Below are 82,718 nucleotides of genomic sequence, written 5' to 3'. Positions count from 1 at the left end.
CGATCACCTGCCGGTGATCGCGCCACCGCCCGCCTCGCTTCGGCGTCCGGTCCGGCAACAACGGCTCTATCCGCGCCCACTGCGCGTCAGTCAACCGCACGACCAGACCAACGATCCGATGATCGGAAAGAAACGCCCTAGCTGCTCTGCGCCGAGCGCAAGCGCGCCGGGGAGAAGTTGCCGGCGCACGAGCGTCCAGCTCTTCCGCTCGTGCGCACGGATCCGCTCACTGCTCTCGTTGCAGATCCCGATCTTCCCTGCGCCGAACTCCTCGTGGACCAGGAGGTAGAGGTAGCCCGGCTGGTCCGGCTTGAATCCGAATCTGGCGCAGTGCTGGCAGGGAGCCCGCCTGCGTTGGATGACTTTGTCCAGTGTGGGTTCGACTCGTTTCCCGCATGCCTCGTGCTCAGCTGGCCAGGGCGCTGTGACACTCCCGGGAAACGGCTCCAGCGGCCGCAGCCCGGCGTCCTCCATGATCGAGACCGCGATCTCGGGATCAGTTGCCCGCTGTGCGCAGTAGCGGCACTTGGACTTCGTCTTCCGGGCGTTGGAGAGAGTCGGGTCGACAGTCTTCTTGCAGTTCAGGCAGCGGCTGCGCCACTTGGAGTTCAACCCGGGGTAAGCGACCAGGGGTTCGAGCCCGAGTGCGAGCATCTCGGCTCGCGCTTCTTCATCCGGTATGCGCATGGTGCCGGAGCAATAGAGGCAGGCCCCGTTGCCAGCGTAGGCCACACTCGAGTACCAGACGTCGATCTCCCTGCCGCACGCCTGGCAGCGGCAGCGCCAGACTGCCTGGGTCCCGGGAAAGGGCTCCAGCGGTTCGGCGCCAGCCGCGCGGACGGCCCCTTCCGCCGCTTCGGGGCTGACGCGGCGCTTCTCGGCTGCCGCTCGGGAACTCTTGCGCTGCCCGCAGTGGAAGCACACCCCCTGCCCTTTGGTGACCACGCTGGTGTAGGACGACCTCGTCTCCTGCTGGCACGTCTGGCAGATCCCCGCCCAGGGCTTGTCCACCCCCGGATAGGGCACCTGCGGATCAGTGCCGCGCTCCCGCATCGCCTGTGCCCGGGCTATCGGGTCGATCCGGGCCACGTCATCCCCCATCAAACACAGGCAAGCACTCCCACGCGGAGCTGACCCGACCATACAACCGCTATGCCTGGGAACATTGATGACGTCTCGTCACCATATGCCCCGGACACGGCCGCCACCTCTGCCCCACCAGACAGGCCTCAAGATCACAAGCGCGTACCTCAAGTAGCTTTCCAGCAAGGTAGTTATCTATACAGTTACGACATTTTCTTCTTAACTCAAGCACCGCACTTCAGTGACAGGGCAGTGCTGGCAGGGCTGTTGCAAAGTCGGCGTGATCTTGTGAAGTGGCTGGTCCGGGCCAAGGCCTTGGCAGCCTTTTTAGCAGCTGGTGAATTCACGGGGCCCCACCGGCCTTGACTACCTCTTGGATCACGGCTCGTAGCTCCTGAGCCCTCTCGAGGTCGGGGAGGTGGGCCGCCGGGCGCGCTGCGACGAGGTGGCGGTAGAGGGTGACGGCTTCTTCGATCGCGGCCAGGGCGTCTTCCAGCCGCCCGAATCCCCCAAGGCCCGCAGCAAGGGTGTAGAGGCAGGCGGCGAGGTCGGGGAGGTGGGCGTCAGGGCGTGCGGTGGCGAGGTGATGGTAGATGGTGACGGCCTTCTCGATTGCGGTGAGGGCGTCCTCCAGCCGCTCGATGGCCCAGAGCTGGCCGCCGAGGTTGTGGAGGCTGGCGGCGAGGTCGGGGAGGTGGGCGTCGGGGCGTGCGTCAGCGAGGCCGCGCCGGAGGGTGACGGCCTCTTCGATTGCGGTGAGGGCGTCCTCCAGCCGTCCGACTCCTGCAAGGGTCGCGCCGAGGTTGTGGAGGCTGGCGGCGAGGTCGGGGAGGTGGGCGTCGGGGCGTGCGTCAGCGAGGCCGCGCCGGAGGGTGACGACCTCTTCGATTGCGGTGAGGGCGTCCTTCAGTCGCCCAAGCTTCCCGAGCTGGACGCCGAGGTTGTCGACGCTCAAGGCGAGGTCGGGGAGGTGGGCGTCGGGGCGTGCGGTGGCGAGGTGACGGTAAAGGGTGACGGCTTCCTGGACCGCGGTGAGGGCGTCCTCCAGCCGTCCGACTCCTGCAAGGGTCGCGCCGAGGTTGTGGAGGCTGGCGGCGAGGTCGGGGAGGTGGGCGTCGGGGCGTGCGTCAGCAAGGTGGCGGTAGAGGGTAACGGCTTCCTCGAGCGCGGCCAGGGCGCCCTCCAGCTGCCCAAGCTGCCCGAGCCGACTGCCGAGGTTGTTAAGGCTGATGGCGAGTCGTGGCAGGCGGCTGGCGTCGGTTTGGGCTTGCCTGCGGTAGGTGCTGGTGAGGCGTTCTGCCACGTGCGCTGCCAAGGGGGCGAGCAGGTGGCTCGCCGCGGGCAGTTTGTCCGCCAGGGCCGTGAGGTCGTCCACGGGAGTGGCGGGATTGTCGGTGATCTGCTGGAGGGCGTCGAGGAGCGGGGTGGCGTGTTCAGCCTGGGCGGCGGTGTCGATGGCTGCGAGGGCGAGCGTGTCGGGGTGGGTGGTGATCAGGGTGGTGAGTTGTGGGCCGAGTTGGCGCAGCGGTGGGTGGGTGGCGGCGCGGGTGTAGAGAGTGAGGAGTTGCTCGGCCTGGGGGTGGTTGATCGGGGGGCGATTGCTATTGGTGGCGAGGTGGTGAGCGAGTTCGGGGTCGCGATTAAGGTGGCGGCCAATGAACCGTTCGGTGAGCCGATCGGGTTGCAGGAGCCCCCAGCTGCGGTCGTTGCTGGCGGGTGGGTAGAGGGCGGTGATCCAGGTGCGGACGCGTGTGCGCAGGTCGTGCATCTGGTCGGCGAGAGCGGGGACTCGGCGCAGAACGGCGTCGGCGTCGGTGTTGGTGTGGGCACCGAGGAGGAAGGCCGCCGCGAGCGCATCGGCGAGCGTGTCCTCACTCAATGCGGCCATGAGTCCGCGGGTCTTGGCCGCGGTGGTCCAGTAGCGGCGTTCGTGGACCAGCAGCCGGTCCTCCACCTCCGCGGCTGTGGGCCCCGCACCGCCGGTGTCCCCGATGTTGCCTGAGGTGCCGGTGGCGGCGTCGAGGAGGTCGGCGAGGGCGGTCATGTGCAGGGTCAGCGCGCCGGCGAGACCGGCCGCGCCGAGGGGACGGTCGCCGAGCCGGTCGGCAAGGGCGGGCCAGTCGTGGTCCCGCCAGTCGCCAATGCGCGGCAGGTGACGTGCGTAGCCATCGACGGCTTCCCGATACGCCTGCATGCGGGACTGGCCGGCTTCCGGCTCCAGCGGGCCGAGGGCGGTGACCGGGGAGCCGTCGAGTAGGTCTTCGGCTCGCGATGTGGCGCTCTGCAGGTTCTCCCACCAGTCGCCGGCGGTGCGGGCCAGCAGCAGCTTGAACGGGCTGGTGCCGCGGTGGCGGCCGGCGGCGTCGAGGAGGGCGAGGAGCTGGGCGGTGCGGGTCTCGGCGTAGTCCACGACCACGAGCAGGGGACGGGCCGCGCCGGCGAGAACTGCCAGGTCTTCGGGTGCCGCGCCGGGGGCCAGCCACAGCACTTGTCCCCGTTCGGCGGTGAGGGTGTCGGTGAGGTGCTGGGCGAGCCGGGTCTTGCCCTGACCGCCGGGTCCGTGCAGGAGATAGGCACCGAAACCCGGCTGCCGACTCCAGGCGTACAGCTGCTCGAGAAGCTTGGTCCGGCTGCGGAAGGGGACGATCTGGCGCCGGGCGTGCAGCAGCACAGCAGGTGAGCGGACCAGACCACCGGCCACGTCAGCAGTGTCATTGAGATGCTGCCACTCCACGGCCTCCAGAACGGTGCCAACTCCCGCGCCGTGCTCGGCCAGCACGGCGCGGAAGGACGGGTCGAGCAGAAGGACGTAGGCGGGCACCGCCTCCAGGACGGCACGGGAGCGTCCGCCGGGGTCGGCGGCGATGACACCAGTGAGCAGGTCCCCGCAGAACAGCGCGGCACCCGAGATCCCGCCCCACGGCGACTTCCCGTCCCCTACGGGCGCCGGCGGATGGCCGTCGATGTTCATGACGTACCGGTTGCCGACCTCCCGGTCCCCAGGGTTCAAGGTGCCCGTCGGGTGCAAAGTATCGGTGGGCCGGTCCTTGCGCTGGACGAGGTCAGGAGCACCCCAGGTCTCACACGGCGTGCCTGTCAGGATGGTGGCCAGCCGGCCCCACCGCATCGGTCTGCCGCCGTCCGGGGGCGTCCAGCCGCTGTCCTCGACGAGGACGAGTGCGGCGTCGTCACGCCCCTCAGGAGTACCCCGCCACACCACCTGCCCCGTGTACAAGGCCGCTCGGCCCGGCCGGAACACCGACACGCCCCCACCTGACGCGGGGACGACATGAGCGGAGGTGAGCACCAAATGAGGCGCGATCACATACCCCGACCCAGGGCCGCCGGAGCCCCGCACCACCACGATCCGGTCCTTCTCCACCCGCTACCCGTCCCCTTCGGCCCTGCCGCCGCCGCTTCTGTCCGCCTGTCAGTCCTCGATGTACCCGGAGACATCACCAGGACCCTCGGCACGGTCACTGTCACCGTGGACCATCACGTCGGTCCCGTCCGCGTTCTGCGGCGTCAGGGTGACCTTCACCTTGTGCGTGCGTCCCCGCGCCACACCGCCCTCCGTCCCCGCGGTCACCACCCACGCCTTGAACCCGGCCTTCACCTTCGCGTCCACCCGCAGCTCCACGGCGAACTCCAGCTCCACCGGGCCGACCTTGAACTGCAGGTTCTGGGCCGCCCCGCGCGCAGCCGCCTCCAGCAGCTCATCCCGGACCGCCGCCACCGCATCCGACAGCTCGATATCCACCACAGACCTCCAACTCTTCGACCAGTCAACGCGATCCGCGACCGGCACTACCAGTGAAGTCACCAACCGTAGGTACAGCACCACACCTGCCACAACACGCCAGATCAGAGCGTTGCGCGCCGCCTGCAACAAGGAACGAGACGGACAGCGGGATTCACGGGGGTGTGACCGGATAGACCGAAGCTCCGTTGGGGTGAGTGACCTATCAAGTCGCTTGCCACCAACGGAGCTTCAGTGTTTTGTGAGTCTTCCATGCCCGTGGCTGTGCTGTCGTGCCTTGTCACCGGTGTGGGTGACGGGCCCGAGGCGTGGGATCCGCGGGATCGGCGCGGGCGCCGGTATCCGCTGCTCGCGCTGGTCAGGGCGGCGGCTTGCGCGGTGGTGGCCGGGGCCCGTTCGTACGCGGCGATGGGCCAGTGGCTGCGGCGGGCTCCGCAGCACACGCTGGAGCGGCTGGGCTTCCCGCCGCGCGGTGTGCTGGGGGTGCGACCGGCGGCCTCGACGGACACCGTGCGCCGGATGGTCGAGAAGCTGAACCCGGCCGGACTCGCTACCCTGCTGCGGCCGACGGGCGTGCCGGGTTCCCGGCCGCGGCGGCTCGCGGCGGACGGCAAGAGCACCCGAGGCTCACGCACCCGTGACCAGCAGGCTGCGCACCTGCTCGCGATCATCGACCAGGACGACCGGATCCTGGCCCAGCTGCGGGTGCCGGACAAGACCAACGAGATCCCGTGCCTGCGCGACCTGCTGGCGACGCTGGACATCATCGGCGCCGTCGTGACCGCCGACGCCCTGCACACCCAGACCGAGACCGCCCGCTTCCTCGTCGAGCAGAAGAAGGCCCACTTCGTGCTGACCGTGAAGGCCAACCAGCCGACCCTGTACGCGGCCTGCCGGGCCCTGCCCTGGCAGCAGGCCACTGCCAAGTACTACGACCGCAGCCGGGGCCACGGCCGCGCCGAGACCCGCGTCGTCCAGGCCCTCACCGTCTCCCACTTCACGTTCCCACACGTCAGGCAGGTCGCCCGGATCACCCGGCACCGCACCGACCGCGCTACCGGGAAGCGGACCCGGGAGACCGTCTACGTGATCACCGACCTGCCGTCCTCGCGCGCGAAGCCAGCGGACCTCGCCGAGGCCGTGCGTGGGCACTGGGGCATCGAGAACAAGATCCACTACGTGCGGGACACCCTCTGGGACGAGGACCGCTCCCGCGTCCGCACCGGCCACGGCCCCGAGGACATGGCCACCCTGCGCAACGCCGCGCTCAACCACCTCCGCGCCGACGGCGCCACCAACATCGCCGCAGCCGTCCGCGACGTGTCGTACGAGCCCTTCAACAAGCCACTCGACCTCCTCGGCATCCCCCGCTGACCAGTGCGAATACCGGAGAAGTCAGACCTTGCAAGAGCCCTGGCAGTGCTGGGCTCGGAGAAGCAACTATGTCAACCAGTGCAGCTCAAGTGACATACCACTTGACGGTCCGAAATCTTCTTTGAATCTCAAGCATGCCTAGTCAGAAGCCTTCTCATGTTGTAACTAGAGAGAAGACTGACAACCACGCACTCGCCGCCAGCGAACGCCGACGCTTGCGCCACACCCTCACCGACGGGTCCGAAGGCGCGTGGCTGGCCCGCACCGCCGACCTCATCGACACCTGGGACATCCCCCTCGGGCCCGCCTTGCACAGCCTGTCGATGTGGGCCTCCCGCCACCCCCGCACGCCCGGGGCCCGGCTGGGTGAACGGACCGGGCCCGTACCCGACCGGCCCGCCCGCGGCCGGCTCCGACCGCTTCCCGCACCCACCGGCCACGAACTCGACGCCATCCTCGGCGAACGCTCCTGCCTGCCCTGGCAACTGGGTGAACTCCGCACCACCAACCTGACCCCCGCCGTCGACGGCTGGAGCCTGGGCGGCCGTGCCTGACCACCTTCAGGTTGAGCGGAACTGCCGGTCTCTGTCCGTGTCCGTCAAGGCACAGCATGCGGCTTCCCGGGCAGTCACGACTGGCATGCCGTAACAGTGTGTCACGACTCTCTACCCTATCGGGGGTCCGCGGTCGCGTGCCTCAGCCGGGTGAGCAGTCCCTGGGGCAGGGTGGCGTAGCCGACGAGGGTGTCGAGGGCGGTGTTGGCGGCTGCGCGTCGCTCGTGGACCGTCATTTGTTCGCATTCCTGGTACATGCGGTGGGCGGTGACGTCCTGGCTGGCGCGGGCGAGACGGCGGAAGGCCAGGCTGGCGTAGCCGGACGCATCGGGGTCGGTCTGGTTGTGCGGCAGACTTCCTTCACGTTTGGTGATCGCCTCGCATGCCAGCTCGACAAGGCGGGCGCAGGTCACCGAGTCCTCGACCAGCAGTGTGAGCGTCACGCCCTGGCAGGAGGTGCAACGCGCGAGCGCGGCACCGGTGACCGCCTCGAGCAGTGCGCGGTCCGCCTTCCAGCCGTCGGGGTGCGGGCCGGCGTCCAGGCTCAGGCCAGGATGGCGGTGGACACCCTTCGTACTGTCCCGGCGCGGTTTGTTGGGCTTCTGACGCCCCATGAGTTCCTCCTGGACAGCATGCAGATAGGGCCCCGCTCCCCCGCGAGCCTAGCGGCGTGCCCGTGCCGGGCGGGCGGGTTCAACCGAACGGCCCCCGCGACGGGTCCCAGTCCTGTAGGTCTGCAACCCGGCGCCGGACGTGGCGGCAGGTGGGCAGCGCCGAGTACGCCCTGTCGGACCGCCTCGGGCGCTGACCCCGTGTTGTCACGCCCGCCATCACTACCGGGCGTGGCGCGGGCGCGGGCGAGCCGTCCCGACTGCAGCGCCAGCCAGCCGCTGCCGCATACGCCATTCGGCTTCGTGCGTTGCGTGCTCACCACGTGGCGCGCTTGTCAGTGGCCCGCCATAATTGGGTGCGCACCTCATTTGGAAGAAATGGTTGAACCGAGAAGCAACCGACCCTACCCTGGGGCCTCTCATCGCCCTGGAGGTTGCATGTCGCAGGCAAAATCCAAGCTGAGGTTCAACTGCTTCCTCCTCCGCGAAGGGCTTGAGTCGTACGATCGGGCGTTTCGGGTGCAATATCGGCCGGGGAATACCCAGGGGATGAGGCAGCTCGGTCCCGGCGACGGCGTACCGGAGGGCTGTGTCGCCTACCTCAAGGAGAACTCCGACAAGGTTCCCGCCTGGGCGCGGCTCCTGACGCCCACGTTCTCCGAGCTTTCGTCCATCAAGAACATCTCCCACCGCCTCGTCATCTTCCTCCCTGTCCAAGGCCGGACCTTCGCCATCTGCTTCGGGTACAGCAGCTCCACACTGGAGTGGTCGCACATCGAGGCCAACTTCGGGTTGCGCTTCGCCGCCCGAAAGTTCGACAGCAATGCCATGAACGGAATCGGAAGCCGGAGGATCGATGCCTCCGCCCGGTCTCAATGGGTTCAAATACCGTCCAACTCATCCCTTAGGGACTTCGAGGTGGAGTTGGACGGTGAGTTCACCCGGAAGCTGGTCGGGAATCTCGAGGAAGGGATCGAGATCCCCGAACTAGGAGCCATCGTCGCAACCGATTCCGTATCGTTCAAAATCGACACCGATCTTCATGCGGTCCGTGACGTCCTTGCGCAGATGCTCCAGGCCACCCTGGGGAGCGAGGCATCACGCGACCTCGCTTTCATCGACTCCCTGGAGCCACTGCGGGCCACGAGTGAGGTTGTCCAGCGTCTCGAACAGCGGCTGGCCGTCGCTCTGTTCGAGACAACGGACGTCGCCGGAGCCGGCACTGCCTCAGCGGTGCCAGCGGACCTGATGGACATTCACGTGCTCGCTTTCGCCCCACCGGACGACATGTCGATCGAGAACCTCCATGACTTCGTGGCCCAAAAGGGCGGCGAATCGCGGGAGTTCGACGAGATGTCGTTGGCCTCCCTGCGATCGGCCGTCTCCGACCTTCCGGGCAGGAAAACCGTCGGCAGCCTGAAGAGCGTGAAAGTCATGGCACGGGATGCCAATGGCGAGCCGGCCAGCCCGGCGAAGCCCCTGAAGCACTGGCTCGTCTTCGAAGCCGGGGACGGGCAGCAGCGTTACCTGCTCACCCTCGGCAAGTGGTACGCCCTCGCCGAGGGCTACTACGAGAAGCTGGACCAGGACCTCGCCCAGATCGAGAACGTCACAGCGCTGCTGGGGCTTCGCACCTGGGACGACTGGGGACCGAGAAAGAACTGGGAGAAGCACTACAACGAGAAGGCCGCCGAGGACCGCGACGACCTCGTCTGCCTGGACCGGCACCGACTCTTCCCGCAGGACGGCAACGGCGACCAGGTCGAGGCGTGCGACCTCCTCCACGAGAACGGCTACCTGATCCACGTCAAGCACTACACCGGCAGCCAGACCCTCAGCCATCTGTTCTCCCAGGGGTTCGTCTCCGCCCAGACCCTTGTCGCGGACGCCTCCTACCGGCACGACTTCATCGACGCCGTGAAGTCCCTCTCGGACAACCAGGCCCTGGAGCAGGCCGCTGGCGCCAAACCGCCTCGCTTCGTCACCTACGCCATCGCTTTCGACGGAGCCCAGCGCCTCCCGCAGGACCTGCCGACGTTCAGCAAGGTCAACCTCCGCAGCTTCGCCCGGCGCGTCAGGATGGTCGGCTCCGTGCCGACCATCGCCCGAATACAGATGACCTTCAAGCCGAAGAAGGAGAACAAGGACGAGTAGCCCATCCGCTGCGCCGCGCGTGGGCCGGGTAGTCTGCGGCGCGTGTCGACATCGAGCGCTCGCCCAGTTCCGGGACTGGAGTCCAACTCCTCTCACAGCACTCTTCTTTGGCCTCCGCAGCCGGATCCGCTGCCGGTCGGGTGCGGCAGCCGCGAGGACCGGCGGCGGATGGTGCAGGCCATGCGAACGTACTGGGGCCTGCCGAACGGCGAGCGTGGCGCACGGGTGTGCGCGAGGAGCTGACGGCCTCGCAGAGCCGTCAAGGCGATGCGAATGCGTTCTGGGACGCGCACAAGACCACCGTGAGGGCGCTGTGGGCCAACCGCAGCGGTGGGCGGGGCCAGAGCGTGGTCGCAGACATCCATCCCGTGGCCCAGCAGTGGGATCCCTGCAACCCGTCGAGCCCCGAGGAGGTCTTGGCCACGGCCCAGCGCCGGGGCGTGGAGAGTCCCTACTGGTGGCGGTGCCCGCTGTTTCCTGAGGACCATCCCCGCTGGTCGGCCTGGCCGAAGGACCGGGTGCAGGCGGGCGCGGGCTGCCCGGCATGCCGGAAACTGACGCGGCTGGCGGACCTGCCCACTCTCGCCGCCCAGTACCGGGGCGACCAGCCGGTCGAGGACGTCGCCTACGGCTCCCACAGCCACGTGCCTTGGCTGTGCCGGACGTGGGCGGTGGACCCGGTCACCGGGTTGTGGCGCACGGTGGAGCACCGGTTCACCGCCGAGGTGAAGAGCCGCGCCCTGCAGCAGGACGCCTGCCTGGTGTGTGCCGGCTTCCTGGTCGACGACACGAACAGCCTTCAGACGTGGTTTCCCGAGCTGGCCGCTCAGTTGGACGACCCCGAGCTGGATCCCGCGACGATGCCGACGACAACGCACAACGCCTCCCAGAGAAACAAGACTCCGGACCCGGGGATGTACGCCACGCTCTTGTGGCGGTGCCGCCACGGCCACCGATGGGAGTCCACCATCTTGAACCGCGTCCAGGGCAACGGCTGCGGACAGTGCTCGACCTCGGGGATCTCCAAGGAACAGGTCCGGCTCGCCGCCGAGCTCGCCGAACTGTTCGATCTTGCCCCGGCACAGCGTCCCGATCCCCGACTGCCTGACGGCGTCCGCGACTTCGCCTCCCACCGCCTCGCCGTCCCGCCCGCGTTCAAGCCCGCACACTGGCGCTACCAGGACGTGGAGGTAGACGCCATCCTGCACCTGCCCGGGTTGGAGGCAGCCGTCGGCGTCGAGTACGACGGCTCGTACCACCACGCCTCCACCGTGCGCGAGGGAGCAGGGCGGCGCAACGAGCGGGAGAAGAGCGAGGTCCTCGCCAGCGCCGGGCTGCTGGACCTCGTGGTCCATGTCCGGGTCGGCGCCCTCGAGCCGCTCGAGGGAGAGCACCTTCTGAGCGTCGGCGTGGCCGAGCGCAGCGGGCCTTTCGAGCAGGCGAGCGCTGTCGCACGGGCCCTGCGCGAGCGCTACGCGGCACACTACTGGCCGCGCCTGGACGACTACCTCGCCGGTGGCGTGGCGGTCGCCCAGCACCAGGCGGACGCGTACATCGCCGAGGTTTGGGGGCAGTTGGCTCCTCCTCGCGCCAAGCGTCCCAAGGCAGAGCCGAAAGCACGCGCGCTGCGCGCGACCGCTGCGCATCCCGACAGCTGGCTCACACCGGTGGGTGAGCCCTACCGGCGACCGGGCAAGCCCCGCGAGATCGTCCGCGACTACCTGTGCCGGCGCTGCGGCAGCAACGAGATCGTCACCGCGGTCCAGTCGCAGGTCTCCTACGGCACCCGCACCAGTTGCGGGTGCCTCAAGGATGAGGTCTCCCAGCGCAAGCGCCCTGTGATCTCCCGCGAGGAGATACTGGCAGTACGCGCGTGGGCCGCCGGGCGCGGGCACGAGATCGCCGTTACAGGACGGGTGGCCGACCGGTTCACCGCCTCCTACCGGCTCGATGCCGCCGGCCGCTCGGATCTGCTGGGTGGGGACGGTCTCCTGGCCCAAGCTCCGGTCGCCGACTGGGCCCACCGGGAAGGCTGCGCTCTGGGCGTCCGCGGCCGGGTCACCAGCGACGTGTGGCTGGACTACGCACACCATCAGCTCACCACCAGCGACCGCCAGTTGACATAGCCGGGAGTCACCTGCAGTTCGGCGGCCTCATGGAGGACTTCGGCGATGGCGGTCGCCGCGTTTGGGACGCGTGGCGAAGGCCGGGAACCGGCCGGAGCCCGTATGCCTCATCCAGCCAACACCTGGCGGTTTTCGGCCGATCCGGCTGGGCCTGGGGAATCGACCTCGATTGTCCGCCGACCTGCAGTTGAATAAGGGTCCGCCCGAAAGTCGCCGGGCGAAGCGGCAGGTCAGGCTCACAGGACCTCCGAAGAAATGTCCTCTCCGAGGGCATTTGACCTCTGCTCGACCGCGCCCAAAAATAGAGTCAGCCAGCCTCGATACGGCTGTTTGTGCTGGCCAGAGGCCTGCTGCATCCTTCCGGCATGACTTCTGGTTTCGCCTTCTCGGTGGTTCTCGTTCTCTCCACACTGTGCCTCGCACTCCTGGTGGTGGTGTGGCATTGCTGCCGCGGCTCCCACGCATCGAGGCAGTCGGCACTGGCCGCACTGGACCGCTTGTGCTCCTGCATCGAGCGCATCACAGGGACGCTGTTGAGACGCCCACCTTCGCGCTTGTGACCCGCTCTTCGGTGTCTCGCCGAGAACTCCGGCCCGTCCGGGCAGGGCTGTCGCCCGCGCACACCGAGCGATGCCCCCTGGCGCGACCGCGTCGGATGGCGTCGGCCCCCCACTCGGAAGAAGACCGGCAAGGATCCGGTCCGTCAGGGGAAGGAGGTCAGGGCTGCTGCTGCCGCCTCCGTCGGCCAGTCGAAGGGGTTCACGTGCTCGACGTCGTCCGTCCAGTAGCCGTAGCGGTCGCCGAGCACGGCCAGCAGTGCCCGGGGGTCGAGCACGTCGCTGCGGACAACGAGGCTGAAACCGTGCGCGGTACTGACTGCGGCTGCGCTCAGGTACGAGCGCAGGGCATCCTCGGTGAAGGCTTCTGCCGAGGCCGGGGGCTCCCCCGGACGCTCGGGGGCCCGGAAGAGAGCGAGGGCCAGCGCCCGTTGTTCCGGGGAACTCTCCAGGGGGAAGCCGTGGCCCTGTTGTTGGACGCGGTGGTTTCCGACGGCGTTGGCGATGGCGGTCAGCAGGTGCCAGTCGAGCCATCCTTCCTGTCTCAACCGTGTGGCCGTGCGTCGGAACCCGGGGTCCGCCGCCAGCCGGGGAAGGGTGTGCCTCACGATGGGCGGCATGACGGCGTAGCGGTTTCGGACCGCTTCGAGAGCCGCGCCCTTCTCGTAGCCGGGGCCGGGGCCCGTCCGTGCCGGCAGGAGGTCCGTCGCGGCTCGACCACGCGCCCGTCCGGCCCCCACCGGAGGATCGGCGAGCGCGCCCATCGTCAGGTAGTCGTCGGCCGACAGGAAGCCTGCCAACTCGTCATACGGGCGGCCCACGACGAGCTTGTGCCGCAGGCCGTCGGCAAACATCTGCTCCATGAGGCTGGTGAACACCTTCTCGGGGAGCAGCGATTGGGAGAGCGTCACGCTCAGCAGCGCGTTGAGGAGGTCGACGAGATCCGCTTCCGGGTTGGAGATGTCGGTGGGAGGAAGCCGCAGTGTCCACCGGTTGGCGTCGCTGCCGCGGTCTCGGATGCGCACAGGGTGGCCGGCCACTGAGGCTGTGCCCGATCGGACCTCGACGCTCAGATGCCCCGGCAGGAACAACGGGTCCCGTGTCGCGAGCTCGGCGAGGAGTACTTGGAGCGCCGCGGTATAGCGCTCTGCAGCCAGGACGCAGGCCCGTTCGTTCGGGCAGGTGACTTCCCAGTCGACGCCGAGCGCACTCCAGGTGTAGCGGCGTGTAGGGCCGGCGTCGCTGAAAGGCCGCCCGACACCCTGTACGTCGGCCTCGTCGGCGTACGCCTCTTCGGTCGCCGCGGGGGCTTCGGCGCCGGCTGCGAGGATGTCGTCGATGACGGTGTCGATCCCCACGGTGGCGGTGATCTCGCGCAGCAGGGGGAGGTAGGCGGGCCGCAGGGCGGTGGCGGTGCGCTGGGTGATCGCCTGGTTTGCCATCATGTCCCAGACGTGGGGATGGCGTTCTTCGTCGTACGGCTCGTCGCAGTAGACGCCCTGCGCCATGACGCCGACGCAGTACAGGTGGGTGGCGGAGATCCAGTTGCCGGCCTGGTGGTCGTACCTGGCGGCGGTGATGATCCCGCGGGGGACGAAGTGGCGCAGTTCCGGGGCGGGTGCCGATTTTGCGAAAGTGGCCGCGGCGAGGGCGTGCTGCTTGGCGGCGACGGGCAGGCCGAGTTCGCTGTAGAGGCGGGCGCACAGCAGCAGCATGGTCAGGCCGCCTTCGAGGGTGTCCCCGCTGAGCCAGCCGGCCTTGGCCTGGTGGATCTCCTGGAGTGCCTGCGCGAGGCGGCCGCCGCGGATCAGGGCCATACCTCGGGTTTGGGCCCGGCGGCCGCGTGCTGTCTGGCCGGTGACCCGGTCGGTGGCCTGGTCGAGCAGGTCGCGGGCTTCCCGGTACAGCGGGTGGTCCACCAGCACGGGAGTGAGGTAGTCGAAGAGGTCAGCGGTGCGTTCGATGGGGAACATCGGGGCGTTGTCCAGATGCCGGCCCAGGTCCACGAGCGTGCGCATGGCGGCGTCGACGTCGGTGAGTTGGCGGCCACTCTGCAGGGCCGGCAGCGGGCCACCGCTCTCCACTGCCTCGACGACAGCAGCGGTGACGTCCGCGACGGTCGGCAGGTCCTGGTCCGGTGCGCCGGGGGCTGCGGTCATGTCCGGGTGCAGGGCCAGGCGGACCCGCAGGGCCAGCAGGTGCGCCTTGGCGTTGGCGTACGGCCCGGCGTCCAGCATCCGGTCGACGCGTTGCACCAACTGGCTCTGCCAGTCGCACAGTTCTATTGCGCTCAGCTCGGTGAGTCCTCGCACGAGGGCTCCGAAGGCATAGCCGAGCAGAACGACGGCATCCTCGATGACGCCCAGGTCCACAACATCGTCCGTAGTGACCTCGACGAAGAAGTCACGCGCCCATCGATCGGCCTGACGCATGTCGCCGAGGCCGCGCAGGGTGGCCACGACGATCTCGTAACGGGCCCGCAAAGCGGTCTCCCCTCCCCCGCTGTCCAGAAGGGGGCGCACGCAGTCGATCCATTCCGGCAGGTCGGCTCGTGCTTCGCCGTGGAAGGTAGCGTGGCGCAGCGGTGCTCTGAGGTCCACCAGGTCGCCGAGGCTCAGGGCCGGTTCGCTGCGCTCCCTCCAGCGTTCGCGGCTCTCGAGGTACCAGTGGGGCAGGTGGCCGGCGCTGTCGGGACGTTGCGGGGTGAGGTCGGAAGGAAGGTGAAGGTACTGGACGGCGAGGTAGAACAGGTCGTAGTCGGCGAGGTGTTGGGCGAGCGCGGCTGCGTCCCAGATTTCCAGTTCGACATGGTGTTGCTTGGCTGCGTGGTCGATCAGCTCGTGTCTCTTGCTGACGGGCACGGCGGTGACCGTGAAGTAGATGACGCGGTCGACAGGGGTGCCTTTCCCGCAGATCGACACAAGGTCCGTACGGATCTTGCCGGTGACCTTGGCAGTCTGGGTTGTACAGGCCACCACCACCCGCCGGGTAGTGGCCAGTGACGCGAATAGGGAGGTGCCGGGCAGTTCCTGCGGGATGTCGGTCCAGTGGCTCTCCCCGTCCCGTCCCTGGTCTCCGCCGGCGCTGACGGGACCGGTCGCGGGCAGCAGGTTGCTGGTGATCCTGCGACGTGCCAGGCCCAGGCACAGCGCTTCGAACTCGTGGTGGCCGTTGCACTCACCGAGGACGCTCAGGGCGAACCTGATGCGCTGCTGGAGCTCGACTGCGTCACTGCCCATGCTGTTCTCCGATCACCGCCGCCCCGCGCAGCCAAGTCTCCACCACTGCACCGACATCCAACGGGTGACGCCGAGGGCGGGGTCGGGACTGGGGCAGCCTGGTGTCCCTACGGTGTGCTCTGTTCTCCGGCAACGGCAGTTGGGACAGTGCTGCGGCACGTACTTCTGCCTTCCAGGCCCGCTGCCGCTGCCCTTCTGTGCTCCAGGCGAGTGGTGGGCGCTTGGTCGCTGCGGCTCCGGGCCAGTATCACGGCAGGCAGCGGCGTCTGGCAGTCGCGCCGTCGAGGGGCTGCGACCTCACGCGACCTCGGCTTGTGGGCCAGGGGTGGTCATGTCGCACAGGAGACCGGCATACACCCGAAGCGGTGTCTGACGCTCCTGTGGCCCCTTGGGCCAGCCATCGTGCACCGGCCTTGCCTTTCGGGGGCAGCTGTGGTGGCCACAGGACTGTGGTCGTGGCAGGGCGAACGCAGCGGGTCTGGAAATCTCCATGTCCGCAGGGTTCCAGGCGCAGTGGCAGGCCAGCAGAACCCAGCGATTAGAGTGACATCCCATGGCCGGGGCTGCTTTGATAGTGGGCATGTGGGCGTGCCAGCGTCGACACACCGCTGCACAGGCTGCCCTTGAGGCGTTGTTGGGCACATGTTCTGTGGAAGGGGACAGTTGCTGATGGCCCTGAAGCAGCCGTTCCGGGATACAGGGACCACGACAGGCTGCCCTGGAGGATGTCAGAGCGTGAGCTGGCCTGGGTTGCGCGTTGGTTTTTCCGGCTCACCAGGGCGGTTGCAGCCATGACGACCGCTTGCCCGCCAGTCCGTGTGGCTGCAGTGACCAAGGCAGGCACGTGGAAGGCCCTGGCCTGGTCATGCGTGTTTTCCCTCACTCACCGCTTCCCTGCATGTGTGTGTTCGCGCTGGTCAGAGGCGGTATGCGGGGGCCCTGCGGAGTCTTTGGCGGGTCTGTGTGCGCCTTCGCGGTTGTCGGTAGCTGTCCCTATCCTGAAGGGGACGAGGCGCGGTCACGGACCGCGTGGTCTTGTGTCGGACATCTATGGCACGGGAGGGCTGGATGCGCGTGAAGGGAAGCTCTTGAGGCCGGCTGTGCGCACGCACAGGTGGCGGACGTCCCGGAGCGGTGTGCCGGCCGCGCAGGGAGGTGACGCGTGTGACGCATGAGACAGCGGCTCTTGACGGGCCTGCGCTGAGCCGGCTGCTTTCCAACAACAACGTCACTCATTCCATGCTGGAACAGCTTTTCGGCTCCCCTGATGTTGGGGACGAGCTGATGCGCGGCGTTCGTCGGCCATCGCTATATGAGGCGACTCTGCTCGGCTCCTTGATGGACGTGGATCCCAGCGTGCTGACCGGCGCGCGGAAACCTCCGATCGGCGTAAGCCTTCGACTTGGGACCGCTGACGTCGGGCACGACGTGCAGGTATGGGTCGAGCATGCAGCGAAGCTACTGGCAGCCGACCGGCTGACCGAGGAATGGGGATTCTCCACTCCTCCGGTCGACCTTTCGACTCTTTCCATTTCCAAGAATAAGTGGGATGCGAAGGAGTCCGGCAGAAAGACAGCGGAGCGCCTCCGCTCCTATCTGGGACTCGGCATTTTCGAGCCCGTGAAAAAACTCACCGATTTCATTGAGAGTCTCGGTCATCCCGTAGAATATGCACCGCTGCCGACGGGCGTACATGGCATCTCGGTTCCCGAGGAACATCAGAACCGAAAGCGCTGGGTTGTCCTAATCAATTGCAACGACTACTGGGCCCGGCAGCGCTTCAGCTTGGCCCATGAACTCAGCCATGTCCTTTATCAGGATGCCGGCCAGGTGATTGTTGACCGTACCGAGCCGCCGGAGCTCCGCCCCGAGATCATCGCCGACTCATTCGCGCGGCATTTCCTGCTGCCGGAGGAAGCGCTGCACCTGATGATCGGCCGCCACGAGCCGACGAGTCTCACGGCGGTGCAGCGCCTCATGGCCGACATCGTGATCACGTACGGGATCAGCCGCCAGGCCGCCCTCAAGGCCCTCAAGGAGACCAGAGCCGCCACGGTCGATCGCTCGCTTCTCGAGGCGTGCGAGCAGATCCCGGTAGCTTCGATGATGGCCTTCGCCGGGTCGGGCCCGGACTGGTCGGAGCTGGAGCAGGACCGGGGCCGGCCCTTCGCCTCGCCGAGGCTCACGGACCAGGTGCTGGACGGGTTCGCCGATGGCGTGGTGAGCCTGGAGACGGTGTCCAACGTGATCGCCGGTGGGAACAGCGAGAAGGCGGCCCAGATGCTGCGTGAAGCCGGCTGGAACCTCCCGGCCGTGCCCGGCACGCCGGAGAGTCACTCCAGGCCGGGCGTCTGACCGTTCGCCACATCGCAGGCGGAGCACGCCCCGCCGAGGGCCTTGCACTGGTAGTCGCCGACGCCGTCGGGCCGGTCGCGGGCCGGGAGGGTTCCGAAGGACTGCGTGGCCGCCTCATATACGGCGTGGGCCTGCTCATCCGTCATCTGCTGCTCGCAGACCAGCTGGCCGAGCACATCGACCATGTCCTGGGTGGCCACTTGGTGCAGGTCCGCGACCTCGCGGGCGCCTCCGTCGTGGGTCAGCAGGACGGTAGTGCCTCCCCATGTGAGAGTGCGGATCGCGGCGACGATGCTGAGAGTCTCCCCCGTGTTCTTGTTAGCCGCGGCGACCCGGTCGTCGGGGCCCGTCCCGGCCCGCCCATGGCGGGCCGCGTCAGCCTCCCGAAGCTGGTCCAGCACCCTGCCCGCCATCACGTCCACGGTGGCGTCGTCCTCGGGTAGCGGGAGGACCGCGATGTCCTTGCCGAGCACCGCCGCGACCCGGCCAGCGGCCCTGACCATCTGCCACCTCCCGGTGCTGGCGTCCGGTCCCGGCGCTTGGCGCGCCTTGTCGCGGATCTCCTTCGCCACGGCCGCCGTGACCGCCAGGGTGTCCCCATAGAGGAGGAGGAAGGCCCTGAAGACGCTCTCCCGCACGGCCATCGCGTACAGGAACCCGCTGTCGCACCATGCCTTGCTCACCCGCCGGTAGCGCTGCGGAGCGACGGGGCTGACGGGACGCCGTCGTCGCTGTCCGCTGGGCTGCCTGGGCTGGAGGCGGGGCTGGCGGGGACGCATGTCCAGCGGAGTGGGCCGGTCGCTCAACTACCCCCTCCAGCCTCAGTCGTCGGGCGCGCCGGTGCGCCTGGAGCTAGCCTAGCCGTGCGCCAGTGCAGGACGCACCGCGTTCACGCCCGGGCCTACTCCGGGGAGGCCGACGGCAGACCGGCGCAGGGTTCGTCGCCCAGGTGCAGTTCCCCGGTGGTCGTGCTGTCGGGGTCGGCCTTCTCCGGACACCAGCGACTGACCGGACACCAGGAGCACTGCGCGCCGGGGGACGCGGGCCAGACCACGTCCCGGTGCCAGGGGGTGACGTGGCCGCGGACTTCGGAGCCGGCCATCCTGGCCACCCCCTCGTCCTCCGGCTGCCATGTGAAGACCTGTGACTCCTTGGCGGTAATCACCTCGAGCTCAACCCGGGGCAGTGCATCGGTCCCGCCGAAAGCCCCCTTCGCCGCCCCCGCGATGTTGATCAGCCACGCAGCGGCGAAGAACCGGTCGAATGCATCGTTCGAATCCTCCGGCATCTCGGTCGCCGTCTTCGTCTCACGGATGACAACCTGCCCAGCCGGTTCGGTGTAGACGATGTCCGGCTGAGTCGCGACAACGACATCCGCCGCCGCGTCGTATCCGTAGAGCGGGGACTCGATACGGACGTCCATCACCTGGCCGATCGGACACGAACTAACATGTGCCGCAAGGAATTCACGCACCCGGCTGTATTCCTCCGCCGACAGTGTGCCTGCGAAAACCCCGTCGTCGCCGTGAGTTCCGGTATCGGCCGGCGTGCAGCGGATACCGCGGGCGTGCGCATCGGCGAGCCAACGGTGGACAAGGCGGCCCCGCTCCGCCGCGACCACTGGAATGCCCTCATCCTTGGGCAGGTAGCAGATGCGCTCGAGATACCACCGCGACGCGCACCTGGAGTACAGCTCAAGATCGCTGGCGCTGACCGAACGGGTGTAGGCGCCGAGACCCCCCTGCCCCAGGCAGCCGCTCATGTCCGTCAAGCCCGTGCAGCAGCCCGCGATTTTGCACCTTCCACAGGACCGGCCCGGCAGGGTCTCGGTGGAGTGGACGAACGACAGGATCGCGGGACGGACGTGCGCCTCGTAGCGTTCCTTCGCCTCCTGGGGCGTCCCCTGGAACGTGACCTCCGTCGAGCCGTCGTAGAGCCCGACCTCTACGACGCGCACGCGTGGGGCCGGTAGCCGCAGGTCCAAGCCCGCTGCGACGTGTGCGGCCAGCACGCTCCAGCGGTCGCGCTCCGGTCCCTCGGCGCTGCGTGCGGTCCGCAGGCGCAGGCGCCGAATCTCCCGTGTTCCATCCGCGTACCGGTAGAGGAACGCCCACGCCGTAAGCTGACGCCCACCGACCCCCGTAAGAGGGTCGAAGGCGGCGAACCGCGCTTCTCCGAAGCGGGTCGCCAACTCGTCGTGGGCCTCGATGTACTGCTCCACCGCGTGTTCGACGTAGGCCCTCACCCCCGGATGCAGTTCCCAGGGGGCGACCCGCTCCTTCAAGGCCTCCTGGAGTCCTTCCCAGGTCAGGACGCGGTCGTCTCGGTGGAGGGCGGTCACGGCTATTCGGATCACCTTGAGCATGAACGGCTGGTCGTTGTAGCGCAGCCGCCAGGTCGCCGCCCGCACGTTCCGCCGGGCCTGGACCGCCCCGAAAAGGCCGCACCCCCCGGGATTGACCTGCGCATCACTCGCGGTGACACGGATCAGCTCACGGTCCCCGGTGAGCTCAACCGGCGGGTTCCAGGGCAGCACCAAGCCGCACCCCAATCGCGCGTGTCCCTGCAAAACTCCCCCGAGCCCGAGAGTATAGGTCGTATGTTCATCAAATCATCCTTGGTTTAACCAAGTTGCAAACTCGGAACGACGCAGGCCGCCGCGCCTTGGGCCGGCCTGCACGAATCGCGGGCCCACGGCACCGGACCGCCACCGCACAGCCGCCTGGCGCCCGCCAGGCGGCTGGCGCTGTCAGATGGTCGATGCGCAGTAACGCATGCCGACGTCCGTCGTTCTGGCTCCGCATGGCATCAGGGCGGGTCGGCTCGCTCCATCACTCGGTTTGCGTCGCCGGCCGGGGCAGTGTGACAGCGGGACCTCGGGCCCGGCCACAAGCAACGGCCGTCAGCAGCTGCCTGTCGCGACCAGGCACACTGCCATCTGGCGATACAAGGAGCGGCCGTTCAGTCCAGCAAGGCAGTCCGGGAGACGCTGCGGGAGCTGAGCAGCAGTCAGCCTGCACGGGAAACCAACGGTCATGGAGGCAGCTCTCACCGACGCGGAGAGGCAGGAACACCCATTGGCGGTGAGCGTGGTCACCCTCGCGGCGAAGTCCCTGCTGGGCACCAGCCAGGCAGTGTGACTTGCGGCACGCTCGTCATCGACAGCAACGAACAGCAGGGCGAAGGAGTCCTGCGGCTGGAACGTGCCGGCCTCCACCAGCGCCATCAGCCCGCCCTGCTGGGCCTGAACTCCCGACATCATCCGGAACTTCACCCGGACCGCGAGGGTGGCGCCGTGGGCGCGCCAGTGGAAGACCTGGTCGACGCCCTCGTCGTCGACCAGGGACGTCGAGACGCCCCGCACCCCACCGCTGGCCAGGACCGCGGATGCCACGACCAAGTACCCGGCGGCCTTGCCCATCCGCGCCGCCACGCCGCTCTTGACCTGGTACTCCTCGCCCGCGACGGAGAAGCGGAACACCCGGACCCGCGGCCTCGCAGTGCGCAGGCCGGTCAGCCGACCACGCCCACCCGCACCGCCCGGCGACGATCGCCCTCCTGCCAGCCCGCCCTCCTTCGCCGGAAACCCGACCGCCGACCCTGCGCAGCACCCCGTCCAGCATGCACCCCTCCCCCACACCGGACCCGCCGACTCCCCCACCCACCCACAGAAACCACCCTCACAAGGGGGCGCGGAAAGGGCCGCCAAGGCCCGTGTCCGACGGCAGCTGAACTTTCGTGACCAGCGGGGTGCCCCCCCGTTACCTTCTTCGTGGCCCCGCAATGGGGCTCCCGGCCTCCGGTCCGGCATGACTGTTCCCCCCTGTAGTTCGCATGATCCGGGGGGTGGTGTCACCGGGCCGGAGGCACCGGTAGACCGCTGATAGGGGCAGGACCACCAGCTCGCTGGGAGGCTCTTCGTAACGTGGATGCCGGCGACTGGTGCCAAGCCAACAAGGCCGGGACAGCACGACCGCGTAAGGGAACAGTGTGATCGACACCGGTGATGTGGACGTCTTCCTCGGCCTGGACGTCGGCAAGGGCGAGGACCACGGCACCGCCCTGAGCCGGACCGGCAAACGGGTCTTCGACAAGCGGCTGCCGAACAGCGAACCCAAGATGCGGGCCGTGCTCGACAAGCTCACCGCCAAGCACGGCACGGTCCTGGTCGTGGTCGACCAGCCCGCCTCCATCGGCGCCCTGCCCCTCGCGGTCGCCCGGGACGCCGGCTGCCGCGTCGCCTACCTGCCCGGCCTGACGATGCGCCGCATCGCCGACCTCTACCCCGGCGAGGCCAAGACCGACGCCCGCGACGCATTCGTCATCGCCGACGCCGCCCGCACCATGCCGCACACCCTGCGCGGCATTGAGCCCACCGACGAGACCATCGCCGAGTTGGAGATGATCGTTGGCTTCGACGACGATCTCGCCAGCGAGGCGACTCGTATCGCCAACCGGCTGCGCGGCCTGCTCACCCAGATCCACCCGCATCTGGAACGCGTGCTGGGACCGAGGCTCGGCCACCCGGCTGTCCTGGCCCTTCTGGAGCAGTTCGGCTCCCCAGCCGCCCTGCGCAAGGCCGGACGCCGCCGCCTGCTCGGCGTCGCCCGACCGTTGGCCCCGCGCATGTTCGAGCGCCTCGTCGAGGACCTCCTCACCGCCCTCGACGAGCAGACCGTCGTCGTCCCGGGCACCGAGGCGGCCGCGCTGATCGTGCCGAGCCTGGCCGGCTCCCTGCGGGCCGTCCTCGGCCAGCGCAAGCTCTTGGAGAAGCGGATCCAGGAACTGCTGGACGAGCACCCGCTTTCGAAGGTCCTCACCTCCATGCCCGGCATCGAGACCGGACCGGCGCCCGCGTCCTGATCGACGTCGGCGACGCGAGCGCGTTCCCGACCGCCGCCCACCTCGCCTCCTACGCCGGCCTCGCCCCCGCGACCCGCAGCTCCGGATCCTCCATACGCGGAGAGCAACCATCCCGCCGAGGCAACAAGCAGCTGAAACGGGCGTTCTTCCTGGCCGCGTTCGCCGCCCTCAACGACCCAGCCTCCCGCACCTACTACGACAAGAAGATCAACCAGGGCAAACGCCATACCCAGGCGCTCCTCTGCGACCAGCCCCGACAGAAAGTCCAGAGAATCCAGACCACCACATCAACCAGCGATTCCCGGAGAACACGGCAGACGAAATACCGGACCGATCAGGGCAGTATTTCCGACGGGCCGTCAAATCAGACCGGCCCCGGACCCACCCCAGAACCGCCGCCGCCCTCCCGGGCCGGCTCCACCACCCCGCCAGCCCGGCGACGTGAACACCCACAGCCACCGAAACCAGCACCCGCCGGATCCTGCAGCCCGGCACCCCACCAGGACCCGCAACCCCAAAAATTGGTCCGACAACATGGATCAGGCGACGGAAAACCCCATAAGGTCACACAGGCACACCCCCCAACGGCGGACCAACGGGCCGGCGGGCCTGGACGGCAGGGCAGGGCAGGCGGACAGCCCGCCGGGCCGGGGCAGTGACGGCGGGCCGCTCCGGGAGGGGAATTGACGGACCATGGCCGGGGAATTCGGGGACCCGAGACGGCGAAACTCCCGCGCCCCGGGGCGCGACGGCCCGGCAGTCGGGGACGGCCCCGCCCGCCGACTGGCCCGCGTCATCGCACGCCGGGCCCTGCTCGGCGCCGCCCGGAGTCGGGAAGACCCACATCGCCATCGAAGGAGAAGCCGGCGTCGCCTGCTCGGTCTGACCAGCACTACTCCCTTCGAGCCCTGTCGACCTCAGCGGCCAGCACGGCAGTCCCGTGCAAGTGCGAGAAGTACTCGGTGGCGTACTCGTCATCAGCGATGGACGGAAGGATCGTTCCAAGGACCGTAATGCGTCCCTGCAGGATGTCTCGGTACCGGTCACCCAGAGGGCCGTCCAAGGCCGAAGAAATACAGCCGGCGAGCGTCGAGTCCATCGTCACCATGCACTTTCCCTCGGGCTCTCGCAGGTAGAAGCCCCGGGGAAAGGGCATGGCCCTGAACTCATCCCACAACTGTGCCAGCTGATCCAGATTTGCTTCTGCCATGCCCGCGATCATGCCTTACGGCCAGGAATCACGGGAACGCGTTCTGCAAACAGCTCTGCACGTTCACTCGTACCTGCCTCTGCACTTCAGCTCGTACGCCGACACCGAGCACCAGGGGTTCGGCCTGAGAGGCTGGAAGGGGCAACGGCAGGTCAGCCAGGACGAACAGGCACACCCAGAAGATCTGCACCCGGCTAGGTTCACGTCGCGAGCGTCAGCACTTCTCCTTCCGCGCCTGCTGGATCAGCGGCTCGGCCTCGTCCAGTGTGAAGGTGACCTGCCAGGTCACGGCCGCCCGGTGCAGGGTGTCGGCGAACTCCTGGTAGCCGTGGTCCTGTTGAGCCGCTTCGGCGGCGCGGTTGGTCGCCGTGTCCAGGTACTGCTCGGCGGTCCGGTAGTAGGGGTCGGTCAGATCCGACGGCCGGGGGCGGGCGAGTTGGTCGGTCAGCTGCTGCAGGGAGGCGCAGGAGGACTTGGCAAACCCGCGCGCCGCCACCGAGGCCTTGGAGGGCGTCGAGCTGCAGGCCGCCAGGGAGAGCGTGGACGCCAACAGCAGCGGCAGGGGCAGTGACAGACGAAGTATCGGCTGACGTCGACCAGTCATGGGTCAATCCTAGCTACCATGACGGCCCGACCGCCCGGAAATCCGGTGGGCCCGCAGCCACCGTCCGGCCTGGCCCGCATCTGGGCCTTGTCCGCTCTGGCCTGCAACGCGGCCATCGACGACGGCACCGCCACCGCCCACCCTCGCCTCAACGCCCGCGCACCTCGGCGGGCTCATCACCCGCGACGGTAGAAGCCAGCCACACGATCACGCCGGCCACTCCGGCGACAGCCTCCAGGGCGGCCTGACGGCCACCCAGACCACACCCACCACCCAGGCACCGGCAGCCCCGGCACCCAACAGACCCGCCCAGCCCGAAAGAGGGCCCGGCCCGAACGGCAACGCGGCAGACAAGGAGGCGGGGCGCAGCGGGCGTCCGCCCCGAACGGCAGGCACGGCAATAGGCACGGCAAGCAGACCGGTGAGCGGGCCGCAGCGGCGGCTCCAGCACTACAGATGATCTTGTCGGCTACGTTTCGTCCGTGACGAATCAGCAGCAGGGCGACATCCACGACATCCGTGAGTGCGGTTGGTGTGGGGAGGAGATGACCTACCCGCCGCGGCGCTGCGAGGACAGCTGGGAGTTGTGCGCCGCGTGCGGCGCGTGCTTGTGCGATGACGAGGAGGGCGACGAGGTCTGCCGGAAGTACCGCGACCAGTCGCGCCGGTGCTGACGACGGCGTGCTCCTGGTGGTGCCCGCCGTCCTGGTGCTCGTGGCTGGTGGGGTTGCCGGCCGGAGGTCACGGCGGTACGTGATCCAAATGACGTGCGGTACATGAGTCCGCGGCCGTCGGCGAACCAGCCCTGGCTCGATCCGAGCGGCCAGGAGTCGGCCAGGGGCGAAGCCGCGGTGCCGGGTGCCGGCACTTCTCGACGAAGACCCGGCCATCGTCCCTTGGCCTCGGCCACCCCGGCCCGAGCGGCCACCCGGACCGGCCCAGGGAGCAGCAGGCCAGAGCGGAGCGCACCCCGCAACCCCGCCCCGGACGGCGGCGCAGCACCCAGCCCGGCCCCCCGGCAAGCAGGCCCACCACCCCAGCTGCAGGCACCGGGACGAGGACGCAGCACCACGCCCCGCCAAACCGAACACCACCCCCCGCCATTTCCCACCCGAACTCACACCACCGCCGAAAGCCAACCCACAAAACAGCGACACGGACTTCTCGCCCAAATTCCCGGCGAATACCGCTGGCGGAATTACCGGGCGGAATTCACAGGGCGATCAGAGGCAGCATTCCGACGGGACGTCAAATCCCCCGGGGACCCGGAACCACCCCGGGACCGCCGCCACCCTCCCCGGGCCGGCTCCACCACCCGCCGCCCGGCGACACCAACACCCACAGTCACCGAAACCAGCACCCGCCGAACCCCGCAGCCCGGCACCCGACCAGGACCCGCACCCCCGAAAATTGGTCTGACAACAGGCCATCGAAGATGGCAAACCCATACAGGTCACACGGCACACCCGACGACCGCAAGAGTTCCGTGACCGATAGCTGATAACGGAACCACCCGGCGCAGCCCGGGCCGGGCCACCTCACACGGCACGGGCCGGGGCGGCGGCGGGCACCACGGGCCCGCCGTCCGTCCTGTCAGCACCGCCGGCGCCGCTGCGGCGGGTTGGTGACGAAGCCTCACGGGGAAGGCGCCGCCGTGTGCGCCGGCCCCGCTGCGCACGCCCGCTACCCGGGCCCACCCACACCGCCCGCCCCGGACCGTGACCCGCACCCGCAACCCCGAAGGCACCACCGGCAAGAAGGACGGGACCCGGCCCGCCGGCCGGCAGGACCAGGTCCGAGAAGACGCCGTACATCCAGCGGTTGGATCCATGGGCGCACACGCCGTGCCCGCCACTCGACGCGTAGGTGTCGATGTAGGTGGCCCGGTTCTCGCCGGCCGCGTCGGCGACCGTCTGGTTCAGCTGCCGCTGCAGGCCGTCGAGGTACGGTGCGTCGTTGGCCAGCCGGACGGTGCCGAGCTGGTGGAAGTTGCCGTACGCGCAGCCGAACGTGGACGGCACGATGGCGGGGTAGCCGAGCAGGAACACCTACGCCTCGGGAGCCCTGGAGTGGATGTCCGCCAGAAGGGCCCGCAGGCCGTCCTCGCGGGTCCGCTGTCCTGGAAATCCTCGTGCGGGTGACTGCGCCCACCGTCGGACCGCTACTGCGGCAAGCAAGGATCCCCGACCGTCGGCTTTCTCCGCTCGCCCTCGGAGGTTGCGGACAACCTGCCGGAGGCCAGCTCGTTGATCCACTGACCTATGCGTGGCGGACGAGCAAACCGGAGGACAGGCCATGAGCAGTGGGACTGCAGTGGAGGACAGCGTGCCCAGCACTGCCGTCAAACGGCCCCGCACACTCGCCTGCTGGGAGTAACGGCTCTACTCGTCGGCCTCACCGCCCCCATGGCCGCCGCTGCGCCAACCGTGACTTCCGGCTCGAAGGTGTTCTCCCAACCGGGCGAGGCTATGCGGTTCGCCGTTCCCAAGGGCGTCACCAAGGTCACCGTCAGGGCCATCGGCGGGGGTGGGGGCGGGGCCGGAGGGGGAAGCCAGCACAGGACGGAACCGGGCATCCCAACTCACGGTGGCGGTGGCGGCGGCGGCGCCACTGTGACCTGCGTCGTCGATGTCACTCGCATCTCGACTCTGTACGTCAGGGTCGGCGGTGGTGGCGCCGGTGGCGCTGGAGCCATCCTGGGCCCGGAGCACGCCTTCGGCGGGGCTGGCAAGGCAGGCGGGTCTTCCGGAATCAGCGCCCCGGAACTGCCCAATTTGGCCGTCGACGCCGGGGGTGGTGAGGGCGCTTCCACAAAGCCCCTGCCACCGGCCCCCAAGTATCTCCACGCGGCCGGCGGCGCCGGCGGCGTCAACGGAAGTGGGCTGCCGCATTGCGAAGGCGTCCGCGGCCAGCAAGGAATGCCCGGCCAGACGTTCAGTACCAAGTTGGACGGTCTCGGTGGAGGGGCGGGGCAACCTGTATCTGCTTGCCCCGCCAACGCGGGCGAGGGGGGTAGGGGTGGCGAACCAGGCAATGGCAAGGACGGCGGGCCTGGCGACGCTGGCAGGACCGGCTGCGTGGTCCTCTCCTGGTAGAACAAGGCGCCGGGTCGCCCGGGGACTGCGGGCAGTCCCCGGGCGGCGAACGCCTACCTCGTCAGGAGGATCGGAGTGCAGCTGGGGCCAGCGCAGCCGATGAGCTGGTTCTGGTCGATGGGCAGGGCTCGGCTGGTACGGACTGCGGGGAACTGCGCGGTGGCGGGCCTGGCGGTGTACTCCGCGAGGACGGCCCCGGTGGCGTCCACGACGGTGATGACGGAGGGCACGACCGAGCCGCCGGTGACGACGAGCTGCGGGACGCGGCCGGTGTAGCGGACGCTGAACGTGCCCACGTCCTCCGCCTGGACCTCGGCGACAGGCACCTCTTGCAGGGTCGCTTCGCCGGGCGTGATGTCGGTGACCGGAACGGTGCCCCGGGTGATCCCGGTACCGCCGTCACCGCTCCCGTCACCGGTCAGCGCACCCAGGTCGGTGGCGCCGGGACCCTGCGCGGTGACGGCGCCCGAGCGGGCCCCCTGGATGACGTCGTCGATCTTGTAGTCCGGGACCGCGATGTCGGGTTCGTTTCGGTCGGCACTCATGCGCTCACTCCTCACAGACCAGTGGCGCATTCGCCACTCTCGGCGATCTTTCCATGACACTCCGCCAATTCGGAGCGATTCCAAGGAACGGGTGCCGCACCACGCCGACCCCCACCACCCGCGAGGGTGGAAGGCTCCGCGGATCTGCATCCCGTCCGCAGTTGCGCGGCAACTCACCGGCCTGACGGGCGAGTTCCAGCGCAGGCAACCGCCCCTATCTACAACACGGCTTAGCTGGGACGCAGCCTCTCGCGCACGGCTTGGCGCTCAATCTCCTCGCGCTCCAGGGTCCGGTGGTGGACCACCAGGTCGCGGCGAGCCTCGATGGCCTCGCGCACGATGGCCGCCAGGATGTCCGGGGGCAGGGCCTCGGCCTGGGTGGTGGCGGTACCGGAGAACGAACGGCGGTCGGTGGTGACCTGGCGGCGAGCTCAGATGGTGCTGCTATCCGCGCAGGGCATGCCGGTGGCGAAGATCGCCGAGGTGACGTTCACCAGCGCCGACCGGGTCCGGGACGTGGTCCACAACTTCAACGCCGACGGCTTCGACTCGCTCTACCCGAAGTACCGGGGCGGCAGGCCCAGGACGTTCACCCTGCCCGAGCGCCTGGAGATCAAGAAGATCGCCAAATCGAAGCCGGCCGAGCACGGCCTGCCGTTCTCGACCTGGAGCCTGGCCAAGCTGGCCGACTTCCTGGTCGCCGAGGGGGTGGTCGACGACATCAGCCACGAGGGCCTTCGGGTCCTGCTCCGCGAGGAGGGCGTCTCGTTTCAACACGTGAAGACCTGGAAGACCTCCCGCGATCCCGACTACGCAGCCAAGAAGGCAAGGGTCGAGCACCTATACGCGATCGCCTACGGCGAGGTCATACCCGACGAGGGCGAGCCCGAAGTCATCTTCTGCATGGACGAGTTCGGGCCCCTCAACCTCCATCCCCACCCCGGCCGGCAGTGGGCCGAACGCGGCGGGAAGCACAAGGACCCCGACCGCGAGCCCCGGCCCCGCCGACGGGCGACCTACACCCGACCGCACGGCGTGCGACACCTGTTCGCCGCCTACGACTTGGCCAAGGACCAGCTCTACGGCCACATCAAGAAGACCAAGAACCGGTCCAAGTTCCTGGAGTTCTGCCGCTACCTGCGCTCACTGCACCCACTGGACGTGCGGATCGCGATCGTCTGCGACAACTACTCGCCCCACCTGACCACCAAGCGGTGCCAGCGGGTCGGGACGTGGGCGGCGGCGAACAACGTCGAGATCGCCTACACCCCGACCAACAGCTCCTGGCTCAACCGGATCGAGGCCCAGTTCACCGCCCTGCGCTACTTCGCTCTCGACGGCACCGACCACCCCAGTCACAAGGCCCAGAGCAGCATGATCCGCCGCTACATCATCTGGCGGAACAAGCACGCCGCCGACGAACGGCTACGTGAGGTCGTCACCAGGGCGAACGTTGCGTGATGAGCACCAGGCACCCCTGCGACGCGCTCCATCGACGTCGACTCACGCCCATCCTCGGCGCGGGCGCGTCCTGTGTTCAGGCCGCAGCACGGAAGACGTAAGCCGTCATCGGGGCGGTGACCGGCCCCGGTCCCAAGCGGGCAGTCATCTCCTCGATGACAGTCGCCCGGACAACTGGTCCGTCGCCGCGCTCCTCAACGGCCGCACGCACTGGTGTCCCGGCGAGGTACCCGGTGGCAAGGTCGGCGGTCGATGCGGCCCGGCCCTGAAGCGTCAGCTCCTGCTCCTCCTCGACGGTGAACCCTGCAGCCGCCAGATCAGCGACCACGACAGCGGGGTCAGCGTAGCCATGCGGAACCGTAGGGAAGAATCGCGGTGGGTCGACCGGAAGAGCCCGCTCCAGCCCTGCCTGCAGCGCGACTTCGAAGGCGTGCGTCCCGAGTGGGCCCCAGGTATTGAACAGGAACCGGCCGCCCGAGGCCAGCACCCGCCGGACCTCCGTGAAGGCCGCGACCCGGTCGGGAAAGAACATCACGCCGAACTGGCAGACCACTAGGTCAAAGCCTCCGTCTGGGAACGGCAGCCGCTGCGCGTCGGCCTGCCGCCACACCGCGCCCGGCGCCCGGGCCGACCCGAAGGCGACCATGGCCTCGTTCAGGTCGGTAGCTGTCACTTCGGCTGACGGTGCTGTCGCGAGCAAGCTCGATGTCAACACGCCTGTCCCCGCCGCCAGTTCCAGGATCCGCCGAGGGCGGAGTGCCGCCGCCCTCGCGGTCAGCTCTTCGGCGAAAGGCCGGAAGACCACCGGCACGAGGTACTGCTCATAGGCCGCCGGCATCGACTCGGACCACCGCTGGTCGGCATTGATTCCCGTCACCCTCATAACGGTAGTGCCGTGCCCGGAGAGCTCTGCCCCGCCGCGCCACCATGCATCCTGGAGATAGCTCTGCCTGGCAACGCGGCAGGGCAAACGTTCTCTGACGCGGCATTAGGCAGACCAAGCGGGTGGACGAGGAAGGGCAAGCGGCCCGGGCGAGGGCGGTGTAGAGCGGGTCGGCGGCTTCTCCGGCGAGCCGGCGGTGCGCGGTGTCGGTCCGCTGCCGGGCGTCTTCGGCAGCCTCGCGAGCGCGGTCGGCGATGTCCTGGCGGTGGCGGGCAGCCGCCTGGCCGCGACGCAGGCCGAGGTCGTGGTCCGGCGGCGCGCAGATCGGTGTGGGCGCCGGCGACGGCCTGGTCGATGGCGTCCAGGGTGAGGCCGGCGGCCCGGCGGCGGACGCCGTCGATGGCTATCTGGTCCAGCACGAGGCCGACAAAGCGGTCGTAGGAGCCGAGTGCGATCTGCTAGAGCCGGCCGAGGATTCCAAGGCGGATCCATTCGTCGCGGCGGCTGCGGATCGTGCCGGCCGAGCAGGTCGTGTCGGCGATGGCTTCGTAGGAGCAGCCGAACCGAAGGACCTGGAGCAGTTTGTCGAAGACGATCCGGTCGCCGATGCGAGGGCGGTGGCAGCGCAGGGGATGGTTCGGGTGGTAGGTCGGCCGCTGTGGGAGCAGTGCCGAGAATTGCTCCCACAGCGGTTCGGCCAGCCAAGATGGCAGTACGGGCACGGGCGGTCCAAGTGATCACCGAGGGTCGCGGCCTCATGCTGGAAGCCGATGCGCTCGGGCTGGCCTCCACGCCAGTGGGCTTGCCTGCCTGACGGTCGATCGGTCCGTCGCACGTGGGCGTGCGGAGGGGCGAAGACTCCGTGCGGAGCCTTCGCCCCGGCGGTTGAGGTCAGGCGGATTCGGTGGGGAGGCCGGCCTCGACCCAGTCCTGGATGCCCTCGCGATACTTGCGGACGTTGGTGTAGCCGAGGGCGGTGAGTCGGTCGGCGACCTGGCCGCTGTTGGGGCACGCCGGGTTGGAGCAGTAGGTGACGATCGCGGCGTCGCGGTCGGGGAGCACGGCGGGCGCCTGGGCGTCGACGTCGGCCGGGACCAGGGCCAGGGCGCCGGGCAGGTGCTGTTGGGCGTAGTACTCGCCGCCGAGCGTGTCGACGACGGTCACCGCGCCGTTCCTGATCGCTGCTGCCAGCTCGTCGCGGGTGATGAGTGCGGTCATGCCACTGCCTCCAAGGGAATCGGACTACAGTCCTGTTATGGCTCACGACAGTAACGGACTGCGGTCCGGTTCAGCAATGCCTCTCGAACTGCTGCGGACGCCGCCGCCCAAGGAGCGCGCGGACGCGGCCCGAAACCGGATCGCGGTGCTGGAGGCGGCCGCCCGGCTGTTCGCCGAGCAGGGCGTCGAGGCGGTCTCCATGGATCAGGTGGCCGCAGCCGCGGGCGTCGGCAAGGGCACCCTGTTCCGCCGGTTCGGCGACAAGTCGGGGCTGGCCGCTGCACTCCTGGACGCCCGCGAGCACGTGCTGCAGGAGGCAGTCCTGCACGGGCCGCCCCCGCTCGGCCCCGGGGCCCCGGCCGGCGAGCGCCTGGCCGCGTTCCTCAACGCCTACCTCGACTACCTGCTGGAGCATCTGGCACTGGTCCGGATGTCCGAGACCGCCACTCCCGGCGCCCGGTACAGGATCGGGGCCTACCGGTTCTGGCACCGCCATGTGGCGATCCTGCTCGCCACCACGCCCGACCCCGACCACGCCGCCCACGCACTGCTCGCCGCCCTGGCAGCCGATCACGTCGCCGCACTCCTGCCAGAACTCGGCGAACAGCGGATGCGCACCGGCCTGCTCCACCTGGCCCGGTCCGCGATGTGACGATCCCCGCCAACCAGGGCTCAGCCCGCCCTCCAGTCCCGCCTATCTGCGCGAGTGCTTAAGAGAGCCAAACGACGACGACGTGGACACGGGAACGGCGGTCATACACACCAGCCCACACCCCCACCGAGGCACCATGCACAGGAATGAGCGACCCCATGTCAGCCAGCCACCACATGTGGTAGGCGCGATCCGCGTGTCATAGCAGCAGACTGATCACCTCATGACAGCGGAAGTCCACGGCCCCTCCGGGCCGTCGATCCCATGTCGGAGCGGGCAATCCGCAGGACGTGCCCGGCCGCGTCCAGTCCCGCCGTCCCCTCCGCTGGTTGCCTGCAGCCAGCCACCCCGGCACCGCCACCGCCCACACCGCCCTTTGGGAACTCGCCCCACCGACCTCCGTCTGATCGACAAGGCCCATGGCTTCGGCCACCACGAATGGTGGCCTGCCTGACCCGATCCGGACCTTTTCCCGCTGCCCTGTGCCGGCGTTCCGTAGACTTGGTCTTGATCGCCCATATCCGGTGCGGTCAGGGGGAGTTGGGGATCATGGAACTCGATGCGTTCATGGCAGTGGCCGGTCCGGCCGTCACCTCCGCAGCGGCCGCCTACGGCGGCGCGGTCCTGACCCGGGCCGAGGAGGCCGCAGCCGACGCGACCGTGGGTCTGGGGCAGCGCATCATCAACTCGGTCTGGCGCCGCAGGGACACGCAGCAGCGAGCCGAGCTGGAGGCCTGCCTGGACGATGCCGACCGGCCGGGCGACGAGGACGCCATGGGCGCCCTGCGCCACCAGATCCGGCGTGCCCTGCGCTCCGATCCGGAACTGCTGGCCGAGTTGGCCGCCCTGCTGCCCGCCGGGGACCCCCAAGGCGTCACCAGCGTGGAGGCCAGTGGCACCGGCTCGGTCGCGGCCGGCGGCAGCATCCACGGTTCGGTGACCACCAACGTCACCACCACCCCTGCCTCACCCGCCGCCGCGCCAGCCGTCGCCGAGTGACGAACCCTCACTCGCCCGGCTCCATCTCGGTCCATGCCGAGGGCATCGCGTCGGTAGCCGCCGGAGGCAGCATCCATGGTTCGGTGACCATCCGGACCACGGTGCTGCCCGCCAGCGCGGTGCGCGACGCCGCCGACACAGAGGCCCGTGGCGTGGTGTCCCTGCGCGCCCGGAAACACACCTTCACCGGCCGGACGGCCGAGCTGGCCGAGGTGCGGGCCGAGTTGGCCCGGGGCACCGGCACTCCGGCCGTGGTCCTGCACGGCCTGGGCGGGGTCGGGAAGACCGAGCTGGCCCTGCAGTACGCCCACCTGCACAGCGAGTCGTACGACCTGGTCTGGTGGATCGACTCCGCCGTCCCCGGGGCTACCGAGGCGGCCCTCGCCGCGATCGCCGAGCGGCTGAGCCCGCACTGGACGGGCACGGAGCCGTCGCTCTCCGCCCGGGCCGCCTGGGCCAGGGCCTGGCTGCAACAGCACGACAGATGGCTCTTGGTCCACAACAACGTGGAGGAACCGGCCCTGCTGGGGGACCTCCTGGGCAGTCTCCCGCGCGGACACCATCTGATCACCAGCCGGTACGCCACCGGCTGGCAGGGCCAGGTACGGTTCGTCGGCCTCAGTGTCCTCCCCCGCACCGACTCCGTGGCGCTGATCGCCTCCTGGGTACCGTTCGCCTCCCCGAAGGAGGAGTGGCACGCCGGCCAGCTCGCCGGGGAACTCGGCGACCTGCCACTCGCCCTGGAACAGGCCGGCGCCTACATGGACCAGACGATGACCAGCATCGAGGAGTACCGAAGCAGCCTCCACGAGTTCCTGAACGAGGCCGCCCTCGACCACGCCCGCGACGAGCAGACCGTCGCCGGCGTCTGGGCTCTGACCCTGACCGCGCTGGCCGAGAGCAACCCACTCTCCGTCGAGCTGCTCCACACCCTGGCCTGGCTCGACCCCGACGGCCTCCCCCGGGAGCTGCTGGCCGACCTCACCGCCGGTCCAGTCCAAATGAGAACGGCGCTCGGCCTGCTGCGCGCCTACAGCATGGTCACCCTCTCCCTGGAGGAGGTGACCGTCCACCGGCTGGTGCAGAAGGTGCTGCGCGACCGGGCCACCCGCGAAGCGGCCGCGCTGGCCACTGCAGACGGGCCGCCTCCCGCACGGCGCGGACGGGAGGCCGCCGAGCGCATCCTGCTAGCAGCCGTGTACCCCAACGGGCCGGAGGAGGCTCCCGACACCGTCCAACTCGCCCGGCTCGCAGCACACGCGACCGCGCTCTCCACCACCGACCCCGGCACCTACCGCACCGGGCCGTCCCAGCTCTTCTCCGACACCGCGCTGCACCTCCATGAGCGCGGCCAGACCGTCCGGGCGCTCCCGCTCTTCAAGGTCTACGCCCGGCATGCCGCCGACAGCTTCGGCGCCGACCACCCGTTCACCCTGAACGCCCAAGGCGCGGTCGTCACCTCGCTCAGGGCGGCGGGCCGGCTCGAGGCCGCGGCCGACCTCCTGGAGGAGCTCTTGGAACGGGCCACTCGGGTGCTCGGCGGCGGGGACCTCATCACCCTGCACATCCGGGCGAGCCTCGCGGAGGTCCATCTGGCGCGCGGCCAACTGCAGCGCGCGGAAGACGGGTTCGCCGCGGCGGTGGCCGACAGCACCGCACATCTCGGCCTCGATCACCCCCGGACGCTCACGCTGCGGAACAGATTGGCCACCACCTACGAGAACGGCCACCAGTTCGACCGGGCGATCGAGATCTACGAGGACCTGCTCCGCCACGAGCACGGCGGCCTGGTCCACTGGGAGCAGGAGTACTCGGCGCCCCTGCGGCTCAACGCCGCCACCGTCCGGAACAACCTGGCCGGGGCCTACGAGGGCGCGGGGCGATCCGCGGAGGCCATCGCCACCTACCGCGAGGCGCTGGCCGACATGGTCCACCGAGTGGGGGCGGACCACCCGAAGGCGCTGGAGTGCCTCGGCAACCTCGGCTACGCCCTGGACGCCGCCGAGCAACGGGAGGAAGCCTCCCGGATCTACCGGGACGTTGCGGAGAAGCGCGTGCGGATCCTCGGCGAGGACCACCCCGACACCCTGCTGAGTCAGAGCAACCTCGCCTACATGCTCTTCAAGACGGGAGAGCCGGAGGCGGGCCTGGAGCTCTGCCGCAGGACCCTGGTCCAGCGCGAGCAAATCCTGGGCGTGCTGCACGCCGACACCCTGGCGAACCGGAAGCTGCTGGCCTCCGCCTACGACTGGACCGGCGACCTCACGACCGCCGCCGAGCTGTTCGAAACCACCCTCCAACAGCACCGGGAGGTCCTGGGCAGCCGGCACCCCGACACCCTGTCCACTCTCTCCGGCTACGCAACCTGCCTCATGCGGGCCGGGAACGCACCCGGCGCCGTGCCGCTGCTGGAGGAGGCCCTCGCCATCCAGGAGGAGCTCTCCGAGCCGGAGGGCATCGCGGCCATGACCTACCGTCACAACCTGGCCACGGCCCTGCGGGACACGGGTGCGTTCGACCGCTCCGAGGAACTGCTCACCACCGTCCTGGAGCAGCGCACCCGCCGACTGGGCGCTGACCACCCCGACACGCTGATCAGCAGCGGAAGTCTGGCCCGGCTGTACCAGCTGACCGGCGACCTCGACCGGGCCGTCCCGCTCTACGAGTCGGCGCTCACCGGCCTCACCGCCACCTTCGGCACCGACCACTGGAGCACCCGCGCCCTGGCCGACTACCTCGCCGAGGCCCGTACGGCCTGAGAGCCGTCCGCAACGGGCACGGCGCCAAGAAGCCACTGTCGTACCGATCGTGGGACGTGTCGATCGAACGGGAGTCTCGTTCAGGTGATCGCCAGTCGGCGGAGGGCGGTGCGGGCGCAGCGCCGGGTGCAGGGAAAGCCGCTGGTACCCGGACCGCCTCTTGATCGCGACCAACTACGCTCCCCAGGCCCGGATGCGCGGCGACGCCGACAGGCAGGCGAGGCACTCTGTCGGCGACAGAGGCGACTTGACGGGGCGGCCTCCAAGGAATCGGGGACGCCCTCCAAGGTGGCCGTCAAGGTGTCCACCGAGGTGGCGTGGTGGCCATCAAGGAATCCCGCCGGGACCTGGGGCGGGAATCAAGGTGGGCGGGGCGGCCGTCAAGGACTCGCCCGCCCGCTCCGGGACGGCCGTCAAGGTACCGGCGGGGCGCGGCCGGACCGCGGATCCGGTCGCACGTACGATTCCCTGCCGTAGGCAAGCAACTGAAGACCTTCGAGTTCCCCGGCCATCTGATCAAGGCGCAGCGGGCGCTGGAGACTGTGCAGGCCGAGCGCCGGGCGCGCCTGGCCGTGCTGCCGGGCTGGAGCGGTCTGGAGGCGGCGCGGGAGGGGCTGGCCGAGGAGGGGCTGGCGGAGTCGGCGCGGCTGGAGGAGGCCGAGCGGTAGGCCGCCCACGCGGTGTGGGCGGACGGGTTCTGGGCCGGCCTGCCGGTCGGGGACCGGGTCGCCGCCCGCAGCCGGCTCAAGCACACGGGCGAACCGGCGGAGCCCGCGGCCGGATAGTCCGGCCCCGGGGCCGCGCCGCTGCCCGTCACGCCCGGTAGGGCACCGCCGAGGGGCCTGCTTCGTCGGCGCCGGGCGGCAGCGCCGTCAGCCGGCCCCTGCCCGCACGCGACCAGCAGGCCGTCCACCGCGCAGGCCCCCGAGCAGAGCCCGGCCGGGCAGACTACCGACCCACGCACCCAGACCAGGCCGACGGGGGCGAGAACGGCCGGGCCGGGTGGTTTCGTCACCAGCTGATGGTTACGAAACCACCCGGCTACTGAAGTTGAATTCGTGATGTCGGTCTGACCGGGGCGGGAATTGCTACTGGCGTCCGACTCGACAGGGGGTCGACCAGTGGGCATCCGTCCACCAGACTGGACGGGTGACGACACCGCCGGCCTCTTCCGAGCGTCTCCGCGCTGTTCTCTTCGACTCGGGCGGCGTGCTGATGCAGCCGATCGGCGGGCGTTGGAACCCGCGAGCGGACTTCGAGCAGACCGTCCTCGCCCACGCCCCTTCGATCACACCGGAAGAGTTCGCGGCGGCTGTCACCGTGGGAGACCACTTCTTCGCCGCCTCGTCATCAACGCCCGACTATGACGACTACCACCGGGTGATGCTCCACCACCTCGGCGTGGACCCGACCCCGGACCTGCTCGCCGATCTGTGCCGCGAAGTCCCCTCCCCCGTGTTCCTGGAGACCTATCCAGACGTCGAGGAGACCCTGCAGGAGCTGAGCCGACGGAAGGTCCGGATGGCCGTGGTGTCGGATGCCTGGCCCAATCTGCCCGTCCTCCACGCCGGACTCGGGATCGACCGGTTCTTCGAGGCGTATGCAATCTCCGCCCTCCTCGGCTGCACCAAGCCGGATCCGCGCATGTACCACCACGCCAGCGACGCCCTGGAGCTCGCACCTGCAGAGTGCCTGTTCATCGACGACGATCCGGACCTGGTCGACGCCGCGATCCGGCTCGGCTATGCGGGACGTGCGCTGCGCCGAGACGCGTCCGCCTCCAACGTGCCGTCCATCACCTCTCTGACGGAACTCCTAGCCCTCTTCTGATGCAGCCGGCACGGTCATGTAGCGCCGACAGCGCCACCACGAACATCATCACTGTCAGTCGTCTATATCCAGACCGGACTGGGCGAGGCAGCCCTCGGGCAGGCCGGGGCCGGGAAACAGCCCGACAGCGGGGAGCAGCCCGGCCACCACGGCCAGGACGACGACCAGGCACAGCAGTCCGGGAACAGCGGTCACCCACCATCCCGGCCACCACGGCCAGGCGCAGCAGTCCGAAGCCCGGCGCCGCCCGGGGCCGGGGCAGCACCCGGGCGGCGGCGCGGTGAGGCGGCACTCCACCGACCGGTGACAACCGAACTCCCCACCCGCCATAACCGGCACATTCACCAATGATTCCCGGCGAATACCGCTGGCGGAACTACCGGGCGGAATTCACAGGGCGATCAGAGGCAGCATTCCGACGGGACGTCAAATCGAACCGGCCCGGGAACCGCCCCAGAACCGCCGCCGCCCTCCCCCGGGCCGGCTCCACCACCCCGCCAGCCCGCGACACGAACACCCAAAGTCACCGAAACCAGCACCGCCGAACCCCACCGCCCGGCACCCGACCAGGACCGCACCCCCGAAAATTGGTCTGACAACAGGCCATCGAATATGGAAAACCCATCCAGGTCACACGGCACACCCGACGACCGCAAGAGTTCCGTGACCGATAGCTGGTAACGGAACCACCCAGCACAGCCCGGCCGGGCCGGGCCACCTCGCACGGCACGGGCCGGGACGCTCGACACCCCGGCGAACGGGCGCAGCCGTACGGCGCCGGGACGGCGGCCGGGGCCCGGGGCCGGGAGCCGGGAAACCCAGGACGGTCGGCCATACTGCAGGCTCTAATGCGAGCATGGACGCAAGTACAGCGGCCGTTCTCGGGGCTCTTGTTGGCGCCGTAGGCGGTATCGGTGGCGGCACGTTGACACTGCTGGGCCAGGCAAAACACCTTCGGTCGCAGCAACAGGCCGATCGAGAGCGGTGGTTGCTGGAGCTACGACGGGATGCGTACAGCCAGCTCGTGCTGACAGCGAAGCGGCTGTCGAACGTGTTGTGGAAGGCGGGGGACCAGTTGGGCGATTCACTGGTTGGCCCGTCGGACTGGCAGGCGGCGTTCGCAGTCGTTCATGACGCGTGGACCGAGTTCAGCACCGCGGCCGCCGCGGTGAGTGTGGCCGGGCCGGGCGAAGTCGCCAGCGCCGCGAACCAGCTGCGGCGGGCCATGCATGAGTGGGATATGCGCGGCGCTGATTGGTGGCGTTGCGCGATCGCTGGCAACGCGCCCGCACTTCGGGACTGCAAGGAACGCTTTGAGCAAGCCGCACGGGCGAAGCGGCCTCTAGCCGAAGCCTTTGAGGAATCCGCGCGCAGGGCGCTGGGCACCGACGCATAGCCCACACGCCGGACAGGGCAGTGCGGCGAGTCGGGCAGGGCGCGGCCGGGCGGTACCCGCTACCCCGCCCGGCCATGAGCAGCCTCACCGCCCTGCTCGCCGGTATCGGCACCGACCCGGACCCGATGGCGTCCCGCGGAGTGGTGTACAGGGATCTTGAAGGGGCGATGCGCCAGACGGGGGTCGGGGCCTCGTCAGTGCTTGAAGGCGCTCTCGTCTCCTGGCTCGGCGTCCAGCGCCTCGCGGCCGAAGGCCAGCATGCCGAGGAAGAACAGAGCGCCGACGAGGAGCAGGCCGATCACGATCACGACGGGGGTGAGTGCCTCCGCCGGCGTCACCAGCACGAACAGTGCGACGAGCGTCCACACCAGTGCGCAGATCGCGACCGGCAGCTCAAGGCGTCCGAGGTCGAACGACCCCTCCCTCCGGCTCAGCCCTCGACGGACGGCGAGGTAGAGGACGACCGTCGAGCCGTAGGTGACAGCGGGGAGGATCGTCGATGCCGTGACCAGTTTCAGCAGGGCGGCGCCCGGCAGTGCGACCATCAGGACGACCCCCAGCGCGAAGATCAGGACCGTCGCCGGGATCGGCGTCCTGGTGCGAGGGCTGACGCGGCGCATCAAGCGGTACGCGGGGAACCGCGAGTCGCGCGACATCGCATAGACGAGCCGCGAGCAGGCGACCATCACCACGATCCCGGCGCCGAAGAACGCGATGGTGATCGCGACCAGCAGCGACCTCTCCGCCACCGGACCGAGGCGTTCACGCATGATCGCCGCGACCGGCGAGCCGTCGGCGCTGATCCGGGGGATGTCCTCGATCGCGACGGTGAGTGTGATCAGGAACAGCAGGCCCAGAACTCCGGCCGCAATGACCGATCCCACGATCGCGCGCGGGACGCTGCGATAGGGGTCCTTGGCCTCCTCCGCCAGGTTCGCCGCCGAGTCGAAGCCGACGAGGGTGGCGAGACCCATGATCATGGCGAGCATCAGGCCGCCGCCGGCCTGTTCACCTCCCGCAACCGCGGCGCCGTGGCCCGATGGGCAGCCCAAAACCCCCTCATCAGCGCAGCGGAGTAGCCCCGGGCGAACCGAACCGAAGGCGCCGGCCACCAGGTGGTGACCGGCGCCTTCGCGGTGTCCGAGTTCAGCGACGCAGCTCGTGGACGGCGCTGGGGTCGAGCTCGGCAGTGACCTGGAGCTGGGGGGGCCGGCTCCAGCGGAGCGTCGAAGGTGCGGCGGATCATCACGGACAGATGACCGACCTGTGTGCCGGGTACGGCTTCGGCACCGCCATCGACTGGATCATCTGCCCGCTCGAACACCAAGCGGACAAGCCGGCCTGATACACCGACATGTCACGCGGGCGGGTGCCGTTGGTTCCGGCACCCGCCCAGGGGCGCCATCCAAGCGGGCTCCGACCCGCCTTCTACGCGAGCTCCACGCTGAGCTGAGCGCCCAGCTCGCGAAAACCCAGTGCGAGCGCGACCCGCCGGGATGCGGGCACCCGGGCCCGCCACTGCGGGAGCAATCCGGCGGCCAGCGCGTGCGCCACCGCTCCGGAACCCGTCGCCCGGGCAAGGCCTTGCCCTCGCCACGCAGGGGCGGTCAGCACACTGACGTGGGCGGTCCGGCTCGGCCAGGACCGGTATCCGGCAGCGGCGACGACCTCGCCTTCCTCACGGATCACGAACGCGGGCGAGGTGATCTCGCTCAGCCCGGCCTCGCCCGAGTCGCCCGCACCCGCCAGGTTCTCCAACTCCCGCAGTTCGGGATGCCCGCCCGGCAACTGTTCCACCGTCAGCCCGCCCGCCGCCGACCGGAACCCGTCGTCGGACACATAAGCCAGGGCCGCGGGGCCGAGTACCCGGGCCACCGGCAGCACCCCGCGGACCGAATGAGCACCGGCGAGAGCCCCTACCGGAAGGTTCGCCAGCGCGTCGCGCACCGTCTCGGCCGCATCCTCGCTGGGCGTGGTCACGATCGCCGAACTCACCAGCACCACCACGCCCACCCAACCCGGGGGGGCACATCCTCGACTCCGGTGACACCACCACGCTCACGCCTCCTGCCGGCGCGAACGACACGGGCGCCGAAGCGAGTTCTTCCCACAGCCCACGGGCTCTGGCCAGCAAGGGATCTATCGACATGGAACCGATCCTGCCAGCCCGGGTATCCGACGGACCTGCGGAATAAAGCAGACGAGACCATCACCAAGAACCACGAAATCCCGCAAAGCACGAACGCCCGCCCAGACGCATCCTGCCGGGGGCGCGTCAGCGGGCGGGCGCTGCACATCACACGCTACCGGTCGTTCCCGACCTCCCGGCACGCCGCCGAGTTGCTCACCCCCTGCGCCATGAGCCGAAGACAGCGATCACGCTTGTCCGCGAGAGCAGCAGGTCCCGGCCTTCCAACTCCCCGACTTCCCCTGGTCGTTGCAACACCTCACACATCTGGTGTTGCTACGAGGTCTGGAACTCGCCCCGGAAGGCCGGGGCCGACGGAAGCCGTTGGAAACAGACGGCGGCCGGCGGCCGGACCGAGGCCGAACGGGCCCGGAGCGGGCGAGCGGAGCGGCCGGGCGAGCGGGCGAGCGGAGCGGCCGGGCGAGCGGGCCGGCGGCCGGCCGGGGAACAGCAGGACGGACCGAGCAGCCGAGCGGCAGGGAGCGGCAGGACAACGGCCGACGGACGGCGGCCGGGGAGCGGCCGAGAGCAGGCGAGCGGGCGGCGGAGTACGCGGTCCTCCCCTCCCGCCACGGGCGCATCCCCGCCACCGCGCCGCTCCGGGGCAGCCGGGCCCGGCGACGTCCTGTACGAGATTCGACTGGGACGGACCCCCGCCCCCGGACCAGCGCCACAGCCGGTACACCGCCATCGAACCACGCCTCACCCGGCACCAGCCCTGACCGGACACAAGCGCCCGCCGAGCCCGCCCGGACCGGCAGGACGGGGAACGGCCGGCAGCCCCCGACGGAACCGGTGAACCGGTCTCCCGGGAACGGAAGCCCGGGCCCGGGGGACCGCGGAATTTTCCGTGGAAGATCCGCCGGTTGCCCGCCAGTCCCGGTCCTCTCGCTTCCCCGGCCGGCCGGGGAAGCGTCAGAAGGGGGCGCGTGCGCGGGTCGTGTAGAGATCGAAGGCGTAATCGACCATGCCGAGGGCCGCCTTCGTCGCGGCCAGGACCTTCTCGGGGGGTGTGCACTGATCCTGGCCCAGCTGACGTCGCCGTCGGTCGCCATGATCTCGCGGTCCAGCACGGTCAGCCCCGCCTCCCCGCAGCCCGCGGCGGCCCGGAGGTCGTCTGCGTTCGCGGCGGCGGCTCTCAGCCGCCCGGCGCGACGAGCCCCGTCTCGTAGGCGAGGACGACGGCTTGGGCCCGGTCGCGCAGGGTCAGCTTGGCGAAGATCCGGGCCACATGGGTCTTCACCGTCGCCTCGCTGAGCGTCAGTTCCCTCGCGAGTTCGGCGTTGGACAGGCCCCGGCCCATGAGGGTCAGCACCTCGCGCTCGCGCGGCGTCAGGGCGGCCAGGTCCCGGTGGACGGCCGGGGCCGCGGGGTGCGGGCCGGTGGTCGGGGTGCCGGCGGAGAAGCGTTCCACCAGGCGGCGGGTGATCGAGGGTGCGAGCAGGGCGTCACCGGTGTTGACCAGGTGGACGGCGGCGGCCAGATGGGCGGGGGTGACGTCCTTGAGCAGGAATCCGCTGGCTCCGGCGGCGAGGGCGGCGTAGACGTAGTGGTCGAGGTCGAAGGTGGTCAGCATGATCACCCGGCAGTCCGGGGACTGCGCGAGTATCCGGCGGGCGGCCTCCAGGCCGTCCATGCCGGGCATCCGGATGTCCATCAGGACGACGTCGGGTCGCAGTTCCCGCGCGGCGGCCACCGCCTCGGCCCCGTCACCGGCCTCGCCCACCACGTCGATGCCGCGGGCGGTCAGGATCAGCCGGAACCCGGTGCGGACCAGCTCCTGGTCGTCGGCGATCACGACGCGGGGGGCGGCCCCGGTGTGCGCCGTCACGGCCGGTCCAGCGGGATCCGGGCGCGGACGCGGTAACCGCCGCCGAGGCGGCGGCGGGCGTCCAGATCGCCACCGTAGACGGCAACCCGCTCCCGCAGCCCGAGCAGTCCGCGGCCCGTTCCGTCCGCCCTGCCCCGGGCCGGCTCCGTCGCGGGCCGGTTGCCCGACAGCACGCTCGGCCCGCTGTTCAGCACCTCGACCCGCAGGTGGTTGTCCGCGTATCGCACCGTCACCTCGGCTTTCGCTCCGTCCCCGTGTTTGAGCGCATTGGTCAGGGCCTCCTGGATGATCCGGTAGGCAGTGACGTCGACCCCGGTCGGCAGCGGGCGCGGCTCACCCGAGATACGCATCTCCACCGGCAGGCCGGCGAAGGCGATCCGGTCGATCAGCGGGCTGAGCCGGCTCAGGCTCGGCTGCGGTGACAGGTCGATGTCGTAGGGCTCGTCGTCGCCGTCCTGCGCCGGTGCGAGCACGCCGAGCAGGTGCCGCAGCTCGGTCATCGTGTTCCGGCCGGCGGTCTCGACGGCGCTCATGGCCGCCGCGGCCTCGTCGGGCATCGTGGTCAGCACCTCGCGGGCGGCCCCCGCCTGGACCACCATGAGGCTCACGTTGTGGCTGACGATGTCGTGGAGTTCGGCGGCGATCCTGGCCCGCTCGGCGTCGACCGCCGTGCGCGACGCGCTCTCGCGCTCCCGCTCCAGCAGCCAGCCGCGCTCCTCGATGGCCACCCGGTACAGCCGCCGTGCCCGTACCGCGGCCACGCCGAGCCACCCGGCGGCGCCGACCGCCGCCACCAGGGCGATGACCAGCCAGATCGTCCAGGATTCCCACACGTGATCATCTTCGCAGCTGTACGACACGCTCCGCACCATCCCCGGGATGCAACCTGCGTACATCCCCGGGATGACCCGCCCGGACGGATACATCCGGGGGGTGACGCCCCGTCCGCCGGCTCCGCCATAGGTTTCGAGCCATGACGACTGATCATGGAAACGACCGGCCCGTGGTGGTGCGGCTCGACGGTGTGCACAAGGAGTTCGGCGACGCGAAGGCCCTGGACGGCCTGTCGCTGGAGATCAGGGCGGGGGACGCGGTGGCCGTGATGGGCCCCTCCGGCTGCGGGAAGTCCACCCTGCTCAACATGGTGGCCGGGCTGGACCGGCCGACCTCGGGCACGGTCGAGGTGCAGGGCCACGACCTCGGAAAGCTGAACGAGACCGGCCTGGCGCTGTTCCGGCGCCGCAATGTCGGCATGATCTTCCAGTTCTTCAACCTCATCGACGATCTGCCGGTCCTGGACAACGTGGCGCTGGCCGCGCAGCTGACCGGCACCCCGGCCCGGGAGGCGCGCCGCCGCGCCCTGGAGCTCCTCGACGAGCTCGGTGTCGCCGAACGCCGGAACAACTATCCGGCGACGCTGAGCGGCGGCGAGCGGCAGCGGGTCGCCGTGGCCAGGGCCCTGATGAACCGCCCCGCGCTGCTGCTGGCCGACGAGCCGACCGGCGCCCTCGACAGCCGGTCGGGCGAGCAGGTGATGGACCTGCTGATCGACTTGAACCAGATCGGCCAGACCCTGTTGATCGTCACCCACGACCCGCAGCTGGCCACCCGCTGCGCCAGCCGGTTGATCGAAGTGGCCGACGGCCGGGTCGGTCGCGAGAGCGTGCTGGAGGCGACCGCGTGAGCGCCGTGTGGAGGGCCTCGCGCGCGGCCGTGAAGCGCCGCCGGCTCCAGACCTTCGTCATCGGGCTCGTCGTGTTCTGCTCGACCACGACCGTCCTGCTCGCGCTGGCCCTGCTCGGCGTCGCCTCGGGCCCCTTCGAGAAGGCCTACGCCGAACAGCGCGGTGCCCATGCGGTGGCGACCTTCGACACCGCGAAGGTATCGCCGGAGCAGCTGGCGCGGACCGCCCGGCAGCCCGGGGTGGAGAGCGCGGCCGGCCCCTTCGGGCAGGCCGTCGTCGACATCCCCAAGGGCTGGCTCTGGATGGCGGGCGGCACCCTCACGGTGGTGGGCCGGGCCGACCCGGCGGGGCCCGTGGACCGGATCGAGCTGCTGGAGGGCCGCTGGGCCACCGCGCCCGGCGAACTCGTCGTCAACTGGTCCGTCCAGGGTTCCCCCGGCCCGGACCTGCTGGGCACCAGGCTGGAGACGCCCGCAGGAGCGACGCTGACCGTCGTCGGATTCGCCACCAGCATGAGCAAGTCGGCGAGCGCCTGGGTCTCGCCCGAGCAGATGGCCGCACTGCACCCCTCCGCCGCCCAGATGCTCTACCGCTTCACGAAGTCCTCGACGCAGGCCCAGCTGGGCGCCGGGCTGGCCGGGGCCACCGCGGGGCTGCCCGCGGAGTCGCTGACCGGTGTGCAGGACTACCTCGTCCTCAAGCAGGCCTTCTCGGCCCTGGTCGACTCCTACCTCCCGTTCATGACGCTCTTCGGCGTCCTCGGACTGCTGGTCTCCACCCTGATCGTCGGCAACGTGGTCAGCGGGGCGGTCGTCTCCGGGTACCGGCACATCGGGGTGCTCAAGGCCCTGGGCTTCACCCCGAACCAGGTCGTCGCCGTCTACCTGACGATGCTCTCCGTGCCGGCCGTGGTGGGCTGCGTGCTGGGCACGCTGGCCGGCAACGCGCTGGCCGGGCCGATCCTGAAGGTCGTCTTCACCGGCATCGACGTGGGCCGGGCCTCGGTCGGCGGGATCAGCCCGTGGGTGTCCGTGGCCAGCCTGGCGGGCATGCCCGCCCTCGTTGTGCTGGCCGCGCTGGTCCCCGCCCTGCGGGCCCGCCGGCTGCCCGCCGCGCAGGCGATCAGCGCGGGCGGCGCTCCGAGGGCCGGGCGCGGGCTGCACGTCCAGCGGATGCTCGGCGCCACCCGGCTGCCGCGCCCGGTCAGCCTGGGCCTGGGCCAGCCGTTCGCCCGCCCCGCCCGCACGCTGCTGACCCTGGCGGCCATCGTCCTCGGGGTCACCACGGTGACCCTGTCGACCGGACTGACCAGCACCCTGGTGGCCTTCGGCAACGTCGGGAAGGAGGACGGCGGCGCCAGGATCCAGGTGGAGGCGGGGGGCCCGGGCAACGGCCGGACCGCCCCCCTGCTCGGTGACCGGGAGATCGAGGAACGGCTGCGCTCCCTCCCGGGCGCGGTGGGGGTGCGGGCCCGCGCGCTGGCCCAGGCAGGCATGACGGGGCAGAGCCAGCCCGTCTTCGCCGACTTCTACCGCGGGGACGACTCCTCGTACTCCCACCTGATCGTCAAGGGCCGTGCGCCGGTGGCGGCGGGCGAGGTCGTGGCCGGGCCGTCGTTCCTGACCCAGCGCGCTCTGAAGGTCGGTGACCGGGTCGTGCTGGAGCTGAACGGCCGACAGGTCTCCGTGACCGTCGTGGGTCAGCTCATCGAGGGCAATGCCCGGGCCCTGGAGGGCACCTGGCAGACCCTCGCCCAGCTCGCACCGCAGGCCCACGCCACCGAGTACGCGGTGCGGCTCGCCCCCGGCGCCGACGCGCGCGCCTACGCCGAGGCGGTCCGGGCGATCGACCCGGGCCTGAGCGCCTCAGTGCTGGACCCGGGGAACGCCGGCACCGCCACCGTCATCACCTTCTCGACGGTGTTCACCATCCTGCTGACCCTCGTCGCGTCGCTCGGTGTCTTCAACACCGTCCTCCTGAACACCCGTGAGCGGCGCCGGGACCTGGGCATGCTCAAGTCGATCGGGATGACCCCCCGGCAGGTGGTGCTGATGACGGTGACCTCGGTCACCGGGCTGGGCGCGGTCGGCGGGCTGCTCGGCATCCCGCTCGGGATCGTGGCGCACCGCCTCGTGGTGGACCACGTCGGGGTGGTCGACTTCCCCGAGTACATGAAGGACGTCTGGCACGCGCCGCAGCTGGCCGCGATGCTTCTGGCGGGCGTGGCGATCGCCGTCCTCGGCGCCCTCGTCCCGGCCCGGTCCGCGGCCCGGATGACCATCGCCTCGGTACTGCACACCGAGTAGACCGGGGTGGACCGGGCGCGGTCGAAGGCGACGACGTACGGCCACGGGGTGGGGTGGCGGCGGACGTGGGTGATGACGCCGAGGGTGTCGGCCGGGACGTCCACGCGGGCGTCCTCCTCCCAGTACTCCCCGGCGGACAGGAACGTGCCGGCTGCGGGACGTGGGCAGCTCCAGCCGTACGGGCGCAGCGGCGGGGTCGGGGCGGGTGGTGTCGGTCATCGCGGGTGCTGCCTTCCGGGTCGGCGGGGAGACGAGTGAGGGGCGGCCCGTGGTCGGGCCGCCCCTGTGGCGGTGGTGCTACTGGTCGGTGGCGCAGTGGTGGTTCGACTCGATGTAGTCGCCGTCGGTGAAGTCGGTTTCCATGGACCAGCCGCAGGCGGAGCACTCGGCCCGGCCGTCCCAGCCGATCTCGGGCCCGTCGTCCTGGTCGCAGTCGTGGTCGGCGTCCACGCCGCACCGCGCCACGACCGACAGCCCCAGCCGAACAACCCTCCCCGCCGCCCAACGGACGGGAGCACCGCAGCACCAACCCCCCGCCCCAGGCCCCGCCGACGACCGGCCATCAGACCCGCACCCGCAACCCCGAAGGCACCACCAGCAAAAAGGGACGGGACCCGGCCCGCCGATCACCCGGCTGGCGCGTGTGAGGTGTCACCCCGATCCCCTACTGATTCGATCGCATAAGAACGGTGGCTCAATACTAGGGAGTGACAGTGATATCAGCGCTCAAGGTCCTGGCAGTAACCGGCACGACCATGGCTGCCTGCCTGGTCCCGATCGCCGGCGCATCCGCGGTTGATGCGGAACAGCCCGCCACCAGGGCCTACGTGAACAGGTACGAGGGAGCTCGCATCACCATCCCCGCCGGACATGCAGGCCTCGCTTACGCGGACTGCCCAGCCGGAATGGTCGTCACCGGCGGCGGCTACGAGGTCAGCCCCGGCTTCCAGATCAGGAGGAACGTACCCGACGGCCCCTCAGACGGTCAGCCCGGGCGGACCTGGCTGGTCGAGGGCTACAACCCCCCGGGAAACGGAACTGTGCAGCTATCGGTCTGGGCCGTCTGTACGACGACGTGACGACAGCCCGCCCGCAGGCCGAAGAGACACCGGGCTACGACTAGGCCGCACCCCGCCGGCACGGCCTGTAGCCACACCAGCTGCCGGACAGGGGCGCACCGCACCACACCGCACCGCGCCGCGACCGACAAGCCGCAGCCGAACAGCCCTCCCCGCCGCCCAACGGGCGGGAGCACGGCAGCGCCGGCCCCCACCCCAGGCCCCGCCGACGGCCGGCCATCACACCCGCACCCGCAACCCCGAAGGCACCACCAGCAAAAAGGGACGGGACCCGGCCCGCCGGCCGGCTGCAGGCCCCCGGACGCCGACCACACCACGACCCGCGCCCGGGGGCCGGCCACCCCCAGCCCCAACCCCTCCGGAATGCCCGGCACACCGGCGCCCACCGACACCGCCCCGAACAGCCCTCCACGGGGCGCACCTCCACCGCCCGGCAGGTCCCGGCAGCAGACCCGCCCCCACTACCCCCCGGCAGCCCTCCCGGCGACCGGCCACCGCCGCCCGCGCGGTACGTCCAGTAGGTGCCGCCCTTGTGAACCCACACCCACACCCGCTCCTGGTCCGGGACCGCACCGCAGTCCACGCACGCCAGCAGCTCCATTGCCTCCCGGTGCTCGCGTTCAGGCGAGTTCGGCATACCGGAGCGCGGCAAGGCGGGGGCGCAGCGGTGCGGGGGTACGGAGGACACGGACGGTGGCGGCGGCGGAGAACCGTTGCCGCGGCGGGTGCGTCCGGAGGGGCATGAGTATCCCAGTCGATGCAAGGTCCGGGCAGGCAAACGGAGTTCGGGGGCCGGCCTTTCTGCGCGGGGTCGCAGGGGGCGGGGTCGTGGTGCTGGGGCTGGCCGGCGGGTACGGGGCCGCGGTACTGGTGGCCGCGGCGCGAAGCTACTGCGATGCGGCATGGGAGCCGCAGCACCGGTTCTCGTTCACCGTCGTGGAGTGGCCCGGCATGGAGGCGCTGTTCCTGGTCGCGGCGGTCGCGGCGTGGGCGGCCTCGCGGCGGCTGACGGCCGGGCTGCCCATCGCCTGGCGGGGGATCGTTCCGGCCGTCCTGGTGCTGCTCACGCTCGCGGTGCTGGCGGACGGGTGCTTCGCGCTGATGGGCACGCCGAGCGGGTACCACGGCGATTCGGGGCTCTGCCCGAGCAGCAACGTCCCCCCGTGGTGGCCGTCCTGGCTGCCGGCCTGATCTGCCTCTCCGTACCCGGGCCGGCACCCTGCGTACCCGGGCCGCCGGACTGCCCGAGCCAGGGGCCGGGAGCCCGGCGGGACGGGTACCGCGCGGACGGGCGAAGACCGCCACCCCGCTCCGGGCCGGGGCCTCCCGCGACCGCCCGGCAGCACAGCCGGGCCGGACACGGGAACGGACCAGGCCCGACCAGACAAACAGGGAGGGGGGAACGACCAGGACCGCCCAGGCGGACCGGGCAGGCGGACCCGATGCCAAGGCCGGACCCGGCCCCGCCCGGCCGGGGGCCCGACAGCGCCAGTCCCACCAGGGCGCCCGCGGGGCGCGGTTGCGTCACCACCTGCCGGTGACGCAACCGTCCGGCGCAGCCCTGGGCCGGGCTGCCTCACACGGCACGGGCCGGGGCGGTGGCGGACAGGCTCGACACCCCGGCGAACGGGCGCAGCGGGGCGGCTTGCGGTCGCCCGCCGGGTTCCGTCACGGCGGGTTGGTGACGAAGCCTCACGGGGAAGGCGCCGCCGTGTGCGCTGGCCCCCGCTGCACACGCCCGCTACCCGGGCCCACCCGCACCACCCGCACCACCGCACCGGCCTGTGACTTACGGGCAGGCCCGCCGTCAGGCCGCCCTGCGCAGGCGCCGCCTGGACCAGCAGACCCCGCGGCTGCGGCAGGAGGCCCGGAAGCTGCTGGAGAAGATCGGCCCCCAGTCGGCTGCCGCAGGGCAGTCCAAGCCGGAGACGATGGACGGCGAGCACCTTGCCCAGGTGGTCCGGCACGCCCGCACCGCCCGCGACCACCTGGCCGCCCCGCACCAGGCGCTCGGCACCGAACACGGCCCGCCCGGCGCCCGGGCTGCCCCTGATGGCAGTGCGTCCGCTACGGACGCCCGCCCCGCAAGGCCCCGGCCCCGCCCCGGACCAGGCCAACAACCTGTCCCCACCGAACTCATCAGCCTCTTCCCCGATCCCCGGGGCCCGAACCACGGACACCGACCCACACCCTGACCGCAACAAGCCGCCCGATCAGGCCGCACCCCGCCGGGGCCGGGGCCGGCTCCAGCCGCCGGACAAGGGGCGCACCCTGTAGATCGCACCACCGCTTCTGAGACTTGTCCCAGTTCCTGCAAACCACCAGGCCAGCAGCCATGGATCCTTGCCCAAATGAGGAAACCCACAGCTCATGGCTGTTGAGACACCTTGTTCCAGCCTTTGCAGAACACCAGGTCAAGAGCATGATCCAGAAACCAGCTGCTTCAGAACCACTGGCACGACACAGCCGTGACGGAACATCACGGGCCCTCCCGGCGCCCGCAGCAGGCCTGGCCGGCGCTCGCCCCCTTGGCGTGGGGTGCGGGGCGTCTACGACGGTCGCACCGGCCCGAACCGCTCCACCGGCTTCTCTCCGGAGGGCACGTGGAGGTCCATCAGCATGATCGGGTTCGGGAAGTCCTGCCCGCTGTTCGGGCCTGCCATGTCCTCCCCCTGCAGGTAGCGGCGGAACCACTCGGCGAAGGTCAGGTCGTAACGGTAGAACTCGCCATCGGCCCCCACATAGACGACGATGCACCACCCGTACCGGGTGTCGGTACGGGCCAGGAAGACGGACTCCCCGTGCGCCGTCGGTATGACGGGAATCAGCCCGTCCGGGGCACCGAACCCCAAGGGCTCGCGAAACCCGGGGAAGTTCTCCTCCGAGAACTCGCAGTCCTCGTAGGCGACCACGGTCTCCCGCATGTAGACACCCAAGTTGCAGGCAGTTGTTGCGGGGCTACAAAGGGTGATCGAGTGCCTGATCAGAATCGGCGCGTACAGCCCCGTCAGCTCCTTGAAGTCGCCTGGCAGCTCAACGCCCAGCTCCGCCTCGAGCTCACGCCAGCTCTCGTCCGACGCCCCGGGCCCACTGGGCGGCCCGATGACGGCCTGAACCCCATCCAGATGGTCGACCACAACCGGTCTCCTCTCACAACTTGGTCGCGGCGGCGGGTTGGTTCCTTGGATGACCTGCCAGCCGGAGCGCGGTGTGGCTGACACCAGGAGTTGGACTCCTACGCCCCGGAGGGTCACGAGCGCGGTGTGGACGGGGCCGAGCTCCTCGACGGACCGGCGGTAGGCGAGGATCTTCGCCAGTTCCAGGTCGATGGCTTCTGCCGAGTCCCGGATGCGGTCGAAGCGGGCGCCGCGCAGTACCGGCCCAAGCATGCAGCGCACAGTCGCGGTGGCTTCGGCCGGACTCACGATGGCGATCTGATCGATCGCCAGTTCCACCTCGACCACGCGGCTGCTGGAGGTGAGGCCCTCGGTTCATACCGCGACCTCGGCGCGTTCGACCAGGGCGCCGCTCTCGGAACGGGAGCCGGAGCGGACCAGGGCGACCAGGCGAGCACCGGTGATCGCGCGCCGGCGTTCCTGCGCGGACTCACACGCGACAGCAAACGACCAAGCCCCACCCGAGGCCTCCATACCGGGAATGCCGATCATTCAAGGCAGCACGCCACGCCGGAAACACCGGAACAGCCGGGAACAGGACTACGCCACCAACAGCCTGTGACGAAACCACCCGGGACGGGAAAGACGACGCAACAGCACGGGCGGCGCCAGAACCGGGAACCGGCAGCCCCGAACGGCCAGCGCGGACCGAGCGGCGGAAGGCCGCACCAGAACCCACCACCCCGACACCGAGGCCGAGGCCAGGACCCGGGCGAGAACGGGAGCAGGGCCGACTGCCCGATCTGGTCCGCCCGCTGAACGGCAGGCCGGACCGGTCCAGCCACCCCGGGTTGTCCGCCCGTTTCCGGGCGGACAACCCGCAGTGATCTACCGAGCGATGCGCTGAGGGTCCTCCGCCTGCCGACAGGCCGGGGGACGTGGGTCAGGCGGAGTTACTCTCCCCATCCCCTTGCCTGACCGACACGAACCCCAAACCGAATCAGAAGCCCATTCCCTCGACAATCCCACCCATTCCCGCTCCGGCTACTCATATGAGTCGATCGGCATGAAGCTTCCAGCGCGAATCTTGGAGGCAATTGAAAATTGCCTCACCTCGTCACTGGCAATGCATTTGAAGAGGAACTCGGAAATCTCCATGCGGTAGGAGAATGCGCGATCATCCTCGGTGATCGCAATAATAGGCCAGTCGTTTGAGTCATCCGCCCTGGTCTCCCAGAAGAGTGAGTCACCTCGACCGGTAACCCCCCAGATCAGCAATCCTCCAACGCGCGGGAAAATTCCATACGGGGCATACATTTCCTCAAATTCATCGTCAATCTCAACCAGCTCTGCGCGCTTCCTGACCTCACCCGCGATACCTCCGTGATTGAGGTCAGGGGTCGCAGCGAAGACCTCGAAGGATCCGTTGAACTCGCCCCATCCGAAGGTCTCGGAATACGACTTATAGGAATTAGGGAGGGAAGTGCCGAGCAGCGACTCAACGGAAGGCCAGTTAATCGACCCGCGGCGCCGGGTCCAGCCAATGTCGACAGCAAGGCGCTCAGTCCAGCTTGGCACGTCAGAAACCACCTCTACGACTAACGGACATTCGGAATCCTCGCCACGAACCTTGCATTGCGATCACCCCACGCCATCAGAACAATGGATGTCGGCATCGGGTTGTCACCATCATAGGTCGGGCGCACCGCATAGTAGACCGTCTCGCCTGAGTCCACCGCCTTCTTTACCCGGTTTTCGTACCGTTTCATGGCGGACGTGTTGACCAGACTGTAGAGGGGCACTAGATTGCGCCGGTCCGTACCGATTCCGCAAAGCTGTCGCGCCAGCAGATGGCCTCGATTCAGCCCGCTACCCAGCGCGAAGCCTGGCGGCAAAAGATCCGGGTTCTCAATCGGCCATTCGACCTCACTCCCCAGGATATGGGTCGAGGTCTGATTATGCGGGTTGAGCACCTCCCCGGCGGCCGGGCCCGGGCGGCAGGCCGACGGACCGACAACGGGCGGGGGCAGGCAGCGGCCTGACGGGCTGGCAGCAGCCGAAAGGCGGGCGGCGGCTGCCCGAACGGCTGCGACTACCTCAAGGAGATCCGCCTGCAGCGCACCCGGAGCGCGGCCGCCGGGCACAACCCGGGGCACACGGCGGGATCGTGACGCCTACCGCTGGCCTGCTCCGGTACTGACGCGCGGCGCCCCGTCGGCCGTGCGCATGGCCGCAACGGCCATGTGCTGGGCCTGCGACACCTGCGTAATGCCCCTCAGCATCGACTCCAGCTGGTGAACCCGGGCGTTGGTGTCTTCGTTTGCGTCCTCGGTGGCGAGCGCGTGGATCACGCTCAGAACGTAGCCGATGTTCGGGGCGTTCTTGCTGTAGAGGAGCACCTTGCACGTGCTGTCCGTCGGGAGTCGGCCCGGAAGGTGCCCGACCAGGTTGTCGGCGAGGTGCTGTTCGATGCCTTCGATGACGCGGGAGCCAGCGCGCTGTGCTCCGGCCGTACGGACCAGCTGCTCGATGTCCGACAGTCGGAAGCCTCCGGTGAAGGAGATCCCCAGCGCCAGGGCGGCCCAGGGATCGGCCGGTACGCCGAAGCGGCCGTCAATCGGGCCGACTGGCGGCCCCGGGACGGCGGGCTGATCCGGAAGGTTGTTCTGGTCGCTGATGTTCAAGGTCTGGACCCCTGCTGACGCGCCGCTTCCTGAGCCTCCCCCAGGTCCTCGTATTGTGCCGCCAACCAGGCCTGGGGCGGTGCGGTTCGGCGCAGCAGGGCCGCACCGTATGGGGACTGCGGCCGTCGGGCAGGGGAATCGTCCACCCCAGAGCTGGGAGGCGACCTGGTCCGCGGTGGAGGAGTGCCAGAAGCTGGGTCCGACAGTGTTGTAGACGCCGACCGGCACCAGCCCCGGTGGCGGGGCAGTCAGATCGGCATGGGCCCGGCAGACCGCCGGTCAGGTCCTGCTCATCACGCCCTGACGGCGGCGGAGGCCGGTTCGTCGTCCTCGGCGGGGACCTGGTCAGGCCTGGAGGTGGTCATGGAAAAGGCGTACCAAAGCGGGCCACCTACTGTCAGGTGATCGCCCCACTTTCGTCTGGCCGGCAGCCGGCACCGGAGTACGCCGCTCCTGGCGGCGGGGGCAGCCCGGCCACCGCCGCCCCGCCCAGCGGCGACCCCGACGACCAACCGCCCACCCCGCGCCACGACCGGCTCGCCACCACCGCGCCTCGCACAGTCACGTTCAACAGCGCGCTGTCCGACCACTACCCCCACATCACCCTCCAACACTGGACCGCCCCGCCACCGCCCCCGCTCCAGCAGCAGGTACACGGGGCCGCCAGGTCCACGTCCACCGGTCGGCCCTGCGTCGAGCAGGCTGAGATCCGGCAGCGCAGGGTCGACCACTCCTGACCGCGCGTCCCCGTCATCAGCGCCAGCTCCGCGGCCGCACGCGGTGCGGGCGCCATCCCCGAAGCGCCAGGTCCGCTTGGCCGCCGGGTTTCAGTCCGCCGAGCCCGAGCTTGCGGAAGAACAGGTGCTGGTCGAGTTCTGGCGTGGGGCGCCTGCGGCCGACGGGGCTCCCGCGTCGGGGCAGTACAAGGAACCGTCTCCCGTGGCGCAGTGCTTTCCGTGGGCGGAAGCCAGCCGATCGAGCCTTCCGGCATCGCACGATATGGGGTAAAGGGGATGATCCGCTACATTCGGTACATGGGGATCGACGTTGCCGCGTTGTTGCGTGAGGTCACGCTTCGACTCCAGCCGCACTCGCACGAGCTGGCTGAGCGGCTGGTTACGCTGGTGAGCGAGGCAGTGCCGACCGTGTCGGCGAACGAGGATCTCGCGGACCTCGCCCTGCTCTCCGTCGAGCAGCACGTCGACACCATGTTGGGCATGATCGAGCACGGACGGGACACCGCGGACGTCGAGGCTCCGCCTGCCGCCATCGAGTTCGCCACGCGCCTGGCCGAATACGGCGGAGACATCAGCGAGCTGCTGCGCAGCTACCGGCTGGGTCATGTTGCCGCGCTCGGCCTGTTCCGCGAGGAGGTGGCGCGGTCCACCACGGAACCGGAAGTGCCGAGTGCGGTGCTCGGCTCGCTGGTCGAGTTGTCCTTCGCGTACGTCGACCGCACTTCCGGGCAGGCGGTGGCCGCGTACCAGGAAGCGCGGGACCGTCTGCTGCAGAAGCGGCTCCTGGCGGTCAACGAGGCGGGCCGCCGGATCGGCACCAGCCTGGACATCACCCGTACCGCGCAGGAACTCGCCGAGGTGGGCGTCGACAACCTGGCCGACTTCGTGGCAGTCGACCTCCTCGACGCAGCGCTCTTCGCGGAAGAGCCGCCGCTCGACGCGGACATGGTGACGCTGCGTCGCATCGCACATCACTCCGTCCTGGAGGGGTGTCCGGAAGCCGTCGTGCCGACCGGGCACACGCACAGCTACCCGTACGGGTCCGGGCCCGCCGAAGCGGTGACGACCGGCCGGCCGGCCCGGTACCGGACTGCGGCGGACGGGCTGCCTTCGTGGATCGCGGACTCCGCGCCGCACCGGCGCTCGGTCGAGGCCTTCGGCATCCACGACGTGCTGATGACTCCGCTCTGGGCCCGCGGCGTGCCGCTGGGCATCGCGCAGTTCTTCCGCCACCGGGACGCCACGCCCTTCGACGGCAACGATCTGTTGCTGGCGCAGGAGATCGCGTCCAGGGCGGCCGTCCACATCGACAGTGCCCGCCGGTACACCCACCAGCGGACCACCGCGCTGGCCCTCCAGCAGAACCTGCTCCCGAGCGTGGTCACCGCGCACAGTGCTGTCGACACGGCCGTGCGTTACCTGCCGTCCGGCGGCCGCTCCGGGGTGGGCGGCGACTGGTACGACGTGATCCCGTTGTCGGGGGCCCGGGTCGCCCTGGTCGTGGGGGACGTCGTCGGGCGCGGCCTCTACGCCTCCGCCACGATGGGGCGGCTGCGCACCGCGGTGCGGACGCTCGCGGATGTCGACCTGATGCCGGACGAGCTGCTCACCCACCTCGATGACGTGGTCATCCGGAGTCAGCACGAGGAGGGGCGGCTCCCGGACGAGATCAGTGCCACCTGCCTGTACGCGGTCTACGACCCCGTCACCCGCGTCTGCTCCCTGGCGAGTGCGGGGCACGTACTGCCGGCCTGGGTGCCGCCGGCTGTCGATGGGGACCGCGCGGGGATCCGGGAGGCGCGGTTCGTGGAGGCCCCGACCGGACCGCCGCTGGGGTTCGGTGGTCTCCCCTTCGAGACCGTCCAGTTCGAGGTACCGGAAGGCAGCATCCTCGCGCTGTTCACGGACGGTCTCATCGAGGGCGCCGGCCGGGACCCGGCCGGCGGACTGGCAAAGCTGCGCGAACTCCTCGGCCGGCCCGGCCCGTCGCTCGACGCCGTCTGCGACGGGATCGTGGAGGGCATGGTGCCGGCTCGGCCGACCGACGACGTCGCCCTGCTCCTCGCCCGCACCCGCGCGCTGGATGCCGACCACGTCACCACGCTTGAGCTGCCGTCGGATCCCTCGCTGATCTCCCGAGCGCGTTCCTTCGCCACCGACCGGCTGACCGCGTGGAATCTCGACGAACTGGCATTCAGCACCGAACTCATCGTCAGTGAACTCGTCACGAACGCCATTCGCTACGGACGACAGCCCGTCACTCTGCGGCTGATCCTCCAGTCGACGCTGATCTGCGAGGTCGCGGACGGCGCCAACACCTCCCCGCACCTGCGCCGGGCCCGCATCTTCGACGAGGGCGGCCGCGGGCTGTTCCTGGTCGCGCAACTCAGCAACAGCTGGGGTACGCGGTACACCCGGGAGGGCAAGGTGATCTGGGCGGAGCAGACCCTGCCCGGGCCGCCGCCTTGACCCCGGGGTGGCCGGGGGTCCTTGCCGAGCCGTGGTGACGGCGTACGGGACGGCTTGGAGGCGGCGCCGGAGAGCGTGTACGGCATCAGTTTCGGATGGAGGCGGCGTAGCCGGTCACCCAGTTGGAGAATTCGCACGCCAGGTGCCACTGGTGCGTGCTGATCATCTCCGGCGGTACCACCGCCGGGAACGCCACGGCGAGCTTCGCGCGGAACCCGCCCCGGGGGTTGTCCTGGAACTGGTGGCGGACGGCGCCGATCTCGGTGCCGCAGTCGTCGCGGGCCCACCCGGCGGCGCGAACGGGGAAGGCGGGGTCCACGGCGATCGGGACGCCGGCGGTGTCGGCGTAGTCGATGACGAACCTTGCTCCGAGTACGGCGCCGCCGGTCACCTCGATCACCTCCTGCACCCCGGGGCCAGGGGTGCGGATGAGGTAGTGGTCGGGACAGGCGACGAGCATGGCGTGTTTGTCGTCGGCGTTGATGCGGCTGTTGAACCAGGTCACGAAGCCCTGTGCGGTGCCGAGCGTGCTGGTGACCTCCGCCCTGCTGACCGCCCAGCTGCCCGTGGCCGCCGCCAGGTGGCTTGCGGGACCAGTGACCGCCAGGTCGACGGCGAGGATCTCGCGGATTCGGTCCTCTCCGAGGCCCATTTTGAGATCCGCCAGCCGTTCGCGGTCCTGGTCCACGGTCGCAATGCTGGGGGCGGCGTCGAGGAAGGCGTCGAACTCGGCCAGGAGCGCGCCGGGCAGCCAGTTCCTGAGCCGCTGGGAGGCCACCTGGATCCGGGCCGCCTCCCACCGGAGGACCGTTGCCCGGTCGAGGGTGCTGCCGTCGATGCAGGCCGTCAGTTCGAGCGCGGGGCCCGCAGCGTCGGCCTCGGGCAGCGGCCAGGAGGCAAGCGCCCCAGTTGCTGTGACCACCGCGGCGGTCGTCATGAATCTTCTTCGTGAAATCACCCGGACATCGCTCCTTAACTCGACTTTGGTTGCGATTATGGTTGGGGTGGGGCGTGTCGACGTCAAGGGCTTCGACGGAAGTCGCGGCAATCGAGGCGAAACATCTATGGCAACCAGGGTTGCGATAGTGTAGGGCTGAGTCGATGCGGCCCCGGGTGGGCGTCGTGCCGGCGCCGCGAGGTGACTCGCCGCACAGTCGGGGTTGTTCGAACACAACCGGAGGAGCTTTCATGGCCCGTGCAGTGGTAGCGGTGTCCGCGGTGATCGGTGACCGATCGGTCGCCCGGGACGAGGTGCTCGCATGGGAGGCCGAGCGCCTGTCCGCGGCGGCGGCGAAGATCAGCCTGCCCGTGCCGGCCGGGGACCTCGCGCAGCAGCGGGTGGTGTTCACGGACAGCAAGATCGCCCTGGGGGCCGAGGAGATCAAGCGGCGGCTGCGGCGCGACCTGCGCATCGGTGAAGGCGTGGCCCGTGCCGCCGTTGGGCTCTCCCGCGGGCGCCGGGCGCTCAGCGTGTGCGATCTCCATGTGGCCGGGGGCAGCGCACGAGAGTTCGCCCAGTGGTTCGGGGACACGTCAAGGGCGGACTACGTGCGCTCCATGGTGGCCGCCCACCCCGACCACTTCCTCATCCGGGCCCTGCCCGACGGGAGGCAGGAGGTGATCGAGACCACCGGCGGGAGCCCGGCGGCCACCCGGTTCCTCGTCGACTACCTCGACACCGCCACCCTGACGACACCGCGAGAGATGGAGTTCAGCGAGCAGATGGCGGGTGTCGCCCGCAGCGTCAAGGGCCTGCCCATCGGCGGAGTGCGACACCAGCTCCGCGACGAACCGGGCGGTTTCCACGCGCGGCTGTGCGTGGAGTTCCCCCGGTTCACGATGCCGCGCATCCTGTCCGAGCACCGGAAGCATCTGGCGATCGAGTTCTCCAACTGGGTGGAGTCAGCCTTCAACGCCTCGCACTGAGCCGGAGCCGGGGACGGCGGGCCCTCACCCGCCTGTCGTCCCCGCCCGCTGCGCCGCCCGGGTCGCGAACAGCTCGATGTCGGCATCGGTGAGTGCCTGGCCGGTGACCAGGAGCCGGAAGTACACCGGGCTGCTCGCGTCCTCCATCAGCAGGCGGGCGTCGGTGCCGGGCGGCAGCTCGCCGCGGGTGACGGCGCGTTCGACGATCACCGCACTGCGGTGGAACCGCTCGGCCCAGAACGCCTCGCGGGCCGCGAGGGCCGTGTCGTCCAGTACCCCGCCGATCGCCATGCTCAGTACGGCGCGGGCGGCCGGACTGCTCAGGTTGTCCACGATGTCCTGGAGCGTGGCCACGAGATCGCCGACCAGGCTTCCGGTGTCGCGGCCGAGGTCCTGCTCGGCCGTGCGGCTCAGGAAGAGGTCGGTGACCAGGGCCACCTTGGTGGGCCAACGCCGGTACACGGTGGTCTTGTTCACCCCGGCGCGGGTCGCCACCTCGGGCAGGATCAGGCCCTCGAAGCCGACCTCCTCCAACAGCTCGTCAGTCGCCTTCCGGACGGCGGCGACCACCAGGGCCGCGCGACCACCGGGACGTGCCCGCCCCGCCGCCTTCTCTGTCACCTGCTGCCCCGTTCCGCGCCGAATCCGGCCGCCATCGTAATGGAGCGGATGATCTCTGTGGGCGGGTGCGGCCCGTAGTGCCGGTCACCCACGGACGCACTCCTCGACGACCGCCGCGACCTGCTGCGCGGCCGGCGAGTTGCGCTGTCCCCGATGGCCGAGGACGAGTTCGACGGCCTCCGTCTCGGCCAGCGGCACGTATGTCACGCCGTCGAGCCTCAGGCTCTGCACCGACGCCGGCACGAGTGCCACGCCGTGCCCGGCGGCAACGAGGACGACCAGGGTGGCGGTCTCGCCGACCTCGACGAGGGACGGGGGTTGGAAGCCGGCCCGGGTGCAGGCGGACAGGACGCGGTCGTACATGGCGGACCGCGGCTGCGCCGGGTGGATCACGAAGGGCTCGCCGGCCAGCGCCGCCAGGGGGAGCCGCGGATCGGCGGCCCGCGGGTGGTGGGTTGGGAGGACTGCCACCAGCGGCTCGGTGCGCAGCGGCGTGGTGTTCACGCCCTCGGGGACGGCGCCGGGCCGGAACACCGCCAGGTCGTAGGCGCCGGTGACCAGCCCGTCCGTGAGCTGGGGTGTGAGCAATTCGCCGCGCAGTTCCAGGGTGATGTGCGGCAGCCGGGCCCGGACGGTGCGGGCGACGTGGGGGAGGACGTCGTAGGTGGCGGTGCCGATGAAGCCGACCGAGACGCGACCGGCCTGGCCGGTGACCAGCTCCGCCATGTGGGCGCGGGCGCGTTCGGCCTCGGCGACCAGGGTGCGCGCGTAGCCGGTCAGCTGGCGGCCTGCCTCGGTGAGTTCGACGTGCCGGGTGGAGCGGTGGAACAGCGGTGTCCCCAATTCCCGCTCCAACTGCTTGATCTGCTGGGAGAGGGCGGGCTGGGCGACGTGCAGGCGGGCCGCGGCACGGCCGAAGTGGCACTCCTCCGCGAGCGTGAGGAAGTAGCGGACCTGGCGGAGTTCCATGCCCCCGATCTTATGCGGATGGCTTATCAATGGAGAAGAACTAGGTCTTGGACGCGATGAAGTGGGTGAACCTACCGTGAGGCCATGACAGACAGCTACCTGTATGCAGCGGCCAGGACGCCCTTCGGGCGGTTCTCCGGCGCACTGGCCGGGGTCCGGCCCGATGACCTCGCGGCGTGTGCCGTGCGCGGGGTGCTGGCCAAGGTGCCGGCGCTCGATCCCGGAGAGATCGGCGATGTGGTGTGGGGGAACGCCAACGGCGCCGGCGAGGACAACCGCAACGTCGGCCGGATGGCCGTCCTGCTGGCCGGGCTGCCCACCTCGGTGCCGGCCACGACCGTCAACCGCCTGTGCGGGTCCTCCCTGGACGCCGCACTGATCGCCTCCCGCACCATCGAGACCGGCGACGCGGACATCGTGCTGGTCGGCGGCGTGGAGTCGATGAGCCGAGCCCCGTGGGTGCTGCCCAAGCCCGACCGGGCCTACCCCGCCGACGACCTCGCCGCGGTGTCGACCACGCTGGGATGGCGGCTGGTCAACGAGCGGATGCCGAAGGAGTGGACCGTCCCCCTGGGCGAGGCCAACGAACAACTCGGCGACAGGTTCGACATCCCGAGGCAGCGGCAGGACGAGTACGCCGTCCGCTCCCACGACCTCGCCGACGCCGCGTGGACGGCCGGCTTCTACGACGACCTGGTCGTGCCGGTCGCGGTCAACCGCAAGGGCGACACCCTCGACCGTGACGAGGGCATCCGCCCCGGGTCCACGGTCGAGCCGCTCGCCTCACTCAAGCCCTCCTTCCGGCCGGACGGCACGATCACGGCGGCCAACGCCTCCCCCCTGAGCGACGGCGCTTCGGCGGTGCTCCTCGGCTCGGAAGCGGCGGCCCACCGGTTCGGCGCCGAGCCGCTCGCCCGGATCGCGGGCCGCGGCGTGTTCGCGCTCGACCCGCAGATGTTCGGCTTCGCGCCGGTGGAGGCCGCGAACCGGGCACTGAAGCAGGCCAGGATCAGCTGGCCCCAGGTCGGCGCGGTCGAACTCAACGAGGCCTTCGCCGTCCAGGCACTGGCCTGCGTGGACGCCTGGGACATCGACCCGGGCATCGTCAACACCAAGGGCGGTGCCATCGCACTCGGCCACCCGCTCGGCGCCTCCGGCGGCCGGCTGCTCGGCACACTCGCCCACCGCCTGACCGAGTCCGGCGAGCGCTGGGGCGTCGCCGCGATCTGCATCGGCGTCGGGCAGGCACTCGCCGTCGTCCTGGAGAACGTCGCGGGAGCCGGACGATGACCGTACAACTGCGGGCCGGTGCCGACGAGGTGCTCACCGGGGACGAGGAGGTCGAACGATGACCGTACAGCTGTGTGATGACGCCGACGAGGCGGTCGCCGGTATCGAGGACGGCTCCACCGTCCTCGTCGGCGGCTTCGGGATGGCCGGGATGCCCGTCGCCCTGATCGACGCGCTCATCCGCCAGGGCGCCACCGACCTGACCGTGGTGTCCAACAACGCGGGCAACGGCGACACCGGCCTCGCCGCCCTGCTGGCGAAGGGACGTGTCCGCAAAGTCGTCTGCTCCTTCCCCCGGCAGAGCGATTCCCACGTCTTCGACGGCCTGTACCTGGCCGGGAGGATCGAGCTGGAGGTCGTACCGCAGGGCAACCTGGCCGAGCGGATCCGGGCGGCCGGGGCCGGCATCGGGGCTTTCTTCTGCCCCACCGGCGCTGGGACGGTGCTGGCCGAGGGGAAGGAGACCCGCGTCATCGACGGCCGCACCTACGTGCTGGAGCACCCGATCCGAGGAGATGTCGCGCTGATCGGCGCGCACCGGGCCGACCGCATGGGCAACCTCGTCTACCGCAAGACGGCCCGCAACTTCGGGCCGGTGATGGCCACCGCCGCCACCACCGTGATCGCCCAGGTCGGCGAGATCGTCGACACAGGCGTCATCGACCCGGAGACCGTGGTGACCCCGGGCATCTACATCGACCGCGTGGTGCAGGAGGCCGGCACATGACGGACAACGACTTCGGAGCCGGGCTCGGTCCGCTGGAGAAGCACGGCATCGCCGCCCTCATTGCCGGCGACATCCCCCGCGGATCCTTCGTCAACCTGGGCATCGGCCAGCCGACCCTCGTCGCCGACCACCTGCCGGCCGACGCCGGAGTGGTGCTCCACACCGAGAACGGCATGCTCAACATGGGCCCCGCCGCCCACGGCGACGCGATCGACCCCGACCTCACCAACGCCGGCAAGATCCCTGTGACCGAACTGCCGGGCGCCGCCTACTTCCACCACGCCGACTCCTTCGCCATGATGCGCGGCGGCCACCTGGACATCTGCGTCCTCGGCGCCTTCCAGGTCTCCAGGGCCGGTGACCTCGCCAACTGGCACACCGGCGAACCCGACGCCATCCCGGCGGTCGGCGGCGCTATGGACCTGGCAATTGGGGCCAGGAAGGTGTTCGTGATGATGACGCTGTTCACCAGGACCGGGGCTCCCAAGCTCGTTCCCCGATGCACCTACCCGCTGACCGGGCTCGGCTGCGTCGACCGCGTCTACACCGACCTCGCCGTCTTCGACATCACCCCGCAAGGCCTCACCGTCAGGGAGACCTTCGGCGCCACCGTCGACGAACTCGCCGGACGCCTGGACCTGCCACTCATCCCGTCGGCCCGGGCCTGACCATCGGCCGCCTCGGCGGATCCGCAGCAGCCGATGATGGTCTTCCGCCCGTGGAAGGGCAGCGGCCCGGGGCCGCGCCATGGCCGCCCGAGCACGAGCCTGACCGACCAAGCCAGGCGCCGGCCGCCCACATGGCGGCGATCCTGGTAGCAGAGGTGACGAGCAGGCGGTGACAACCGCCGTCTCCCGCCGCCCTGCACCGCCGTTGCCTTGGCGTGGGCTGCTGGCAGGTGACGGGCTGACCTGTGACTTCTGCGGCGGGAAGACAGTCAGCGGCCGGTCAGCGACCGGAGGCGGCGCGCTGCTCTTCGAGACGGCGGAACACCTCGACGACGTTGGCCGGGCCCGCGTCGGTGCCGGCGAGGGCCCGGTCGAGCAGGTCGGCGAGTCGCTCCCGCGTGTCCTGCTCACTGTTGCGGCCGACGACGTACCAGAGACCGCGCGCCGTTTCCTGGCCCTGATTGACGTAGAGGTGTGGGCGGGTCGAGTCAAAGCAGAAGGAGTCGCCCGCCCGGAGTTCGTAGCGATCGAACGCCAGCACCAGAGTGAGCGACCCCTCCAGCAGGTACGCGTACTCGAACCCTCCGTGCCGCATCAGCGTGCCCTCGACCGAACTGCTCGCCCCGCTCCGGTAGGTCACCAGCAGGGCGTCCACCAGGCCGTTGTCGAAGGAGGCCAGGCGCTCCCAGCGCACGCCGTTGTCCATGTCCAGTGCCGGGTTGTCGGCTGCCCGCTGGATGACCACGTCCGGGCCGCGCAGGCCGACGGGCGCGGCGTCGCCGTCCTGCGGCTCCGGGGGCTGCGACGGCTTGCCCACCTGCAGGCCGAGGAGCTCGTCGAGGGAGACCTGCAGCCGGCTGACCAGGGCGTAGAGCGTGCTCACCGAGGGCTGGCTCTTCCCGTTCTCCACCTGCGACAACAGGCTGGCGGAGATCCCCGTGTCCGTGGCCAGGGCGCGCAGGCTGATGCCGCGGGCCTTCCTCGCCTCACGCAAGGCCGGGCCGATCCGTTCCTCCACGTAACTGCCCCTGTTCTCCGGGCCGACTGACTGCCGGGCACTACCGTCCGAGAACGCTACACGGGTTCGGTGACAGTGAACAGCGGGCCGCCCGCCAGCACGCCCCGTTGCCCCGAACTCGCATTTTTGACTTCCTCGAAACGGTGCGTTGACACCGTGACCTGCTGAGTTCAATATGGGCGCACGTGTTCAGTAGAAGTGAACACGTGGCGTCGCCCAAGTGCCCTGGGACCCACCGGGCGCCTGCGACGCCACAGCATCCAGAGCCCAGGATTCGGGAGCCCCCGCATGGCCGAGACAATGCGCGCCGCCGTCTACCACGGCGCCCGGGACATCCGCATCGAGCAGATACCGGTGCCCGTGCCGCGCGCCGGTGAAGTCCTGATCGCCGTGCGGCGCAACGGGATCTGCGGGACCGACCTCACCGAGTGGTCCAAGGGCCCGGTGATGGCCCCGCTCACCGAACAGCACCGCGCCAGCGGACACCTCGGCCCGATGATTCCCGGCCACGAGTTCGTCGGCGAGATCGTCGACGCCACAGGAGCCCCCGGACTGCGTGCGGGCCGGATCGTCGCCGCCGGGGCCGGCGTGTGGTGCGGCGCGTGCGACCGCTGCGCCTTGGGTCGTACCAACGTCTGCCGCCGCTACTACACCCTGGGGCTCGACGCCCACGGCGGCCTTGCCGAATACGTCGCGGCACCCGCCCGGACGCTGCGCCCCGTCCCAGAGGGGATGTCGCTGGACCACGCCGGCATGGCGCAGCCACTGGCCGTCGGACTGCACGCCGCCCGACGGTCGGGCGTGCGGCCCGGCGACCGGGTGGTGCTGATCGGCGCCGGCGCGATCGGAACCTTTGTGCTCGTCGGCCTGAACCACCTGGCCGCGGCCGAGGTGACCGTCGTCGACCTGCCGGGACCGAAGTTCGACCGCGCGCTGCAACTCGGCGCCGCGCGCACCGTCTCCGCGCACGAGGATGTTGTGGCGGCCGTGCTGGAGGCCACCGGCGGCACGGGCGCCGACGTCGTGATCGAGGCCAGCGGCGCCCCGGGGCAGTACGAGAACGCGCTCGCTATGGTCGCCGCCGGCGGCCGGGTGCTGGCCGTCGGCCTGCCGAAGGAGAGCCCCCGCGTGGACATGTCCGCGCTGGCCCTGCGTGAGATCACGATCGAGTCCAGCGTCGCCCATGTCTGCGACGAGGACCTGGCACCCGCGCTGGACATCCTTGCCGCCGGCCCGCTGGGGGACCTGCTCCTGGAGGGCGTGATCGCCCTCGACGACCTCGTCGCATTCGGGCTGGAGCGCCTGGCGAGCGGCGCGGTCGACGGAAAGATCCTTGTGGATCCGACGGCACGAGGCGACCGGCGTTCAACCTGACTGAACAAGAGATCGAGGAACACCTGCCTGATGACACCGGACACGCACCACGCTGGAGGCACACCGTGCTGATTGGATTCGCCGGCCTCGGCCGGATGGGCCTGCCCATGGCCACCCACCTCGCGCGGGCCGGCCACACCGTCCTGGGACACGATCCGGGGCTCGGCCGAGCTCCGGAGGGAGTCACGCTCATGCCCTCCGCGGCCGCGCTGGCCGAGGCGCAGCTGACGATCAGCATGCTGCCCAACGGCGCGACGACCCGGGACTTTGTGCTGACGGGCCTGGCGGACACCGCGACCGATCACCTCCATGTGGTGATGGGCACCGTGGGGCCCGCGCTGGTGCGGCAGTTGGCAGCCGACGCGAGAGTGGACGTCATCGACGCCCCGGTGTCGGGGAGCGTGTCGATGGCGGAGGCGGCCTCGATCACCACCATGGTCGGGGCGAGCCCTGAGCAGTTCGAACGGGTGCGCCCGGTCCTTGCGGCCATGACCGCCGCCCAGTACCACTGCGGCACGGCCGGGTCCGGCTCGGCGGCCAAGCTGGCGGTCAACGCCGTGCTCGCGGCCCTGAGCCAGGGTGTCGCCGAGGGACTGCTCCTCGCCGAGGCGGGCGGGCTCGACCTGCGCTCCTTCTACGGCGTGCTGCGCAACAGCGCGGCCGGTGCCCCGTACGTCGGCTACAAGGAGGAGGCGTTCCTCGCCCCGGACACCGCCGGTGTGGCCGCGCCGGTGTCGCTGATCCGCAAGGACCTCGCCTTGGCGCTCGACCTGGCCCGTGCGCATCGGCTCAGCCTGCCGGTGTCCGAGACCGCCTTCGAGCTCCTGGACGCGGCGGTGGACGCCGGGCTCGGCCAGGAGGACATGGCGCGGGTGCTCACCGCCCTGCGGCTGCGCGTCGGTTCGCGCAGCGTGTGACGAATGAAGGAGAAGATTCTGTGACTGCCGGAAGCATTCCCAGCACCGAGGTGGAGACGATGATCCGCCTGTTGGAGGACGCCCGCTACGAGGCGGTGGTCGGGGGCGACATCGAGGCCTTCACGGCCCTGGCCCATCCCGATCTCGCGTACACCCACTCCAACGGGGCCGTGGACACGCTGGAGTCGTACCGGGACAAGCTCCGGTCGGGCTTCTACGTCTATCACCGCATCGACCACCCCGTGGACCGGATCCTGGTGGTCGGGGACACCGCGGTGGTGATCGGCCGGATGTTCGCCGACATCACCGCCGGTGGGGTCCGCAAGTCGCTGGCGAACCAGGCGATGGCGGTGTGGGTGCGCGAGGGCGACCGTTGGCTGCTGCTGGGCTACCAGCCCACCGTCCTGCCGGAGGCGCTCCGATGAACGCGTTCACCTACGACGCCCTGCCCGGACGTGTCGTGTTCGGCTCCGGCGCCGCGAGCACCGGGCTGCTGGCCGAGGTCGACGCGTTCGGCGCGAGGCGGATCCTGCTGATCGCGGGATCCTCGGAGGCCGATCTGGCCCGCGAGCTGTGCGCCCCGTTCGCCGGCCGGATCGCGGCGGAGTTCACCGACGTCCGCCCGCACGTGCCGGTCGAGGTCGCTGAGCGCGCCCGCGCGGCGGCCGCCGGTGCGGACCTGGTGCTGTCGGTCGGCGGAGGGTCGACGACGGGCACCGCCAAGGCGGTCGCGCTGACCACCGGACTGCCGATCCTGGCCGTGCCGACCACCTACGCCGGCTCCGAGGTTACCCCGGTGTGGGGTCTGACGGAGGAGAACCGCAAGACCACCGGCACCGACCCGCGCGTGCTCCCGCGGACCGTCGTCTACGACCCGGACCTGACCCTCACGCTGCCGCCGGAGTTGTCGGTGGCCAGCGGACTCAACGCGATGGCCCACTGCGTCGAGGCCTTCTGGGCGCCGCGCCGCAACCCGGTCTCCAGCGCGGTGGCCGCCGAGGGCATCCGGCACCTCGCGGCCGGCCTGCTTGCGATCGCCGCCGACGGCGCCGACGGTGCGGCGCGCTCCGACCTGCTGCTGGGTGCCTACCTGGCCGGCTCGGCGTTCTCCGTCGCCGGGTCCGGGCTCCACCACAAGATCTGCCATGTGCTCGGCGGGGCGTTCGACCTGCCGCATGCCCAGACGCACGCGATCGTGCTGCCGCACGTGCTTGCCTTCAACGCGCCGGACGCCCCTGCGGCCGCAGCCCGGATCGCCGTTGCCCTTGGGCAGGTCGACCCCGTCGGGGGCCTGCACGAGCTCGGGGCGAAGCTCGGCGTCCCGCAGGGCCTCCAGGAACTGGGTCTGGCCGAACGTGACTTGGAGGCGGTGCTCGACGACATCCTCGCGCTCGCGCCGGCCGACAACCCGCGTCCCGTCACCCCTTCCGGTGTGAGGAGGCTGCTGCACGCCGCCTGGGCCGGGACCGCCCCCGGCGGAGCTAACACATGACCCTGCGCGAGGAGACCGATCCGCCGGTCCAGGAGGTCATCCGGTTCCTGGTCCGGCACTTGGAGGGGATAGCCGAACCGACCGAGAGCCAGGACCGCCCCAGCAAGGAGGACACATGACGACGACCGAGCGCCCCCGCGCCGCACGCCGGGAAGAGGCGGTGACCGAGCGCGTCCTCGCGAGCTTCGACCAGTCCCCCGATCCGAGGCTGCGCGAGGTCATGCACAGCCTGGTCCGGCACCTGCACGCCTTCGCCCGGGACGTGCGGCTCAGCGAGGCGGAGTGGGAGACCGCGATCGAGTTCCTCACCCGCGCCGGGCACATCACCGACGAACGCCGCCAGGAGTTCATCCTGCTGTCCGACGTCCTCGGACTGTCCATGCTCACCGTCGCCATCAACGAGCAGGACACCCAAGGCGCGACCGAGGCCACCGTCTTCGGGCCGTTCTTCGTCGACGACGCACCGGAGGCCCCGCTCGGCGGAAACCTCGCCCGCGGCGCCACCGGGACACCCTTCTACGTATCGGGCCAGGTGCGGTCCGTGGACGGCACGCCGATCGACGGCGCGCGGGTGGACGTGTGGGGAGCCGACGACGACGGCTACTACGACGTCCAGTACGACGGCGACCGCTCCGCCGGCCGAGGCTGGCTGCGGACCGACCCCGACGGCGGCTACCGGTTCTGGACGGTCCTGCCCGCGCCGTACCCGATCCCGCACGACGGACCGGTCGGCGACCTCCTGGCAGCCGCCGGCCGGGGCCCGATGCGGCCGGCGCACCTGCACTTCAAGGTCGCAGCGCCGGGCCACCGCACCCTGATCACGCACGTCTTCGTGGCAGGCGACCCCTACCTCGACCGGGACGCGGTGTTCGGTGTCAAGGACAGCCTCGTCGTCGAGCCGGGGCACCATCGCGCCGGCCCGGCACCCGACGGCACACACCCCCGGGACAACTGGACGAGCATGACCTTCGACCTCGTGCTCGCCCCCGCCGACCACCACTGACCGGCCCTCACCCCGGCCCGGACCCGACCCAGGGTCCTGTCCGCCCGGCCCGCGCCCACAACCAGGCCGGGCGGACCGCCCCCACGGCGACAGGCGTGCACCCACCGCTCCGCCGTACCGATGGCGGCCCCCGTATCAAGAGCCACGGCACGACCGCCCGGGCCCACACCGAACCCGCGGCGGCCCTCCGCCCAGGCGCGCTGAACGCGCAGGGCCGGACCTCGACCTCGTGCGCCCCACCAAGGGCCTTCCGATTCTGACCCATGCGACATGCAGACAAGTGCTGCCCGGATCCGTCCGGGCGGCCTACCCGGAGGTGCAACCATGCGACGTACTCGTTGGATCGTGCTCGGCGGGTGTTTCCTCGCCTACCTGTTCGACGCCCTGGAGATCGTCCTCCTGTCCCTGACGCTCCCGCGGATCCGCCACGACATGGGCCTGACCGTCTATCAGGGAGGCCTCCTCGCGACCGCCACCCTGCTCGGCATCGGCGTCAGCAGCGTCCTCGGCGGCTACCTGGCGGACAACTTCGGCCGCAAGAAGGCGCTGGTCCTCTCGCTGCTGACGTTCGGCGGGTTCACCGTCGCGCTCTACGCCGTGCCGAACTTCAGTGTCTTCCTGATCCTGCGCTTCCTCGCCGGCATCGGCCTCGGCACCGTGTGGAGCGTCGTGTCCGCCTACATCGTGGAGACCTGGCCGGCCGAGAGCCGCGGCCGCGCCGCCGCGTTCGTGATCAGCGCCTTCCCGGCCGGAGGCATCCTCGCCGCCACCCTCTCGGGCTACCTGCTGCCGAACTGGCGGCTGCTGTTCCTCATCGCCGGCGCAGCCGTCGTCGCCCCGGTCGCCGTCGTCCTCTTCTGCTTCCGCGAGTCGGCCGACTGGGCCGCGCAGAAGGCCGGGAACGCCGCCGCCGCCGTCTCCGTCCGCGACGTCCTCAGAGGCCCCTTGCGCCGCACAACCCTGCTCGGCACCCTCATGGCGGCCCTGGTCCTGACCGGCTACTGGGGCGCGATGACCTGGCTGCCGACCTACCTCACCACCGAGCGCGGCCTGGCCCCGGGATCCATGGCCCGCTTCGTGATGATCCTCAACATCGGCATCTTCGTCGGCTGCAACGGCTTCGGCCTCCTCGCCGACCGAATCGGCCGCCGCCCGACCATCATCCTCACCCTCATCGGCGCGATCGCGGCCCTGCCCGTCTACGCCCTCACCACCCACCAGACGACACTGCTGTGGCTCGGCCCGGTCTTCGGCGCCTTCACCGCCTTCTTCGCCGTGTTCGGGTCCTACCTGGGCGAACTCTTCCCCACCAGGGCTCGCACCACCGGCGCCGGGTTCTGCTTCAACATCGGCCGCGGAGTCTCCGCCTTCGCGCCCTTCGCCCTCGCCGGGCTCGCCGGCTCGATCGGATTCAGCGGCGGCCTGATCGTCTGCGCCGGCTTCTTCGCCCTCGGCGCCGCGGTCACCCTGCTGCTGCCCCGCACCGGCGACCACGCGGAAGACCCGGGCGCCGAGGCTCTCGTCGGACTCACCGCCCCGTCGAACGCCTGATGCCCGCGAACGCTCCTGGAGGAGTTCCCAGATGAGTGAGGAACTTCTGCACCACCGGGTGCGCTGGGTCCGCGATGGAGCCATCGCCCGGATCGAACTGGCCAGCCCGGACACCCGCAACGCCCTGGACGGGAACATGGCCCTCGGCCTGCGCGAAGCGACCGCCCGGCTCCTCGCCGGCGCGGCCGACGGCACCCTGCGCGCCACCCTCCTGACCGCCCAGGGACCGGTGTTCAGCGTCGGGGGCGACCTCCGCTGGTTCGCCGACACCCCCGACCCCTCGGGGCGAATCGGCGAGACCGCGGCGATCCTGCACGAGGCCCTGAACACGCTCGCCCACATCCCGCTGCCGGTCGTCAGCGCGGTCCACGGCACCGTCGCCGGCGGAGGCATCGGAATCGCCCTGAGCGCGGACATCGTGCTCGTCGGCAGCGCAGCCAGGCTGAGAGTGGCATACACGGCAGCGGGGCTGTCACCCGACTGTGGGGTGTCCTGGTTCCTGGCCCGCCGCATCGGACTGGCCCGGGCACTCGACCTCGCCCTCACCAACCGCATCGTGACCGCGGACGAACTCCATCGCTGGGGGCTGGTCAGCCGAGTAGTGGCGCAGGAGGCCCTGGCACGCGAAGCCGAGGAAGTGGTCCGACTCCTCGCAAAGGGATCCGCCCCGGCGATCGCCGCCACCAAGCGAGTCCTCCGCGCCGCCTCGGAGCCGCCGTCCGGCCTGAAGACCCAGCTCGAAGCCGAGGCGATCTCGATCGCCGAGTTGCTCGGCGGCCCGGACGGCCGAGAAGGGCTCAGCGCCTTCCTGTCGAAGCGCACGCCGGTGTTCACCACACCTGTGTCGCCCGCAGTGGAAGCGCCGTCGTCGCCGCTGCCCTGACCATGGTCGCGGTGTTCGGCGGCGTTGTCTTCAACCACGACCCGACGCCGACCACTGCTGGGTATAACCCAACCGCAGAACGTGAAAACCCGGGGTGCCGGGCGGCCACCACCGCCCGGCACCCGGTCCTCTTTCCATCCCCGGGGACTTGTCTTCCTGGCCAACCGGAACACAGACATCTATTTTCACTCGCACAAATATTCGAACATCTACTACCGTGGAGGGCCCGGGAGGGACGCTGTCAGGAGGGCCGCCGTCATGACCACTCACCCAGGAGGGCCCACCGGAACGGACTCTCGTGCAACCTTGCTTGTCTCCTCCGGCGAACGAGACAGTCTGAGGTGTCTGGTGAAGGCCGGATCGGCGGGGTGAGCCATGTCCGTACGCAGCACAGACGCGGGCGACGCGTACCGCCTGGTCGAGGGCCAGATGAAGGAGCGGCAGATTCTCCACCTGCGCCTCGCCCAGCCGTGCTTCGAGGTGCACACCGAGCTGTTCGACGTCCTCGCCCAGATCACGCCCGTCGTGCAGGCCCTGCCACCGAACGCCGCCGTCCTCGACGTCACCGGCGCGCTGCGCTACTTCGGGCGCAGCCCGGCCGGGATCGCGGACCTGGTGCAGACCCGGTTCGCGGCGCACTTCGGCCTGCTGGTCTCGGTCGGCGGTGCCCGTACGCGGATGCTCGCCCAGCTGCTCGCCGACACCACCCCGCTCGGCGGCGTCCGGATCGTCGACGACCCCGACGAGGCCCTGGCCCTCCTGCACGCCCAGTCCGTACGGGCGCTGCCCGGCGTCGGCCCGGTACTGGGGAGCGCGCTGGTGCGCTGCGGCGTGGAGACCGTCGGCCAGCTCGCGAGCCTGCCCGTCTCCACCGTGCAGCGGGTGGCCGGGACCAGCGCCGGGCGCCTGCTATTTGAAACTTGGGTTCCTGCCCCGGCGGAGGGGTTTCGCAGCCCATCCTGTCCCGCTCCCGGTAGAGGGTGTTGTCGGGCATGCGCCCACCAACGCCGACGAGGTCGTCCAGGCGATCCCCCAAGCCTCCTACGGTGGCCTACGGGCGGCGAAGCAGTGCCTTACCTCTCAAGGTCCGCGGTTGTGGCTGCACCACCACGGCGGACGGTGTCGGCCATCGCCCGGTGGGCAGCTTCGGCTGCGTCGGCGCTCGGGGCAGGCACCGGGGACCCCTCCACGGTGTACCACTCGTCGGCGCCGTCGTACTGGACGTCCAGAATCGCCTGGCGGCCGTCCCAGGTGGTGCGCAGGGTGAGGTCGCCGGTGACGACGCCGACCTCGACGGTCATGACGCCGCCTGGCCCAGCGGTGATGCCGGTGGTGACGATCGGCTCGGCCCCGGCGGCGGCCCGGCCCGAGGTGCTCATGAGCCCGCCGGGCAGGTGTCGAGCATCTGGCCGACCGCGGCTTTCTCCGGCTTGGTGACCGTCAGCTTGTAGTAGCTCTTCACGTCCGTCCAGGCCTTGGCGTGGTTGCACCATGCCGACTGGAGCAGTGGCTTCCACTGGTCGGGGCTCTGGTCGCCCTTGGAGCGGTTGGAGGCGGCGGAAACAGCCAGGAGCTGTGGGCGGGTCAGGTCGTTGGCCAGGGCCTTGCGCTGGTCGTCGGTCCAGCTGTCCGCCCCGGCCCGCCAAGCCGCCGCAAGCGGCAGATCAGTGACAGACACCCGTCATGATCGCCAACCGCGGCCGCCCACATGCGGGCTTTACGGAACTCGCGCCGTAGCAGTCGGTGCCTGTTGGCATCGTGGCCGTTCACGCTCAGCCTAGAAAGGAGGCTGCCAGTCGCCCCAAGACGTCGCGTGGCCAGGCGGAGGCCAGTACTCCGAGTAGCCCGGGTAGAACCACTGCCGGCCGATCCATTCGCACTCCGGTATCGGCCCTTCCCAGTCGTCGGTGCACCGGTCCTCCCAGCCCCGTCCCACCATCACCGGCCGGGTCACAGCATTGCCCGCGACCTCCTGCACCCGCAGGACCAAGCCGATGCCGGCGGCCCCGGGGTTGCCCCGCGGACCATAGGACACACCGAGCGCCCCACACTCGGAAGCGTGCAGAAGGAACCGCTCCAAATCTGCCGGCACGCAGGCCGTCAACTCCCTTCCCCAGAGTGTGACCTGGGGTCCGAAGGCCGCGTCGACCGCGACGCAGAACAGCTGCCCGCGGATGAAGTAGCCGTACACGGCAGGCTCCGTGGGCCTCTCGCCGAACGCGACGCCCAGGGTGTTCGGTTCCGACGGCCCGGCCTGGAAGCGGTGCAGCTCGCTCATGCCCGACAGCGCGGCAGCGACTTCGATGATCGGCATGCCGAACCGCAACGGCCCGACACCGTCCAGGGGCATCAGCTCCCAGTCCGTCCGCGCCCGCCTCAGCACGGCATCCCGGTGCTCTACCGCCGCCATCTGTCCGCCCATCCCCGCCCCACGCCGAGCCCCTGGCTCCGGCACCCTCTCACCCTGGGATTACACCAGGTCCAAGATCGTTCACGGAACTCGCGCCAGAGCCAGTCTGCCGCGTCCGCTGACATGCCGCCCTGGAAACCTGCTTGGCTGTCCGCTGCCGAGCTGCGATGATGCCTCAGCTTCGCAACCGGAGGATATTTGTTCGTTTTCGTGTGCGCGGGGTGCGGCGCCGAACTGACCGCCCCGCTGTCCCAGGTTGTCCTGCCGGCCCATGCCCGTCAGCAGTACGGAAACGGTATTCAGCTCCCTGTGCTGATGGCACCGGGCGCGTTCGCGGTGGATCCGGAGCCGTGGGGGCCGCCGTGGCGGAGGTGGGACGAGATCGATCCGGACGAGGCGGCCGCCCGCGGTATCCATGCGCCGGTCCGCACCCTGTCCGATGGCGTGCCCGGCGCGATCGTCGTCGCACCCGGAGATACCCGCGGCACCCGGCTGCTCCCGGAGAAACGCGGCGGCGCCTGCTGCGGTATCGACGGGGCAGACGGCCCCAACATGGCCTGCGAGGCCTGCGGGCTGCCCGTGGCGAGCCGGATTGACGACTGCTCGCTCTGGCAGGCGGTGTGGCTTGCGCCGGACTCCGTGCACCGCCTGCCTGTCGACGGTGCCCAGAGCGCACCGCTGTCCTGGGCTGAGCTGATGGCGGTGGAGAAGGGCACGCCTCCGTTCGAGCCGATCGCGACGTGGGGGTCGCGTCAGGGATCGGGCCACTTCTGGTCGTGGAGCCCGCAGTGGGAGGCTGCGGCCGGCCGGGCGCTCGCTCATCTCCTGGCGGCCTCGCAAGGCCGACCGGTGACTGTTCCGGACGGTCTGACCGGGGAGGTGTTCCGGCGAGCCCTCGACGCTCTGCTGCCAGCGGGCCCGTCGATGCGACGTGCCGTCCTGGCCGGACCGGGGCTGCCCGCCCCCGGCGATGGCGCCGACATCCTCCTCGTGCCGAGCCATCCGCAGACGGGAGGCGTCTGGGCCCCGGCCGAATCAGCCGGCCCCACCGCCGCGGCACACCTGGTGCCGTTGCCGGTCGGCGTGTGGCTGTGGCTGGCCTTCCCCGAGCCGCATCTGCCGGTCCCCGCCTCGGGCACCATGCCCTACGACGTCCTGCGAGACGACCCGCCCGCTCCACGCGCCCACCGGATGTTCCGGGCCGATCCGGAAGTCTTCCAGCACACCCTGGTGCGGCTGCCGGCGGTCCGCACCCCATGGCTGCGGGCGATCCTTGAGAAGCACACCCAGTACATGCGCATGGGCCTGTTCTAGCCTGCGTCCGCCGGTCCAGCCCCGACCCCGACAGCCGCCCTGCGCAGGCACACCGACCCCTGGGGATGCCTACGCGTCCTACTGAGGTGGTGACCGGGGTTCGACCACGGCCTGTCTCAGCCGTTGCCCTGATCCACGGTGGGGGGCGGTTGAAGGCCCTGGACGGGGCGGGTGTGGTGGCAGGCATTCTCGCTGACCACTCCGGGGTGGTCCTTCAGCGCCCATACGAGACGGTCGGCGTGGCCGCCGGGCAGGCCCTCGAAGTCGAACTCCACGATCAAGGGGTACTGCCGGCTGTCCATCCGGGGCCGGATCGTCGTCACGACATCCTGCGCTCCGTCGAGCCAGAGCTGCAGCACGACGCCGCCGGCGAGTATCCGGTGGCCGAGCCCGTCCGTGGAGACGGGCTCATGGCCGTTGAGACACCTTGTTCCAGTTTTTACAGAACACCAGGTCAAGAGCATGATCCAGAAATCAGCTGCTTCAGAACCACTGGCACGACACAGCCGTGACGGAACATCACGGGCCCTCCCGGCGCCCGCAGCAGGCCTGGCCAGCGCTCGCCCCCTTGGCGTGGGGTGCGGGGCGTCTACGACGCCCGCACCGGCCCGAACCGCTCCACCGGCTTCTCTCCGGAAGGCACGTGGAGGTCCATCAGCACGATCGGGTTCAGGAAGTCCTGCCCGCTGTTCGGGCCTGCCATGTCCTCCCCCGCAGGTAGCAGCGGAACCACTCGGCGAAGGTCAGGTCGTAACGGTAGAACTCGTCATCGGCACCCACATAGACGACGATGCACCACCCGTACCGGGTGTCAGTACGGGGCCAGGAAGACGGACTCCCCGTGCGCCGTCGACAGGACGGGAATCAGCCCGTCCGGGGCACCGAACCCCAAGGGCTCGCGAAACCCGGGAAAGTTCTCCTCCGAGAACTCGCAGTCCTCGTAGGCGACCACGGTCTCCCGCATGTAGACACCCAGGTTAAAGGCTGTGTCGTTGCGGGGCTACAAAGGGTGATCGAGTGCCCGATCAGAATCGGCGCGTACAGCCCCGTCAGCTCCTTGAAGTCGCCTGGCAGCTCAACGCCCAGCTCCGCCTCGAGCTCACGCCAGCTCTCGTCCGACGCCCCGGGCCCACTGGGCGGCCCGATGACGGCCTGGACCTCATCCAGATGGTCGACCACAACCGGTCTCCTCTCACAACTTGGGACAGTTCGCGGTGCCCTTTGTGGTACCGCCAGTCGCGTTTTGCGTGATCACGCAGTGCTTGAAGACATTGTCTTCAAGCATGAAGTACGTGTACTCCAGAGTCTCGGGCACACCAGAATTGCCATTCCGATAGTGCGGTTCGATCTCCACAGCCACATGCTTCCCTGATTTTATGGATTGGACGATGCCTCTCTCCACACCAGTGCTCAGATACGGCGTATTGGTCTCCCGGTAATCGGCAACAAGGTTACGGAGATCGATCCCCGACCCCTTCGCGGCTGCCGGTATCAGGTGGCCGTTCGCGGCTATATTGCCTTCGTTCCGGATCTCGTCCATCCCGGGCGGCGATGGCCGGCGGCCGGGCCCGGGCGGCAGTCCGACGGACCGACAACGGGCGAGGGCAGGCGGCGGCCTGACGGGCTGGCAGCAGCCGAAAGGCGGGCGGCGGCTGTCCTCCGACAGGTGATCTTGACCGTTTGCCAAGCGATCTTGACCACCGATGGAGCGGGATGCGAGTAGGTGCTGGTTGCTGCCCTGACACCCTGGTCCCATGGATGACTTTGCCGGTACGCAGGCTCCGATTCGCCGACTGACAGATCCCGCCGAGGCGGTCGCCGCGTTGGAGAGCGCGGTTCCGAGCCTGGCGTCGCTGCGTCTGCCAGCGGCCAGGAACGTCGACTGGCGGCAGGTGGAGACCGAACTGGGCACTGCCCTGCCGAAGGACTTCAAGCTCCTTCGCGAGCTCTACCCGACCTTCGCTCTGGGGGACTTCCTCGGCTTCGGCGGTCCGGAGCGCGGCCACGAGCAGTCCTGGGTGCAGGGTCTGCGCGGAACACTGGAGGACGTGGAGGAGCGGTGCTCGGAAGCGGACCTCGCCGTGCCGTTCCACCCCTATCCCGCGCCGGACGGGCTCCTCCCCTGGGCCGGCTCGAACCAGGGCGATCTCTTCCTGTGGGCCACCAGCCCTGCCGGGCCGCAGGAGTGGACGGTCACGGTCGCCTCGCGAAACTCCGCCTGGTGGAACTACACCGGCGGAGCCGTTCAGTTCCTGGCCGACCTGGTCACGGGCGCGGTGGAGCCGTGGGCCCTGCCCAGGGTCCGTTCCGACGTCGCGAGATGGTGACCGGAGCCGGCCGGGCAGGGCCCCTCGGCGGCTCCCGCACTCGCACGGCGCCACCGGCGAGAACCCACCCCGGCCGGTCGAGATCAGTTGGCAATCGGCCAAGATCACCTGTCGCAGGACAGAGGCGGGTGACCCATCTCAGCGAAGTTTGACCGCCGATATCAGGGGGCGTCGCTCTCGACGGTCGAGGGGTAGAGGACGTTCGAGGTCACGGGTCTGCCGGGTGAGGGGTCAGACGGCGCACTCCAGGATCCGGCCGTCGGAGGTGCCGACCAGCAGGCGGCCGGGTTCGGTCGCGGTGAGCGCGGTCGGGACGGCCGGGACGCCGGCGATGGTCAGCCGGTGTCGCCAGCGGGGGGTGCCGTCGTGGAGGCCGAGGGCGAGGAGCTCGCCGTTGCGGTAGGCCAGGTAGGCAGTGTCAGCTGCGGTGTCGAGGTCGGTGGCGACGTGGTCGGTCCGGAAGATCCAGCGGGGCGCGCCGTCGGCGGCCGCGCGGCGGACGACGAAGGAGCCGCCGGGCTGCAGGCCCCGGCCGTCGTAGATGGTGCCGGCGTACACCAGGTCGCCGTCGCCGGTCTCCACCCCCGGGCCGGGGAAGTGCGTCTGCCCGGGCTCCCACGAAAGCGGGAACAGGGGGTGGGTGCCCGTCCCCCGGGAGGAGCGTGCCGCGAGCCAGTCCTGCTTGGGGCCCCGACGGGCTCGTGCGCTCTGGCGGACGTAGTCCCGGCTGCCGCGCCGGATCCGCAGGCGATCCCGCCGCTCGACGTACGCAGTGGCCCGGTGCCGGATCAGCAGACCGTCCTCGCGGTCGCCTGGTGCAGGCCGTTCTGGCGCGTCCTCCTCCTCGTGGAGGATGGCCAGCAGGCCGACGTCGGGCAGTTCCTCGACCGCAAGGACCTGATACCGGGGCTCCCAGTCCGGGCTCAGCGCCGAGAGTGCTGACCGGGCCTCGTCACGTCCGTCGGGCCGCGGAGCGGGTACCCGGGGGCCGGCCAGGTCTGCGGGTACGAGCGAGTGGGGCGCGACGGCGTGCCAGTCGGGCCGCCGCACGATGGCGACGTGGCCCTCGCTGTGGGCCGTCCGTTCGTCCTTGTAGTCGTCGTACGGCGCCATCAGGACCCGCAGTGCCTGCCCGTCCAGCCATGTCAGCCCGAGAACCTGCCGGCCCATGTCGCCCTCGATGAGGGAGCGCGCAGCTCCCGTCTCCCAATCCAGCAGGAGCAGCTCGCCCTCGAAGAAGTAGCCGCCGTCGTACTCCCCCGTCCCAACGGCGAGCAGGGGTTCCGTCGGGTGGAAGGCCAGGGCCTGCACCGGGAACCGGGTCCGGAGCACGGCCCGGCAGCCGAGGTCCCCCATGCCATACACCGCCACCGTGGCCATCTGGGCGAACCCGGGCCCACCCGCCACGGCGAGCAGACCACGTCCCTCGTCGGACACAGCCAGGACAGGCTCACCGACCTCGGCAAACGGGCGCGCACCGAGGACACGCAGAACACGGAGCGGGGAAGTCATGCCGGAGATTCTCCCAGCCGGTGCCGTCGCACACACGAGCAGGCCTTGGCCAAGACCACGCGGCCAGCCGCCCTCTTGAATCGGCCGCCAACCGCGGACGACGGCCACCCGCGCCCGGCCCCGGAGCGCCCGGAACCCGCACCGCTCCCCCGCCAGATCCCCCCGGCGAACTCCCACAGGAAGGGGTGCAACCCGCCCCCGGGGTCGCGCAGGTCATGGCCGCCATCCGCGCCCCGGCCGTGCGGTCGGCCCCGTACCCGGCCCGAGGCGGTCCTCGCGGACAAGACACCTCACGGCGCCAAGCGGTCAAGTCGGCGGCTGCGGATGCCGGGATAGCCTGTCTGATCGTTCGAATTTGGGGGCAGGATCGTGATCCAACTTCCCGAGGGGTCCTGGTGGGACTGGGACGTCGTCGACTGGAACGCCGTTCAGTTTCGGCTGGGCGCGGGCTATGACCTGTCGTACCACCATGGTTTGAAGTTGGTCTTCGGCGACCCGGTCTTCGTCATGTGTCCGGCGGTCTTCCAAGATCCGACGTTTCGCGATCCGACACCGGACGAGGTCCAGCTCGTGTCCCGGCAGGTCGGGGAAGCACCGGCGGTGGTAGTCGCATTCGAAGCCGACGCGGGCGGCTCTGAGCCCGCCTCCGGGCTGATCGCAGCCGGGCAGCTGAAGTCGTCCAGGGGATCGTCTTCCGGTACTGGCGCGGGAATCTGGCGGCCGGGGAACGTCTGGCCCCGTGGGTACGACCGCCAGTGGCGTGATCGCTCTCCGGCCTATGCGGCCAGTGCGCTGGGCTCTCCACCTGCGGCAGGGAAGGCCGTGTCCTCGTCGAACAGCCGGCGGTTCTTGAGGCAGTGGTGAAGCTGGCCGTGCATGCGGTTGAACAGGTTGCGCTGGGCGGCGGCGGGCCGGCCGCGCCGGGGTGATCCGGCCCAACGGGCGAGGACGGGACGGCGGGCGGGAGCTCCGTCACCAACAGCCGATCACGCAACACCCCCACACCACCCGATCGCCCCCTCCCGGCGGGCAGCAGCGCACCAGGGCCAAGGGCTCCTGGCGGCCGCCCGGGCTAATCGGTCCTCTCTGACGCCGGCCGCCCCAGCGCCTCGTAGCTATCGGCCGGGCGCCGACCCGGCCACCGCAGCCGGCGCTTGGCCGCGGGAAGCCTCACGCTGAGCCTCTCGCTCTCGGCGTCGACCCCGTGCTCGATGTCGAGTCTGCCCATCAGCCGCGGATCGTCCAACAGCGCGCCCATGATGCCGAACGACGGGGCGATATTCCGGGCGAAGACGACCAGTTCCCCGGTCGCCCGCCTCCGCTCCTCGGTCGTCTGCACATGGTGCGGGTCGCCGTATCCGAGGTCGTCCAGTGCGCGCACCAGATTGTCGGCACGCCCGTCGACGAGCTGCCAGATGTAGGTGATCCCCACCGGCCCCGTCAGGGCGAGCGCACGATGATGGCGCAGCATGCGCAGCCGGTGCTCGCCGAGCTCCCTGCGCACCGCGACCCGCTCCTGCGGCACGGCATCGACGAGAAGGACGGCGGCACGTTCGAAAGCGGCAGCGAGCGTCTCGGCCTCGACGTAGACCGCCTCCCGCCTGTCGCGGGTCCTCGCGTCCTGCTCGGCTCTGTCGTGCCGCCGATTTGCCTGCATGGTGACGTACGTCCCGGCACACGCAACACCAGCCGACACCACCGAGGCGATCCCCGTGATGAACGCGGGCTCCATACCCCTCCTCGCCGTGCGCACCCCTGCCCCGGGTCCGACAGCGCCGGATACCGACAGCGCCACCCGCACCCCCAACCGGCTCCCTACCCACCACACGCCCACCCACCGGTCCACACGACACCAACCAGGGCGATCCGGCGGTAGGCGCCGACGACGGCCGCACCGGCCCGCAACGGGAACCGGGACGCCGCCGACGGATCGCACGTAGCCCTTGGGCGGCAGCACCAGCAGCGGCAGCTGCTTGTGGTCCATCTCCCAGACCCGCCCGCGCAGGGCGTCCGGGCGGCGCAGGTAGACCCCCGCCGCGCGACAGCCACTCTCGCCGGTGCGCCAGGCAGCGCGTTCGGCCGGGGTGAGCTCGGCGGCGAACGCCTGGTACAGCGTGGTCGGCTTGACCGGACGTGCGCGGCGGTCAGCGTGTCCTGCTCGCGCAGCGCCTGAAGGCGCTCCACCGTCGTCCGCCGCTGCTCGTCCGGCACCTGCTTCACGACCGAAGTGTCAGTGGGACCGGAAGGCCCCCGCCGAACAACAGCGCGGGGAACACCCCTTCAAGCGAACCTGTCCCGAACCGGTTGCACGCCGCCCGCGCCGTAGTCCCTGACCCTTGTCCCGTCTCGGTGGCCTTTGAGCGCGTCTCAAGGCTTCCTGCGCAGATGCTAGGCGGCCATGGGGACTTGCCCTATGGCAGGCAGACCAGGAGCATGCGAGCCATGGCGGACATGACGGCAGTGATAGGGCTGATCGGCGGGTTAGGCGCCGCAGTGATTGGTGCGGCGGGTGGAAGCCTGCTGCAACGATCAAGGCACAAGCAGGAGAGTGCCGTGGTCGCTGCGGAGAGGGCCGAGACGGAGCGTGAACGAGAGCGGCTCGCCAAGCAAGTGGCGCTGGAAATTGCCACGTCCGCACGGACCGCCAACCACGCCATGTTGACGGCCATGGGGCGAATCCAGCAGGACGCCGAGGCAGGCAGGCCGGTGGATGCCAGCCGCTTCGACGAAGAGGTCGGAAGCCTTGAAGCGGTCCTGGTGGCCTCACTACACCGGCTCGCGGCAAGCGGGGTGGCCGTCGCTCCAACAGCGTCATCTTCGGGCGATCAGAGACCGTACGCAGCGGTGATCGCAGAGGTCGCCGGGGCCATGCGGAAACACCTCCTCTCAATTGCGGACGGCACCGGCTCCAGCGCCGGCGATCTAGCGTCCACCCTCCAGGCAGCCCGCGTCGTGTCCGAAGATCTGAACCGCTTTCTGTTGGCACAGACGGAACTCATCATCGAGAGGCCCGTGGGCTTCAGGATGGCTGTCGACGTGGTCTGAAGCGTCCTGCCCACCGAGTTGCTGCTCAGAGTCCGATGAGACTGCCCAAGGTCAGCGAGCCCGGATAATCCTCATGAAAGGGTGATCCGCGGTTGTTGACGATCTTTGGTTTTCGAAGGAGTTGTTGAAGGCTCCAGGGGGTCTGGGGCGACTCCGGGCCGGTGCCGTCATCAAACGATGGCACGGTCAAGGCCGCAGGAACGGGAACAGCAGGACCCACCACCATCCTCCCGGCGCGGCCACCAGGGC

At 70.1% G+C, this 82,718-nt stretch carries 71 protein-coding genes and 3 pseudogenes; 37 read left to right on the top strand and 37 right to left on the bottom strand.

Annotated features, from left to right (window positions below; translation table 11 throughout):
• Positions 1-90: 90 nt before the first annotated feature.
• The 3 genes from ACGFZP_RS31920 to ACGFZP_RS31910 form a co-directional block, all read right to left on the bottom strand.
• Entirely contained in the window at positions 91-1,089 is a 999-nt protein-coding gene (locus ACGFZP_RS31920) for a hypothetical protein (protein ID WP_392939629.1), read from the bottom strand.
• Positions 1,090-1,426: 337 nt separating this feature from the next.
• The gene (locus tag ACGFZP_RS31915; protein WP_392939627.1) at positions 1,427-4,465 is read right to left on the bottom strand and encodes a tetratricopeptide repeat protein; all 3,039 of its coding nucleotides are present in this window, start codon (positions 4,463-4,465) and stop codon (positions 1,427-1,429) included.
• Between the two features lie 48 nt (positions 4,466-4,513).
• Positions 4,514-4,972 (bottom strand): trypco2 family protein, encoded by a 459-nt coding sequence (locus tag ACGFZP_RS31910; RefSeq protein ID WP_392939625.1) that lies wholly within the window; start codon positions 4,970-4,972, stop codon positions 4,514-4,516.
• Between the two features lie 159 nt (positions 4,973-5,131).
• Here ACGFZP_RS31910 and ACGFZP_RS31905 point away from each other — a divergent pair, with 159 nt between their 5' ends.
• Together ACGFZP_RS31905 and ACGFZP_RS31900 are read left to right on the top strand one after the other, a co-directional pair.
• Positions 5,132-6,217, top strand: coding sequence for an ISAs1 family transposase (locus tag ACGFZP_RS31905; protein ID WP_392939623.1), 1,086 nt, complete (start codon positions 5,132-5,134; stop codon positions 6,215-6,217).
• Between the two features lie 215 nt (positions 6,218-6,432).
• Complete coding sequence (locus ACGFZP_RS31900; RefSeq protein ID WP_392939621.1) at positions 6,433-6,771, top strand: hypothetical protein; 339 nt, start codon at positions 6,433-6,435, stop codon at positions 6,769-6,771.
• 116 nt (positions 6,772-6,887) lie between these two features.
• Here the strand turns inward: ACGFZP_RS31900 and ACGFZP_RS31895 are convergent, their stop codons facing one another.
• Positions 6,888-7,385, bottom strand: coding sequence for a hypothetical protein (locus tag ACGFZP_RS31895; protein WP_392939619.1), 498 nt, complete (start codon positions 7,383-7,385; stop codon positions 6,888-6,890).
• 435 nt (positions 7,386-7,820) lie between these two features.
• Between ACGFZP_RS31895 and ACGFZP_RS31890 the strand changes: the two genes are divergently transcribed.
• Complete coding sequence (locus tag ACGFZP_RS31890) at positions 7,821-9,536, top strand: DUF6119 family protein (RefSeq protein ID WP_392939617.1); 1,716 nt, start codon at positions 7,821-7,823, stop codon at positions 9,534-9,536.
• A gap of 227 nt (positions 9,537-9,763) precedes the next feature.
• Positions 9,764-11,662 (top strand): zinc-ribbon domain-containing protein, encoded by a 1,899-nt coding sequence (locus tag ACGFZP_RS31885; protein WP_392939615.1) that lies wholly within the window; start codon positions 9,764-9,766, stop codon positions 11,660-11,662.
• Positions 11,663-12,365: 703 nt separating this feature from the next.
• Here the strand turns inward: ACGFZP_RS31885 and ACGFZP_RS31880 are convergent.
• Positions 12,366-15,458, bottom strand: a complete 3,093-nt coding sequence (locus ACGFZP_RS31880; RefSeq protein WP_392939613.1) for a hypothetical protein — start codon at positions 15,456-15,458, stop codon at positions 12,366-12,368.
• A 1,164-nt stretch (positions 15,459-16,622) separates the two neighbouring features.
• On the opposite strand from ACGFZP_RS31880, the gene ACGFZP_RS31875 reads away from it, so the two are divergent.
• Positions 16,623-17,813: an ImmA/IrrE family metallo-endopeptidase gene (locus ACGFZP_RS31875; protein WP_392939611.1), complete on the top strand. Its 1,191-nt coding sequence runs from the start codon at positions 16,623-16,625 to the stop codon at positions 17,811-17,813.
• Here ACGFZP_RS31875 and ACGFZP_RS31870 read toward each other — a convergent pair.
• The 3 genes from ACGFZP_RS31870 to ACGFZP_RS31860 all read right to left on the bottom strand — a co-directional run bounded on the left by ACGFZP_RS31870 (position 17,792) and on the right by ACGFZP_RS31860 (position 21,294).
• Complete coding sequence (locus tag ACGFZP_RS31870) at positions 17,792-18,496, bottom strand: hypothetical protein (RefSeq protein ID WP_392939610.1); 705 nt, start codon at positions 18,494-18,496, stop codon at positions 17,792-17,794. The two genes, ACGFZP_RS31875 and ACGFZP_RS31870, sit on opposite strands and share 22 nt — an antisense overlap.
• A 218-nt stretch (positions 18,497-18,714) precedes the next feature.
• Positions 18,715-20,349 (bottom strand): PD-(D/E)XK nuclease family protein, encoded by a 1,635-nt coding sequence (locus ACGFZP_RS31865; protein WP_392939609.1) that lies wholly within the window; start codon positions 20,347-20,349, stop codon positions 18,715-18,717.
• A gap of 366 nt (positions 20,350-20,715) precedes the next feature.
• Positions 20,716-21,294 (bottom strand): hypothetical protein, encoded by a 579-nt coding sequence (locus ACGFZP_RS31860; RefSeq protein WP_392939607.1) that lies wholly within the window; start codon positions 21,292-21,294, stop codon positions 20,716-20,718.
• Positions 21,295-21,803: 509 nt separating this feature from the next.
• Here ACGFZP_RS31860 and ACGFZP_RS31855 point away from each other — a divergent pair.
• A pseudogene (locus ACGFZP_RS31855) lies at positions 21,804-22,918 on the top strand (IS110 family transposase); the annotation flags it as partial.
• A gap of 650 nt (positions 22,919-23,568) precedes the next feature.
• Here the strand turns inward: ACGFZP_RS31855 and ACGFZP_RS31850 are convergent.
• A complete protein-coding gene (locus ACGFZP_RS31850; protein WP_392939606.1) occupies positions 23,569-23,886 on the bottom strand; it encodes a hypothetical protein in 318 nt (105 codons plus the stop codon).
• Between the two features lie 214 nt (positions 23,887-24,100).
• Complete coding sequence (locus tag ACGFZP_RS31845; RefSeq protein ID WP_392939605.1) at positions 24,101-24,490, bottom strand: hypothetical protein; 390 nt, start codon at positions 24,488-24,490, stop codon at positions 24,101-24,103.
• Positions 24,491-24,972: 482 nt separating this feature from the next.
• On the opposite strand from ACGFZP_RS31845, the gene ACGFZP_RS31840 reads away from it, so the two are divergent.
• The gene (locus ACGFZP_RS31840) at positions 24,973-25,164 is read left to right on the top strand and encodes a hypothetical protein (protein WP_392939603.1); all 192 of its coding nucleotides are present in this window, start codon (positions 24,973-24,975) and stop codon (positions 25,162-25,164) included.
• 864 nt (positions 25,165-26,028) lie between these two features.
• Here ACGFZP_RS31840 and ACGFZP_RS31835 read toward each other — a convergent pair.
• Positions 26,029-26,511, bottom strand: coding sequence for a hypothetical protein (locus ACGFZP_RS31835; RefSeq protein WP_392939602.1), 483 nt, complete (start codon positions 26,509-26,511; stop codon positions 26,029-26,031).
• 1,127 nt (positions 26,512-27,638) lie between these two features.
• The gene (locus tag ACGFZP_RS31830; RefSeq protein WP_392939600.1) at positions 27,639-28,130 is read right to left on the bottom strand and encodes a hypothetical protein; all 492 of its coding nucleotides are present in this window, start codon (positions 28,128-28,130) and stop codon (positions 27,639-27,641) included.
• Between the two features lie 351 nt (positions 28,131-28,481).
• On the opposite strand from ACGFZP_RS31830, the gene ACGFZP_RS31825 reads away from it, so the two are divergent.
• Positions 28,482-29,591: an IS630 family transposase gene (locus ACGFZP_RS31825; protein ID WP_392939634.1), complete on the top strand. Its 1,110-nt coding sequence runs from the start codon at positions 28,482-28,484 to the stop codon at positions 29,589-29,591.
• A 76-nt stretch (positions 29,592-29,667) separates the two neighbouring features.
• On the opposite strand, the gene ACGFZP_RS31820 is transcribed toward ACGFZP_RS31825, so the two are convergent.
• The 3 genes and pseudogenes from ACGFZP_RS31820 to ACGFZP_RS31810 form a co-directional block, all read right to left on the bottom strand.
• Positions 29,668-30,474: a class I SAM-dependent methyltransferase gene (locus tag ACGFZP_RS31820; RefSeq protein ID WP_392939598.1), complete on the bottom strand. Its 807-nt coding sequence runs from the start codon at positions 30,472-30,474 to the stop codon at positions 29,668-29,670.
• Positions 30,475-30,845: 371 nt separating this feature from the next.
• A pseudogene (locus ACGFZP_RS31815) lies at positions 30,846-31,196 on the bottom strand (transposase); the annotation flags it as partial.
• 169 nt (positions 31,197-31,365) lie between these two features.
• Entirely contained in the window at positions 31,366-31,692 is a 327-nt protein-coding gene (locus tag ACGFZP_RS31810; protein WP_392939596.1) for a rhodanese-like domain-containing protein, read from the bottom strand.
• Positions 31,693-31,768: 76 nt separating this feature from the next.
• On the opposite strand from ACGFZP_RS31810, the gene ACGFZP_RS31805 reads away from it, so the two are divergent.
• From ACGFZP_RS31805 to ACGFZP_RS31785, 5 genes are all read left to right on the top strand, one after another.
• Positions 31,769-32,344, top strand: a complete 576-nt coding sequence (locus ACGFZP_RS31805; protein WP_392939594.1) for a TetR/AcrR family transcriptional regulator — start codon at positions 31,769-31,771, stop codon at positions 32,342-32,344.
• A 549-nt stretch (positions 32,345-32,893) separates the two neighbouring features.
• Positions 32,894-33,343 carry a hypothetical protein gene (locus tag ACGFZP_RS31800; RefSeq protein ID WP_392939592.1) on the top strand — a complete coding sequence of 150 codons (450 nt, stop codon included), beginning with the start codon at positions 32,894-32,896 and terminating at the stop codon, positions 33,341-33,343.
• Between the two features lie 83 nt (positions 33,344-33,426).
• Entirely contained in the window at positions 33,427-36,102 is a 2,676-nt protein-coding gene (locus ACGFZP_RS31795; RefSeq protein ID WP_392939590.1) for a tetratricopeptide repeat protein, read from the top strand.
• Between the two features lie 542 nt (positions 36,103-36,644).
• Positions 36,645-36,770 carry a hypothetical protein gene (locus tag ACGFZP_RS31790; protein ID WP_392939589.1) on the top strand — a complete coding sequence of 42 codons (126 nt, stop codon included), beginning with the start codon at positions 36,645-36,647 and terminating at the stop codon, positions 36,768-36,770.
• Positions 36,771-37,251: 481 nt separating this feature from the next.
• Positions 37,252-37,932: an HAD family hydrolase gene (locus tag ACGFZP_RS31785; RefSeq protein ID WP_392939588.1), complete on the top strand. Its 681-nt coding sequence runs from the start codon at positions 37,252-37,254 to the stop codon at positions 37,930-37,932.
• A 54-nt stretch (positions 37,933-37,986) separates the two neighbouring features.
• Here the strand turns inward: ACGFZP_RS31785 and ACGFZP_RS31780 are convergent, their stop codons facing one another.
• Positions 37,987-38,127 carry a hypothetical protein gene (locus ACGFZP_RS31780; protein ID WP_392939586.1) on the bottom strand — a complete coding sequence of 47 codons (141 nt, stop codon included), beginning with the start codon at positions 38,125-38,127 and terminating at the stop codon, positions 37,987-37,989.
• A gap of 661 nt (positions 38,128-38,788) precedes the next feature.
• Between ACGFZP_RS31780 and ACGFZP_RS31775 the strand changes: the two genes are divergently transcribed.
• Positions 38,789-39,328, top strand: coding sequence for a hypothetical protein (locus ACGFZP_RS31775; RefSeq protein WP_392939584.1), 540 nt, complete (start codon positions 38,789-38,791; stop codon positions 39,326-39,328).
• A 194-nt stretch (positions 39,329-39,522) separates the two neighbouring features.
• Here the strand turns inward: ACGFZP_RS31775 and ACGFZP_RS31770 are convergent, their stop codons facing one another.
• The 4 genes from ACGFZP_RS31770 to ACGFZP_RS31755 form a co-directional block, all read right to left on the bottom strand.
• Positions 39,523-40,317: an amino acid permease gene (locus tag ACGFZP_RS31770; protein WP_392939582.1), complete on the bottom strand. Its 795-nt coding sequence runs from the start codon at positions 40,315-40,317 to the stop codon at positions 39,523-39,525.
• A 439-nt stretch (positions 40,318-40,756) separates the two neighbouring features.
• Positions 40,757-41,335: a GNAT family N-acetyltransferase gene (locus ACGFZP_RS31765; protein ID WP_392939580.1), complete on the bottom strand. Its 579-nt coding sequence runs from the start codon at positions 41,333-41,335 to the stop codon at positions 40,757-40,759.
• A gap of 1,319 nt (positions 41,336-42,654) precedes the next feature.
• Complete coding sequence (locus ACGFZP_RS31760) at positions 42,655-43,347, bottom strand: response regulator (protein ID WP_392939579.1); 693 nt, start codon at positions 43,345-43,347, stop codon at positions 42,655-42,657.
• Positions 43,344-44,180 carry a sensor histidine kinase gene (locus ACGFZP_RS31755; RefSeq protein WP_392939577.1) on the bottom strand — a complete coding sequence of 279 codons (837 nt, stop codon included), beginning with the start codon at positions 44,178-44,180 and terminating at the stop codon, positions 43,344-43,346. Before ACGFZP_RS31755 ends, ACGFZP_RS31760 begins: the two co-directional genes overlap by 4 nt.
• 140 nt (positions 44,181-44,320) lie before the next feature.
• Here ACGFZP_RS31755 and ACGFZP_RS31750 point away from each other — a divergent pair, with 140 nt between their 5' ends.
• Both ACGFZP_RS31750 and ACGFZP_RS31745 read left to right on the top strand, forming a co-directional pair.
• On the top strand, positions 44,321-45,031 hold the full coding sequence (locus tag ACGFZP_RS31750; protein WP_392939575.1) for an ABC transporter ATP-binding protein: 711 nt from the start codon (positions 44,321-44,323) through the stop codon (positions 45,029-45,031).
• On the top strand, positions 45,028-47,337 hold the full coding sequence (locus ACGFZP_RS31745) for an FtsX-like permease family protein (protein WP_392939574.1): 2,310 nt from the start codon (positions 45,028-45,030) through the stop codon (positions 47,335-47,337). The genes ACGFZP_RS31750 and ACGFZP_RS31745 overlap by 4 nt, the downstream gene beginning before the upstream one ends.
• 297 nt (positions 47,338-47,634) lie before the next feature.
• Here the strand turns inward: ACGFZP_RS31745 and ACGFZP_RS31740 are convergent, their stop codons facing one another.
• Positions 47,635-47,787 carry a hypothetical protein gene (locus ACGFZP_RS31740; RefSeq protein ID WP_392939572.1) on the bottom strand — a complete coding sequence of 51 codons (153 nt, stop codon included), beginning with the start codon at positions 47,785-47,787 and terminating at the stop codon, positions 47,635-47,637.
• 1,457 nt (positions 47,788-49,244) lie between these two features.
• Here ACGFZP_RS31740 and ACGFZP_RS31735 point away from each other — a divergent pair.
• On the top strand, positions 49,245-49,607 hold the full coding sequence (locus ACGFZP_RS31735) for a hypothetical protein (RefSeq protein WP_392939571.1): 363 nt from the start codon (positions 49,245-49,247) through the stop codon (positions 49,605-49,607).
• Positions 49,608-50,200: 593 nt separating this feature from the next.
• Positions 50,201-50,611, top strand: a complete 411-nt coding sequence (locus tag ACGFZP_RS31730) for a hypothetical protein (protein ID WP_392939570.1) — start codon at positions 50,201-50,203, stop codon at positions 50,609-50,611.
• A gap of 354 nt (positions 50,612-50,965) precedes the next feature.
• On the opposite strand, the gene ACGFZP_RS31725 is transcribed toward ACGFZP_RS31730, so the two are convergent.
• The 4 genes from ACGFZP_RS31725 to ACGFZP_RS31710 form a co-directional block, all read right to left on the bottom strand.
• On the bottom strand, positions 50,966-51,880 hold the full coding sequence (locus ACGFZP_RS31725) for an SMI1/KNR4 family protein (protein WP_392939569.1): 915 nt from the start codon (positions 51,878-51,880) through the stop codon (positions 50,966-50,968).
• Between the two features lie 696 nt (positions 51,881-52,576).
• Positions 52,577-53,122 carry a hypothetical protein gene (locus ACGFZP_RS31720; protein ID WP_392939567.1) on the bottom strand — a complete coding sequence of 182 codons (546 nt, stop codon included), beginning with the start codon at positions 53,120-53,122 and terminating at the stop codon, positions 52,577-52,579.
• Positions 53,123-53,130: 8 nt separating this feature from the next.
• On the bottom strand, positions 53,131-53,505 hold the full coding sequence (locus ACGFZP_RS31715; protein ID WP_392939566.1) for a DNA/RNA non-specific endonuclease: 375 nt from the start codon (positions 53,503-53,505) through the stop codon (positions 53,131-53,133).
• A gap of 201 nt (positions 53,506-53,706) precedes the next feature.
• Positions 53,707-54,216, bottom strand: coding sequence for a hypothetical protein (locus ACGFZP_RS31710; RefSeq protein WP_392939564.1), 510 nt, complete (start codon positions 54,214-54,216; stop codon positions 53,707-53,709).
• 401 nt (positions 54,217-54,617) lie between these two features.
• Here ACGFZP_RS31710 and ACGFZP_RS31705 point away from each other — a divergent pair, with 401 nt between their 5' ends.
• Together ACGFZP_RS31705 and ACGFZP_RS31700 are read left to right on the top strand one after the other, a co-directional pair.
• Entirely contained in the window at positions 54,618-54,953 is a 336-nt protein-coding gene (locus ACGFZP_RS31705) for a hypothetical protein (protein ID WP_392939562.1), read from the top strand.
• A gap of 210 nt (positions 54,954-55,163) precedes the next feature.
• Entirely contained in the window at positions 55,164-57,422 is a 2,259-nt protein-coding gene (locus ACGFZP_RS31700) for a SpoIIE family protein phosphatase (RefSeq protein ID WP_392939560.1), read from the top strand.
• An 85-nt stretch (positions 57,423-57,507) separates the two neighbouring features.
• Here the strand turns inward: ACGFZP_RS31700 and ACGFZP_RS31695 are convergent, their stop codons facing one another.
• Positions 57,508-58,380: a twin-arginine translocation signal domain-containing protein gene (locus ACGFZP_RS31695; RefSeq protein ID WP_392939558.1), complete on the bottom strand. Its 873-nt coding sequence runs from the start codon at positions 58,378-58,380 to the stop codon at positions 57,508-57,510.
• 230 nt (positions 58,381-58,610) lie between these two features.
• On the opposite strand from ACGFZP_RS31695, the gene ACGFZP_RS31690 reads away from it, so the two are divergent.
• Positions 58,611-59,348, top strand: coding sequence for a hypothetical protein (locus ACGFZP_RS31690; protein WP_392939557.1), 738 nt, complete (start codon positions 58,611-58,613; stop codon positions 59,346-59,348).
• Between the two features lie 24 nt (positions 59,349-59,372).
• Here the strand turns inward: ACGFZP_RS31690 and ACGFZP_RS31685 are convergent, their stop codons facing one another.
• Together ACGFZP_RS31685 and ACGFZP_RS31680 are read right to left on the bottom strand one after the other, a co-directional pair.
• The gene (locus tag ACGFZP_RS31685) at positions 59,373-59,969 is read right to left on the bottom strand and encodes a TetR/AcrR family transcriptional regulator (protein ID WP_392939555.1); all 597 of its coding nucleotides are present in this window, start codon (positions 59,967-59,969) and stop codon (positions 59,373-59,375) included.
• An 84-nt stretch (positions 59,970-60,053) separates the two neighbouring features.
• The gene (locus tag ACGFZP_RS31680) at positions 60,054-60,938 is read right to left on the bottom strand and encodes a LysR family transcriptional regulator (protein WP_392939554.1); all 885 of its coding nucleotides are present in this window, start codon (positions 60,936-60,938) and stop codon (positions 60,054-60,056) included.
• Between the two features lie 84 nt (positions 60,939-61,022).
• Here ACGFZP_RS31680 and ACGFZP_RS31675 point away from each other — a divergent pair, with 84 nt between their 5' ends.
• Genes ACGFZP_RS31675 through ACGFZP_RS31665 form a run of 3 tightly spaced genes read left to right on the top strand, consistent with a single transcriptional unit; the run spans position 61,023 to position 63,623 of the window.
• Positions 61,023-62,228, top strand: coding sequence for a thiolase family protein (locus tag ACGFZP_RS31675; protein WP_392939553.1), 1,206 nt, complete (start codon positions 61,023-61,025; stop codon positions 62,226-62,228).
• A 58-nt stretch (positions 62,229-62,286) separates the two neighbouring features.
• On the top strand, positions 62,287-62,955 hold the full coding sequence (locus tag ACGFZP_RS31670) for a 3-oxoacid CoA-transferase subunit A (RefSeq protein WP_392939552.1): 669 nt from the start codon (positions 62,287-62,289) through the stop codon (positions 62,953-62,955).
• Positions 62,952-63,623: a 3-oxoacid CoA-transferase subunit B gene (locus tag ACGFZP_RS31665; protein WP_392939551.1), complete on the top strand. Its 672-nt coding sequence runs from the start codon at positions 62,952-62,954 to the stop codon at positions 63,621-63,623. Before ACGFZP_RS31670 ends, ACGFZP_RS31665 begins: the two co-directional genes overlap by 4 nt.
• 280 nt (positions 63,624-63,903) lie before the next feature.
• On the opposite strand, the gene ACGFZP_RS31660 is transcribed toward ACGFZP_RS31665, so the two are convergent.
• The gene (locus ACGFZP_RS31660) at positions 63,904-64,617 is read right to left on the bottom strand and encodes a helix-turn-helix domain-containing protein (RefSeq protein ID WP_392939549.1); all 714 of its coding nucleotides are present in this window, start codon (positions 64,615-64,617) and stop codon (positions 63,904-63,906) included.
• Between the two features lie 312 nt (positions 64,618-64,929).
• Here ACGFZP_RS31660 and ACGFZP_RS31655 point away from each other — a divergent pair, with 312 nt between their 5' ends.
• The 9 genes and pseudogenes from ACGFZP_RS31655 to ACGFZP_RS31615 form a co-directional block, all read left to right on the top strand.
• Positions 64,930-66,015, top strand: a complete 1,086-nt coding sequence (locus ACGFZP_RS31655; protein ID WP_392939548.1) for a zinc-binding dehydrogenase — start codon at positions 64,930-64,932, stop codon at positions 66,013-66,015.
• A gap of 65 nt (positions 66,016-66,080) precedes the next feature.
• A complete protein-coding gene (locus tag ACGFZP_RS31650; RefSeq protein WP_392939546.1) occupies positions 66,081-66,932 on the top strand; it encodes an NAD(P)-dependent oxidoreductase in 852 nt (283 codons plus the stop codon).
• Between the two features lie 20 nt (positions 66,933-66,952).
• A complete protein-coding gene (locus ACGFZP_RS31645; RefSeq protein WP_392939544.1) occupies positions 66,953-67,357 on the top strand; it encodes a nuclear transport factor 2 family protein in 405 nt (134 codons plus the stop codon).
• On the top strand, positions 67,354-68,424 hold the full coding sequence (locus tag ACGFZP_RS31640) for a maleylacetate reductase (protein WP_392939543.1): 1,071 nt from the start codon (positions 67,354-67,356) through the stop codon (positions 68,422-68,424). The genes ACGFZP_RS31645 and ACGFZP_RS31640 overlap by 4 nt, the downstream gene beginning before the upstream one ends.
• Complete coding sequence (locus tag ACGFZP_RS31635) at positions 68,421-68,543, top strand: hypothetical protein (protein ID WP_392939541.1); 123 nt, start codon at positions 68,421-68,423, stop codon at positions 68,541-68,543. Before ACGFZP_RS31640 ends, ACGFZP_RS31635 begins: the two co-directional genes overlap by 4 nt.
• Entirely contained in the window at positions 68,540-69,427 is an 888-nt protein-coding gene (locus ACGFZP_RS31630; protein WP_392939539.1) for a dioxygenase, read from the top strand. Before ACGFZP_RS31635 ends, ACGFZP_RS31630 begins: the two co-directional genes overlap by 4 nt.
• A 324-nt stretch (positions 69,428-69,751) precedes the next feature.
• Complete coding sequence (locus ACGFZP_RS31625) at positions 69,752-70,978, top strand: MFS transporter (RefSeq protein ID WP_392939538.1); 1,227 nt, start codon at positions 69,752-69,754, stop codon at positions 70,976-70,978.
• Positions 70,979-71,009: 31 nt separating this feature from the next.
• Positions 71,010-71,861: an enoyl-CoA hydratase/isomerase family protein gene (locus ACGFZP_RS31620; protein ID WP_392939536.1), complete on the top strand. Its 852-nt coding sequence runs from the start codon at positions 71,010-71,012 to the stop codon at positions 71,859-71,861.
• 375 nt (positions 71,862-72,236) lie between these two features.
• Positions 72,237-72,500 (top strand): annotated as a pseudogene (locus tag ACGFZP_RS31615) (hypothetical protein); the annotation flags it as partial.
• Between the two features lie 434 nt (positions 72,501-72,934).
• Here the strand turns inward: ACGFZP_RS31615 and ACGFZP_RS31610 are convergent.
• From ACGFZP_RS31610 to ACGFZP_RS31600, 3 genes are all read right to left on the bottom strand, one after another.
• On the bottom strand, positions 72,935-73,240 hold the full coding sequence (locus tag ACGFZP_RS31610; RefSeq protein ID WP_392939534.1) for a hypothetical protein: 306 nt from the start codon (positions 73,238-73,240) through the stop codon (positions 72,935-72,937).
• Entirely contained in the window at positions 73,237-73,539 is a 303-nt protein-coding gene (locus tag ACGFZP_RS31605; RefSeq protein ID WP_392939532.1) for a hypothetical protein, read from the bottom strand. The genes ACGFZP_RS31610 and ACGFZP_RS31605 overlap by 4 nt, the downstream gene beginning before the upstream one ends.
• Positions 73,540-73,638: 99 nt before the next feature.
• On the bottom strand, positions 73,639-74,283 hold the full coding sequence (locus ACGFZP_RS31600; protein WP_392939530.1) for a hypothetical protein: 645 nt from the start codon (positions 74,281-74,283) through the stop codon (positions 73,639-73,641).
• Between the two features lie 186 nt (positions 74,284-74,469).
• On the opposite strand from ACGFZP_RS31600, the gene ACGFZP_RS31595 reads away from it, so the two are divergent.
• Positions 74,470-75,585: a hypothetical protein gene (locus ACGFZP_RS31595; protein WP_392939528.1), complete on the top strand. Its 1,116-nt coding sequence runs from the start codon at positions 74,470-74,472 to the stop codon at positions 75,583-75,585.
• 116 nt (positions 75,586-75,701) lie between these two features.
• Here ACGFZP_RS31595 and ACGFZP_RS31590 read toward each other — a convergent pair whose 3' ends face one another.
• The 3 genes from ACGFZP_RS31590 to ACGFZP_RS31580 form a co-directional block, all read right to left on the bottom strand.
• Positions 75,702-75,944 carry a hypothetical protein gene (locus ACGFZP_RS31590; RefSeq protein WP_392939527.1) on the bottom strand — a complete coding sequence of 81 codons (243 nt, stop codon included), beginning with the start codon at positions 75,942-75,944 and terminating at the stop codon, positions 75,702-75,704.
• 452 nt (positions 75,945-76,396) lie between these two features.
• Positions 76,397-76,549: a hypothetical protein gene (locus tag ACGFZP_RS31585; protein WP_392939525.1), complete on the bottom strand. Its 153-nt coding sequence runs from the start codon at positions 76,547-76,549 to the stop codon at positions 76,397-76,399.
• 228 nt (positions 76,550-76,777) lie between these two features.
• Positions 76,778-77,125 (bottom strand): DNA/RNA non-specific endonuclease, encoded by a 348-nt coding sequence (locus ACGFZP_RS31580; protein WP_392939523.1) that lies wholly within the window; start codon positions 77,123-77,125, stop codon positions 76,778-76,780.
• A gap of 214 nt (positions 77,126-77,339) precedes the next feature.
• Here ACGFZP_RS31580 and ACGFZP_RS31575 point away from each other — a divergent pair, with 214 nt between their 5' ends.
• A complete protein-coding gene (locus ACGFZP_RS31575) occupies positions 77,340-77,912 on the top strand; it encodes an SMI1/KNR4 family protein (protein WP_392939522.1) in 573 nt (190 codons plus the stop codon).
• Positions 77,913-78,143: 231 nt separating this feature from the next.
• On the opposite strand, the gene ACGFZP_RS31570 is transcribed toward ACGFZP_RS31575, so the two are convergent.
• On the bottom strand, positions 78,144-79,349 hold the full coding sequence (locus ACGFZP_RS31570; protein ID WP_392939520.1) for a hypothetical protein: 1,206 nt from the start codon (positions 79,347-79,349) through the stop codon (positions 78,144-78,146).
• A gap of 444 nt (positions 79,350-79,793) precedes the next feature.
• Between ACGFZP_RS31570 and ACGFZP_RS31565 the strand changes: the two genes are divergently transcribed.
• Positions 79,794-80,288: a hypothetical protein gene (locus ACGFZP_RS31565; protein ID WP_392939518.1), complete on the top strand. Its 495-nt coding sequence runs from the start codon at positions 79,794-79,796 to the stop codon at positions 80,286-80,288.
• A 208-nt stretch (positions 80,289-80,496) separates the two neighbouring features.
• On the opposite strand, the gene ACGFZP_RS31560 is transcribed toward ACGFZP_RS31565, so the two are convergent.
• On the bottom strand, positions 80,497-81,156 hold the full coding sequence (locus ACGFZP_RS31560; RefSeq protein ID WP_392939517.1) for a hypothetical protein: 660 nt from the start codon (positions 81,154-81,156) through the stop codon (positions 80,497-80,499).
• 710 nt (positions 81,157-81,866) lie between these two features.
• Between ACGFZP_RS31560 and ACGFZP_RS31555 the strand changes: the two genes are divergently transcribed.
• On the top strand, positions 81,867-82,469 hold the full coding sequence (locus tag ACGFZP_RS31555) for a hypothetical protein (RefSeq protein WP_392939515.1): 603 nt from the start codon (positions 81,867-81,869) through the stop codon (positions 82,467-82,469).
• Positions 82,470-82,718: the final 249 nt, after the last annotated feature.

The organism is Kitasatospora sp. NPDC048239, from assembly GCF_043202015.1.
GTDB lineage: Bacteria > Actinomycetota > Actinomycetes > Streptomycetales > Streptomycetaceae > Kitasatospora.
The sequence above is the reverse complement of the archived record's forward strand: the minus strand, read 5'-3'. Positions and strand labels throughout refer to the sequence as shown.

What these genes read in the sequence shown, in the direction of transcription:
- ACGFZP_RS31630 (WP_392939539.1), top strand. Translation starts at nt 68,540, where the DNA reads ATGACGACGACCGAGCGCCCCCGCGCCGCACGCCGGGAAGAGGCGGTG.
- ACGFZP_RS31895 (WP_392939619.1), bottom strand. Translation starts at nt 7,385, where the DNA reads ATGGGGCGTCAGAAGCCCAACAAACCGCGCCGGGACAGTACGAAGGGT.
- ACGFZP_RS31775 (WP_392939584.1), top strand. Translation starts at nt 38,789, where the DNA reads ATGGACGCAAGTACAGCGGCCGTTCTCGGGGCTCTTGTTGGCGCCGTA.
- ACGFZP_RS31845 (WP_392939605.1), bottom strand. Translation starts at nt 24,490, where the DNA reads ATGACTGGTCGACGTCAGCCGATACTTCGTCTGTCACTGCCCCTGCCG.
- ACGFZP_RS31585 (WP_392939525.1), bottom strand. Translation starts at nt 76,549, where the DNA reads ATGCGGGAGACCGTGGTCGCCTACGAGGACTGCGAGTTCTCGGAGGAG.
- ACGFZP_RS31770 (WP_392939582.1), bottom strand. Translation starts at nt 40,317, where the DNA reads ATGCTCGCCATGATCATGGGTCTCGCCACCCTCGTCGGCTTCGACTCG.
- ACGFZP_RS31670 (WP_392939552.1), top strand. Translation starts at nt 62,287, where the DNA reads ATGACCGTACAGCTGTGTGATGACGCCGACGAGGCGGTCGCCGGTATC.
- ACGFZP_RS31620 (WP_392939536.1), top strand. Translation starts at nt 71,010, where the DNA reads ATGAGTGAGGAACTTCTGCACCACCGGGTGCGCTGGGTCCGCGATGGA.
- ACGFZP_RS31635 (WP_392939541.1), top strand. Translation starts at nt 68,421, where the DNA reads ATGACCCTGCGCGAGGAGACCGATCCGCCGGTCCAGGAGGTCATCCGG.
- ACGFZP_RS31655 (WP_392939548.1), top strand. Translation starts at nt 64,930, where the DNA reads ATGGCCGAGACAATGCGCGCCGCCGTCTACCACGGCGCCCGGGACATC.
- ACGFZP_RS31820 (WP_392939598.1), bottom strand. Translation starts at nt 30,474, where the DNA reads ATGAGGGTGACGGGAATCAATGCCGACCAGCGGTGGTCCGAGTCGATG.
- ACGFZP_RS31850 (WP_392939606.1), bottom strand. Translation starts at nt 23,886, where the DNA reads ATGGCAGAAGCAAATCTGGATCAGCTGGCACAGTTGTGGGATGAGTTC.
- ACGFZP_RS31580 (WP_392939523.1), bottom strand. Translation starts at nt 77,125, where the DNA reads ATGGACGAGATCCGGAACGAAGGCAATATAGCCGCGAACGGCCACCTG.
- ACGFZP_RS31680 (WP_392939554.1), bottom strand. Translation starts at nt 60,938, where the DNA reads ATGGAACTCCGCCAGGTCCGCTACTTCCTCACGCTCGCGGAGGAGTGC.
- ACGFZP_RS31805 (WP_392939594.1), top strand. Translation starts at nt 31,769, where the DNA reads ATGCCTCTCGAACTGCTGCGGACGCCGCCGCCCAAGGAGCGCGCGGAC.
- ACGFZP_RS31750 (WP_392939575.1), top strand. Translation starts at nt 44,321, where the DNA reads ATGACGACTGATCATGGAAACGACCGGCCCGTGGTGGTGCGGCTCGAC.
- ACGFZP_RS31825 (WP_392939634.1), top strand. Translation starts at nt 28,482, where the DNA reads ATGTCCGGGGGCAGGGCCTCGGCCTGGGTGGTGGCGGTACCGGAGAAC.
- ACGFZP_RS31640 (WP_392939543.1), top strand. Translation starts at nt 67,354, where the DNA reads ATGAACGCGTTCACCTACGACGCCCTGCCCGGACGTGTCGTGTTCGGC.
- ACGFZP_RS31690 (WP_392939557.1), top strand. Translation starts at nt 58,611, where the DNA reads ATGGCCCGTGCAGTGGTAGCGGTGTCCGCGGTGATCGGTGACCGATCG.
- ACGFZP_RS31560 (WP_392939517.1), bottom strand. Translation starts at nt 81,156, where the DNA reads ATGGAGCCCGCGTTCATCACGGGGATCGCCTCGGTGGTGTCGGCTGGT.
- ACGFZP_RS31665 (WP_392939551.1), top strand. Translation starts at nt 62,952, where the DNA reads ATGACGGACAACGACTTCGGAGCCGGGCTCGGTCCGCTGGAGAAGCAC.
- ACGFZP_RS31830 (WP_392939600.1), bottom strand. Translation starts at nt 28,130, where the DNA reads ATGAGTGCCGACCGAAACGAACCCGACATCGCGGTCCCGGACTACAAG.
- ACGFZP_RS31625 (WP_392939538.1), top strand. Translation starts at nt 69,752, where the DNA reads ATGCGACGTACTCGTTGGATCGTGCTCGGCGGGTGTTTCCTCGCCTAC.
- ACGFZP_RS31800 (WP_392939592.1), top strand. Translation starts at nt 32,894, where the DNA reads ATGGAACTCGATGCGTTCATGGCAGTGGCCGGTCCGGCCGTCACCTCC.
- ACGFZP_RS31610 (WP_392939534.1), bottom strand. Translation starts at nt 73,240, where the DNA reads ATGAGCACCTCGGGCCGGGCCGCCGCCGGGGCCGAGCCGATCGTCACC.
- ACGFZP_RS31675 (WP_392939553.1), top strand. Translation starts at nt 61,023, where the DNA reads ATGACAGACAGCTACCTGTATGCAGCGGCCAGGACGCCCTTCGGGCGG.
- ACGFZP_RS31555 (WP_392939515.1), top strand. Translation starts at nt 81,867, where the DNA reads ATGGCGGACATGACGGCAGTGATAGGGCTGATCGGCGGGTTAGGCGCC.
- ACGFZP_RS31600 (WP_392939530.1), bottom strand. Translation starts at nt 74,283, where the DNA reads ATGGGCGGACAGATGGCGGCGGTAGAGCACCGGGATGCCGTGCTGAGG.
- ACGFZP_RS31880 (WP_392939613.1), bottom strand. Translation starts at nt 15,458, where the DNA reads ATGGGCAGTGACGCAGTCGAGCTCCAGCAGCGCATCAGGTTCGCCCTG.
- ACGFZP_RS31575 (WP_392939522.1), top strand. Translation starts at nt 77,340, where the DNA reads ATGGATGACTTTGCCGGTACGCAGGCTCCGATTCGCCGACTGACAGAT.
- ACGFZP_RS31810 (WP_392939596.1), bottom strand. Translation starts at nt 31,692, where the DNA reads ATGACCGCACTCATCACCCGCGACGAGCTGGCAGCAGCGATCAGGAAC.
- ACGFZP_RS31890 (WP_392939617.1), top strand. Translation starts at nt 7,821, where the DNA reads ATGTCGCAGGCAAAATCCAAGCTGAGGTTCAACTGCTTCCTCCTCCGC.